Source organism: Streptococcus sp. CSL10205-OR2, from assembly GCF_025660655.1.
In the GTDB taxonomy this organism is placed as follows: Bacteria; Bacillota; Bacilli; order Lactobacillales; family Streptococcaceae; genus Streptococcus.
In genome coordinates, this window is record NZ_JAOTIN010000007.1 from 1 (window position 1) to 89,744 (window position 89,744).

General features: G+C 34.7%; 80 protein-coding genes, 3 tRNA genes and 3 pseudogenes. 37 read left to right on the forward strand and 49 right to left on the reverse strand.

The genetic code is table 11. The annotated features are described in order from the left end of the window. Positions 1 to 3,795, reverse strand: a 3,795-nt coding sequence (locus N7659_RS04520) for a Cna B-type domain-containing protein (RefSeq protein WP_263276035.1), incomplete at its 3' end; no start/stop codon positions are given. A gap of 403 nt (positions 3,796 to 4,198) precedes the next feature. Between N7659_RS04520 and yaaA (N7659_RS04525) the strand changes: the two genes are divergently transcribed. Beyond that, positions 4,199 to 4,927, forward strand: a complete 729-nt coding sequence (yaaA, locus tag N7659_RS04525; RefSeq protein ID WP_263276036.1) for a peroxide stress protein YaaA — start codon at positions 4,199 to 4,201, stop codon at positions 4,925 to 4,927. 82 nt (positions 4,928 to 5,009) lie between these two features. Here yaaA (N7659_RS04525) and nrdG read toward each other — a convergent pair whose 3' ends face one another. From nrdG to argR, 18 genes are all read right to left on the reverse strand, one after another. Next, entirely contained in the window at positions 5,010 to 5,609 is a 600-nt protein-coding gene (nrdG, locus tag N7659_RS04530; protein ID WP_263276037.1) for an anaerobic ribonucleoside-triphosphate reductase activating protein, read from the reverse strand. Between the two features lies 1 nt (position 5,610). Further along, on the reverse strand, positions 5,611 to 6,114 hold the full coding sequence (locus N7659_RS04535; protein WP_263276038.1) for a GNAT family N-acetyltransferase: 504 nt from the start codon (positions 6,112 to 6,114) through the stop codon (positions 5,611 to 5,613). A gap of 8 nt (positions 6,115 to 6,122) precedes the next feature. Then, the gene (locus N7659_RS04540) at positions 6,123 to 7,055 is read right to left on the reverse strand and encodes a Gfo/Idh/MocA family protein (RefSeq protein ID WP_263276039.1); all 933 of its coding nucleotides are present in this window, start codon (positions 7,053 to 7,055) and stop codon (positions 6,123 to 6,125) included. A gap of 13 nt (positions 7,056 to 7,068) precedes the next feature. Beyond that, complete coding sequence (locus N7659_RS04545; protein ID WP_263276040.1) at positions 7,069 to 7,212, reverse strand: hypothetical protein; 144 nt, start codon at positions 7,210 to 7,212, stop codon at positions 7,069 to 7,071. Between the two features lie 56 nt (positions 7,213 to 7,268). Further along, positions 7,269 to 9,434, reverse strand: a complete 2,166-nt coding sequence (nrdD, locus tag N7659_RS04550; RefSeq protein WP_263276041.1) for an anaerobic ribonucleoside-triphosphate reductase — start codon at positions 9,432 to 9,434, stop codon at positions 7,269 to 7,271. 131 nt (positions 9,435 to 9,565) lie between these two features. Beyond that, positions 9,566 to 11,194, reverse strand: a complete 1,629-nt coding sequence (locus N7659_RS04555; RefSeq protein WP_263276042.1) for a DUF2079 domain-containing protein — start codon at positions 11,192 to 11,194, stop codon at positions 9,566 to 9,568. Between the two features lie 137 nt (positions 11,195 to 11,331). Next, the gene (locus tag N7659_RS04560; RefSeq protein ID WP_199568042.1) at positions 11,332 to 11,631 is read right to left on the reverse strand and encodes a DUF1292 domain-containing protein; all 300 of its coding nucleotides are present in this window, start codon (positions 11,629 to 11,631) and stop codon (positions 11,332 to 11,334) included. A 25-nt stretch (positions 11,632 to 11,656) separates the two neighbouring features. Continuing rightward, complete coding sequence (gene ruvX, locus N7659_RS04565; RefSeq protein ID WP_263276043.1) at positions 11,657 to 12,076, reverse strand: Holliday junction resolvase RuvX; 420 nt, start codon at positions 12,074 to 12,076, stop codon at positions 11,657 to 11,659. Next, positions 12,073 to 12,342: an IreB family regulatory phosphoprotein gene (locus tag N7659_RS04570; RefSeq protein WP_263276044.1), complete on the reverse strand. Its 270-nt coding sequence runs from the start codon at positions 12,340 to 12,342 to the stop codon at positions 12,073 to 12,075. The genes ruvX and N7659_RS04570 overlap by 4 nt, the downstream gene beginning before the upstream one ends. A gap of 208 nt (positions 12,343 to 12,550) precedes the next feature. Then, complete coding sequence (spx, locus tag N7659_RS04575; protein WP_199568038.1) at positions 12,551 to 12,949, reverse strand: transcriptional regulator Spx; 399 nt, start codon at positions 12,947 to 12,949, stop codon at positions 12,551 to 12,553. Positions 12,950 to 13,029: 80 nt separating this feature from the next. Beyond that, positions 13,030 to 14,166: a recombinase RecA gene (recA, locus tag N7659_RS04580; RefSeq protein WP_263276045.1), complete on the reverse strand. Its 1,137-nt coding sequence runs from the start codon at positions 14,164 to 14,166 to the stop codon at positions 13,030 to 13,032. A gap of 42 nt (positions 14,167 to 14,208) precedes the next feature. After that, positions 14,209 to 15,450 carry a competence/damage-inducible protein A gene (locus tag N7659_RS04585; RefSeq protein ID WP_263276046.1) on the reverse strand — a complete coding sequence of 414 codons (1,242 nt, stop codon included), beginning with the start codon at positions 15,448 to 15,450 and terminating at the stop codon, positions 14,209 to 14,211. A gap of 42 nt (positions 15,451 to 15,492) precedes the next feature. Next, complete coding sequence (locus N7659_RS04590) at positions 15,493 to 16,059, reverse strand: DNA-3-methyladenine glycosylase I (RefSeq protein ID WP_263276047.1); 567 nt, start codon at positions 16,057 to 16,059, stop codon at positions 15,493 to 15,495. Between the two features lie 9 nt (positions 16,060 to 16,068). After that, on the reverse strand, positions 16,069 to 16,662 hold the full coding sequence (gene ruvA / locus N7659_RS04595; RefSeq protein ID WP_263276048.1) for a Holliday junction branch migration protein RuvA: 594 nt from the start codon (positions 16,660 to 16,662) through the stop codon (positions 16,069 to 16,071). Between the two features lie 12 nt (positions 16,663 to 16,674). Next, positions 16,675 to 18,636: a DNA mismatch repair endonuclease MutL gene (gene mutL / locus N7659_RS04600; RefSeq protein ID WP_263276049.1), complete on the reverse strand. Its 1,962-nt coding sequence runs from the start codon at positions 18,634 to 18,636 to the stop codon at positions 16,675 to 16,677. A gap of 67 nt (positions 18,637 to 18,703) precedes the next feature. Continuing rightward, on the reverse strand, positions 18,704 to 19,285 hold the full coding sequence (locus N7659_RS04605; protein ID WP_263276050.1) for a TMEM175 family protein: 582 nt from the start codon (positions 19,283 to 19,285) through the stop codon (positions 18,704 to 18,706). A gap of 181 nt (positions 19,286 to 19,466) precedes the next feature. Beyond that, a complete protein-coding gene (mutS, locus tag N7659_RS04610; RefSeq protein WP_263276051.1) occupies positions 19,467 to 22,001 on the reverse strand; it encodes a DNA mismatch repair protein MutS in 2,535 nt (844 codons plus the stop codon). A 78-nt stretch (positions 22,002 to 22,079) separates the two neighbouring features. Beyond that, positions 22,080 to 22,508, reverse strand: a complete 429-nt coding sequence (gene argR / locus N7659_RS04615) for an arginine repressor (protein WP_263276052.1) — start codon at positions 22,506 to 22,508, stop codon at positions 22,080 to 22,082. 275 nt (positions 22,509 to 22,783) lie between these two features. Here argR and argS point away from each other — a divergent pair, with 275 nt between their 5' ends. Further along, positions 22,784 to 24,472, forward strand: coding sequence for an arginine--tRNA ligase (gene argS / locus N7659_RS04620; protein ID WP_263276053.1), 1,689 nt, complete (start codon positions 22,784 to 22,786; stop codon positions 24,470 to 24,472). A gap of 36 nt (positions 24,473 to 24,508) precedes the next feature. Here the strand turns inward: argS and N7659_RS04625 are convergent, their stop codons facing one another. Genes N7659_RS04625 through hisS form a run of 4 tightly spaced genes read right to left on the reverse strand, consistent with a single transcriptional unit; the run spans position 24,509 to position 29,398 of the window. Continuing rightward, complete coding sequence (locus N7659_RS04625; protein ID WP_263276054.1) at positions 24,509 to 25,390, reverse strand: YitT family protein; 882 nt, start codon at positions 25,388 to 25,390, stop codon at positions 24,509 to 24,511. Between the two features lie 24 nt (positions 25,391 to 25,414). Continuing rightward, positions 25,415 to 26,359 (reverse strand): YitT family protein, encoded by a 945-nt coding sequence (locus N7659_RS04630; protein ID WP_263276055.1) that lies wholly within the window; start codon positions 26,357 to 26,359, stop codon positions 25,415 to 25,417. Then, the gene (gene aspS, locus N7659_RS04635) at positions 26,352 to 28,100 is read right to left on the reverse strand and encodes an aspartate--tRNA ligase (RefSeq protein WP_263276056.1); all 1,749 of its coding nucleotides are present in this window, start codon (positions 28,098 to 28,100) and stop codon (positions 26,352 to 26,354) included. Before aspS ends, N7659_RS04630 begins: the two co-directional genes overlap by 8 nt. An 11-nt stretch (positions 28,101 to 28,111) precedes the next feature. Continuing rightward, positions 28,112 to 29,398, reverse strand: coding sequence for a histidine--tRNA ligase (gene hisS / locus N7659_RS04640; RefSeq protein ID WP_263276057.1), 1,287 nt, complete (start codon positions 29,396 to 29,398; stop codon positions 28,112 to 28,114). A gap of 186 nt (positions 29,399 to 29,584) precedes the next feature. Between hisS and rpmF the strand changes: the two genes are divergently transcribed. The 3 genes from rpmF (at position 29,585) to N7659_RS04655 (ending at position 30,798) form a co-directional block, all read left to right on the forward strand. Next, positions 29,585 to 29,767: a 50S ribosomal protein L32 gene (gene rpmF, locus N7659_RS04645; RefSeq protein ID WP_018370480.1), complete on the forward strand. Its 183-nt coding sequence runs from the start codon at positions 29,585 to 29,587 to the stop codon at positions 29,765 to 29,767. A 15-nt stretch (positions 29,768 to 29,782) separates the two neighbouring features. Next, positions 29,783 to 29,932, forward strand: coding sequence for a 50S ribosomal protein L33 (gene rpmG, locus N7659_RS04650; protein WP_018370479.1), 150 nt, complete (start codon positions 29,783 to 29,785; stop codon positions 29,930 to 29,932). A 101-nt stretch (positions 29,933 to 30,033) separates the two neighbouring features. Next, positions 30,034 to 30,798, forward strand: coding sequence for a class I SAM-dependent methyltransferase (locus tag N7659_RS04655; protein WP_263276058.1), 765 nt, complete (start codon positions 30,034 to 30,036; stop codon positions 30,796 to 30,798). Positions 30,799 to 30,869: 71 nt separating this feature from the next. Here the strand turns inward: N7659_RS04655 and N7659_RS04660 are convergent, their stop codons facing one another. Further along, complete coding sequence (locus tag N7659_RS04660; RefSeq protein WP_263276059.1) at positions 30,870 to 31,727, reverse strand: metallophosphoesterase family protein; 858 nt, start codon at positions 31,725 to 31,727, stop codon at positions 30,870 to 30,872. Between the two features lie 246 nt (positions 31,728 to 31,973). Between N7659_RS04660 and N7659_RS04665 the strand changes: the two are divergent. After that, positions 31,974 to 32,499 (forward strand): annotated as a pseudogene (locus tag N7659_RS04665) (GNAT family N-acetyltransferase). A gap of 39 nt (positions 32,500 to 32,538) precedes the next feature. Here N7659_RS04665 and N7659_RS04670 read toward each other — a convergent pair. From N7659_RS04670 to N7659_RS04685, 4 genes are all read right to left on the reverse strand, one after another. Continuing rightward, complete coding sequence (locus N7659_RS04670; RefSeq protein ID WP_263276060.1) at positions 32,539 to 32,754, reverse strand: helix-turn-helix transcriptional regulator; 216 nt, start codon at positions 32,752 to 32,754, stop codon at positions 32,539 to 32,541. Positions 32,755 to 32,756: 2 nt separating this feature from the next. Then, positions 32,757 to 33,341: a DUF3796 domain-containing protein gene (locus N7659_RS04675; RefSeq protein WP_263276061.1), complete on the reverse strand. Its 585-nt coding sequence runs from the start codon at positions 33,339 to 33,341 to the stop codon at positions 32,757 to 32,759. Between the two features lie 143 nt (positions 33,342 to 33,484). Beyond that, positions 33,485 to 34,351 carry a GNAT family N-acetyltransferase gene (locus tag N7659_RS04680; RefSeq protein WP_263276062.1) on the reverse strand — a complete coding sequence of 289 codons (867 nt, stop codon included), beginning with the start codon at positions 34,349 to 34,351 and terminating at the stop codon, positions 33,485 to 33,487. A gap of 136 nt (positions 34,352 to 34,487) precedes the next feature. Continuing rightward, positions 34,488 to 35,975, reverse strand: coding sequence for a flavocytochrome c (locus N7659_RS04685; RefSeq protein WP_263276063.1), 1,488 nt, complete (start codon positions 35,973 to 35,975; stop codon positions 34,488 to 34,490). 285 nt (positions 35,976 to 36,260) lie between these two features. On the opposite strand from N7659_RS04685, the gene N7659_RS04690 reads away from it, so the two are divergent. Then, positions 36,261 to 36,461 carry a hypothetical protein gene (locus tag N7659_RS04690; protein ID WP_199568016.1) on the forward strand — a complete coding sequence of 67 codons (201 nt, stop codon included), beginning with the start codon at positions 36,261 to 36,263 and terminating at the stop codon, positions 36,459 to 36,461. Between the two features lie 145 nt (positions 36,462 to 36,606). Here N7659_RS04690 and rpsD read toward each other — a convergent pair whose 3' ends face one another. The 7 genes and pseudogenes from rpsD to mnmA all read right to left on the reverse strand — a co-directional run bounded on the left by rpsD (position 36,607) and on the right by mnmA (position 44,915). Further along, positions 36,607 to 37,218, reverse strand: a complete 612-nt coding sequence (gene rpsD, locus N7659_RS04695; protein WP_018370470.1) for a 30S ribosomal protein S4 — start codon at positions 37,216 to 37,218, stop codon at positions 36,607 to 36,609. A 286-nt stretch (positions 37,219 to 37,504) separates the two neighbouring features. Then, a pseudogene (locus tag N7659_RS04700) lies at positions 37,505 to 37,783 on the reverse strand (Veg family protein); the annotation flags it as partial. A gap of 11 nt (positions 37,784 to 37,794) precedes the next feature. After that, the gene (gene dnaB, locus N7659_RS04705; protein ID WP_263276064.1) at positions 37,795 to 39,159 is read right to left on the reverse strand and encodes a replicative DNA helicase; all 1,365 of its coding nucleotides are present in this window, start codon (positions 39,157 to 39,159) and stop codon (positions 37,795 to 37,797) included. 39 nt (positions 39,160 to 39,198) lie between these two features. Continuing rightward, on the reverse strand, positions 39,199 to 39,651 hold the full coding sequence (gene rplI, locus N7659_RS04710; RefSeq protein ID WP_263276065.1) for a 50S ribosomal protein L9: 453 nt from the start codon (positions 39,649 to 39,651) through the stop codon (positions 39,199 to 39,201). A gap of 1 nt (position 39,652) precedes the next feature. After that, the gene (locus tag N7659_RS04715; RefSeq protein ID WP_263276066.1) at positions 39,653 to 41,626 is read right to left on the reverse strand and encodes a DHH family phosphoesterase; all 1,974 of its coding nucleotides are present in this window, start codon (positions 41,624 to 41,626) and stop codon (positions 39,653 to 39,655) included. Positions 41,627 to 41,707: 81 nt separating this feature from the next. Next, complete coding sequence (gene mnmG / locus N7659_RS04720) at positions 41,708 to 43,603, reverse strand: tRNA uridine-5-carboxymethylaminomethyl(34) synthesis enzyme MnmG (RefSeq protein WP_263276067.1); 1,896 nt, start codon at positions 43,601 to 43,603, stop codon at positions 41,708 to 41,710. Positions 43,604 to 43,793: 190 nt separating this feature from the next. Next, the gene (gene mnmA, locus N7659_RS04725; RefSeq protein WP_263276068.1) at positions 43,794 to 44,915 is read right to left on the reverse strand and encodes a tRNA 2-thiouridine(34) synthase MnmA; all 1,122 of its coding nucleotides are present in this window, start codon (positions 44,913 to 44,915) and stop codon (positions 43,794 to 43,796) included. A gap of 237 nt (positions 44,916 to 45,152) precedes the next feature. Between mnmA and sdaAB the strand changes: the two genes are divergently transcribed. The 4 genes and pseudogenes from sdaAB (at position 45,153) to N7659_RS04745 (ending at position 47,930) form a co-directional block, all read left to right on the forward strand. Beyond that, complete coding sequence (gene sdaAB, locus N7659_RS04730) at positions 45,153 to 45,824, forward strand: L-serine ammonia-lyase, iron-sulfur-dependent subunit beta (protein ID WP_263276069.1); 672 nt, start codon at positions 45,153 to 45,155, stop codon at positions 45,822 to 45,824. A gap of 10 nt (positions 45,825 to 45,834) precedes the next feature. After that, on the forward strand, positions 45,835 to 46,710 hold the full coding sequence (sdaAA, locus tag N7659_RS04735; RefSeq protein WP_263276070.1) for an L-serine ammonia-lyase, iron-sulfur-dependent, subunit alpha: 876 nt from the start codon (positions 45,835 to 45,837) through the stop codon (positions 46,708 to 46,710). A gap of 31 nt (positions 46,711 to 46,741) precedes the next feature. Continuing rightward, a pseudogene (locus N7659_RS04740) lies at positions 46,742 to 47,317 on the forward strand (histidine phosphatase family protein). Continuing rightward, positions 47,298 to 47,930 carry an HAD-IA family hydrolase gene (locus N7659_RS04745; protein WP_263276071.1) on the forward strand — a complete coding sequence of 211 codons (633 nt, stop codon included), beginning with the start codon at positions 47,298 to 47,300 and terminating at the stop codon, positions 47,928 to 47,930. The pseudogene N7659_RS04740 and the gene N7659_RS04745 overlap by 20 nt, the downstream one beginning before the upstream one ends. 17 nt (positions 47,931 to 47,947) lie before the next feature. Here N7659_RS04745 and N7659_RS04750 read toward each other — a convergent pair whose 3' ends face one another. The 8 genes from N7659_RS04750 to yfmF form a co-directional block, all read right to left on the reverse strand. Next, positions 47,948 to 48,583, reverse strand: a complete 636-nt coding sequence (locus N7659_RS04750) for a transglycosylase family protein (protein WP_263276072.1) — start codon at positions 48,581 to 48,583, stop codon at positions 47,948 to 47,950. A gap of 292 nt (positions 48,584 to 48,875) precedes the next feature. Beyond that, on the reverse strand, positions 48,876 to 49,673 hold the full coding sequence (locus N7659_RS04755) for an energy-coupling factor transporter transmembrane component T family protein (protein WP_263276073.1): 798 nt from the start codon (positions 49,671 to 49,673) through the stop codon (positions 48,876 to 48,878). Continuing rightward, positions 49,666 to 50,508 carry an energy-coupling factor transporter ATPase gene (locus N7659_RS04760; RefSeq protein WP_263276074.1) on the reverse strand — a complete coding sequence of 281 codons (843 nt, stop codon included), beginning with the start codon at positions 50,506 to 50,508 and terminating at the stop codon, positions 49,666 to 49,668. The genes N7659_RS04755 and N7659_RS04760 overlap by 8 nt, the downstream gene beginning before the upstream one ends. Then, positions 50,484 to 51,323, reverse strand: coding sequence for an energy-coupling factor ABC transporter ATP-binding protein (locus N7659_RS04765; RefSeq protein ID WP_263276075.1), 840 nt, complete (start codon positions 51,321 to 51,323; stop codon positions 50,484 to 50,486). The genes N7659_RS04760 and N7659_RS04765 overlap by 25 nt, the downstream gene beginning before the upstream one ends. Before the next feature lie 2 nt (positions 51,324 to 51,325). After that, positions 51,326 to 51,868: a CDP-diacylglycerol--glycerol-3-phosphate 3-phosphatidyltransferase gene (pgsA, locus tag N7659_RS04770; RefSeq protein WP_263276076.1), complete on the reverse strand. Its 543-nt coding sequence runs from the start codon at positions 51,866 to 51,868 to the stop codon at positions 51,326 to 51,328. Between the two features lie 9 nt (positions 51,869 to 51,877). After that, on the reverse strand, positions 51,878 to 53,116 hold the full coding sequence (locus N7659_RS04775; RefSeq protein WP_263276077.1) for a helix-turn-helix domain-containing protein: 1,239 nt from the start codon (positions 53,114 to 53,116) through the stop codon (positions 51,878 to 51,880). Between the two features lie 63 nt (positions 53,117 to 53,179). Continuing rightward, on the reverse strand, positions 53,180 to 54,454 hold the full coding sequence (yfmH, locus tag N7659_RS04780) for an EF-P 5-aminopentanol modification-associated protein YfmH (RefSeq protein WP_263276078.1): 1,275 nt from the start codon (positions 54,452 to 54,454) through the stop codon (positions 53,180 to 53,182). Further along, positions 54,451 to 55,701: an EF-P 5-aminopentanol modification-associated protein YfmF gene (gene yfmF / locus N7659_RS04785; RefSeq protein ID WP_263276079.1), complete on the reverse strand. Its 1,251-nt coding sequence runs from the start codon at positions 55,699 to 55,701 to the stop codon at positions 54,451 to 54,453. Before yfmF ends, yfmH begins: the two co-directional genes overlap by 4 nt. 239 nt (positions 55,702 to 55,940) lie before the next feature. On the opposite strand from yfmF, the gene yaaA (N7659_RS04790) reads away from it, so the two are divergent. Then, positions 55,941 to 56,279: a S4 domain-containing protein YaaA gene (gene yaaA, locus N7659_RS04790; RefSeq protein ID WP_263276080.1), complete on the forward strand. Its 339-nt coding sequence runs from the start codon at positions 55,941 to 55,943 to the stop codon at positions 56,277 to 56,279. Positions 56,280 to 56,281: 2 nt separating this feature from the next. Then, the gene (recF, locus tag N7659_RS04795) at positions 56,282 to 57,385 is read left to right on the forward strand and encodes a DNA replication/repair protein RecF (protein ID WP_263276081.1); all 1,104 of its coding nucleotides are present in this window, start codon (positions 56,282 to 56,284) and stop codon (positions 57,383 to 57,385) included. 11 nt (positions 57,386 to 57,396) lie between these two features. Here the strand turns inward: recF and N7659_RS04800 are convergent, their stop codons facing one another. From N7659_RS04800 to trpS, 3 genes are all read right to left on the reverse strand, one after another. Further along, positions 57,397 to 58,266 (reverse strand): GRP family sugar transporter, encoded by an 870-nt coding sequence (locus N7659_RS04800; RefSeq protein WP_263276082.1) that lies wholly within the window; start codon positions 58,264 to 58,266, stop codon positions 57,397 to 57,399. A gap of 119 nt (positions 58,267 to 58,385) precedes the next feature. Further along, a complete protein-coding gene (gene guaB / locus N7659_RS04805) occupies positions 58,386 to 59,867 on the reverse strand; it encodes an IMP dehydrogenase (RefSeq protein WP_263276083.1) in 1,482 nt (493 codons plus the stop codon). A gap of 108 nt (positions 59,868 to 59,975) precedes the next feature. Beyond that, positions 59,976 to 61,007: a tryptophan--tRNA ligase gene (gene trpS, locus N7659_RS04810; protein WP_263276084.1), complete on the reverse strand. Its 1,032-nt coding sequence runs from the start codon at positions 61,005 to 61,007 to the stop codon at positions 59,976 to 59,978. A gap of 105 nt (positions 61,008 to 61,112) precedes the next feature. Here trpS and N7659_RS04815 point away from each other — a divergent pair, with 105 nt between their 5' ends. Then, on the forward strand, positions 61,113 to 61,985 hold the full coding sequence (locus N7659_RS04815) for a YitT family protein (RefSeq protein WP_263276085.1): 873 nt from the start codon (positions 61,113 to 61,115) through the stop codon (positions 61,983 to 61,985). Between the two features lie 79 nt (positions 61,986 to 62,064). Then, positions 62,065 to 63,684 carry an ATP-binding cassette domain-containing protein gene (locus tag N7659_RS04820; protein ID WP_199567991.1) on the forward strand — a complete coding sequence of 540 codons (1,620 nt, stop codon included), beginning with the start codon at positions 62,065 to 62,067 and terminating at the stop codon, positions 63,682 to 63,684. Between the two features lie 84 nt (positions 63,685 to 63,768). On the opposite strand, the gene N7659_RS04825 is transcribed toward N7659_RS04820, so the two are convergent. Both N7659_RS04825 and N7659_RS04830 read right to left on the reverse strand, forming a co-directional pair. Next, positions 63,769 to 63,842: transfer RNA gene (locus tag N7659_RS04825), tRNA-Asn, on the reverse strand. Positions 63,843 to 63,870: 28 nt separating this feature from the next. Then, positions 63,871 to 63,942: transfer RNA gene (locus N7659_RS04830), tRNA-Glu, on the reverse strand. 164 nt (positions 63,943 to 64,106) lie between these two features. Here N7659_RS04830 and N7659_RS04835 point away from each other — a divergent pair. Next, a tRNA-Arg gene (locus tag N7659_RS04835) sits at positions 64,107 to 64,180 on the forward strand. Positions 64,181 to 64,218: 38 nt separating this feature from the next. On the opposite strand, the gene rlmH is transcribed toward N7659_RS04835, so the two are convergent. After that, positions 64,219 to 64,698 carry a 23S rRNA (pseudouridine(1915)-N(3))-methyltransferase RlmH gene (rlmH, locus tag N7659_RS04840; protein ID WP_263276086.1) on the reverse strand — a complete coding sequence of 160 codons (480 nt, stop codon included), beginning with the start codon at positions 64,696 to 64,698 and terminating at the stop codon, positions 64,219 to 64,221. 178 nt (positions 64,699 to 64,876) lie between these two features. On the opposite strand from rlmH, the gene N7659_RS04845 reads away from it, so the two are divergent. From N7659_RS04845 to N7659_RS04945, 21 genes are all read left to right on the forward strand, one after another. After that, positions 64,877 to 66,106: a S1C family serine protease gene (locus N7659_RS04845; protein WP_263276087.1), complete on the forward strand. Its 1,230-nt coding sequence runs from the start codon at positions 64,877 to 64,879 to the stop codon at positions 66,104 to 66,106. Positions 66,107 to 66,157: 51 nt separating this feature from the next. Beyond that, positions 66,158 to 66,922 carry a ParB/RepB/Spo0J family partition protein gene (locus N7659_RS04850; RefSeq protein ID WP_263276088.1) on the forward strand — a complete coding sequence of 255 codons (765 nt, stop codon included), beginning with the start codon at positions 66,158 to 66,160 and terminating at the stop codon, positions 66,920 to 66,922. A 236-nt stretch (positions 66,923 to 67,158) separates the two neighbouring features. After that, positions 67,159 to 68,523 carry a chromosomal replication initiator protein DnaA gene (gene dnaA / locus N7659_RS04855; RefSeq protein ID WP_411575298.1) on the forward strand — a complete coding sequence of 455 codons (1,365 nt, stop codon included), beginning with the start codon at positions 67,159 to 67,161 and terminating at the stop codon, positions 68,521 to 68,523. 145 nt (positions 68,524 to 68,668) lie between these two features. Next, positions 68,669 to 69,805: a DNA polymerase III subunit beta gene (gene dnaN, locus N7659_RS04860; protein ID WP_263276090.1), complete on the forward strand. Its 1,137-nt coding sequence runs from the start codon at positions 68,669 to 68,671 to the stop codon at positions 69,803 to 69,805. 23 nt (positions 69,806 to 69,828) lie between these two features. Next, complete coding sequence (locus N7659_RS04865) at positions 69,829 to 70,710, forward strand: diacylglycerol/lipid kinase family protein (protein WP_263276091.1); 882 nt, start codon at positions 69,829 to 69,831, stop codon at positions 70,708 to 70,710. Positions 70,711 to 70,722: 12 nt separating this feature from the next. Beyond that, the gene (locus N7659_RS04870; protein ID WP_263276092.1) at positions 70,723 to 70,920 is read left to right on the forward strand and encodes a DUF951 domain-containing protein; all 198 of its coding nucleotides are present in this window, start codon (positions 70,723 to 70,725) and stop codon (positions 70,918 to 70,920) included. A gap of 43 nt (positions 70,921 to 70,963) precedes the next feature. Continuing rightward, positions 70,964 to 71,902 (forward strand): aldo/keto reductase, encoded by a 939-nt coding sequence (locus tag N7659_RS04875; RefSeq protein ID WP_263276093.1) that lies wholly within the window; start codon positions 70,964 to 70,966, stop codon positions 71,900 to 71,902. A 166-nt stretch (positions 71,903 to 72,068) separates the two neighbouring features. Further along, positions 72,069 to 72,731: a YoaK family protein gene (locus tag N7659_RS04880; protein ID WP_263276094.1), complete on the forward strand. Its 663-nt coding sequence runs from the start codon at positions 72,069 to 72,071 to the stop codon at positions 72,729 to 72,731. Between the two features lie 239 nt (positions 72,732 to 72,970). Beyond that, positions 72,971 to 73,333, forward strand: coding sequence for a helix-turn-helix transcriptional regulator (locus N7659_RS04885; RefSeq protein ID WP_263276095.1), 363 nt, complete (start codon positions 72,971 to 72,973; stop codon positions 73,331 to 73,333). A 94-nt stretch (positions 73,334 to 73,427) separates the two neighbouring features. Beyond that, positions 73,428 to 74,543, forward strand: coding sequence for a redox-regulated ATPase YchF (gene ychF, locus N7659_RS04890; RefSeq protein ID WP_263276104.1), 1,116 nt, complete (start codon positions 73,428 to 73,430; stop codon positions 74,541 to 74,543). Between the two features lie 65 nt (positions 74,544 to 74,608). After that, the gene (pth, locus tag N7659_RS04895; protein WP_263276096.1) at positions 74,609 to 75,178 is read left to right on the forward strand and encodes an aminoacyl-tRNA hydrolase; all 570 of its coding nucleotides are present in this window, start codon (positions 74,609 to 74,611) and stop codon (positions 75,176 to 75,178) included. Beyond that, complete coding sequence (gene mfd / locus N7659_RS04900; RefSeq protein ID WP_263276097.1) at positions 75,171 to 78,668, forward strand: transcription-repair coupling factor; 3,498 nt, start codon at positions 75,171 to 75,173, stop codon at positions 78,666 to 78,668. The genes pth and mfd overlap by 8 nt, the downstream gene beginning before the upstream one ends. Continuing rightward, positions 78,643 to 80,151, forward strand: a complete 1,509-nt coding sequence (locus N7659_RS04905; protein ID WP_263276098.1) for an oligosaccharide flippase family protein — start codon at positions 78,643 to 78,645, stop codon at positions 80,149 to 80,151. Before mfd ends, N7659_RS04905 begins: the two co-directional genes overlap by 26 nt. A 26-nt stretch (positions 80,152 to 80,177) precedes the next feature. Beyond that, a complete protein-coding gene (locus N7659_RS04910; RefSeq protein ID WP_199567976.1) occupies positions 80,178 to 80,450 on the forward strand; it encodes an RNA-binding S4 domain-containing protein in 273 nt (90 codons plus the stop codon). Next, a complete protein-coding gene (locus N7659_RS04915) occupies positions 80,437 to 80,808 on the forward strand; it encodes an FtsB family cell division protein (RefSeq protein WP_199567975.1) in 372 nt (123 codons plus the stop codon). Before N7659_RS04910 ends, N7659_RS04915 begins: the two co-directional genes overlap by 14 nt. Beyond that, positions 80,808 to 80,933, forward strand: coding sequence for an SP_0009 family protein (locus N7659_RS04920; RefSeq protein WP_199567974.1), 126 nt, complete (start codon positions 80,808 to 80,810; stop codon positions 80,931 to 80,933). The genes N7659_RS04915 and N7659_RS04920 overlap by 1 nt, the downstream gene beginning before the upstream one ends. Next, positions 80,930 to 82,219 carry a serine hydrolase gene (locus N7659_RS04925; RefSeq protein WP_263276099.1) on the forward strand — a complete coding sequence of 430 codons (1,290 nt, stop codon included), beginning with the start codon at positions 80,930 to 80,932 and terminating at the stop codon, positions 82,217 to 82,219. The genes N7659_RS04920 and N7659_RS04925 overlap by 4 nt, the downstream gene beginning before the upstream one ends. Beyond that, positions 82,216 to 83,478, forward strand: coding sequence for a tRNA lysidine(34) synthetase TilS (gene tilS / locus N7659_RS04930; protein ID WP_263276100.1), 1,263 nt, complete (start codon positions 82,216 to 82,218; stop codon positions 83,476 to 83,478). The genes N7659_RS04925 and tilS overlap by 4 nt, the downstream gene beginning before the upstream one ends. Before the next feature lie 14 nt (positions 83,479 to 83,492). After that, positions 83,493 to 84,035 carry a hypoxanthine phosphoribosyltransferase gene (hpt, locus tag N7659_RS04935; protein ID WP_263276101.1) on the forward strand — a complete coding sequence of 181 codons (543 nt, stop codon included), beginning with the start codon at positions 83,493 to 83,495 and terminating at the stop codon, positions 84,033 to 84,035. A 24-nt stretch (positions 84,036 to 84,059) separates the two neighbouring features. Continuing rightward, positions 84,060 to 86,021, forward strand: a complete 1,962-nt coding sequence (gene ftsH / locus N7659_RS04940; RefSeq protein WP_263276102.1) for an ATP-dependent zinc metalloprotease FtsH — start codon at positions 84,060 to 84,062, stop codon at positions 86,019 to 86,021. A gap of 381 nt (positions 86,022 to 86,402) precedes the next feature. Beyond that, the coding region (locus N7659_RS04945; protein ID WP_263276103.1) for an SdrD B-like domain-containing protein at positions 86,403 to 89,744 on the forward strand (3,342 nt) is incomplete at its 3' end.

Sequence of the window (89,744 nt, forward strand, 5' to 3'; positions counted from 1 at the left end):
TTTAATACTGATTTCTTCTGGTGTGTGACGGTTAGTAATGGTGATATTACCTTGGTCTAGGTCACCGATAGCAACTTTATAACCATCAACTTTTCCTACTTCTTTAACAGTGTAGACAATGGTTTGACCGGCTGATTTCTCATCAAGGTCTGACCATGTATAGGTCCAGTTGTCGGCAGCGGTTAAGGTTACTTCGTCACCTGCTTTTTTATCGTTAGCGTAAAGTTGAACTTTAATGCTATCTGGACGGATACCATCTTGGTTGTTGGCATCATCCCAAGCTTTGACAACTGTCACACTAGTTTTACCTGGTTTGTAACTATTGGTAATGTTATAACCATCGATAGCAACTGTGTAGTTATCTACCTTGTTTTCTGTTACAGTGTAGACAATCTTTTGACCATCTTTAAATTCTGGTAAGTCAGTGAATTCATATGCCCAGTTGCTAGCATCATTAACGGTTGCTGTTTGACCAGTTGGTTGGCCATCAGCTAAGAGGTTAACCACAACTTCTGTTGGACGGATACCATCTTGGTTGTTGGCATCATCCCATGTCTTAGTGCCTGAGATTGAAACAAGACTTGGAGTGTGGTTGTTAGTAATATCAAAACCATTAATATCTGTGGTATAGGCTGGAACAGCTTCTTCAGTCACGCTATAGACAATCTTTTGGCCATCTTTGAATTCTGGTAAGTCAGTGAATTCATAAGTCCAGTTGTCTGCGGCTGTAACTCTCTTAGTTTGACCAGTCGCAACACCATCTGCTAAAAGGTTAACAATAATTTCTGCTGGACGAACACCATCTTGGTTGTTAGCGTCATTCCATGTCTTAGTACCTGATACTTTAATGGTACTTGGAGTGTGGTTGTTAGTGATATCAAAGCCATTAATGTCTGTTGTATAGGCAGGAACAGCTTCTTCAGTCACGCTATAGACAATCTTTTGACCATCTTTGAATTCTGGCAAGTTTGTAAAAGTATAAGCCCAGTTGCTAGCTTCATTAACGGTCATGGTTTGACCGGTTGGTTGACCATCTGCTAAGAGGTTAACAATGATTTCTGCTGGACGAACACCGTCTTGGTTGTTGGCATCATTCCAAGTTTTTGTTCCTGAAATTTCAGTCATACTTGGTTTGTGGTTATTGGTAATAGTGACATTTCCTTGTACCACTTCAGTAACTGTAGTGGTATAACCTGTTACTTCGCCAACTTCTTTGACACTATAAACAATGTCTTGACCATTGCTCTTTTGAGCAAGATCAGTCCATGTATACATCCAGTTGTCTGCAGCGGTTAATGTCACTTCATCACCAGATTTTTCATCATTGGCATAAAGTTGCACTTTAATACTATCTGGACGGATACCATCTTGGTTATTGCCGTCTTCCCAAACTTTAGTCACAGCAATTGATGTTTTACCTGGTGTATAGCTGTTAGTAATATCAAAACCATTAATTTCTGTTGTATATTCTGCTACAGGATCTTCTGATACTGTATAGACAATCTTTTGACCAGCTTTGTATTCTGGTAAATCAGTAAATTGATATTCCCAGTTACTTGCTTCATTAACAGTTACTTTTTGTCCAGTTGGTTGCCCATCTGCTAAAAGATTAACAACAACTTCAGTTGGTCGTTTACCATCTTGGTTGTTAGCGTCATTCCAGATTTTCTTACCTGAAACTTCTGTTATAGTTGGAATATGTGAGTTTGTAATGGTAACATTACCAGCCACAAGTGGGCCAATTTCTGAAGAATAACCTGTAGCTGTTCCTACTTCTTCAATAGAGTAATTAATCAACTTACCGGCAGCTTTTTCTGGTAAATCTGACCAAGTATATGACCAGTTGTCGGTTGCTGTAACATCTACAGCAGCACCTACTTTTTGGCCATCAGCATAGAGTTGTACTTTAATGCTGTCTGGACGGATACCGTCTTGGTTATTGTTATCAATCCATGCTTTAGTGACTCTAATACTTGTTTTACCTGGTTGATAACTATTTGTAATATCAAAACCATTAATGTCTGTTGTATATTCTGCAACAGCATCTTCTGTTACGGTATAAACAATTTTTTGACCATCTTTAAATTCTGGAAGATCTGTAAATTCATATGCCCAGTTAGTTGCTTCTGTTACTGTCACTTTTTGTCCAGTTGGCTGACCATCTGCTAAAAGGTTAACAACAACTTCTGTTGGTCGTTTACCATCTTGGTTGTTAGCATCATCCCAGATTTTCTTACCTGAGATATTGATTTTACTTGGTATGTGGTTATTCGTAATATCGTAACCAGAAATAACCGCATCATATTCTGGAACAGCTTCTTCAGCTACAGAATATTGAATTGGTGTCCCTTGTGCATCTCTTGTATCAAGATCATCAAAGGTATAAGCCCAACCTTTTGCTTCATCAGTTGTGACCGTTTTACCAGTATCAACACCATTAGCTAATAATTTAACAACGATTTGTGCAGGACGTTTACCGTCTTGGTTGTTATTATCGTTCCATGTTTTTTGACCACTGATAGAAGTCTTAGCTAATTTGTTAGTAACAGTCTTCATAGCAACTTTATTGCCATCAAAATCATTTGGTGTGATTTCAATATCATCAGTTAAAAGCTCATAGCCTGCTGGAGCAGTTACTTCTCTAAGAATATATTCTGTTTTTAGAAGACCGCCAACTGTTGCATTACCATCAGCTCCAGTTGTCAAAGTACCAACTTTTTGGCCATTAGCTTTACGAATAACATCAAAGACAGCACCTTCAAGTGGTGTGTTACCATCTTCAGAAACTTTATGAACACCTACAGTGTAGACATAACCTTCAGCACTACCACCAGCTTCTAGATAGCGGTAAGAAGCTTGAGTTTCTGTTGTTCCATGTTGATCAGCAGTCAACATTGCTTTGTTCTCAAAAATTTCACCATCCGTTGGCACATATGAAACACCTACTTGATAATTAATCATAAAGTTATCAGTAGCGCCAATATCGCCCAAGTCAACGGTAAATGAATTAGTGGCATCATCAAAGTTTACAGTATAACTACTAGTAACATCTTGAAGTCCTTGTAATCTCCAATCTCCTTGAACAAAGTCCCACTCACCTTTATAGATATGAATAGTATCTTTCTTATAAGTTAATCCAGCACTTTGAAGAGCATCTTTGATTACAACATTTGTAAGAGATTCTTGTGTACGGTTGATGGCAATTGAGAAATTACCAGTTTGTGGCGCACCGTTTTCTGACCAAGCTGATTTTTCTAACAGATAAGGAGTTGGTCTTACAACACCTTTATAATTAAGTCTACCAGCAAAGAAACTTTGTGAACCAACTTGAATATTAACATCTATAATTTCTTCAGTATCAATGACTTTAAAGTCAACACGTGAATAGAAAAAGAGTTTTCCGGTAACGTTAGAATGAGTTTCAACATAATCGGTGTAAGTTAATACTACCTGTTTAGTATCGGGGTTAATTACCGCATTTGCAACAAGGTTCCCGGCTGGATCTTTTACTTCAAACGCTGTTGTTTGAGGAAAAGTTAACTTATCGGGTAGTTGAATAGTGGTTGTATCCCCTTGATGGACCGTATTATCTGGTAATGCAAAGTCTGCATTAATTCGAAAATTTGTCCATTGACCAATTTCATCAGGTAAAGCACCTCCAGATTCACTTGTAAGTGACATGCTTGTAATAACATTATCATGTTCAGCTGCATCAACATGTACAGCCTTGACAAATGAAAAAGTTGTTACTACCAACGCCATCAATGCTAAAACCTTTAATAGTTTTTTCTTCATTGTTTTTCCCTTTCTTTTATATCTTACAGATTAAAAATGGTAAATAATAACAATATCATATTGGGCTTTATGGTAATGAAATTATCTACAATTTTTAATACTTATAAAATATACTAACTGTCTATAGCAGTCAACTCCATTCTAATACTTTTTTATAAAAATTACAACTGATTTAACCCATAATTTCAAAAGATTACAATCATTTAACAATTACTTTTTAAAAAATTGCTATTATAATGTGGATTTTTAAATCCAAATTTATTTTAAACCTACTTTACCAATTCAATCTCTGAAATTTTCATTTGGTGAAAATGTTATTCATTTTCATAATAATCATAACTAACATTGTGGCTTGACTTTTATCTGGAATAGCCTAGAATAGAAAAAGAATAAGGAGGCTATCATGAAATTTTTAATCCCAACTGCAAAAGAGATGTCAAAACAACTAGATAAGGTTACTCCTAATCCGTTCAATCCAAAAACAACTGCTATTCTTACAGAATTGGCAAAAATGGGGCCAGAAGAACTAGCTCATTTTTATAAAATAAAACCAGAATCCGCTCAAAAAGAATGGGACAGAATTCAAACTATTCAAAACAAGAAGGCTAATTATTACCCTGCCATTTTTCTCTTTAATGGTTTGATGTATCGCTATATCAATCGTCTTGAATTTTCTCCTTGTGAACTTAAGCGTGTGAATACCGATGTTTTAATTACCTCTTCCTTATACGGCGTTATCCCAGCGTTAACACCAATTGCCCCTCATCGTCTTGATTTCTCACAAAAACTCACAATTGATGGAAAATCTCTCAAACAGTATTGGCAAAAAGATTTTGATGCTAGTTTTAACACTGAAGACATTTTTATCTCTCTATTATCAAGTGAATTTGAAGATATATTCTCCAAACCCATCCGAGAACAGTTGATTAAAGTGGTCTTCATGGAAGCTAAAAAAGGACATTTAAAAACGCACTCTACCATCTCTAAAAAAGGGCGTGGTGCCTTTTTAGCAGCAGCCATTAAACAAGACGCTAGAGAACTTTCAGACCTAAAAAAACTGACCTTTGATGGTTTTTCTTATCACGAGGACTTATCGGAACCTAACAAGCTTACTTTTGTTAAAGAAATATAAAAAAGGCTAGGACAACAAGTTCTAGCCTTTAAACGTTTGTAATGTTCTATCAAAAAATATTAAATTGAGAACTTGTCTCTTTTTATATTAAATGATCTCTTGACACTTGTTCATAAGTTGCTTTACCATCGTTGAGTTTTTCCCAGATCACCACTGAATTAGTGGCTAAGGATTTTTTGACATCAATGATGCGTTGGTTAGAAGATCCTCTAAATTGGAGCATTAAATTTTTCTTGGTGATGTCAAAACGACCATCAACTAAAATATCAACAAAACTTAGTAATTCCAATTTATCAGGAGTTTCCAGCATCATTTCTTCCCATGTATAGCCTGTCCAAGACCAAATATCTTTTTCAGGCAACTCTTTTTTGATTCGTTTGACCAAAGGTAATAAAATACCTGTATTCAAGAAGGGCTCCCCTCCCAATAAAGTAAGACCTTGCACATAAGGTTGAGCCAAATCAGCCATAATCTGTTCTTCTAGTTCTTTTGTGTAGGGCACACCATTTCGAAAATTCCAAGTGGCTTGATTGTAGCATCCTTTACAATGAAAGAGACAACCGCTCACATAAAGAGAATTTCGCACGCCCTCACCATCCACAAAATTAAAAGCTTTATAATCAGAAATATAGCCTTGACTATATTCTTCGCTCTTCCATTCTTTAGGTTTAGGATTATTCATCTTATCCCTCCAAATCAATCCAATAACGTTCTATACTATCACGTGTGTCTTCATAACGCCCACCACAGGCCAAAATTGTTTTTCGACTAGCAAGATTATCCTTATGACAAGTCAATAAAACCGATTTAATGTTTTTTTCTTTGGCCAACTGCAAACCTTGTCTCAATTGCTCTTTGGCGTAACCCTTGCCACGCTCAGTCGGTCTAATACTATAACCAATATGACCACCTTTTTGTAACAAAACATCATTCAACCGAAGGCGCAGATTTAAAAAGCCTAGCGCTCTATTATTAGCATCAAACGACACCAACTGAATAGAAGGCACAAAGTGACTAGGAATATTAATTCCCATTTCATATTCGCGATTTTGTTGCAACCAATCATTATAGGAAAACTCACGAGGATTCCAAAAGCCACCGTCATGCTGGCTGTTATGGGCTTCAAATTCAGTAATCATCTCTAAAATAGTCGCTTCATCATCAAATCTTGGTCTTCTTAATAGCATGATATCTCCTATTTTGGCAACTGTAGTGATAATTCGCCCCAATCTTTTTGAGCGTCTACCAGTTGTTGACAAAGGTAGTGACTCAACAAACTCGACTCGGGAGAAACCGGATTGAGACCTGTTTTAACAGCATCGATAAATGCTAAAACAATGGATTCAAATCCTCTTTTATATAAAGTTCTATCCCAAGCACCATAATTTTTCTTAGTTTGACTACTTTCTTCATAAATAGTTAAATCAGACAAATCCTCAACGTGAAGAGTCTTTTTGGGCAATTGAATTTCAACGATTTCTCTTCTTGAACCAGACTGCAAATTCATGCCTACAATAACAGTTTCTGTGTTTGAAACTAGAGTTACTGTCACTTGACTTAGTAGGCCATCGGTTCTGTGATAATGAAACCAGCCTTGTTTAGGAGGATTATCCATAAGAAAAAGAGCCGTGTCTAATGGATGGATAAAGAAGTCGAAGAATTTAAACACCAAGTCTCCTGGGCGATTAATATCATTTTTTTCAACATAAATCTTTGTCTTATTGATCTCTTCTTTTAAAGCAGCTACTCGTGGTGCAAATCGGCGATTAAAACCAACCATCAAGAAAGTTTGATGAACTCTAGCTAAATCATAAAGAGCCTTGGTTTCTTCATAATTTTGTGTGACAGGTTTGTCCACATAAACTGGTATGCCACGGCTTAGAAACAAGGCAACAATATCATGGTGAGAAACGGTTGCTGTATGGATAAAAACACCATCCAAAGTGGCATCAGCAAGCTCTTCTAGTGATGAATATGTGTGGACATGTGAAAATAAGTGTGCTGTCTGACTTAAAACCTCTTGATTTCTAGTGAATAGATGCCATTCAATCTCAGCCAACTGACGCATATAGGGCAAATAAGCTTTTTGAGCAATGGACCCTAAACCAACAATCCCTATTTTAAGCATACCTAACCTCCGACTAATCTTTTTTAGTCTTTTTCCCTAAAAAACGTTCTTTTAAAGCATTGACACGTGCCTTTTGATCACTTTTCGTACGAGAATGTTTCTCGTGGAAACGCTCTACCTGCTTTTGCCCCTTGTAATCCAGTTGATATTTTCCCATTAGTTTCTCTTTTCTGTTAAAATAGGTTGCTAAATAGCAACCTATTTATTATTTTTTTAGTTTAGCTTCATTGTTGAGCCATTCATGTGTTTCACACGTGAAGCAATTTCTTTATGACGACCATTAACCATTGGTCTTGCTTGCGGGTTACCTAGATAACCACAAGTACGTTTCACCACATCTACTGTTTTTGGATCGGTATTGCCACAACTTGGGCATTTGAAACCACGTTCTGTTGGTTCAAAATCACCTTCAAAACCGCATTCATAACAACGATCAATCGGTGTGTTAGTTCCTAAGTAACCAACACGATCATAAGCATAGTCCCAAACAGCTTCTAAAGCTTTAGGATTTTGTTGTAAAACAGGATACTCACAATAGTGGATGAAACCACCACTTGCACCAGTCTCTGGATAGATTTTTTCAAAATCTAATTTTTCAAATGGTGAAGGGTTTTTACGAACATCATAATGGAAGCTATTAGTATAGTATTCTTTGTCTGTAATATTTTCAACAATACCAAATTTTTCAGTATCTAGACGACAAAAACGGTCTGTCAAGCTTTCTGATGGTGTTGAGTAAACTGAGAAATGATAACCAAACTCATCTGACCAGTCTTCACAAAGGCTCTTCATTTGATGAATGATATCAATCGTAAAGTCTTTCGCTGCTGGATTCGTTTCCCACTCACCGCCATAAAAGACTGTTGCCACTTCATACAAACCAATATAACCTAGAGAAATGGTGGCACGACGATTCTTAAAGAGGTCATCGACATTACCGTCTTTAGGAAGACGTTTTCCAAAAGCACCATACTGATATAAAATAGGTGCATTTGCTGGTGTTGCTTCTTTAACGCGTTCTACACGATAAACAAGCGCATCTTTAGCAATTGACATGCGTTCGCTAAAGATATCCCAGAATTTTTCAATATCGCCTTGAGATTCTAGGGCAATACGAGGAAGGTTAACTGTAACAACACCAAGGTTCATACGACCAGATGTGACATCATTACCATTTTCATCTTGCCATCCTTGAAGGAAACTACGACATCCCATAGGAACTTTAAATGAACCTGTTAACTCAACAATCTTATCATAAGATAACATATCTGGATACATGCGTTTTGTAGCACATTCAAGAGCTAATTGCTTAATGTCATAATTTGGTGACCCAGGATCCAGATTGAGACCACGTTTAACAGTGAAAATCAATTTAGGGAAGATTGCTGTACGTTGTTCTTTTCCAAGACCTTTAATACGAATATTTAAAATAGCTTTTTGGATTTCACGCTCAAACCAACCTTCACCTAAGCCAAAACCAAGTGAGGTGAATGGTGTTTGTCCATTAGAGGTGAAAAGTGTATTAATCTCATACTCAAGACTTTGCATAGCGTCATAAATGTCTTTAAGCGTTTTTTCACGCACATAGTCTTCGCGTTTATCTTCTGCTAACCATTTTTCGGCATCTTTCATATGCTTTTCATAGTTGAGTTTAGCGTAAGGTGCCAAAACTTCATCAATACGGTCTGCAGAACACCCACCATATTGGCTAGAAGCAACATTCGCAATGATTTGTGAGATTTGAGCGGTTGCTGTTTGAATCGATTTTGGGCTTTCAACATCAGCATTTCCAATTCTAAAACCTGTCTTTAACATGCCTTCAAAATCAATCAAGCAACAGTTGGTCATTGGTGTATAGGGGCTATAATCCAAATCATGAAAATGAATATCACCTTTTTGATGAGCATTTGCCACATGCGGTGGTAACATTTTAAGCCCAATGGATTTCCCAACAATACCAGCGGTTAAATCGCGTTGGGTGTTAAAGACATTACTGTCTTTATTCGCGTTTTCATTAACCACACTTTGATCCTTGTTGATTAATTTATCAATCGTATAATTAATGTCTGTTGCTTTAGAGCGGTCAAAATCACGCTGTGTTCGGTAGTTGATATAAGCTTTTGCAATCGCATATTCGTTTGATTCTAACAGCTGGTGTTCCACAATGTTTTGAATTTCATAGATTTTGACGTCTTTATTAAAGCGTTCAAAAATTTCTGTCACAACATTCTCAGTAACTTCTTTTAGCTTTTCTTCTACGAATGGTGTTAGCGGCGTTACTTGATTGCTGGCTTTTAAGAGTGCTTGAAAAATCTTATCAGGTTCAAAAGTCACCTTTCTACCATCACGCTTAATAACTGTAATGAGTGATTTGACCATTTCTTTACCTTCTTTTCTAAATGTTAATTCAAGAAGTATTATATCATAAGCAAAATAAAAATCAATATTTTACCAACAAAAAAATCAATATGTTGTGGCTTATTTTAAAAAACAACACAACATATTGATTTCTAAGGGTTTAATTGATAAACGGTCAAATGGTCAATATTATCAAAACTAATAGGCTGATAATGATTATCTAGAGTACTTTTTATCAATTGTGGTAGTTCTAAATTATTGTTTAAAACAAAGTATTTTGCCTTGTTTTGTAACAACTCATCTTCTAATCGCTTCTGATTTACTTCATCAGAAGTATTAATTAGAGGAAGTGATAAATGCGAGCTTGATTGCCTTTGACTGCCTTGATAGATTGTTGCAACATTATCCCAAACATAGATGGACTCATCTTCTGAAGTATTAGTTGCAATGTAATTAGCAATCATTTCTCTTTCTTGATAAAGAGGAATATCCATAAGATAGTGATAAATAGGTAGACCAAGGCCATAACCCATTATTAAGATGGGAACCAATAAGTGTTTTAGTATCAAAGTACTAAAACCTTTAAAGCCACTGTTTGTTGAGGCTTGTTGACGATGACGAGAACGCGCTATTTCTTCAACACTTACTTCATCAGGATGACGATTTAAAACGAGAATCGTTAAGATTAAGCCAAATGGAATCATTGGTAGCACATGATAAGTTTCAAAACTTTTTGTCAGAACAACTAAAATGAAATAAAGAACCAATGATAGAAAGAATACCCATTTAATAGCTTGATTTTTTGTTCCTTTTCTAAGTAGTAATGGAAATAATAAGACACCTAGTAAGACTCCTGAACCAAGAGAAAAAATGAAATAAAAACCAAAACTATAAAGAAGAGCTTCAAGACTTGTGGTAAGAGAAACAATAGGATAAACAACGGTTTGTTGTAGATAAGGAACAACGACTTGCATATTAAAGGCTAAAAAACCTACGGTGTAAAAAACAAGAAGTAAACCAAATAGTAAACACAATAATTGGTAAAACCCTCTAGCAAAATACTTGTGAGCTAAATTATAACTACTTAAAACAATGAGGGCTACAAGTCCAAATAATAGGTTCCTAGAGTCAAATAAAATAGCAAAAGCACATAATACTCCATAAACAATAAAGCCTTCATCTTTAGTTTGTCCTTTAAAGTAATTTAATAAGAACCACATTGCCGGTAAGAAGAATAAAAAGGACAATTGTATTGGATAAAGTCCACCAAATCCAAGAGTAACGTTTAAAAGATAAAAAATTGACGTCACTGTAACAGCCAGTCCTTTTTTCTGACTGAGAGATAAAACAATTTTATAGAGATAAATACCTGAAATATAAAAGGATGCAATTTGAACAATTAATAGCCATAACTCACTACCCAACAGATAACTTAAAGAAATGGTGAGATAGTATAAAAATCCGCCAGTTGCAAAAAGATCTGTGTAGGGGAGTTGCCCTTGTGTTATCATAAAACCAGTATAAAGATTTTGAGATTGAAAGCCATTGGCAAAATCTGAAAAAAAAGGAATAACCACACTAAACAAAGAAATAATCAAACTAAAAACCAACAAATAAAAATGATGAAAAAACGGCACTTTCACATTAGTTTTTTTCATCTTTGGCTGTTTAGTTGGTCTTTTTTTTGCTCTTCTACTAAGACGAGGTTCTTGCGTTATTTCCTCTTTGTAAGATACGCCAGACAATTCCTCGTTATAACTCTCTAATGGGGTAGATGACATTTGATGTACTCTTTCCTTCCTGAACATTCTTATTACTTAAGTATAGCAAAAACTTTTGATTAGTCAATTTCTTATTGCTATTAAAAAAGCATTTCGAGATATCTCAAAATGCTTTTTTATAACAGTATAGCAGTTTATTATTCTTCCATGAAAGTATTAAAGACTTCTTCAATCATATCCCATTCTGCTTCAGAATCAGCTGGAATTGGTTCTAGTTCCCCTTCTGTGCCGTCTTCATTTTCAGTGAAGGCATAGGCTTGTATTTCAACTTCACCGTCTTCATCTTCTTCTGCACCGGCAGGAACTAATAAGACATAATTTTTACCGAATTCTTCAGTACCATCGATGGTTAGAAGAATTTCAAACAAAGTTTCATTACCTTGTTCATCAACTAATGTAATCACATCATGTTCTTGGTGGTTATGTGTTTCTGTCATGTTTTTCCCCTTTAATATGGATTAATCAATAGATACGATCTAAATAATTTTGCAAAATTAGCTGGGCAGCCAATTTATCAATAACTTTTTTACGTTTGTTTCTACTTATATCTCCCTGTTCGACAAGCATTCTTTCTGCTTCTACTGTTGATAAGCGCTCATCTTGATAGATGATAGGTAAACCAAACAGCTCCTCAAGATGCTTCCCATAAGATTGACTAGCTTCCACTCGAGGGCCACTAGTATTGTTCATGTTTTTAGGAAGACCAATCACAAATTTTTCTACGTGGTATTCTTTCACCAATTCACTCAAACGATCAAAACCAAACTCTTCTTTTTCTTCATTGATTTTAATGATTTCTAAACCCTGAGCAGTAAAACCAAGTGGATCACTAATAGCCACACCAACTGTTTTAGATCCAACATCTAATCCCATTATTCTCATTTGATTTCAATACCATTTCCTTTGAGATAATAACGAACCAATTCTTCTGCAATCTCATCTCTTTCGTACTTACGAATTTGATTTCTAGCATTATTATAACGAGGAATATAAGCAGGGTCACCACTTAATACGTACCCAACAATTTGATTGATGGGATTGTAGCCTTTTTCCTCAAGAGAACGATAAACCGATGTTAATGTTTCGCTAATCTCTTTCTTACTGCTGTCATCCAAATTAAAGCGAACAGTTTCGTCTGTAAAGCCCATGCTCACACCTTCTTTCGTTATTAAGTATTACATTTTATTATACTATATTAAAGCATTTTAAACAAGAATAAAACACTGATTGAATGCTTGCTGATGCGATAATATTTTTTTCTAAAGTAATCTTTTAAAAGAGTTTCCATAGTATTAACAAAACCTGTCTTTTAAAAAAGACAGGTTTTGAAGATATGTATTCTTATAATAACATTATTTATAGAGCCGCTCGTAAGCGTGCCTGCTCATTTTCGATATTACGAATAGAGCGAGGAAGAAAAGCTCTAATATCGTCTTCTTTATAACCAACTTGAAGACGTTTATCATCAATCAAGATAGGACTTTTTAGTATTCTTGGATTGGCTTGAATCACTTTAATCACCTCATTGATACTCAAGTCATCAATATTAAAATTGAGGGCTTTGGCATATCTATTTTTAGCGGAGATAATACTTTCAACACCATCTTCAGTTTTTGATAGAATTGCTAAAATTTCTTCTTTAGTTAAAGGCTCTTTCCCTAAATTTTGCTCTTTATAGGGTAATTTGTGGGCATTTAGCCACGTTTTTGCCTTTTTACAACTTGTACAACTTGAAATCGTATAAATTTTGATCATGTCTATTCTCGCTTTCTACCACATGATACTAACATTGTATCACAAAAGACTCTATTTGAAAGTCGGTCTTTAGACTGATTTTATTCTTCTATCTCAATACTATCAAACTCTAAGGCAATATCTTCGTTTACTTCTTCTTTACTTTCTGATACTTGCTCTTTAGGGGTATCATCTTCGATTAAACCAAATTTAATACGTACTTTACGATCAATTTCATCAAACACTTCTGGATTATCAGCAAGATATTTCTTAGCATTTTCTGATCCTTGACCAATTTTAACACCTTCGTAAGAATACCAAGCACCAGCTTTTTGGATGATGTCAAGTTCACTAGCGATTTTAACCAACTCACCAGTTCGTGAAATGCCTTCACCATACATGATTTCAACAAGAGCCACTTGAAATGGTGGTGCCACTTTGTTTTTAACCACTTTGATTTTAGTTTCCTTACCAATATTACTATCTTTTTGCTCTCCAGAACCTTTAATTTGTGTGTTTCCTCTCACATCTAAACGAATAGAAGAATAAAATTTAAGAGCACGACCACCAGGAGTTGTTTCAGGATTACCAAACATAACACCTACTTTTTCACGTAATTGGTTGATGAAGATAGCAATCGTTTTTGTTTTATTGATTGATGCTGATAATTTTCTCATGGCTTGACTCATCATACGAGCTTGTAAACCAACATGACTATCACCAATATCTCCATCAATTTCTGCACGTGGAACTAATGCTGCAACCGAGTCGATAACAACGACATCAACGGCTCCTGAATCAATCAATTTTCCAGCAATTTCTAGTCCTTGTTCACCAGAATCTGGTTGTGACAAAAGAAGTTCGTCAATATTTACGCCTAAGGCTTGGGCGTATGCTGGATCAAGAGCATGCTCAGCATCAATAAAGGCTGCAATCCCACCATCTTTTTGCGCTTGAGCAACAGCATGTAGAGCAACAGTTGTTTTCCCTGAACTTTCTGGTCCAAAAATTTCTACAATTCTGCCTTTAGGATAACCACCAACACCAAGAGCAATATCTAGTGCTAAACTTCCTGAGCTCATAATTTGAACTTTTTGCTCAGCACGTTCGCCAAGGCGCATTACTGCTCCTTTACCAAAATCTTTTTCAATATCTTTTAGGGCATTGTTAAGCGCTTTTTGTCTTTCATCACCAAATTTTTTAGTAATTTCTTCTGTTTTCTTTGATTTTTTTGCCATTGATTTCTCCTATTTTCTATACTTGTTCTATTATACTAAACTTTAGTGCTTTAATAAAGCTTGACGCACAATATTAAAAGCATGCATGGTTGCAATATGACGAATATCTGAGCGACTGCGCCCTCCTATCATTATTTTTTGAGAAAAGACGGAATCCTTAGTTGCTAAACCGATAAAGACGGTACCTACAGGTTGACCTTCCAAAGTATCTGGGCCAGCAACGCCTGTTAGTGAAACAGCAAAATCTGAATGGGTGAGACGTCGACTATTTTCTGCCATTTTTTCTGCTGTGAAAGCACTGACAACACCATTTTTCTTTAGTTCATCTAAGGGAATACCTAACATCCGTGATTTTTCTTCAAGGCTATAAGTAACAAAACCGCCTTTAAAAACAAAGGAACTACCAGAAAAGTCTGCAAGTTGCGATTGAAATAAACCGGCTGTCAAACTCTCAGCAGCAGTGATGGTCTTATTTTTTTGTCGAAGCATCTCAAAAACAACTTCTGCTAAAGAATTGTCATCTCCATAACCATAATGATAGTTTTTGAGAGTTGAGGTGCTTAAAATCTTATGTTCCAACTTATCCAATTTCTTGTTAGCCTCATCTTCACTTTTTGCCTTTGTCGATAGCCGTAAGGTCACCTCCCCAACTTTTGCATAAGGTGCTATTGTTGGATCAGTTTGGTGTGTAATAATATCAGCCAGCTCGGTTACTAAACGACTCTCACCAATACCAAAAAATCTCAAAACACGAGAATAAAGTTTGGTATCACTTTTTAATAGAGGCAATAAAAACTGATTAACCATTGGTTTTAATTCGCTAGGAGGTCCTGGTAAAACAACATAGGTGATGCCATCAACCTCAACCATACTTCCTACTGCTAAACCTGTCGGATTTTGAATCGCTTTAGCACCAATAATCATTTGTGCTTGACGATCATTGTTGGCGGTTCTTGAAGCAGTTGGTCTAGTGGCAAAAAAAGCATCCAGTTTAGCCATCGCTTCTTGATTGACAATTAAAGATTTTTTCAAAAATTTAGCTAGAACTTGCTTGGTCAAGTCATCTTCTGTTGGTCCTAGACCACCACATAAAACAATTAAATCGCTACGTTTTTTGGCGATAGATAAAACCGATAATAACCGCTCTTCATTATCCCCAACAGCTGTTTGAAAATAAACGTCAATGCCATTTTCAGCAAATTTTTCCGATAAAAATTGGGCATTGGTATTAACAATCTGCCCAGTTAGAATTTCTGTACCAACAGCAATAATTTCAGCTTTCATGACGAGTTGCCTCACTCTCTTATTCGTAAACTATTATGGTTTTTACAACGTATGATTAGGATTAAAAGAACACTCCACTTCATGGTCATTGACAAGACCAGCTGCCTGCATGAAAGAATAAATCATGGTAGGTCCTATATATTTGAAGCCTCGTTTTTTCAATTCTTTAGCAATTTGTTCTGATAGAACTGTTTGACTAGGAGCGTCCTTATAATGATTAATTTTATTGTTGATGGGGTGATGGTTGACAAAAGACCAAATATAGTTGTCAAAAGAACCAAATTCTTTTTGAATCTGTAAAAATTGTTGAGCGTTATTTCTTGTCGCAAAGAGCTTTCCGCGATGTCTGATAATTGTTTCATCAGATAATAAGACCTCAAGCTCTTTATCAGTCATAGCGGCTACTTTAGCAATATCATATTGTTTAAAAACGTGATTGAAGGCTTGTCTTTTGTGTAAGACGGTTAACCATGACACGCCAGATTGATAACTTTCTAGACAAAATAATTCAAAAAGGGCTTGTTCATCATGTAATGGTCGTCCCCACTCGGTATCATGGTACATCCTGTCTAAATCATCTTGTTTTTTTACCCAACCACAACGTTTCATAGTCATCTCCTATTTAATCAGCATTTTAAGTGACGCTTTAATATAGTCTTGTGTCGACTCACTTGTTCCTTCAAAGAAGGCACGAATTTTTTTCAATTCACTAGCTTTATAACCAAGAGCATTAAGGGCTTCCATTGCTTCATCTAAAGCATGGTTAGTAGTTGTTCCTTTTGTATCTCTTTTTTCCTTGTTAGTTGTTGTGTTATCAACAAATTTACCTGCTAAATCAAGAATCATTTGTTGGGCTGTTTTTTTACCAATTTTAGGGAATTTCATCAGATAAGTAATATCTTTGTTGTCAATGGCTGCGACTAACCCTTCATTATCATCTGCTGCAATGATGGCTAAGGCAGACGTTGGTCCAATCCCTGTCACTGAAATAAGATTTAAGAAAATCGTTTTTTCTTCTTCACTGTGAAAGCCATAAAGGAGCTGAGCATCTTCTCGAACAACTTGGTAGAGATAAATTTTTATCGTCTGATTAACCTGATTTGAAAAGCTGTAAGGATTTGCCACATGAATGATGTAGCCAATACCTGATACTTCAACCACAATGTATTTAGCGGTTATTTTTGAAAGGGTTCCTTTGATATATTCGTACATTATTTCTCTCTTCTAATATTTGCCTTGTTCTCTTAAACTTTTATGATTTTCTTGAATACGACGGAACATTTTTTCCATGTCTGAATTGGTAAAACTCACTAAAACAGGTCGTCCATGAGGACAGTTGTATGGATTTTTGCATTGTGACAATTGATTGATGAGATGTCTTGCCGAATAATCATCTAAAGTATGATTGGCTTTGATGCTACGTTTACAACTCATCATAATGGCTAATTCAGCACGGTAAGTCTTGATTGAGACATGATTTGTCAACAACAACATATCACACATCTCATAGACACCAGATTCAATTTCTTCTTCCTTAAACCAGATAGGATGTTCGCGTAAAATAAAGGTGTTTTCCCCATAAGGTTCCAAGTAAATACCGACTTGATTAAGAAGAGGCATTTTTTCTTGTAGATTAAGAAAATCATCTGTTGGAAACTCGAATAGATAAGGCATTAACAACTGCTGTAAACCTGTGTTGACATCTGCTATTTTATCACGATAATATTCGTATTTGATTCTTTCTTGGGCAGCATGTTGATCAATAATATAAAGGCCTTCTTTGCCTTGAGCAAAGAGATAAGTACCATGCATTTGACCAAAATATTCTAATTCAGGAAAAACAGATGTCTCCTCATTTTCAAGATTATCTAAGAGGGATTTTAGTTTACCACTGTTTGTTACATCAATTTCAGGGTGCTCACTATTAAAATCATGCCAATGAGTGCGATTAGCAAACTTAACAGATGGAGCTACCTTGACAGAGTTGTCAAGTGAGTTGTCAACTTTATTTTCTTGTTGAGAAAACTGGTTTTCTTCTACATAGCTATCCTTTTCTTCACCAGGATGAACAAAGAAATCTTGTTTCTCATTATCATAATAGAGATTGGTTTGTTTTAAAGAAAGACTAGTTTGAACTGGTTTGGGAAAACCTCTTGTACTTGATTTTGCTAAATTTTCAAGTGCATCTGGAATCAAATCATGTTCTTGTAAACTCTCAAAGATAGCTGTCTTAATGAGAGACATCAAATCCCCTTCTTTAGAGATGCGAACTTCTTGTTTAGTCGGATGAACATTGACATCTGCTAAATAAGGATCTATTTGAATATCAATGACAGCAATTGGAAAACGACCAACCATTAATTTACTACCGTAGCCATCTATAATCGCTCTATTGAGTAAGAAATTTTTGATGTAGCGACCATTAATTAAAATGGTTATATAGTTACGATTTGCTCTTGTTAGTTCAGGTAAACTAACATAGCCTGACACTTCAAAATCAAGATTGGAGGCTGAAATAGGCACCATTTTTTTAGCTGTACTAACACCATAAATACCTGCAATAGCTTGATGTAAATCCCCACTCCCAGCAGTTCTAATCAATTCTCTGCCATCACTAAATAAGACAAAGGATACTTCTGGATGAGCAAGACTCAAACGATTGACCATATTAACAATATGAGCTAGTTCCGCCTGCAAACTTTTCATATATTTTAATCTAGCCGGTGTATTGAAAAAAAGATTTTCAACAATAATCTTAGTCCCAACCGGTGTTGAAATCACTTCTTCTTGTTCAATTTGGCCACCATTAGCAATCAATAAGGTGCCACCTTCTTCAGAAGCTGTCGCTGTTTTAATAGTCATTAAACTAATTGATGCAATCGAAGGAAGGGCTTCACCTCGAAATCCCAGTGTTCTAATCCGAAATAAATCAGATTGGCTTTTAATTTTACTTGTGGCGTGACGTTTGATACTTAAAGCCACATCTTCTTTAGAAATCCCTTCACCATTGTCGGTTACTTGGATTTTTTTCAATCCTGACTCTTCGATCTCAATGGTAATTTGGCTACTTCCGGCATCAATAGCATTTTCTATCAGTTCTTTCACAACACTACTTGGACGTTCAATCACTTCGCCAGCTGCTATTTGGTTGGCAAGTGTTTCTGGTAATTCGATAATTTTAGGCATAATACTTTTCACCTTTTTCTAAGACATGTGTCACTTTTATTTTATCAAGACAAGGTTAATCATTGGTTTACAACTCTTCTTCTAGGATTTTTGCCACTCGTTTATCTGGTATAAACCACATAAGTGCAGCAATAACAAAGATAATCTCGGAGCCAGTGGTAAAAAATGGACTCATTAAAATAGAGATAATATAGAGCAAAACGGTGAATTTTCCTTTTAAATCTTTCCCAATTATTTTTTTAAGCAAGGCACTTCTTTCACTATATTTAACAACCTGATGTTGTAAAAAGAAGTAAGAGAGAGCCGTCACTAATAAAATCAAACCATAAGTCATAACTGGCACATGACTAGAATAAAAACGACTAATCCATCCTGTTACAAAGGGAATGAGTGACATGAAAAATAACCATAGAGAATTTGCCCATAGGATTTTGGCATTGACTCTATTAGTACTTGATAATAACTGATGGTGATTGTTCCAATAAATAGCCACATAGGTAAAACTTAGAATATAAGAAGCTATATTAGGAATTAGTCTAAACACCGCTTGAAGTGAATCTATCTCGGGACTTTTTAAATCGATCACCATGACAGTAATGATAATCGCTAAAACGCCATCACTAAAAGCTTCTAATCTTGATTTTGTCATCACTTCAACCTCCTTTAATGATTTTGGTAGGGATGATTTTAGTCTTGTTGTTGTTTTTCTATTATACCACACAAAGAAAAGAAAGAAATTGAAAGACTTGGACTATCTAATGACAATCAATAAGTCACAAAACAAGAAAAGAGAACATTCTATTTTGTGACTTATCTTCATTATTCAGTTATTACCTCTTCAATGCCTTTTGTAAATCCAGCAATTCATTTAAGGCCTCTATTGGTGTCATATTCATCACATCAAGCGAGCTTAATCGTTCTAAAACAGTTTGTTGTTCTTCCTCAAAAAGAGTTAATGGTTTGGTTTGAGCGTTTATTGTTTTTTCCGTTGATACTGGCATCACAGCATGAGACTCAAACTGAGTTAAAAGAGTGTCTGCCCTTTTAAGTAACATTATTGGCAAACCAGCAATTTTTGCTACATGAATACCGTAAGATTTATCAGCAGGACCTTCTGCAATCTTGTGTAAGAAAGTCACTTCACCATTTTGTTCTAACGTTGAGACATGAACATTAACAAGTTGTGTCAAGTTTGTTGACAGGCTTGTCAACTCGTGATAGTGAGTCGCAAACATTGTTTTAGCACCAATATGGTTATGAATGTGTTCAATAATGGCTTGGGCAAGAGCCATCCCATCATAAGTGGCTGTCCCTCTACCTAACTCATCAAATAAAATAAGGGAATTTTTGCTCGCTTTTTTGATAGCGTGGTTAGCCTCCATCATCTCCACCATAAAGGTTGACTGTCCTGAAATTAAATCATCTGCTGCACCAATTCTAGTGAAAATGGCATCAAAAATTGGAATGTCAGCCGATTGAGCGGCTACAAATGAACCCATCTGAGCCATGACAATGGTTAAAGCGAGTTGTCTCATATAAGTTGACTTCCCACTCATATTTGGGCCAGTGATCAATTGGATATTTGTTGTGGCATCAAACACAATACTATTTGGAATATATTCTTGTGTTCCCATAACTTTTTCCACAACAGCATGTCGTCCTTGCTCAATTTGAATCTGGCCTGTTTGATTAAATGTCGGACGGACATAACGATTGTTTTCAGCTACTTGAGCTAAACTCTGCAAAACATCAACTGTGGCAATTTGCTTGGCTAGTTTTTGTAACCTAGCAATATATTTTTCAACTTGACTTCTCACGCGCATGAAAATATCATATTCTAACTGTGCAGAATAATCACGCGCTTCAAGCATTTCACCTTCAATTTTAGCCAGTTCTGCTGTACCAAAACGCTCTGAATTTTTTAGGGTTGCCTTTCTGAAAAAATAATCAGGAACAAGGCTAAGGTTAGAATTAGTCACATGGAAATAATAACCATCTTTTTTATTGTAATCAATTTTTAGCGTTGAAATACCTGTTGCTTGTTTTTCCTTAGCTTCAATATCAGCAATCCAGCTAGTCCCTTCCCGCATGATTTTACGATAATGGTCTAGCCTATCATCAAATCCAGTTCTAATAATATTGCCTTCAGTGATGGTTGCAGAAGCATTGGTATCTATCGCTAAACGAATCAATTCTTCCAACTCTGACAAAGGATCCATCTCGTTGACAAGATCTTCTAAACTAGAATGAGAAAAGCTTTCTAAAATGGCTTTAATATAGGGGACTTGTGCCAAGGTGTGTCCCAGTTGGATTAAATCTTTCGGATTAGCTTTCCCAAAAGAAACGCGACTAGCTAATCGTTCGATATCATAGACCCCTTTGAGACTTTCTGTCAAATCACTACGCTCAATAAATTGTTCTAAAAACACTTGGATAATGTCTTGTCTTTGAACAATCTTTTGTTGATTGATGAGGGGTCGATCAATCCATTGACGCAACAAACGCATTCCCATGGCTGTTTTTGTGTTGTCAAGCAACCAAAAAAGACTGCCATTTTTTTTATTAGTTCTAGCATTTTCTAACAAATCCAAACTACTTTTTGTGGTGTAGGTCATCTGAAGGTAATCTTTAATCTCATAATGGACTAACTTTTGGAGATGGCTCAATTCACGCATCTGCGTTGTTTTAATGTAGTAAAGTAATTTAGATGCTGCTGATACTTCTACTGGATTAAGGTCTACATTAAGTAAAGGATGATTTTCTTCTTGCGGTTGATAAGAAACAATCACGTTCATTTTCTTTTCAAGAAGATCTTGATTCTCCTCATCAAGTTCATAACCTACCACCACTTCTTTGGCTTTTAGGTTCAAAATTTCACTGCAGACGCTTGAAAAATCGGGTAAAACGGTCGCATAAAATTCACCTGTCGATAAATCCATATAGGATAAGCCAAAAAGATCTTGATTGGTGTCAATGGCAATCAGATAATTGTTATTAGCATCTGGTTTAGAAGAGTCAACTGCTGTTCCTGGTGTCACCACTTGAACAACTTCTCTTTTAACCACTCCCACTGCTTGCTTTGGGTCCTCCATTTGTTCAGCAATAGCCACCTTATAACCCAAATCAATTAAAACATCAATATACTGTTGCGCTGAATGATAAGGAACCCCTGCCATTGGAATAGGATTTTCAGCATTTTTATTGCGACTGGTTAAACTGATTTCAAGAATTTGAGCGGCTTTAACGGCATCATCATAAAATAGTTCATAAAAATCACCCATGCGAAAGAGTAAAAAGGCATCAGGGTAATCTTTTTTGATGTCGAGATACTGCTGCATCCCTGGAGAAATTTTTTCTTTTGTCATTGTCTGCTTCCTCTCTTACTAAAACACTACTATCTCTTTTGGTCGGTTGATAAAATCATTTTTACCATCTCAGTCAGATTAAAATAAATCTTGCTCGTACAGTTTAGCAATCTCTTCATTTTTACAGATGATTAATAAGGTATCTGCACCAGCTAGAGTTCCTAGAATATTAGCATCGTTTTTGCTGTCAATAAAATTAGCTAAAACATCAGCTTCACCAAGATCGGTATGGATAACCAACATGAAAGCTGCTCTAGAAACAGATAAGATATATTTTTTAACAATCGGTTTAAAATAGCGGCTGGATTGCTGAGAAAGACTATAAAATGCTTGCCCTTTCTCTTGACGATGTTTCATAAGACCAATTTCACGTAAATCACGAGATAGAGTGGCCTGTGTGACAACGATACCTTCTTCTGACAATCTTCTCTTTAATGCTTCTTGTGTTGCTATTTTTTCCAAACGAATAATTTGCTTAATGGTTTGGTGTCGTTCTCGTTTATTCATCGAAATCACCTATCTTGTATAATTATCCTTAAAAGTATACCAAATTTTCCTTTATTTTGCACTCTTCTCCTATACTATACCATAACAAAGAGCCCTCTTATCATTTAGTAAACATGTTTTTTAGCCATTCAACTATTTTTTCTTGGACAGGGATTGATTTTTCCTCCTTTTCACCTAAAAATGGTGAAAATTTATACCATTAACAAGATATTTCCGTCATAATGACGTTTTTTATGTTAAAATATAAGAAACAATTAACAGTTTAGGAGTCAAAGATGGATACAAAACAACTTATTGCTAAAAAAATTACCGCTGTTGCTGATTTAGAATTTGAAACAGTCCTCAATTTACTTGAAGTTCCCAAAAATTCGAACATGGGAGACCTTGCCTTTCCAGCTTTTTCTTTAGCTAAAGTATTAAGAAAAGCACCACAAATGATTGCTCAAGAAATCGTAGAGAAAATCGATAAAGACGGATTTGAAAAAGTAGAGGCTGTTGGTCCTTATATCAACTTTTTCCTAGATAAAGAAAAATTATCTCATCAGATTTTGTTGGACGTTATCAAACATGGTGATGATTATGGTCAACAACACATTGGCGAAAATAAAAATATTGTTATCGACATGTCAAGTCCAAACATTGCTAAGCCATTTTCAATTGGACATTTACGCTCAACAGTTATTGGTGATGCCTTATCTAACATCTTCCAAAAAATGGGGTACAAAACGATTAAAGTTAACCATTTAGGAGACTGGGGCAAACAATTTGGGATGTTAATTGTTGCTTATAAAAAATGGGGTGACAAAGAGGCTGTTGAAAAAGACCCGATTAATGAATTATTAAAACTCTATGTCCGTATCAACGCTGAAGTCAAAGATCATCCAGAACTCGATGACGAAGCAAGAGATTGGTTCCTAAGACTTGAAAACGGTGATGAAGAAGCTCTTCAATTATGGCAATGGTTCCGTGATGAAAGTCTGATTGAATTTAACCGTATTTATGACTTGATGAAGATTTCCTTTGATAGTTATAACGGTGAAGCCTTCTACAATGATAAAATGCAAGAAATTCTTGATTTATTAGAAGAGAAGAATCTCTTGCAAGAATCTAAAGGGGCACAAGTCGTTAACCTTGAAAAATATGGCATCGAACATCCAGCTTTAATTAAAAAATCAGATGGTGCCACACTCTACATCACTCGTGACTTAGCCGCAGCACTTTACCGTCATCGTCATTATGATTTTGCCAAAGCGGTTTATGTGGTAGGACAAGAACAAGCCTCTCACTTCAAACAATTAAAAGCCGTCTTATCTGAAATGTCTTATGACTGGAGTGAGAATATTAGCCACGTTTCCTTTGGTCTTGTAACAAGTAACGGTACTAAGTTCTCAACACGTAAAGGAAATGTTATCCTACTTGAGCCGACTATTAATGAGGCTATCAATCGTGCATTGACACAAATTGAAGCTAAAAATCCTAACCTTGAAAATAAAGAAGATGTTGCCCAAGCAGTTGGTGTTGGAGCGATTAAATTCTACGATTTGAAAACTGACCGAACAAATGGTTATGATTTCAACTTAGAAACAATGGTATCGTTTGAAGGAGAAACTGGTCCTTATGTACAGTACGCTCATGCACGTATCCAATCAATCCTTAAAAAGGCTGACTTTACACCAAGTACTAGCGGTGATTACAAGTTAAGTGACTCTGATAGTTGGGAAATTGTGAAATTACTGCAAGATTTCCCACGCATTATTGCAAGAAGTTCTGATAACTTTGAACCATCAGTTATTGCTAAATTTGCCATCAACTTGGCACAAAGCTTTAATCGCTTCTATGCTCATACTCGCATTTTGGACGATAGTCCAGAGCGTGACAGTCGTTTGGCCCTATCTTATGCAACAGGAGTTGTATTAAAAGAAGCCCTTCGCTTACTAGGTGTTGAAGCTCCAAATGAAATGTAACAACGAGAAAAACTTCAGTCAATGACTGAAGTTTTTTTATTTCTTGGGTAATTTTAACATCGGTCTGCGATTGACAATGAAATCTGGACTGACGACCTCTTCAATAGCCATGATGGAAATGAAGGCCCTAGGATCTATCTCCTCCATCACTTTTTTAACTTCACGAATCTCTGTTGGTGACATAGCTACATAAATAACATTTTTCTTATGACCAGAATAGGCACCCTCTCCTTGAAGGTAGGTAACTCCTCTTCCGATGTCTTCAATGATAAATTTTGCAATTTCAGCTGATTTATCAGAAATGATAAACATGCCACGAACCGAATACCCACCATTTTCAACCAGATGAACGACCTGACTGAACATAAAACTAGCAATTAAAGCATACATCATCCGTGGAACAGAAACATAGGTTAATGATAATAACATAACAAAGATGTCAAAACCTAGGAGGGCTTGGCTGAGTTGGATACCAAACTTATCTTCGATAATCCTTGCAATAATGTCTGAGCCACCTGTTGTTCCACCATAGCGAAAGACAATCCCGCTTCCAAGACCTGCACCAATCCCTGCAATCAAAGAAATAACAAGATAATCATGTTGCAAATCAAGATTGAGTGGTATTTTTTGGAAGATATAAACAAACAAATACATGGTACTAATCCCATAAACGGTATAAGCCATCGCTCTCTTACCAAAAATATAAGCTCCCCACAAAACAAGTGGTAAATTCAGGAGATAACCTGAATAAGAAGGGTTAATATTAAACAAATGGTGAAAAACCAAGGTTAAACCAGCCAATCCCCCTTCAGCAATTTTGTTTTGCATGTTCAAATTAACAAAACCAAAGGCATAAATAGCAGTACCAAGGGTGATAAAGAAAAAATTTTTGGGATGAAAAACATATTTTTGTTTCATTTATTCTCCTATACTATAGTAAGATTATCGATCATCTTCTGTAAAGCGACCAATGATGTGAACATTTTCTGAGACCGACACAAATGCTGTTGGATCGGTTTTTTGCATAATTGTTCTGAATTCATTGTACTCAGCACGTGAAATAATCGTGATGAGCACAGATTTTTTTTCATGTTTATAAGTGCCCTCTGCTTCATTGATAGACGTTACTCCTCGATGGAGTTTCTTGTGAATCATTCGGATCACTTTATCAGGTTTACTAGTGATAATCATGGCTTGCATTTTTCGTTGTTTCGTAAAGACGGCATCTGTTACTCGACCAGAGACAAAGATAGCAACCATGGAATAAAGGGCATATTGCCAACCAAAAAGAATCCCTGCAAACAGCATGATAAAACCATTGAGAATCATTGAGATATTACCAACATCTCTACCCGTTTTTCTTCTAATAGCGACACTTATAATATCTGTGCCACCACTTGAAATATTGGCTCTAAAACCAAGGCCTACACCTACACCCATGAACAGCCCGCCAAAAATAGCATTAATCAACGGATCAGTCGTTAATGTTGCTTGAGGCATAAACTGAACAAAGAGTGAGCTTAAAGTGACTGAGATAAAGGTAAAAACGGTAAATTTTCTTCCTATCCGGTACCAAGCCATTATAAGTAAGGGGATGTTTAAGAAGTAGTAGAAAAAAGCAACAGACAATCTTAATCCAACAGTTCTAAAAATAACTGCTGAAATGATTTGAGATAGACCTGTCACGCCACTTGAGTAGACGTGTCCAGGTTGAAAAAAGAAATTGACAGCAATACTAAACAATAAACCAGTCAGAACCGCTGCTGAAATCTTTTCACCATACTTTTCTCTAGAAATACCTCTTAAGGTCTTAAAAAGACCTACTTTTTTTGCCCAACGATTAATAATAAATTTAATGCGCTTGCTTAAGGATGCTTTTTTAATCATTTTTTTTCACTGCTAAAGATAATTCTTCTAATTGTTTCTTTGAAACAATACTTGGTGCTTGCGTCATTGGATCAATGGCGCGATTATTTTTTGGAAAGGCAATAACCTCTCGTATATTTTCTTTTCCTGCTAAAAGCATCACAAAGCGATCGAGCCCAAGAGCTAAACCACCGTGTGGTGGAAAACCATAATCCATGGCATCTAATAAGAAGCCAAATTGTTCATAGGCGTCTTCTGTCTTAAAGCCTAAAGCTTTCAACATTCTTTCTTGAATGTCCTTTTCATTAATCCGTAAACTACCACCACCAAGTTCATAACCATTTAAAACAATGTCATAAGCAACAGCTTTCACTTTACTCAAGTCACCTTCTAATTCAGCAACGGTTTCTTTTTGTGGCAAGGTAAAGGGATGGTGAGCACTGGTGTAACGTTCTTCTTCTTTTGACCATTCAAACATTGGCCAATCAACCACCCATAAAAAGTTGAATTGTGACTCATCAATGAGGTTGAGTTCTTTGGCAATACGTGTTCTAAGAGCCCCTAGTGTGTCATTCACAATAGCAAGTTCATCTGCGACAAATAAAACCAAATCATTATTGCTTAACTGTAAAGCATCTGTCAACTTGTCTGTTATTGTTGTTAAAAATTTTGCAATGGGACCTGTCAAGTTGTTGTCAATATACTTCACCCAAGCTAATCCTTTAGCCCCATATTGTTTAGCAGTTTCTGTTAGCTTGTCAATGTCTTTACGCGAATAGTTACTTGCGGCATCTTTAACCACAATGGCTTTAACACTTGGTGCTTCAGAAAATACTTTGAAATCTGTCGTACGAACAAGTTCTGACACATCTTGTAAAAGCATCTCGTATCTTGTGTCTGGCTTATCACTACCGTATAAATTCATGGCATCGTCATAAGACATTCTTGGTAATGGTAGCGTAAGGTCAATGCCTTTTACTTCTTTCATCACCTTAGCAATCAAACCCTCAACAATGGTTTGAATTTCTTCCTCTGATAAAAATGAGGTTTCAAGGTCGACTTGTGTAAACTCAGGTTGACGGTCTCCTCTTAAATCTTCATCACGGAAACACTTAACAATCTGATAATAGCGATCAAAACCTGAGGCCATTAATAATTGCTTGGTGATTTGAGGACTTTGCGGCAGTGCATAGAAATGCCCTTCACTAATACGACTAGGAACAAGATAATCACGCGCACCTTCTGGCGTTGATTTTGAAAGCATTGGTGTTTCAACATCAATAAATTCAAGATTATCTAGATAGTTTCTCATGATATGAGTCACTTTGGCGCGTAGTTTAAAGTTTTCTAACATGCTTGGGCGACGTAAATCAAGATAGCGATAACGAAGACGAATATCATCATTCACTTCGATATGGTCTCTGATTTCAAAAGGTGTTGTTTTCGCTGTGTTTAAAATGGTTAGATTGGTAACGTGAACTTCAATTTTTCCTGTCGCTAGCTTAGGATTTTCTTGATCTCGTTTTTCCACTTTACCTGCGACTTCAATAACATATTCGTTTCTTAGGCTATCTGCAATTGACACTACTTCTTGACTAGCCACTTCTGGATTGATTACCAGTTGGACAACCCCTTCACGGTCTCTAAGGTCAATAAAGATGAGCCCTCCTAAGTCTCTACGTCTATCTACCCATCCTTTTAGGACGACGTCACTTCCTTCATGTTCTAATCGAACACGTCCTGCATACATTGATCGCTTCATAAATTTCTCCATTATTTTCCTTGTGTTAATTCTTTATAAATACTTGCAAAATTCTCTTCTAGTTCATTGAGAGCCACTTCTTTTTCCTGTCTCGTCTGATTATTTTTGACAACAACTTTGTTTGATGCTAATTCTGACTCACCTAAAGTGATAACTATTTTAGCACCAAAAGCATCAGCGGACTTGAATTGTGCCTTTAGTTTTCTATCGAGGTAGTCTCTTTCGACTGAAAAACCTTGTTTTCTCAGTGCTTGAACAAGAGTGAGTGCTGCTGCGTTAACAGCATCACCTAAAACAACGACATAAACGTCAAGAGCATTTGTAACAGGAAGATTAACCCCTTGCTTTTCTAAAATCATGAGTAATCTTTCAACTCCGAGAGCAAAACCAAAACCAGGCGTTTCAGGTCCGTCGAAATACTCAACCAACCCATCATAACGACCACCCGCACAGATTGTCAATTCTGTCTTATCGATAGTTGTGATAAATTCAAAAATCGTGTGATTATAATAATCTAACCCACGCACCATATTAGTGTCAATTACAAAAGGAATGTTGAGCGCCTTTAGTAGCTGACAAACAGTATCAAAGTGTTGTTGACTCTCTTCATCGAGATAATCAAGAATAGAAGGGGCACCCTCTACAACTTGCTTGTCTTCTTTTTCCTTGGAATCCAACACTCGAAGAGGGTTTTCCTCTAATCGACGTTGACTATCTTTTGAAAGCTTATCTCGCAAAGGCGTTAAATAATCAATTAATGCCTGACGATAATTTTTTCGACTCTCGGGATTGCCTAAACTATTTAGATGAAGTGTCACACCAGAAATCCCAAGAGTTTCAAATAGTTGATAAGCCATAGCAATCGTTTCAACATCCGTCGCGGGATTTTTTGAGCCAAATGCTTCTACTCCAATCTGATGAAATTCGCGCAAACGTCCTGCTTGGGGGCGTTCATAACGAAACATAGAACCCATATAATATAGCTTCACTGGCTTTTGCACTTCGGGAGCAAATAATTTATTTTCAACATAAGAACGCACCACTGGAGCTGTTCCTTCTGGTCGAAGAGTAATATGGCGATTTCCCTTATCGTAAAAATCATACATTTCTTTAGTGACGATATCTGTCGTATCACCAACCGAACGACTAATCACTTCGTAGTGTTCAAACAAAGGCGTTCTAATTTCTTCGTAACGATAATTTTGAAATGTTTCACGTGACACCTTTTCAAGATATTGCCATTTGACTGAGTCTTTAGGCAAGATGTCCTGTGTGCCTTTTGGTTTTTGTAATTTCATAAGAGTCCTCTTCCATGACGTATTCCTATCTATTTTAACATAAAAAGAAAGGTTTTTTAGGGATATTGATAGCTATTTTTAAAAAAAGTTGAAAAAAACTGTCAAGTAACTTTACTTTACAAAAAAGGTGTGCTATTATAGTGAAGTTGATATAAAATCAAATATAAGTATTAAAAGGAGATAAACATGGCAGTACCAGCACGTCGCACCTCAAAAGCGAAAAAGAATAAACGTCGTACACACTATAAATTAGCAGCTCCAACTGTTAAATTTGATGAAACAACTGGAGATTACTCACGTTCTCACCGCGTATCACTTAAAGGATACTACAAAGGACGTCAAATCGCCAAAGCTGCTTCAGCAGAATAATAGGAGGGAGATCACATGCGCGTAAATATCACACTTGAACATAAAGAATCTGGTGAACGCTTGTACCTTACTTCAAAAAACAAACGTAACACACCAGACCGTATCAAATTGAAAAAATACTCACCAAAATTACGTAAACACGTTATTTTCACTGAGGTTAAATAATTGAATGAAAGAAAAGCCTATGGAATCAATGTTCCAAAGGCTTTTTTGTTGCATTTTTAATGATATAATAGACTTAAACAACTAACAGTTAGGAGACAACCATGACAAAAGAAGAACTATACCAAGAATGGAAAAAAGAAGAGGAAATGGCTCATATTAAGGGCTGGGATTTTTCACATATCAGTGATCGCTATGCTGAAGAAGATGGTTTGCCTTGGGATTTTTCTAGCGTCATTAAAAAATACTTAACCGATGACTTGATGCTTTTAGATATGGAAACTGGCGGCGGTGAGTTTTTACTGTCATTAAAACATCCCTATCACAAAACCGCTGCTATTGAAGGCTATCCACCTAATGTTGACTATTGTAAAGAGGTTCTACTCCCCTTAGGTATTGATTTTAAAGAGGCAGATGGTGCAGCTCCTTTACCTTTTGAGGATGAGAGTTTTAATGTCATCACTAATCGTCACGGTGATTACACACCTTCTGAACTACATCGACTCTTAAAACAAGACGGTTATTTTATCACCCAACAAGTTGGGGCTAAAAATGATAGAGAACTGGTTGAATTACTGTTACCAGAACTTAAAGACTTACCTTATTCGAATCATTTTTTAAAATTTAGAGAAAAAGAATTAATAGCAAATGGCTTTGACATTCTGGAAAGTGGTGAAGTCTATCAACCAATACGTTTCTTTGATATTGGTGCCTTAGTTTGGTTTGCAAAAATCATCGAATGGGAATTTGTCGGTTTTTCTGTGGATAAACATTTTGATCATTTATTAAAAGCACAAGAAATGATTGATAGAGATGGCTTTGTAGAAGGACGTATTCACCGTTTTTATTTGGTGGCAAAAAAGAAATAGATATTATCAAAAAACTTAGAATGAGTAGTACTCATTCTAAGTTTTTCGTTTCAAGGGTGTTTTGTCTACTCTTATCTTTTTAGCTGATCTTTTCTACCTTTAAGCCATTTGTCAACATCTTCTTTGTAATGATAATCATCAATAATCTTTTGTAGATAAGGACGGTCTTTGTCCTTGTTGACGCCTGTGTTTAACAGTTCCTGATATAATTCTAAAAAAGGAAGGTGAGCCGTTTCTGCAGATGAGAGCTCTTGTTCTTTATTATAATTAACCTTTCTAAAAAGAATATCAGAGTAGCCTTGTTCATCGATGGTCAGTATGGCATACTGCGCTCGCAAATCATTTCTCAATTCTTTTCTTGGGTAATAAGGTTGTCCAATGCTACCTGGATTGATGATGATTTGGTTTTTGCTGCTATATCTTAAAAGAGGTTGATGGACATGCGCAAAAATAGCGATGTCATCTTGATGAGATAAAAATAAATCATCAAACGCTTTCGTGCTATTGGTCACCATTAACTCTCTGCCCCAATTTTTGGTTGGTAAATGGTGAGAGATAGAAATTCTTAAACCATTAATCGTTTTTTGAACGTTTAGTGGCATCTCTCGTATATCCTTGATGCGTTGAGGAGGTAATTTATTTTCCAAATATTGCGCCAATCTTGATAGATAAATTTCATCGGTAGAGTTGGTTGTGTACTCTCCATCAAGAGCTTCTATCAAACAATCATCCCAGTTTCCTCTAATCTTGACCGTTACTGGTAATTGATCTAACAAACTAAAAATATTTTCACTACCTGGTCCGGGCATTAAAATGTCCCCCAATAACCAGTAGTCAGTCACTTTATTTTTCTTGGCATCTTCAACCACAGCTTTTAAAGCCTCATAATTGCCGTGGATATCAGCTAGCAATGCAATTTTAACTATCATCTGTTTTCTCCATTATTATTATTTTCTCAATTATTGCTACTTTTGGCAAGTAAAATTAACCTCTAACGACTTCTTCAAACACTTTTAAAGAGAGAATCTTGTACGATAGCCATAAAAGATGATACAATAAAACAACAATCAAAAGGAGGATAGGTCTATGATACTAAGCAAACAAAAAACGCCAATTTGTGAGGATGGCGCAAAAAAATAGTCTCACAAAATCTGATATCGGAGTGTGACAAATACATGACCATTGATTTTTACTTGGAGACAAAACGATTAATCATTAGACCTTTACAGGTTTCTGACTATCCCTCTTGGTTTGAAGGTTTCTCAAACCGTCTACCCTCTCAGCATGCATTTGATGAGGGACTTTTAGAGATGTCGATAGCGACATCAGCTATGGCAAAAGGACGACACTTACATTCTTGCCATTTTTGATAAGAATAATCGTCATTTAGGAATGATTAATATTGCTACATTGGCGCGTGCCAACTTCAACTGGGGAGAACTTGGGTATGCAGTGCATAATTACCTTTGGCGTCAAGGCATCGCCTATGAAGCCCTCTCTAATCTACTACCTTATCTTGAAGACCACTTCAACTTTCATCGACTAGAAGCTCATATTAACCCAACAAATCACCCATCACAACAATTAATCCAAAAATTGGGCTTTCATTTTGAAGTGACTAGAGAAAAATTTAGCTTTGAAAATGGCAAATGGACGGATAAGGATATCTTCTTTCTCAATTTACACGATAAAGAACTATAAGAAAACCTCCAAGAAAAAATATTTCTTGGAGATTTTTAGTCATCCATCCTTCAGCTGAAAGAGACGTTCAATCGTCATATCAAAGACACGCGCAATTTTTAGTGCCATTTCTAAGGAAGGATTGTAGCGATTGTTTTCAAGATGAATAATCGTCTCTCGCCTCACTCCGACCAAATCTGCTAATTCTTGCTGGGTCATGCCAACTGATTCTCTGACGGCTTTTAAATTAGTCCTAATCTGACTTTCTTTCGCCATTGTTACCCCCATTTTTCAAAGAAGAAAAAGACAGCGGCAAATAGTAAGACCAAAAGGCCAACCACAACAAAGAGATAACCCGGAAAAATAGTAATAGAGCCTGTTAAAGCAAGAATCATGGCTAAAATGAATAAGATCAATAGGCTAAGTGAAAACATGACTGAAGCTGTTTTTGCTAAGTTACTGATAAAACGTTCATCCGGTTTTTCCTTGGTTTTCTTAAGGATAAAATGTAATAAAAAGACTAGTTGAACCAGAAGTCCTAGTCCCAAAAAGATTTCTTTCACATAATACTTACCAACACTTGGTGTTGATGCCCAAACACCAATGGTGTAGATAATGGTTGATAGCATGACCAAAATAGAATGTAACTTTTCAGCAATACCAAACTCTCTTTTGCGACCAAAATCATATGACCCTGTCATGAGAATGGTTGCAATAGATACTCCTCCACCAATGCTAACTATCCCGACAATTAGCCCTTTGGTTAACCAACCTAAATCGTTTTGACCAAAGATGATTTGGTAATCAATCATTAAAAAAATAATGAGCATGACTAAAATAAGCAGTGTTTTAAATTTTTTCATTTCTCTTTCTTTCTTATAAACCGACAATAATGTCTGTGATGTTATAAATATATCACATCGACACGTTTAAAACAAGTTTTTTTCTGTTAGTTAAAGTATAAAAGAGCTCATCAAGTGAGCTCTTTTATCGTTGTAACATCTAATTAGTCTCGTTTCTCTCTCAAATAAACAATTTGCGTTTGATAGGTAAACCCTAGTTTTTCATAGAGTCTTCTTGCACCAACATTGTCATCATCTACAGCAATTTGGAAAGAGTTTGCAGCTTTTTGAATCAGGTTGTTGATTATCATCTTAACCAAGTAAGAACCAATACCTTTTCCTCGGTAGGCTTCTATGACAGCTAAGCCATAAAGATAGTAATCCTCAGAACTGATATTCACCGTACACGAGGCAAGAACCTTGTTCTCTTCTGAAAGGATATAAAGTAAACTATCGTCATCACCAATTGCTTCTGTGACATACTGATAGTGTATCTCTTTAGTCTCATCATCAAAAGCAGACATTTTAACAGCCACAATCGCATCAACATCACTAAGCGCTGCTTGTTTAACCTGCCATTCTTCCTTTGGTGTTACGTCAAAAGGGTCACTGTTACGTCCAAGCAAAATTTCTGTATCTTCAAGTTGGTTTAACTGTAAATTGGTGAGAAAATCAGGATTTGAAGTCAAAAATTGGGCTTCTGTGATAAAAAGAGGTGGGTCTAACTGATAATCTTTTGTTTCTCTTTTAAAACTATCATATAGAGCTGTCGCGTAGCCTTGTCTTCTATGATCTGGATCCACCAAAACACTAAGCTCTGCCTCTTTACTATCAGCATAAACACCAAGAAAAGCAATTAATTTTTCTTTTTCATACCCTAAAAAGAAGCTCGGTAAATGGCTGTCAAAATTTAACATATTTGACAAGTAAGGTTCCTTAAAAGTCTTATCATAGGCTTGACATTTTTTAATCAGGGTTTTGACGTCTTTTAATTCTTGGTCATTTAAGACGGTTCTAATCACTTGTTTCATCTGTTTCTCCTTGTTCTAGCTAGAAAGGTCTTCATTTCCATTTTCTACTAGCTTTCTTATGAGGATTATCGTCATTATTATAGCAAATTTTTTGCAGAAAAAAGAGCTCTTAGATTACTAAGAACTCTCGATGTGATTATTTGACAAATTGTGCTGATTGTTGACCTGCTTGACGACCAAAAATGATGATGTCTGCCACCGCGTTACCACCAATACGGTTTTGCCCATGAATACCACCAGTAACTTCACCAGCAGCGTAAAGACCTGGGATGGCTTTTCCATCTTTATTTAGAACTTGAGCTTCGGTATTGATTTTTAGACCACCCATTGTGTGATGGATTCCTGGTGCAATTTTAATCGCATAAAATGGTCCAGTGCTTAAGTCATTTTCCATTCCAGTGGTACGACCAAAATCAGTGTCTGAAGCATCTGCCACCGCTTGATTCCATTTTTCTAAGGTATTTTTCAATGTTTCTGGCTCTGTTCCAATTTCTTTAGCTAATCCTTCTATGCTATCTGATTTAGCCACTAAGCCTTTTTCATCATACTTATCAATAGCAGGAACACGTCCTTTAAGGGCATCATCAAAGATGACAAACGCATGGTTTGGCTCTAATTGATTAATGGCTGCTGACACCTTGTCTCTTGTTTCTAACTCATTGATGAAACGATTTCCTTTGCTATCAACCAAGATTGCCCCTTCACCACGAACAGCTTCTGTTATCAAGTAAGATGATTCTTGTTCAACTGTTGGGTGAATTTGAATTTGATCCATATCAACAGTTTGTGCTCCTTCATCTTCAGCAAGGGCAATTCCATCTCCTGTTGAGCCTTTTTGGTTGGTTGTCACATAGCCTTTCAATTCTGGTTTAAACTTCGTCACCATGTCCATATTAGCACCAAAACCACCTGTTGCTAACACGACAGCTTTAGATGAAATAGTCATTTCTTTACCATTAACTTTGACAGTAACACCCGCAACTTCTCCATCTTTTTCAATAATATCTGTTACTTCTGCGTTGACAAAGACAGGAATATCACGTTCCATAATATTATCATATAACCCATCAACTAAGTAACCACCAACAGCAGAACCATCTGAAGGACGGTGAGTACGAGTCACACTCATTCCTCCTGTTGTGGTGATGTTGTCAAGTGTAATACCCATGCTGTCAAGCCAATCAATAGCAGACGCTGAATTATCTACCAGATAGTGAAGAAGTGCTTCATCGTTAGTGCCTTTACCACCATTAAGTGTTTCTTCAAAGAATTTCTCATTGGAATCTTCAATTCCTTGTTCTTTTTGGAATTTAGTCTCTGAAGCATTCATTCCTGCAGAAGATTTAGCAGTGTTACCACCGATATATGGCATTTTTTCCAAAATAACCACATTGGCACCAGCATCTTTTGCAGCAATAGCAGCAGACATCCCCGCACCACCAGAACCGACAATAATAACATCATAGCTCTCTTCTAATTTTGAAGGATCGGTGTATGTTTTTTCTGTCGCACTAGAAACAACTTCTTCTGTTGTTGTTTCTTTTGGTTCACTCGTTTTTCCACATGCTACTAATAAGAAAATAGCCAACAAAGAAGCTAAGGAAGCAAAAATTTTCTTTTTCATTAGATTCTCCTTTTTAATTTAATATTTTTCACAAATATTGTACATTACTTCACAAAGAAATGCAATATACTTTCAAAAATTTTTTAATCCTTATTATCCTTGATACTAATAGCTATCTTTACAGACTTGTCAATCTTGTGACAACCGATTTTGTTAAAGATTATCGTCTTAAAATTCTTTTTGTTATCATGTGAAAGGACTGAAAAGAGAATCATTCTGATAAAAAATATGATAAAATATGATTGTAAGATAACAAAATTAACAACTGATGGATAAGGAGCAAACATGACAAAAGAAGAAGTCATTCAACGTTTAAGAAAAGAATTAGGATTACCTCGCTTCAACGCTTTTTTTGAAGACAAAAACTATAGTGAAGAGGATTACCAAGAACTCAAAAAAGACTTGGAAGACTACTACCGTGACTATGTTGATAACATAGAAGCTGATTTTCAAGGTGGGTTAAAAACAAATGACGGTAGAAAATAAAACTTGTTTTAAGAATAAACGTTAGTTACTTGACTAGCGTTTTTTATTAATGCTTACAACTACTTAAAAACAAAAAAAGCACTCTAGGCAGAGCCCTAAAGTGCTTGGTATCAAGGTTTCTAAGCCTATCACCTGTAATAATGTATTACAATTGTTTGTTGTAGTATTCAACGATAAGTGCTTCGTTAATTTCTGGGTTAATTTCATCGCGTTCTGGAAGGCGAGCTAATGACCCTTCTAATTTTTCTGCATCAAATGATACAAATGCTGGACGTCCAAGAGTTGCTTCAACAGCTTCAAGAATTGCTGGAACTTTTTGTGATTTTTCACGAACTGAAATCACTTGTCCAACTTCTACGCTGTAACTTGGAATATCAACACGTTTACCATCAACAAGAATATGACCATGGTTAACAAATTGACGTGCTTGACGACGAGTTGTTGCTAAACCAAGACGGTAAACAACATTATCCAAACGACGTTCTAAAAGAAGCATAAAGTTAAAACCTGAAGTTCCGTCAGCAATTTTTGTTGCTTTCACAAAGAGTGTACGGAATTGTCTTTCACCTAAGCCATAAGTAAAACGAAGTTTTTGTTTTTCTGCCAATTGCAAACCGTATTCAGATAATTTGCTACGGTTGTTTGGTCCATGTTGACCTGGTACATAATTACGGCGAGCAAGCTCTTTACCTGTACCTGTAAGTGATAATCCTAAACGACGCGCTTGTTTCCAAGATGGTCCTGTATAACGTGACATATAAATGTCCTCCTCTATTTATTTAAAATATGAGGAAATAGATGCTTGAAAAATCCTGATTCGTGCAGATGGTTTTCGCCTAAACAGCAAAGGTTACTTTTTAGCTAACCACCTGTTGACGAGCTTCATATTTTTCTGCTGCTATTTCACACAAAGGATAGTATATCATAAAAGCCTAGAGTTGTAAACCCTAAGCTTGCTGAAAATATCTTTATTCTTGAGTTTCTAACGACATTTCTTGGGAGTCTTGCTCACTATTTTCTTCTTTCTCATCAGAAGTGTTTTCATTGTCGTCATCAAGGTAACGAATAAGTGTTTTTTCTGTTAAAATATCTGAATAAGTGTAGGATTCAACATAAGAGTTCTCCAAAGAGCCATCATCTTGAGGGCGATCATTATATTCAACGATAAATAAAGAAGAATACACTTCAATTAAACGTCCTTGCTTATTTTTTTCTCTTTTACGACCATTTTCCAGGGTTAATTCAACCATTTTCCCTTCATGGGCCTTAATATCTTCTTTGATTTTTTTCATTTTTGCAACATCAGTAAATGCATCACTCATTTAGCCTTCTCCTATCTTTCATCAAACTGGGCTATACTTGAAAACTTATTGTATTCTTTTTGGAACATTAATTTAACTGTACCACGCGCACCACTACGGTTTTTTTCAAGAATAACTTCAACAGTATTATCAACAAGTTTATCGTCTTCATCTTCTTTATTATCACGATTATAATAATCATCACGATATAAAAACGCAACAATATCAGCATCTTGTTCAATAGATCCTGATTCTCTAATATCAGACAAAACGGGACGCTTGTCCTGACGTTGTTCAACACCACGAGAAAGCTGACTAAGAGCTAATACTGGCACCCTTAACTCTTTCGCTAAAATCTTAAGCTGACGAGAAATTTCAGAAACTTCTTGTTGGCGATTTTCTGATTTGGAACCAGAAATCAATTGTAGATAGTCTATGACGATAAGTCCTAGATTATCATCAACCTCTTTGGCTAACTTTCTTGAACGGGCACGAATCTCAGACATTTTAATGCCTGGTGTGTCATCAATATAAATTGGTGCTTCTGCAAGATTGCCTTGCGCAAGGGTTAAACTTTGCCACTCCTGATCAGATAACTGACCTGTTCTTAAATTATGGGAATCAACCATTCCTTCAGAAGCAAGCATTCTGTCAACCAAACTTTCAGCACCCATTTCTAGTGAAAATACGGCAACTGCTTTTTTCTGCTTGGTACCAATATTTTGTGCGATATTTAGGGCAAAAGCTGTTTTCCCCACACCTGGACGAGCAGCTAAAATAATCAATTGATCTGGGTGAAGACCGGTTGTCATTTTATCAAGATAGGTAAAGCCGGTTGCAAGACCCGTCACGTCTGTTTTACGTTGGGAACGACTTTCTAAGTTTTCATAGTTAATCTTTAAGACATCAGATATTTTCCGAAAACCATTATGATTATTATGCTCATTAACAGCAATTAGGTCTTGTTCAGCTTTTGCAATCAAATCTTGAGAAGGAAAAGAGCCATCGTATGCTTTATTAACCGTATCTGTTAATCGATTGATAATATTTCTTAACAGTGATTTTTCAGAAACAATTTTAGCATAATACTCAGCATTGGCACTCGTTGGAACACTGTTAACAAGTTCAACTAGGTAGGAAATACCACCAATATTTTGTAAATCTCCTTGACTGTCCAAAATATTTCTAACCGTTGTGGCGTCAATAGCATCATTTTTATCACTGAGTGCAATCATCGCTTTGAAAATAATACGATGAGAATATTTGTAAAAATCTTCTGGTTCAATGTATTCCCTGACAACAATTAATTTATCCGGTGATAGGAATATTGAACCTAGGACAGATTGTTCGGCAACTACATCTTGTGGCTGAATTCTCAATTCTTGAGCATCTGTCAAAACACGGTACCTCCTAGTTTACAATAATGTCAATCTCGTTTACAGTTCTTTAACTTGTAATTTTATTTGACCGGTTACTTCTTTGTGCAGTTTAACTGGTACTTCAATCAAACCAATAGCTCTAATCGGATGGTCTAGTTGGATATGACGTTTGTCAACTTTTAAACCAAATTGTTTATTCAATTCTTCTGCTATTTTTTTAGCCGTGATAGAACCAAATGTTCTTCCGTCTGGACCAACATGTTCACCAAATGTAACTAACGTTTCTTCTTTATCCAAAACTTCTTTTAATTGTTGTGCCGCTTCAAGGATTTCTGCTTGGTGTTTAGCTTCTGATTTTTGTTTTCCTTTTAATTCACTAATAGCTTGAGCCGTTGCTTCTTTTGCAAGATTCTTTTTAATTAAAAAATTTTGAGCAAATCCTGTTGGAACTTCTTTAATCTCGCCTTTTTTTCCTTTACCCTTGACATCTTCTAAAAATATAACTTTCATCTTAGTACTCCTCTTGACGACTTCTTTCTTTATTTATTTTGTCAACCAATATTTGATAGACTTCTTTAATAGAATTTTCTGGCTTTTGGCATGCAGCAACATTAAAGTGACCACCACCACCCATTTCTTCCATAATTTTTTGAACATTTAACTTATTGCGACTTCTGGCCGAAATCGTCGTATGACCTTTAAAATTTTTAGAAATAACAAAAGTAGCTTCAATTCCTGCCATAGCAAGCATTGTATCAGCAGCCTTACTAGCAATGACATTAGAATAGAATTTATTTTCGTCACCACAAGCAATGATAATATCACGTTTAAAGAGTTCACCAGCCAAAATCAACTCATTGATTTGTCGGTATTCCTCAAATTCAGTTGCGGCAATCGTTTGGATTTCAAAACTATCACTACCTAATGTCACGAGATAACTTGCCACATCAAATGTTCTACTAGTCACTCTATTTGAGAAGTTTTTGGTATCTTGCATGATACCAGCCATTAAAATACTAGCTTGAGTTTTATTCAACTGTTTCTTGCGAGCATTTTGAAATTGGATAAGTTCTGTTACCAACTCACAAGCGCTGCTGGCACCACTTTCAATAAATGATAAAACAGCATTTTCAGGGAAATCTTCATTTCGACGATGATGGTCAACGACAATAACCTCAGAAAACTTATCATATAATTCTTTTGAGAGTGTCAAGTTGGTCTTAGAATGATCTACCATGATTAAGATAGAATTCTTCGTTACAAGTTTCTCAGCTTGTTCTAGTGTAATCAATGGAAGCATGCTATCTTGATGCAAACTCGTCACAGCCCTTTTGATGTCAGGATTCATGTTCTTATCATCATAGACTGCAAAAGCATCATCAATAATATTACTTGCAAAAAACTGCATCCCAATTGAAGCTCCTAAGGCATCCATATCAAGATTACGATGACCTACAACAAAAACAGAATCTGCCGTTTTAATTTTATCTGAGATGGCAGTCATCATAGCTCTTGTACGTGTTCTTGTCCTTTTAACGGTTGACACACTACCACCACCAAAGTAAAGGAATTCTTTGTGCTCACCATTTTCTCTAATAACGACTTGGTCGCCCCCTCTAACAAGGGCCATATTCAAGTTTTTTTGAGCAACATTACCAATATCATAATAATTTTGGTCTCCGTAAGAAATACCCATACTAATCGTTAAAGATAATTCTTTTTCTTTTGCTGCTGCTTTAAATTTTCCAAGAATATCAAATTGTGAATTAATCAGATTTGACAAAACATTATAATCTGTAAAAAAGTAGAAGCGGTCCATATCAAAACGACGATAAAAAATGTGTCTTGATTCTGCAAATTCCGTAATAAAATTCGCAATAAAAGTATTGACTTGAGAGACTTCGGCGTCTTGTAAATTATTGGTAATGTCATCATAGTTATCAATGGAAATTATTCCAATAACAGGACTTGTTGATGGTATCACATTGTTATGATAAACAGAAGAAACGTTATCGAAAAAGTAAAAAACACCTTCATCTAAGTCAACATTGAAAAAATAACGCTTGTCATCAATCATAATGGACTGATCAATCGAGCCATTTTCTTTTTCTTTAATCGTATTTTTAATGATTTTATCATCAAATTCTCCTGATGCATCAGTAAAAACTAATTCAGCATAAGGATTATACCAATCAATAGCACGGGTGGCTTGGTTAAATTTCACCACACCAACTGGCATTTGGTCTAATAAATTTTTTAAACTAACTTCCGTCTGAGTATTTAAAAGGCCAATTTGCTCTGTTTCAGATAATTCATAGGTTGTTTTTTGATAGATAAACAAGGCAACAACAAATGACATTATTAGAAAAAGTGCTAGAAAAAGCATGACCTTAGATGTTATAAGGCTAACAGAAATGGCAATCAATGCTAATAAAAGTAAACCAATAATGACAAAATGAGTATTTGTTAATCGAAATCTTTTCATATTTTAAACCTCTTAATACATCATTATAGCATAAAACCACTTTAAAATATAGACATATCCTTGTTTATCCGATGCGTGTTATCATTTTTTAGAAGAACGATTTCTTCCTTCTAAATAAACCATTAAAATGCTAATATCAGAAGGGTTGACACCTGAAATTCTACTTGCTTGTCCAAGAGTTTCAGGATTAATTTTCTTAAATTTTTGGCGTGCTTCAGTTGCAATAGAATCAAGAGCATCCCAATCCATATTCTTAGGAATACGTTTTTCTTCCATTCGTTTCATCTTGTCAACCTGATCTAAAGCCTTTTTGATATAGCCTTCGTATTTAATTTCAGTTTCTATAAACTCAATCTGTTTGTCATCAAGATCAACGTCTCCTGAACCAATAAATTGGGTAATAACGTCATAATTAACTTCAGGACGTCGCATCAATTCTTTTGCTGTCAAGGCATCCGTTAAAGGTTTAAATCCTAACGCAACAATCTTTTCATTGGTTTTTGAAACTGGTTTTAATTTAATACTGTCAAGTCTTGTCAACTCTTTGTCAATGTTGTTTTTCTTATTTGAAAACTCTTCATAACGTTCATCATCAACTAATCCAATAGAGCGTCCTAGCTCAGTCAGTCTCATATCAGCATTGTCATGGCGTAAAATCAAACGATATTCTGCGCGACTGGTTAGAAGACGATAGGGTTCTACGGTTCCTTTCGTTACAAGATCATCAATCATAACACCAATATAACCATCACTACGCTTCAAGATAAATTCTGGTTTGTTTTGCACTTTCAAAGCAGCATTAATTCCTGCGATAATCCCTTGTCCCGCCGCTTCTTCATAGCCACTTGTTCCATTTGTTTGACCGGCTGTAAACAAGCCAGAAATTTTCTTTGTTTCAAGTGTTGCACGCAATTGATGAGGCAAAACAATATCATACTCAATCGCATAACCTGTTCTAATTAATTCAGCATTTTCAAGTCCGGCAATGGAATGAAGCAACTCTTTTTGAACATCTTCAGGTAAACTCGTTGACAGTCCTTGAACATAAACTTCTTCAGTGTCTCTACCTTCTGGCTCTAAAAAGAGTTGATGACGATCCTTATCTGAAAAACGAACAATTTTATCTTCAATAGATGGACAATATCTTGGTCCAACACCTTTAACCATACCAGAAAATAGGGGTGCACGATGAAGATTACTATTAATAATTTCATGACTCTCTTCGTTAGTATAGGTTAACCAACAAGGTATTTGGTCTTTAAGATAGTCTTCGTCCCTAGACAGAAATGAAAAATGATTTGGTTTGTCATCTCCCGGTTGTATTTCTGTCTTATCATAGTTAATAGAGTCCGCTTTTACTCTAGGAGGTGTCCCTGTTTTAAATCGGTCAATTTCTAACCCGAGTTCACGTAAGTTGTCAGCCAACTTAACTGAAGCAAGACTATTATTCGGACCAGAAGAGTATTTAAGGTCACCAATAATAATTTCTCCTCTAAGAGCTGTTCCTGTTGTGACAATCACAGCCTTAGCTGCATAGGCTTGTTTAGTAGCTGTTTTAACACCAACAACTTTACCTTCTTTCACCAAAATCTCATCAATCACTGTTTGGCGAAGAACTAAATTCTCTTGTTTTTCAACCGTTTGTCTCATGTTTTTAGAGTAAAGAGCTTTGTCAGCCTGGGCTCTCAAGGCTCTAACAGCCGGTCCTTTCCCAGTGTTTAACATTTTCATCTGAATATAGCTCTTATCAATATTCTTAGCCATCTCACCGCCAAGAGCATCAATTTCTCTTACAACAATCCCTTTGGCAGATCCTCCAATAGAAGGATTACAAGGCATAAAGGCTAACATATCAATACTTATCGTTGCTAATAAGGTTTTACAACCCATTCTACTAGTAGCAAGTGCTGCCTCAACACCAGCGTGTCCTGCTCCTATTACTATAATGTCATATTCTTCTACAAAATGATGTGTCATATTATCCTCTCAAAATAAAAAAATGACCAAAGCTTTGAAAGTGTAAGCAAAAAGGCTTACAACATCCATGAGCTTTGACCATCATAGTTATTGTTACTGTTATTCTATCAAAATCCTAAAAATTGTCAACAAGACCTATCATATCATCCTTTACACCACAAGCAATATCGTTGACACAATTGTCAAGTGTTTAAATATATTGACAAACTTCACCGTTTTTATAAGCTTTATCAATAATTCCACCACCAAGGCATTCATCGCCATCGTAGAAAACAACTGCTTGACCTGGTGTAATAGCTCTTTGTGGTGATTCAAAAACAACTTCTGCTTTATCACCCTTAACATGGACAGTCACCTTAGAATCAGGTTGACGATAGCGAAACTTGGCTGTACACTCTAGTGTAAACTCATAAGGCATTTCTTTTGTAAAGTGAACACTACTCGCGTCAAGGCTAGTTGACATTAGAGAGTCGTGGTAAAATCCTTGGCCTACATATAAAATGTTTTTCGAAATATCTTTACCAACAACAAACCAAGGTTTATTGTCACCACCGTGTTGTCCTCCAATACCTAGACCACCTCTTTGACCTATTGTATAGTACATTAAGCCAGCATGTTCTCCCATATCACGACCATCAACCGTCATCATTCTACCTTTTTGAGCAGGTAAATATTGGCTTAAAAATGATTTAAAGTTCTTTTCACCAATAAAACAAATACCCGTTGAATCTTTCTTTTTAGCTGTAGCAAGATGTGCTTTTTCGGCTAATTCTCGTACTTGTTTTTTCTCAAGGTGACCTAGAGGAAACATTGTTTTTTGCAATTGTTCTTGTGATAATTGACTTAAGAAATAAGTCTGATCTTTACCGTTATCAACGCCTCTCAACATATGAACGAAGCCATCTTCGTCTCTAGCAACTTGTGCATAGTGACCTGTTGCCACATAATCTGCACCCAAGTCCATAGCATAATCAAGAAATGCTTTAAATTTGATTTCTTTATTACACATGACATCAGGATTTGGTGTTCTACCAGCCCTATACTCGGCCAAAAAATATTCAAACACACGATCCCAATACTCTTTTTCAAAATTCACAGAGTAATAAGGAATGCCAATTTGATCTGCTACAGCAGCTACATCTTTGTAGTCTTCTGTGGCTGTACAGACACCAAATTCATCCGTGTCATCCCAGTTTTTCATGAAGACGCCAACAACATCATATCCTTGCTCTTTTAATAGTAAAGCAGTGACTGATGAATCAACACCTCCACTCATCCCTACAACAACACGAGTTTTAGAGTTATCTACCATCTTTTCTCCCATCTTTTCCTAGAAATACGGATTTGAAGGTCCATTTTCTGTAATATTTAAAAAACGATTTGAAGGTCGATTTTAAACCCTGTTAAACAGGTAAACATTATTATAGCACTATTTAGAGAGAAGTCAAAATCTTACTTTACGCCTTGTTAGACTGTCTTTTAAAAAATAAACACTATAAATGTCTTATCTTTGGTATAATATAATGTAGCTCATTTTAGAGGAGAAAGTATGAATACATTAAAATTTCAATCTGTTTTTGATATTATTGGTCCTGTTATGATTGGTCCTTCAAGTAGTCACACTGCTGGAGCAGTTAGAATTGGGCGTGTCGTTGGTTCCATTTTTGGTGAAGAACCGTCAGAAATTACTTTCCATCTCTACCATTCTTTTGCTAAAACTTACAAGGGCCATGGCACCGATTTAGCTTTGGTTGCTGGTATTCTAGGAATGCATACTGATAACCCAGATATTAAAAATTCTCTAGAAATTGCACATCAAAAAGGAATCAAGATTTACTGGAATGTTTTGAAAGATAGTAATGCCCCTCATCCCAACACTGTCAAGATTGTTGTCAAGAAAGAGTCAAAAGAGATGAGCATAACTGGTGTTTCTATCGGAGGCGGAAACATTGAAGTGACTGAATTGAATGGTTTTTCAGTTTCTTTAACAATGAACACTCCTACATTAATTATTGTTCATAAGGATGTTCCTGGTATGATTGCTCGTGTCACAGACATTTTATCAAGTTTTGATATTAATATTGCCCAAATGAATGTGACTAGAGAAAAGGCTGGAGCAAAAGCCATTATGATTATTGAAATTGATTCCAGAGACTGTCAAGATGCTGTCAAGGTTATTGAAGAGGTTTCTCACATCTACAATGTTAATTATTTTGGCTAGGAGGTTTTGAATGTTTTATAGTATTGCTGAACTTGTTGAACAAGCAACAGAACAATATCATGGTAGTATCGCCGAACTAATGATAGCAACAGAAGAAGAACTCACTGGCAGAAGCCGTGAGGAAATTCTTTCTATTATGACCAAAAATCTTGACGTTATGAAATCTTCTGTCAATGACGGCTTAAATGATAGTAAGTCAATTAGCGGCTTAACGGGAGGAGATGCCTTAAAATTAGATTCCTATCTTAAAAAAGGTAGCACCCTATCTGGAAAATCTGTTTTATCCGCTGCTAGAAATGCAATCGCAGTTAACGAACAAAATGCTAAGATGGGACTTGTTTGTGCCACCCCAACAGCAGGTAGTGCAGGCTGTTTACCCGCTGTTTTAACCACTGCCATTGACAAGCTAAAACTAGAGGAAAAAGAACAATTAGATTTTCTCTTTACAGCAGGTGCAATAGGTCTTGTCATTGCTAACAATGCTTCAATTTCTGGAGCAGAAGGAGGTTGTCAAGCAGAAGTAGGATCTGCCTCAGCAATGGGGGCTGCTGCATTAGTCATGGCGGCAGGAGGAACTCCTTTACAAGCTAGTCAAGCAACAGCTTTTGTTATTAAAAATTTATTGGGTTTAATTTGTGACCCCGTTGTTGGACTAGTAGAGGTTCCTTGCGTCAAACGAAACGCCATGGGAGCCACACTTGCTTTAGTTTGTGCAGATATGGCTCTTGCTGGTATTACCTCAAAAATTCCTGTTGATGAAGTCATTGATGCCATGTATCAAGTTGGATCTAGTCTGCCTGTAGCGCACAGAGAAACAGCAGAAGGAGGATTAGCTATAACCCCTACAGGTCGTCGTTACGCTCAAGAAATTTTTGGGGATTTTTAACATGAAGGAATAACTGACTACTATTTACTTTATTAGACATACCCAACTTAATTTTGACAATCATGATGATAGTCTACGTGAACTGACAACAAAAGGTTTACATGACAGTAAACTGGTTACAATATTTTTAAAAGACAAGGCGATTCATAGTATCTATTCAAGTCCGTATAAACTTGCCATAGAAACCATTGAAAACTTTGCTAATCAGCAACAAATGACCATCATCACAGAAACACTTTTTCGCGAAAGGAAAATTGATGATGTCTGGATTGAAGATTTCAATCAATTCAGTAAGTGACAGTGGTAAGATTTCAATTATAAGCTTCATAACGGAGAATCTTTAAACGACGTATCAAGACGAATGCTTATTGGTCTTGATAAAATTTTAAAAAATAAAAAAGGAAACACTATCGCTATTGCTTCCCATGGAACAGCTATTTCAAGCCTTATCCATCATTTTTCAAAAGACTTTACCTATCATAGTTTTGAACAGATTAAATCTTTAATGCCTTTTGTCGCTAAATTTATTTTCAAAAACAAACAATGTCTGTCAATTAAAATTTACAACTTATTTACAGGAGAAATTTATGACTACCCTATTATTTGATTTAGATGGCACACTTGTCAATTCAAGCAAAGGAATTATCAATGCTTTTCAATACACGATTAAAGCTCTTGATTTGCCCACACATTCCAATGAACAACTTCTTAAATTTATAGGACCACCTCTTGAAGAAACCTTTAGAAAATTTTACACCACTAGTCAAGATATTGACATTGCTGTCAAGACCTTTCGGGAGTACTATAATAAAAAAGGTGTTTATGAGGCAGAACTTTACAGTGGCATTTTGACACTATTAAATGATTTAAAAAAATCTACTCACCAAATCTATGTCACAACCAGTAAAAATCAACCCATGGCCAATCTTATGCTGGAAAATCTTAAGATTAAAGATTACTTTAATGGTGTTTATGGTGCTTTACCAGAACGTTATCATAAAGCTGATGTTATTGGTTTTGCGATTAAATCACATGACCTTGACAAGAAACAAACAATCATTGTTGGTGATACTAAATATGATATGATTGGAGGCAAAAAAACAGGTATAAAAACGATTGGTGTTACATGGGGATTTGGTGAAAAAACAGAACTCATTACTAATGGAGCAGATATCATTTGTCATCATCCTAAAGACATAAAAAAGCACTTGAAAATTTAATTTCAAGTGCTTTTTTCTTATTGCATACCCCAAGCAGATAAGCCTTGAGTATTGTATACTTTAATTGCTGTTTCAATTTGTTGATCAACAGTAGCAGTAGATCCCCATCCTGGCATCGTTTGGAATAACCCTGATGCTCCTGATGGATTTGCTGCTGAAGGATTTCCATTTGATTCACGAGCAATAATATATTCCCATGTTTCTTGAGGAACACCCGTTGCTGCTGCCATTTGAGCTGCCGCTTGAGAACCAATTTCTCCAGCTGTATTTCCATTAGGTAATACAACAGGATAAGCTGACGGAGCAGTTTGTTGTACTGGTTGAGTCACAACAGGTTCCTCAACCATTGTTGTTGAAGGTTCAGTAACTAACTGTGTTTCTTCAACTGTAGATACCTGAGTCGTTGTCTCCTCAGTTGTTTCAACAGTCGTTGTTGTTGTCTCATTTGCTTTTTTAATATTAGCTTTAGAAGTTAAAGTCTGTTTTAATTTTTTCTTTTCGAAATCACTAACAGATAGAAGTTTTTCTTTTTTAACTTCTGTTTTAACCGAATAAGAATCAGTGTTTACAGGTCTACTTGTAAATATAGCTGTCAAGCTAACAACTATAGAAAGCATCACCAATTGTAGCACCTTTCTTCTACGTTTTAACATATTTATCTTACTTCTACTATACACGAAGTTTGTCTCCTTTTTTAGAATACATCTTATCTTACCTTTTTTATGTTACAGTTTGATTAAAAAAAGGTTTCCAAAAAATTATGAATAAAAGTCTAAAGTTTACAGTTTACTTTATTGACAATAACGTTAATTAATCTATTTTGCATTATTGTAAATAGTTGAAAAATAAGTAATTCTTTATTTTTTTATTCATAATTTATCATATTCTATTTTTAGATAATTGTCAACTATGTCAAACCGTGTCAACAAATTTAATCATTTAAGATTAAGTGGATTTTAACAAGAAAAGTGCTATTGTCAATCCTAGTAAAGTAATCATTAGGAGTGTGTCTTTTAAACGCCAGTGTAGAAGACGGTATTTTGTTCTTCCTTCACCACCTTGATAGCCTCTTGACTCCATAGCAGTTGCTAAAGCATCTGCTCTTTTTAAACTAGAAGCAAATAATGGGATTAAAATAGGGATAATTGACTTTACTTTTTGAACAATATTGCCTTCTCCAAAATCAACCCCTCTTGCTCTTTGTGCGTTCATAATTCTTGTTGTATCATCCATTAATGTTGGAACAAATCTCAAACTTAATGATAGCATCAAACCAATTTCATGAACCGGTACTTTAAAAGGTTTTAAAGGTGTTAATAAAGATTCAACAGCATCTGATAAACTGAGAGGTGTTGTCGTTAGGGTTAAGAGGGTTGAGAAAAAAATGATTAGTACAAATCTTACAAAAATCATTGCAGCTTGTCCTAAACTATAGTCTGTGATTTTTAGAAAGCCAAACTCAAAAATTATATTACCACCTTGAATGAAAAACATTTGAAAAAAAGTAGTAAACAAGATGAGTCCTATCATTGGTCTCACACCTCTGATAAAAAATCCTATGTTAACTTTTGAAAGTAAAATAGCTACTAATGTAAAGCTAAAAAGAATAACATTGGTAATCACATTATTTGCCCAAAAAATAATTGAGATAAATAGAAACATAGCTAGCAGTTTACTTCTTGGATCCAATTGATGAACAATTGAATTTCCAGGAATGTAGCGTCCTAAAATAAGTTTATCCATTTGTTACTACCTCCACAAATTCCTCTATCGTGATTGGTAGTTTTTCAAGATTAAGACCTCTTTTCATCAAATTTTGGGAAAATTTGGTGATTTTAGGGACACCTAATTGGATATCTTCTAGAAAATCCACTTGTTGAAAAACATCTGTTGGTTTACCTTTTAAAACAATTTTTCCTTCTTGTAGTACGTAAACATAATCAGCAAAATTAGCAACGTCATCCATTAAGTGAGTGACTAAAACAATTGACATACCCGATTCATGTAATTGTTTAAACAAAGTCATTAATTCGCGTCGACCCTTTGGATCAAGACCTGCGGTTGGTTCATCCAAAACAAGAACATTAGGTTCCATGGCTAAAATACCTGCAATTGCAACCCGTCTCATTTGTCCGCCAGATAGCTCAAAAGGGTTTTTTTCGAATAGCTCTTCAGAAAGGCCAACTAATTCTAGTTTTTCTTTAGCAATCTCCTCAGCTTTTTCTTGTGAAACTCCAAAGTTTTGTGGACCAAAAGCAACATCTTTTAAAACAGTTTCTTCAAACAACTGACTTTCTGGGAATTGAAAAACTAAACCAACTCTTTTTCGAACGGACTTAATATCTTTTGTCTTAGAGTCTGGTGATATGGTTGTATCATCAACAATAACCACACCTTCGGTTGGAACGTGTAAACCATTCAATAATTGCATAATGGTTGATTTGCCACTACCAGTATGACCAATAACAGCTGTAAATCGTTGATTTTCAATGGTTAAATTGACATCAAAAAGAGCCCTTCCTTCAAAAGGGGTTCCTTCTTGATAAGTAAAATTTACATTTTGGAGAGTGATTCCCATAGGTAGTCTTCTAACTCCTTTTCTGTATAATAGGCATCTTGGCACTTGAACCCCTCTAATTTTAGGGCTTTGACAAGAGAAGAAGTGAAGGGAATATCTAATCCAAGTGTTAGTAATTCTTCTCCTCTAGCAAATAATTCTCTTGGTGTTGCTGTTGACTCTATTTGTCCTTGCTTCATCACAAGAACACGGTCACTTAGGGCAACTTCTTCTAAATCATGAGTGATAGAAATAACAGTGACACCATATTGATCTCTGATATTTTTGATTGTTTTGATTAACTCTAGACGGCCTTTTGGGTCTAACATACTGGTTGCTTCATCTAAAATAATGATTTCTGGTCTCATGGCAACAGCACCAGCAATGGCTACACGTTGTTTTTGACCTCCAGACAATCTGGCTGGTTCTTTAGTTTTAAATTCACTCATACCGACTAAATGAAGAGCTTCTTCAACACGTTGTTTCATTTCATCGTGGGAAACCCCCTTGTTTTCAAGTGAAAAAGCAACATCATCTTCCACGGTAGAACCAACAAATTGGTTGTCAGGATTTTGAAAAACCATTCCTATTTTTTGTCTGATATCCCAAATATTCTCTTCAGTTAATTTTTGATTTAACACAAAAATATCACCAGATTCAGCCTCTAATAAGCCATCAATCAATCTTACCATGGTTGATTTCCCACTACCGTTATGACCAATAATAGAAAGCCATTCACCATGTTTCACGTGAAACGATACATTATTTAATGTTAGATTTTCTTGTTCTTTATCATATCTAAATGTCACATTTTTTACTTCAATTATATTAGTCATTATTATTTAAATGTATCCTTAAATAGGAAACTCGCTCCTTTAAAGTAATCATATCCCGAATAGATGGTAAATATGAGAGAAATATATAAGAATATTGTTCCCAAAAACACAAAGTGGCTTAATAAAAAGATAATAGCTAGCATTTGTGTCGCTGTTTTAATTTTTCCTGGAAGAGCAGCAGCTAAAACACTACCACCGTTTTCTATTAACAACAAACGTAAACCTGTGACTGCTAGTTCACGACAGATAATAACAGCAGCTACCCATGCGGGTACTAATTGTAATCCCACCAACATAATAAAGGCACTCATAACCAATATTTTATCAGCCATAGGATCAGCAAATTTCCCAAAATTTGTCACAACTTTCCACTTCCTTGCCAAATAACCATCAAAATAATCAGTCAAACTAGCTAAAGCAAAGATAATAGCAGCAATTCTATGTGATAAAATACTAGTTGGAAAGCTTGCTAACACTACAAACAAAGGAATTACAAAAATACGTGCTAGCGTTAATAAATTTGGGAGGTTTTCTTTTTTTATCATTTTTTCCTCTTATTCAATCGTAAAAGTAATATAACTTGGACTTCCTTCTAAAAGAGAAGTGTCAAGCTGTTCGCCATTAACAGTGACTCTAACCCCTCGACTAATTCCAAGAGTTAATTCAGCAGAAGTAGCACCTTCTGTTAAAGTTGTGGTATAACTAGTGTTTTGAGCATCAAGCAAAATCCCACCTTCACCTAACGATGAATTAGTGAGAGAAACCCAACTACTCTCAACACCATCTAAGGAAATAACCACTTCAACAGGTCTTGTTCCATTGGTAACATTAACACTTAACGAGTCTCCTCCACCAGTTACAACTAAGTTGGTTTGAGTAGAGCTATTTGTTGGTTCGTTGCTTGCTTCTGTTGTCGTTGCTTGTTCATTTGTTTCTATTGTCTCGCTAGAACTTGTTTCAGAAACACTGGTTGATGGATTGTTATCAGTGCTTAGAAACGGAATATGTACTTGATTGATGACAAAATAACCAATAAAAACAACAATTCCGATAGCCAAAAGACTTAGTAAAACGATAGGCAAGAAAGAACCAGATTGTTTTTTCGCTTCTCGCTGATTTTTAGAACGATATCTTCTTCTTGATTCTGATGAAACCTTGGTTTTTGCTGTTTCATCGTCTGATGTTTTTGAAAGCACAGGAGGGGCAATCATTGTATCTTGATTGCTTAATTTATCATTTTCAAAAGAATCTTCTTCAATCAAAGGTGTAGAAGGTTCTTCTTCGACAATCAAAGGTATAACTGTTTCTTCAATAGGATTATTTTCCTCCATGTGATTATTTCTTTGATCGTGATTGTCTTGAACCTGATTATTAAGACTATCTCTAAAAATAGTATATATAGCTTCACTTTCAACAGCAGAAGAGTTATCTTCTTCTGATAAATCGTTACCATTGACATCAATTGTTTCAACAGGAATACCTGCTACAGGTTCCTCACTTGACAACTCAGTAGTTGTTTGAATCGTTTCTTCTGCAGGTAATTCAGAGATGGTGTCATCAATTTCTTCTTTATTGTAATACTTATTTAATAATGATTTTCCATCCAAATCAACAGCAGTAGCATAACGTGTTAGATACTCTTCTAAGCGATCTGACGGGATTAAACTGAACTGGCTCAATTCCATGATTAATAAATACTGTGCATCAATATCTAAATCTTTAGCAATGTCAACCAATTGCAAACCTTTTTTGACACGAGCCTCTGTTAGAAGGTCGCCTATACTTTTTTGCATCATAATTTATTCCAACCTTTCTCTAATACATCTATTATATCAAATTAAAATCAATATTTTTAACTATTTTGGGAATATCATAAATTCTGTTAATTCAGATTGATTTAAAAATTCTTGTCCTGCTTCAATAACCTCATTTAAACCAATTGACATTAAAACATCAGGATAATCAAAATAAAAAGAATCATCAGCTTCAAATAGTTGTTGTGTTAAAACATCTAATGCATCTAAACTTCTAATAAATTCGCCATATCTTTCCTTTTTTAGCCGATCAAGTTGTTGACTTGTAAAATCGGTTTTAGAAGAAACCATTTTTATTTTCTTTTTAATATGACTAGACATCGCTATAGGATGATTTGTATCAAGTGAAATAACAACAAATTGATAACGATTAGATAGTGTGGTCTCAATAGAAAAAGAATCGTCTATCATTCCTTTATCATACCACGTCTGATAGTCTTTAGAAGTCCAACCAAACAGAAGAGAAAAAAACAAATCAATTTTAATTTTTTCTTTCATTGAAAAAATCTTATCGGGAACAGTTTTCCTTATACCAATAGCTAATTTTGAAATAGAAATCGGCATCATGATAGAACTTTTTTTAACCACTGGCTGTAAAGAAAGAGGCAATCTGTCAATCGTTTGTTTTTTATCAATCGCCCATTTTTTTTGAGCAGTTGATATACTACTGTAAACCTCATTAATATCAAAATCACCTATGACAACCAACTCTAAATGAGAGGGGTGATAAAAAAAGGAAAAACAATCTTGAAGATGCTTTACAGTAATTTTTTCGATACTGTGGTTTGTTCCAACAATATCTTCAGCTAAGGCTGTGTTGGGATACATATTTTTTAAAACACCTTCATAAAGACGATTATCAGGATCATCTTGATAAAGAGCTATTTCTTTTTTGATAATCTCTTTTTCTTTTTTAATTGACTCATCTGTAAAGGTATGCTTGCTAACAAGTGTCAACAACAAATCAAGTGAAGCTAAAAGATTGTTGCTGCCTGAAAAATAATAGTGTGTTTTTTCAAAACCAGTAAAGGCATTACTCTCAGAACCTAACTTAGAAAATTGCTGAGCTATATCTTCTTGACTCCCATTATCAAAAAGTTGATGTTCCAAAAAATGAGCTATACCCAGGGGAAAATCTTTTTTCTTGTCATTCACTGTAAAGTGGTTGTCAATAGAACCAAAATGACAAGTCATCATAGCATAAACTTCTTGAAAATCTTTTTTTGGTATTAAATACAAGCGTAAACCACTTGAAAATTCTGAGAAGAAAATATCTTCATCAATATTACTATAAGCTATTTTTTTTAAATCACTCATGATGAAGTTCCTCTCATAAAATAAACTGATTTCATTTTTATTGTGCTAGAAACTTCCAGAATATCTTCTTTACGAATACTGTTAACACTGTCAATAAATGTTGACAGATCTTGGAAAGCTTCTGGTAAAATTTGATTGTAACATTCTTCAATTAACATCTTGGGGTTGTCGGATACAATTTTTCTTTGAGTGATTAAAAATTCCTTAGTTTGATTTAAAAAAGCCTGTGAAAATCTACCTAGTTTAATTAAATTTAACTGGCGATTAATCATTGCCATCACTTTATTTCTTTGATGACTATCAATTGCTGCATATATATATAAGGCTCCCAAAAAAAGGTCTAACTCACTACCGATACTATAGGTCAACCCCTCTTTTTGTCTAATTTCGGTAAATAATTTTGAATGCGAAAAAGCTCCTAGCATGCTATTTAAAAGAAGTAGTGACGAATTGTCTCTAAAATTGTTTGGTTTTGAAAAAGAATAACCAATTTGTAAAATAGACTGGCTAGTATCTCTTTCTTCAATCTTTTCATTGGTAATATTTGAAGCTTTTTGTTGATGGAAAAAAGAGAGATTGTTGAATCGATTTTTTAAAGGAAATTGATTAAACAAATTAGTTGCTTTAACATCATCAAAGCGACCTAGTAAAAAAATATCAATGTTATCATCACTTAACATTCGTTTAAATTCTTGATAGGTTGTAAAAGCATTTTCTTTTTCTAACATCTCTTTTGAGCCACTTTGAGATAATTGAAGCTCTTCTTTTTCAAAAAAAATAGAATCAAGTGCTAACTCGCTATAATAAAAAGAATCCTCTAAATCAAATTCTAACTGACGAATAGCATTTTGTTTGACGACCTCAAAGGATTTTAACTCAAATTGTTCTACGGTAATCAAGGGTTCAAATAGTAATTGCGATAGAAATTGAATAATATCTTCTAAAACAGATTCTTCAGACAGCAAAAAACGGTCTGGTAAAAAAGTAATATCAATATCGATAATATGAACCAGACCTTTCGTCCAAACTGATGTGTTGAGAGTTGCCCCGTGCAAATCTGCTAATTTTTCTCTCATCTTTGTAGCATTGGGAAAGTTAGCACTCGCCATCTCAATCATTTTGGCAACTAAAAAACGACTAGCCATATTTTTCTTGTTTAACTGACTTGAAAAACGAAAGGTGAGATGATTGGTCTTAAACTGATTGGTTTTTATAAAATGTAGTGTTACACCATCTGTTATTTTCATGTATTTTCCTTTAAAAGTCATTTATTAACACTCATTATAACACTTTATAACAATATAATCATCCGTAAAATCTCTTATTAAAAATGATTTTAACAAGGGATAATAAAACAAATAAAAATATGTTTTCAAGTTTAAAAGACCTTTACAACTATGTAAACCATTTTTTAATAATTAAAAAATAGAAACAACCGTTTTCAGTCTCTTTTGTGCTATAATATATGAATAGAAAGGTGAAAATCATGGATTACAAATTATTTGACGACTACATTACTTTACAGTCTTTATTAAAAGATCAAGGGATTATTCAAACTGGCGGAGCGATTAAACAATTTTTAGCGCAGCATACTGTTTTATTAAATGGTACTGAAGAAAATCGCCGCGGGAAAAAATTATTTAGAGGAGATATAATAGAAATCCCTGGCATTAATACCAGTATTTCAATCTCATCACCTAGTGATGATGAGATGAACGAGTACCAAAAAGATCTCATTGAAAAAGAACGCCTGGCAAAAAAAATTAAAGAACTTAACAAGGAAAATAAAAAACAGAAAACAGCTATTCGTTTTCCAGGAACCTAACTATGCAACTTGAATCATTGAAACTTCTAAATTTTCGAAATTACACCAATGCTAACCTCGATTTTTCACCTCATCTTAACGTTTTCGTAGGTAAAAACGCACAGGGCAAGACCAATCTCATTGAAGCCATTTATTTTCTCTCATTGACAAGAAGTCATCGCGCTAAGTCTGATAAAGAGTTAATTGCATTTTCACAAAATCAATTAAACGTTTCTGGTAATGTCAATCGCCTACAAGGAAAGTTAACACTTGATATTAGCTTGTCAGAAAAGGGCCGAATCACAAAAGTTAATCATTTAAAGCAATCAAAATTATCTGATTATATTGGTCACCTTCCTGTTGTCTTATTTGCACCTGAGGATTTACAACTGATTAAAGGTTCACCAAGTCTAAGAAGAAAATTCATCGATATCGATCTTGGACAAATTAAACCTCTGTATTTAACAGATTTATCAAATTACAACCATGTTTTAAAACAACGTAATAGTTATCTCAAAACAACGGCTAAAATTGATCCTGTCTTTTTGAGTGTTCTAGACGAACAATTGATAACTTATGGAAGTCAAGTTATCCGTCAACGACTATCATTTATTAAAAAATTGGCAACCAAAGCCAATCAACATCATTTACAGATTTCTAATCAACAAGAACACCTGTCAATGTCTTATCAATCTTCTGTCAAGTTTACAGATGAAAACACTGTTGAAGAAGCCTTTCGTAAGCAATTAAAAAAACAGCTTGACAGAGATTTATTTAAAAAGAATACTAGTATCGGCCCACATAGAGATGATATTTTGTTTTCGATTAATAATATAGAGGCTAACTTTGGTAGTCAAGGGCAACATCGAAGCCTTATATTATCTTTAAAATTGGCAGAAATAGATCTGATTAAAGAAACGATAAATGATTACCCTATTTTACTTTTAGATGATGTTATGAGTGAACTTGACAACCATCGTCAACTTAAATTATTAGAAAACATTCATAAGAGTGTTCAAACATTTATCACGACAACAAGTCTAGATCATCTTCATCAAATTCCTGATGATATCCAACTATTTCTTATCGAAAGTGGTGAGATTAAACAAAAAAAAGCAGTTCGTTAATGAACTGCTTTTTAGTATGACTTGACAATACCTAATAAAGTGGCTCCGACTAAAAAACAAAATATACCAATAAGAACCCACTTCATTTCTTTCTTGGTTTTCTTTTCACCAAGGAAAACAATACCACCAATAATTGAAATAATAGCACCTAATTGTGAAAAACTAAAAGCAATAGCTAAACCAGCAGAAGAAGCAGCCAACAACATGAAAAGATTACCAAATCCCCACATGAATCCAACAAGTGAATTTTTTAATACCAATGGAGAGAAATCAAGCTGAAATTTCATAAATAAACTTGAACCAATAATCATCCCAACAGCCATAGGTAAAATAACAGATAAAACATCAAATGCCATAATATTATTGAATAAAATAGCATAAGAAAGATAGCCGAACGTTGAAAAAGCAAGAGCAATAAAACCTTTATTAAAATTAGTTAACTTGCTTTCTTTTTCTTTTCTAGAAGGGTCAACTTTACTTAAAAAATAAAAGCCAATGACTAGAAAAAGTAGAGCTAAGCCACCTAATGAAAAATGAACACTAGTGGTCCATTCATGAAAGATAAAAGCACCAATTAAACTACCAAAAACAAGTTGACTACCACTTGACAATGGGTTGGCAACAGAAACTCCCATATGTTTCATTGCAGTGAACTGCCGATTTTGACCTAATGACCAAAGAATACCACCTATGATTCCAAACACCCATAGTTGAATAGATAATTCGGGTTTAGCGATTAAATAAACAACGATTCCAAAAAACAGAGAACCAATTGTCATTCCAAAGGTTTGTTGGTTGGCTGTTCCCCCAATTTTATTACTAACAAAACCAATGCTTCCCCAAGCAAACATAGGAACGAGGGCAAATAATATTCCTTCCATTTCTCTCCTTTACAAAAACTTTACATAGTTGTAAATTAAATTTACAACTATGTAAACATATAAATTAAGAGACACCACTACCAAAGACTGATAGTGGTGCCATTTAGTCACTAATTATTTTACTTGACAGAATAGTTTGGTGCCTCATTAGTAATTTGTACATCATGAGGGTGACTTTCTATTAAGCCTGCACCAGTCATCTCAATAAATTGTGCTTTTTCATGTAAGTCTGCTAAATCAGCTGCACCTACATAACCCATACCAGATTTTACTCCACCTAGCATTTGGAAAATGATATCAGCTGCTGCGCCTTTATAAGCAACACGTCCTTCAATACCTTCTGGAACAAGCTTGTTGGCTTCATTAACAGCCCCTTGGAAATAACGATCACTAGACCCTTTTTTCATTGCTGCAATACTTCCCATACCACGGTATGTTTTAAATTTACGGCCTTGGAAAATTTCTGTTTCACCAGGTGCTTCGTCTGTTCCAGCAAAGAGTGATCCTAACATCACTGCATCACCACCAGCAGCTAATGCCTTAACAATATCTCCAGAATATTTTATACCACCATCAGCAATAATGGTTTTTCCATATTCTCTAGCAACACTAGCAGCATCATAGATAGCAGTAATTTGCGGAACACCTACTCCAGCAACAACACGAGTCGTACAAATTGAACCTGGTCCAATACCGACTTTAACCACATCAACACCTGCTTCAAATAAAGCACGCGCACCTTCTGCTGTAGCAATATTTCCTGCAATTAGAGTTTTATCTGGAAAATGTTTTCTAATTTCTGCGATTTTTCTAAGAACACCCGCAGAGTGACCATGTGCAGTATCAATAACAATCGCATCTGCTCCTTTTTCAAATAAAGCTTCTGCTCTTTCAAAAGTATCAGAAGTGACACCAACTGCACCTGCTACTAATAATCGACCAAATTCATCTTTAGCAGCATTTGGAAATTCTATCACTTTTTCAATATCTTTAATTGTAATTAAGCCTGATAGACGGCCGTTATCATCAACAAGTGGTAATTTTTCAATACGATGTTCTTGAAGAATCTTTTCTGCTGTTTCTAAGTCTGTTCCGATTGGAGCAGTGACAAGATTTTCGCTTGTCATATGATTAGAAATAGGTTGATCAAAGTTTGAAATAAAACGTAAGTCACGGTTGGTTAAAATGCCAACTAATTTACGATTTTCTAAGGTTTCAACGATAGGAACACCGCTTATACGGTATCTTCCCATCAACTCATCAGCTTCTGCAATGGTGTGTTCTGGTGTTAAGAAGAATGGATCAATAATAACACCATTTTCTGAACGTTTTACTTTTCTAATTTCTTCTGCTTGTTGCTCGATACTCATGTTTTTATGAATAACACCCAAGCCACCTGCACGCGCTACCGCAATTGCCATTTGGCTTTCAGTAACAGTGTCCATTGCCGCTGTAATAATAGGAATGTTCAATGTTAAATTGGGTGCAAGTGTTGTTTTCATACTGACTTCATTTGGCAGTACATGGCTTTCTGCTGGAATTAATAAAACATCATCAAAAGTGTATCCTTTTTTTAAAAATTTCTTTTCCCAATTTGACATGGTTCAACTCCTCTTTTCTAAATGTAGTAATGCTTAAAATGGATTGTTACTATCATATCATGCTAAGATAATTTGTCAATCAATTTAAACTGAAAAATGTTATCTTTTCTATAACTTATTAAAATAGTTGATTCCCATAGCTGATTTTACTTCAGATAAAGTTTGCGCTGCTTTTTCACGCGCTTTTTCACTGCCTTTTTCCAACATACGATAAACTTCACCCATATCTTTAGCAAATTCCAGACGTCTATTTCTTATTGGTGCTAATTCTCTTTCCATAATATCTAAAAGGAATCGTTTTGTTTTCACATCACCTAGACCACCTTTTTGATACTGTTCTTTCATGCGTTCAATTTCTGCTTGATCTTCTTTTTTACCAAAGACATCTAAATAATGAAAGACCATATTGCCTTCTACTTGACCTGGATCTTCCACTCGAATATGATTAGGATCAGTATACATGCTCATAATTTTTTTCTTAAGCGTGTCTGGGTCATCCGCTAAATAAATACCGTTATTGAGTGATTTTGACATTTTAGCATTACCATCTAACCCAGGTAAACGTCCAGCAGCTTCCTTTTCTGGAAAAAGACCTTCTGGTTCTACCAAAACATCGGTTTTGTAAGTATGGTTAAAAGAGCGAACAATTTCTCTTGTTTGTTCAATCATTGGTTTTTGGTCAGAACCAGCAGGAACAAGATTGGCTTTAAAGGCAGTAATATCAGCAGCTTGAGAAATCGGATAGACTAAAAAACCCGTCGGAATGCTTTCGCCAAAACCTTTTTGTGCGATCTCAGTTTTAACGGTTGGATTTCTTTGTAAACGTGCTACAGAAACCAAATTCATGTAATAAACGGTTAATTCTGCTAATTCTGGAATTTGACTTTGAAGAAAAATGGTTGCTTTTTTAGGGTCTAATCCTACTGCTAAATAATCTAGAGCCACTTCTCCAACAGATTCAATAATTTTTTCTGGATTTTTAGCATTATCAGTCAGTGCTTGTTGATCAGCTAAAAAGATAAACATGTCATATTTATTTTCATTTTGTAGAAGCACACGATTTTTAACACTACCAACGTAATGCCCAACATGTAATTTACCTGTTGGTCGGTCTCCTGTCAGAATAATAGGTTTTCCCATTTTAAACTCCTTTGATATAAATTAATAAAATTATAACATATATCTTGACGTTGTGCTTCTTAAATAGGATAATAGACTTTGTCACTCTTTTGAAAGGAACTAGCAATGAAAAATAGAATTCGTGATTTATTATTTGTTACCGTTGGTGCTTTTATCGCTGCCATTGGTATTAACGCCATGTTTTTAGAAAACCGTATTGTTTCTGGAGGACTAGGAGGTTTATCTATTGCCACCAATGAATTATTTGGTTGGTCCCCAGGTGTTTTTGTCATGGTTGCCAATATTCCACTTTTAGCCTTGTGTTACTTTTTTCTAGGCAAAGCAACCTTTTTAAAAACAGTCTATGGCTCTCTCATCTTCCCGGTTTTTATCAGTTTAACAGAAAAACTGCCAACAATTACTCACAACCCTCTTTTAGCCTCTATATTTGGTGGTGTCATTATGGGAATTGGTCTTGGTATTGTCTTTTTAGGAAATTCTTCTACTGGTGGAACAAGTATCATTACACAAATCATTTACAATTATTCTTCTCTTTCTTTAGGAGTTGTTATGACAATTGTTGATGGTATTGTGGTTATTATTGGTTTAATCGCCTTTGATGCTGATACTGTGATGTTTTCAATTATTTCACTCATTACGATTGGCTATGTCATAAACATTATGCTTTCTGGTCTAAAAGCTTCTAAGAACGTGATGATTATTTCACGTAAACAAGAACAAATCAAAGAATTAATCACAAAAACAATTGAACGTGGGGTAACAGAAATTCCTATCACTGGTGGTTTTACCGGTCAACAACGACACATGATTATGACCACTCTTTCAACCAATGAGATTCCTAGATTACAAAAAGAAATCCAAAACATTGATGAAGCTGCTTTCGTTATCATCATGCCAGCCTCTCAAGTTATGGGAAGAGGGTTTAGTTTGACAAAAGATCACCATACAATGGATGAGGATGTTTTATACCCAATGTAATCATTCCCTATAATCGTTGAAAAACAACTAATTTTTGTGTAGAATGAAGAAAACAAGAAAGAGATAATGAGGTAGAAAATTGCTTACAGTTTCAGATGTATCCCTTAGATTTAGTGACCGTAAACTTTTTGATGAGGTCAACATCAAATTTACTGCAGGAAATACTTATGGCTTAATTGGGGCCAATGGTGCAGGAAAGTCAACGTTTTTGAAAATACTAGCTGGTGATATCGAACCAACCACTGGAAGTGTCTCACTTGGACCAGATGAACGCCTCTCTGTTCTTCGTCAAAATCATTATGACTATGAAGATATTAGAGCTATTGATGTTGTGATTATGGGAAATGAAGAGCTCTATCGCATCATGAAAGAAAAAGATGATATCTATATGAAACCAGATTTTTCTGAAGAAGATGGGGTTCGTGCTGCAGAATTAGAAAGTGATTTTGCAGAATTAGGGGGATGGGAAGCTGAAAGTGAAGCTGCTCAACTACTCCAAAACCTTAATATTCCTGAAGAATTACACTATCTTAATTTGAGTGAGTTAACTAATGGTGATAAGGTGAAAGTCTTACTAGCCAAAGCTTTATTTGGTAAACCAGATGTGCTTTTACTTGATGAGCCTACTAACGGTCTTGATATTCAATCCATCAGTTGGTTGGAAGATTTCTTAATTGATTTTGAAAATACCGTTATTGTTGTTTCCCATGACCGTCACTTTTTAAATAAAGTGTGTACTCACATGGCCGATCTTGATTTTGGAAAAATCAAAATCTTTGTGGGGAATTATGATTTCTGGAAAGAATCAAGTGAATTAGCCCTTCGTCTACAATCAGACCGTAATGCTAAGGCAGAAGAAAAAATCAAAGAATTAAAAGAATTCGTAGCCAGATTCTCAGCCAATGCTTCTAAATCCAAACAAGCAACGTCACGTAAAAAAATGCTTGAAAAAATTGAATTGGAAGAAATTGTTCCTTCTAGCCGTAAATACCCCTTCATTAATTTCAAATCTGAACGTGAAACTGGAAAAGAATTATTAACGGTCGAAAACTTAAAAGTCACTATTGATGGAGAAGTCATCTTAGATAATATTAGTTTTATTCTTTATCCTGGTGATAAAACAGCTATTATTGGTCAAAATGATATTCAAACAACTGCACTTATTCGTGCTTTAATGGGAGACATTGACTATGAAGGAACCATTAAATGGGGAATTACAACCAGCCGTAGCTACCTACCAAAAGATAATTCCCGTGAGTTTGAAAGTAAAGACTCTATTTTAGATTGGCTCCGCCAATTCGCTAGTAAGGAAGAAGACGACAATACTTTCCTTAGAGGTTTCTTAGGACGCATGCTCTTTAGCGGAGAAGAAGTTAACAAGCCTGTTAATGTCCTTTCTGGTGGTGAAAAAGTTCGTGTCATGTTGTCTAAATTGATGTTATTGAAATCAAATGTTCTTGTTCTTGATGATCCAACTAACCATTTAGATTTGGAGTCAATTTCAAGCCTTAATGATGGTTTGAAAAAATTTAAAGAAAACATTATTTTTGCTAGTCATGACCATGAGTTTATTCAAACACTCGCCAACCATATTGTTATCATTTCAAAAAATGGTGTCATCGACCGCATTGATGAAACCTATGACGACTTCTTAGAAAATCAAGAAATCCAAGAAAAAGTAAAAGCCCTTTGGCAATAAACAAAAGCCCTCTGAATTTTCAGAGGGCTCTTCTATTATTTAGAAATAAAAAAATCCTAAGAAAACTTAGGATAAGTCTTATCACTCCGGCAGTAGGACTCGAACCTACGACATCATGATTAACAGTCATGCGCTACTACCAACTGAGCTATGCCGGAATATAACTCATTAGAGTAAAGCTAAAAATAGTCCGTACGGGATTCGAACCCGTGTTACCGCCGTGAAAAGGCGGTGTCTTAACCCCTTGACCAACGGACCAAAAGTCATAAGATTTTTCTTTGACACTCTCAATATTATATCAAATAATTCCGTTTTGTCTACCTTTTTTTCAAAATATGTGATCTTTTTTACTGAAAGTATTGATTTGTCATCTTCTTATTGACAAATAGATAGGTTTTTTGATAGAATGAAATGGTTGAAATGGTCTCATAGCTCAGCTGGATAGAGCATTCGCCTTCTAAGCGAACGGTCGCAGGTTCGAATCCTGCTGAGATCATACTTTAAATAAAAGCTCTTGGTTTTTACCAAGAGCTTTTATTTATGATAAGGACTACCTTGTTGAATCATAAAAGAACGATAAATTTGTTCAACTAACACTAAACGTATTAGTTGATGAGGGAGTGTGATTTTTCCAAAACTGACTAGTAAATTAGCCCTTTTTTTCAAATAATCACTCAAACCAAGACTACCACCGATAATAAAAGTAATCGTAGAATAGCCGTTAAGTGTGATTTGTGAGAGTTTATGACTCAACTCTTCTGAGGAGACTTGTTTTCCTTCTATAGCAAGCGCAATAACATAATCTCTTTCACCAATTTTACTTGCCAAGCGTTGCTCTTCTTTTTCTAAAATTTTATCATTTTCAGCTTGACTAGCCTGGTCTGGTGTTTTTTCATCTGAAACCTCAATGATTTCAACCTTGGTAAAGCGTCCTAAACGCTTTACGTACTCTGCAATGCCTTCTTTAAGGTATTTTTCTTTTAGTTTCCCAACCACTAATAATTTAATTTTCATAATCACATTATAGCATAACTTTTAGAAGGGTACCGTCATTTCAATGCTAGGTTTTATCAGTTTTCATCCTTTTCAAAAAGTTTTCAACAACCTGTGGATTACTTTCTTTTTACTGTGATTTAAGGTATAATTAAGCAAACTCTCTTAGAATGTTAAAAAAGTTTCGGAGGTCATACCAGTGAAAAAAAAATCTAGCTTTTTCAAAAAAATTATTAATTTCTTAGTTATTATCATATTTGGTTTCCTAGGAGGTTTTGTGGCCACCTTTTTCGTCTTACAAATGAATGGTGGAAACTTATTTTCTAATACCACACCTGTCTCTCAGGTTAAAACAAGCAACACCAATTATAATACAGCAACGTCAACAACTGAAGCTGTTAAAACAATTCAAAATACCGTTGTTTCTGTTATTAACTACCAAGAAAATCAAAATGACTTTAATTATTATGATTACTTTACATCTGAAAATGAAGATCGTTATGTTGATGATTCAGGACTCACTGTCTTTAGTGAAGGGTCAGGCGTTATCTACAAAAAAGATGGTAAAGATGCCTACTTAGTGACCAATAATCATGTTATTAGCGGGGCTCAAAAAATTGAAATCTTGCTAAGTAACGGTAGTAAAGTTGTTGGTGAACTTGTTGGAGCTGATACTTATTCTGACTTAGCTGTGGTGAAAATCCCTTCAGAAAACGTTGATGTTGTTGCCGAATTTGCCAATTCAGACAATCTCAATGTCGGTGAACCTGCTATCGCTATTGGTAGCCCTCTAGGAAGTGAGTATGCTAATTCTGTTACCGAAGGAATTGTCTCAAGTCTTAGTCGCACTGTCACATCACGAAATGAAAATGGGGAAATTATTTCCACAAATGCTATCCAAACAGATGCTGCGATAAACCCTGGAAATTCAGGCGGACCACTTATCAACATTCAAGGTCAAGTCATCGGTATCAACTCTAGTAAAATTACTGTCAGTGGCGATTACACTAACAGTGTTGCTGTCGAAGGTATGGGATTTGCCATTCCATCAAACGATGTCGTTTCTATTATTAATCAATTAGAAGCAAATGGCTCTGTTAATAGACCAGCTCTTGGTATCTCAATGGCTAGTCTAAATGAAATCCCAACGTCATCATTTAGTAAATTAGATATTCCTGATTCCGTTCTTAGTGGTGTTGTCGTTATTTCAACCCAAGAAGGCATGCCAGCAGATGGTGTCTTGGAAAAAAATGATGTTATTGTTGCAATTGATAAAGAAACAATTGAAACAACGAGTGATTTACAAAGTGTTCTTTATAAACATCAAATTAACGATAGCATCGAAGTAACTTTCTATCGTGGTCAAAAGAAAATGACAGAAACAATTCAACTAACAAAAACAACAGAAGATTTACAAGGAAATGAATAATTTAGCTATTACCCCTATTTCTAGGGGTTTTTAGTAGTTTTGAGAGAAAAAATGAAAGAAATATTAAAATTAGTTCCAATAAAAGATGTTCACAAAAATCCCTACCAACCAAGAATTCATTTTGATCAACAAGCTCTTGAGGAATTGAGCTTATCAATCAAGGAAAATGGCCTTATTCAGCCAATTATCGTCAGAAAATCTGATATATTAGGTTATGAATTAATTGCTGGAGAAAGACGCTTAAGGGCGTCTAAATTAGCAGGTCTAGAAACAATTCCAGCTATTATTAAACCAATTAGTGACGAAGATAGCATTAAACAAGCCATTATCGAAAATCTTCAGCGTTCTGATTTAAACCCTATTGAAGAAGCAAAAGCTTATCAAAATGTTATCAATCAACAACAACTCACACATGATGAATTAGCTTTATATATGGGAAAATCTCGTCCTTATATCACTAATATTTTACGTCTCTTAAATCTCCCACAAGAAATCATTACAGCAGTAGAAGAAGGAGTCATTTCTCAAGGTCATGCAAGGTTACTAGTTGGCATTAAATCAAAAGACAAGCAATTTTATTGGTTTGAAAAAATTCAAACCGACTCTCTTAGTGTTCGTGAATTAGAAAAAAAAGTTAATGCCACTAAATCTCCTAAAACGAAACGCCCCGATATCTTTATCCTTGAAAAAGAAAAAGAATTACAAAAAAGTCTTGGCCTTCCAGTTGCCATAAAATACAAAAATGGCAATGGCTATCTAAAAATAAACTTTTCAACAGAAGAAGATTTCAACAGAGTTATCAACAAATTAAACTAGGGTGTTAAAAAACATTTTTTCCTATCACAATTATCAACAGAAAAAAATACTTTTAAAGTCAGTAATAGCAAATAAAATAACACTTATCCACATATTGTGGATAAGTGTTATTAATATTGTTTATAGTTTATTAACACCTGTGGATAACTTTCCTTCTAACTTGCTATTTTGATGGCTTTCTTTCTGTTTTTGTGTTAAAATAGAAAGAACTGAACAATCTTTTAGGAGGCGCTGTGATGAGCAATGAGCAGATTTTTTGGAACAGACTGATAGAATTAGCTCAAGAAAAATTAAGACAAACTGCTTTTGATTATTATATTGCCGATGCAAAACTAATCAAGGTTGAAAATAAGGTAGCCACTATCTTTATCGAAGAAAAAAATAAAAAACTATTTTGGGAAAAAAACTTAAAACCAGCTATTTTAACTGCTGGTTTTGAAATCTATGATGCTGAAATAACAGCAGAATATGTTTTTGAAGACTTTTTAACAAGGACAGAATCTACTAAACAACACGATTTTTTATCACAACCAACACGTCCTTTACAGGAATTAACGCCTGTTGAAAACGACTTAAATCCTAAATATCGTTTTGATAATTTCATCCAAGGACCAGGTAGTCAATGGGCGTTTGCTGCTGCAAGAGCTGTGGCTGAAACACCTGGCATTACCTATAATCCTTTATTTATCTGGGGTGGTCCAGGACTTGGAAAAACACATTTGTTAAATGCGATTGGCAATTTTATTGTTGAAAACGATCCTAAAGCACGAATAAAATATATAACCACCGAGGAATTTATCAGTGAGTATGTGACTCATATTCGTTTAAAAACCATTGATGAGTTGAAAAATCAATTCCGTAATCTAGACGTGCTATTAATCGATGATATTCAATCACTGGCTAAAAAACCTGGTACTCAAGAAGAGTTTTTCCACACCTTCAATGCCCTAAGAGATAAAAATAAACAAATTGTCTTAACAAGTGATCGGTCTCCTGACCAATTAAACGACTTGGAAAATCGTCTTGTTACTAGATTTAGTTGGGGATTAACACAAGACATCACACCTCCAGAATTTGAAACACGTGTGGCTATCTTACAAGAAAAGATAAAAGAATATACCTATGATTTTCCACAAGAAACCATTGAATACCTTGCTGGACAATTTGACTCCAACGTTAGAGAGTTAGAAGGGGCTTTAAAAGACATCAACTTAGTGGCTAGTACGAAAAAAGTATCAACCATCACCATTGAATTAGTCGTAGAAGCCATTCGTGCTAGAAAGCAAGAAAAACCAATTATTAAGGTTATCCCGATTGAAATGATTCAAGAACAGGTTGGAAAATTTTATGGTGTCACCACTAAAGAAATCAAATCGACCAAACGAAATCAAAACATTGTTCTCGCAAGACAAGTCGCCATTTTTTTAGTCAGAGAGATGACTGATAACAGCCTTCCTAAAATCGGTAAGGAATTTGGTGGGAGAGATCATTCTACCGTTCTTTATGCCTACAATAAAATTAAAAATATGTTAGCTCAAGATGATAATCTAATGATTGAAATTAAATCAATTAAAAATACTATCAAACAGAGCTGTGGATAACATCAACATTAATTGGTAACTTTTTCCACAGGTAATCAACATAGGCTAACCTTAGACAAATAAAGAATTAAATGAGTTATCCTCATTATACACAGGCCTTATTATTATTACTATATATAATACTTATAAAATAAAGGAGTTTTCCATGATTCATTTTTCTATCAATAAAGCTTTTTTCCTTCAAGCTTTAAATGCTACTAAAAGAGCCATTAGTTCTAAAAATGCGATTCCTATTCTTTCAAGTTTTAAAATTGAAGTCAATAAAGATGCCATTACCTTAACAGGTTCTAATGGTCAAATTTCGATTGAAACCATTATCTCATCTAACAATGAAGATGCTGGTTTATTAGTTAGCCAAACTGGAGCTATCTTATTAGAAGCTAATTTTTTCACTAATATTGTATCAAGTTTGCCTGATATTATTTTTGAATTTAAAGAAATTGAACAGCAACAAGTCTTGCTTGTTAGCGGTAAGTCTGAAATCACCCTAAAAGGAAAAGATGTTTCTCACTATCCAAGATTACAAGAGATGGAAACGTCTCAACCTCTTGTTTTAAAGACAGAATTGTTTAAAACCCTAATCAGTGAGACAGCATTTGCTGCTAGCCATCAAGAAAGTCGTCCTATTTTAACAGGTGTTCATTTCACATTAACCAACAACAATGAGTTGAAGGCTGTAGCTACCGATTCACATAGACTTAGCCAACGAAAAATGACGCTTGATAAAACATCAGCTAACTTTGACGTTGTGATTCCAAGCAAATCTCTTCGTGAATTTAGTTCTGTTTTTTCAGATGCTGTGGAAACGATTGAAGTTTTCTTTTCTGACAGTCAAATGTTGTTTAGAAGTGATACCATTAATTTCTACACCAGACTATTAGAAGGCAATTATCCTGATACTGATCGTTTACTAACCAATCAATCTGAAACAACCTTGATCTTTAGCACTGGTGCTTTAAGACAAGCCATGGAAAGAGCTTTTCTAGTTTCTAACGCTACTCAAAATGGTACTGTTAAACTGGAAATCACATCACAAAAAGTAACCGCTCATGTTAATTCACCAGAAGTTGGTAAAGTCAACGAAGAATTAGATGTTTTAGAATCATCTGGCTCTGATTTAACCATCAGTTTTAACCCAACTTACTTGATTGAATCCTTAAAAGCTTTAAAAAGTGAAACAGTTGAAATACATTTCATTTCGCCAGTAAGACCATTCACTCTACTTCCTGCAGATGACAAAGAGAATTTTATTCAATTAATCACTCCTGTACGTACTAACTAAAAAATGAAAAAGACGACTAACTAATGAAAATACACTTATTAGCTAACCCTAATTCAGGAGACAAGTCTGCTCTTGAAAAGTATGAAAAATTAACTCACGCTTATCCCAACATTGATTTTAAACTTTATATTACGACTAAAGTGGATGATGAGAAAAATCAAGTTGCTGCCATCTTATCTTCTTTCAACAAAGAAGAGGATGCCATTTTAGTCATTGGAGGAGATGGGACTTTGTCAAAAGTCCTATCACACTTACCAAAAGACATCCCTTTTGCTTATTATCCATCAGGTTCGGGAAATGATTTTGCTAGATCACTAAACATTAATCATATTGATAATATTATTTCAGCAATCAAACAAAAACAAAAACAGACCATCAATGTCATTAACTATGATAATGGCATCATTATCAATAGTCTTGATTTTGGTTTTGCGGCCAAAGTGATAAGTTTTTCTGAAAATTCACCATTAAAAACGATACTAGGAAAGGTTAAACTAGGTAAACTGGTTTATCCTTTATATGGTGTTGTTTCTTTGTTTTGTACACCAACTGCTACTGTTTTTCTAGAAACAGAACAAGAAAAATTCACACTGTCTGATATTTTTTTCTTATCCTTTGCTAATAGTCGTTATTTTGGTGGAGGAATAGTGGTTTGGCCGGATGCTAGTCCTTTTGATCCTAATATTAATTGTGTTTATTTTAAGGATGAAGGATTATTGAAAAATGTGATGACTTTGCTAGCAGTTCTTTTCAAAAAACACAAAAACACACCTGCCATTAACCATAAGATTTTTAAAAAAGTCACTATTACTAGTACTAAAGAAAATTTAGTCCAAGTAGATGGTGAAGTGATTGAAACAAACCAATTATCACTTTGTTGCGAACAAAGAGAGATTTATCTCTAGAAAGGATTAACAATGTATGCCTTAGGCTCCATAGTCGAAATGAAAAAACCGCATGCCTGCATTATCAAAGCGACAGGTAAAAAAGCTAATCGTTGGGAAGTGGTGAGAGTTGGAGCTGATATCAAGATAAAATGCACCAATTGTCAACATATCGTGATGATGAGTCGCTATGATTTTAATCGTAAACTAAAAAAAGTTTTAGAAACTTAAATATAGTAAACAAGGTACTGGATCCTTATCAAAGGAGAAAAAAATGGAAAATAGTCAATTAATCATTTCAGATAACTATCAAGGGAAAGACTTTAGTTTTAAAAGATTAGGACTAGGAACCATGAGAATGTCCACTAATCCTACATCAGATAGAAAAGAAAGCATTGCTACGATTCATAGAGCTTTAGATTTGGGGATTAGTTTTTTTGACACAGGTGATTTTTATGGTATTGATGGTCACAATGAAAAACTACTAGGTGAAGCTCTCAAAGGACAAAATAGAGATAAAGTTTTTATCTCCGTAAAATACGGTACTTTTGGAAATCTCTTTTCAGGTGGAAATACAGTTGATGTTGGTCCAAAAAATGTCAAAAAATACATCACCTCAACCCTTAAAAATCTCAATCTTGATTATATCGATTTATATCAACCTGCTAGAGTTGATATTGGTATTCCTATTGAAGAGACAATAGGTGCCCTCTCTGACCTGATTAAAGAAGGTTACATCAAACATATTGGTCTATCAGAAGTCGATAGTGAAATCTTACGAAAAGCTAATACAGTTCACCCCATCAGTTTAGTAGAACTTGAATATTCTATTACCAATAATAGCATTGAAAAAGATATTTTACCTGTTGCTAGAGAGTTGGGAATAGGTGTCGTCGCTTTTGGTTTATTAAGACTAGGACGTCTTTTTGATACAGAAAAAGATCCTTTAACGGATGTTATGGCTACTATAGCAAAAGAAAAAAATATTTCTATTGTTCAATTAGCACATGCTTGGATTTATAACAAGGGTGAAGATATCATTCCTTTAACTGGTGCAAGAAAAATAGTTCAGTTAGAAGAAACTGTTGAAGGACTTAATATCACTTTAACTGAAAATGATATTACTAGAATTAATGAAGCTATCAAAATTAGTAATATCGTTGGTCCAACCATGTCTAAATTCACTATTAAAAATGGTGTTGTTAGTTATTAAGAAAAGATACTAAGATTAAACTAAGTTGTAAGGATTTGTAAATAAAGACCTTCAAAACACCATCACTGATGTTTTGAGTAAAAAGATTTATAATAAGTAACGGTAATTGCTAATGACATTTGCCGTTTTATAATGATTATCATTTTTTAAAAGAAGGTCAGAACATATGGATAAAAAAAAATACGACGTTCATGAACGCTTAGAATTTGGTCTTGCTTTAGCAGCAGTGGCAGGTGGTTTAGATGCATACACTTTTTTAGCTCATGGTGAAGTGTTTGCTGGGCTTCAAACAGGTAATTTTATTTTACTAGGCATCCATTTAGGACAAGCTAATTGGTCTATTTTAATCAATCATCTTATCCCAATTCTTGCTTTTTTCTTGGGAGTTTTAATCGCAAGACAATTACAAAAGAAAATTAGTAAAAATCAGCAATTATGGTTTTTACTTTTTGAAACTGTATTGTTACTATTTGTAGGAGTTTTTTCATCATTTCTCCCAAATCTACTAGCAAATGCATTACTATCCATTGCTGCAGCGATGCAACTACAAGTATTTGCTAAATTAAAAGGAAAACCTTTTACATCTTTAATGATGACTGGAAATTTACGCCATCTTGCCACTTATTTTTTTGAAGCTTATATTAATCATGATACAACAAAGAAAATAGCTTTCAAAGATACACTATTTATATTAGTTAGTTTTGCTTTTGGTGCCTTATTAAATGGTTTTTTTGTTACTTATTTAGGACAAGCAACCATATTACTTAGTTTGATTTTTTTAGGAATGGCTATTTTTTTACTTGTGAAAGACAAACAAGCTTTTTTATGAATGATTTATTTTGTTTTTTACAAGGATTTAGAAGTTTCTTGTGTTAGAACATGTAAGATTAACATAGCCACTGTTTTTTGTTATTAATTAGCATTTAAAAATTTGCTTGCAACCATGAAAACCTTTTTAAATAAGCATTTAGAAGATTTTTGCAACCATTAGTTGCGTTAAAAAGTGCTAGTGCAATCAAAACAAAAGAGCTAAGATAAAGGTATAAAATAAAGAAGGGAGCTCTAGTAATGACTCTATTTGCAGAACAATTAAAAATATATCGCAATAAAAGAAAACTATCTCAAGAAGATTTGGCAAGGGAATTATTTATCTCTAGACAAGCCATTTCAAAGTGGGAAAATGGTGAAGCTACTCCGGATTTGGAAAATCTTGTTAGTCTGTCCGAATTATTAGAACTTAGTTTAGACGAATTAGTGACAGGTAAGAAACCACCTGTACAAATCATTGATAAAAGTATGAATGGTTGGGAGTTTTTCACTAGACTAGGACAATGGTTTGTTAAGGTTTTTGGTCCGTATAAATGGTTTTATATTCTTGTCTTTCTTTATTTATTTTACTGGTTCTTACGTTCTAAAGGAATTGCTCCTTAAGAATAATCATCAGCTTGCAATCTTGCAGGCTTTTTCCTTTGATTTTATGCTATAATAGTGATGATTGAATTTTTGAATGGAGAATAGAAATTTTATGGCTTTAACAGCAGGCATTGTTGGTTTACCAAATGTGGGAAAATCAACCTTATTTAACGCAATAACAAAAGCAGGTGCAGAAGCTGCCAACTACCCTTTTGCAACTATTGACCCAAATGTTGGAATGGTAGAAGTTCCAGATGAACGTCTCCAAAAAATCACCGAAATTATTGTTCCTAAAAAAACAGTTCCAACAACTTTTGAGTTTACAGATATTGCAGGGATTGTCAAAGGAGCTTCAAAGGGTGAAGGTTTAGGAAATAAATTTTTAGCCAATATCCGTCAGGTGGATGCTATTGTCCATGTTGTACGTGCCTTTGATGATGAAAATGTTATGCGAGAACAAGGACGTGAAAGTGATTTTGTTGATCCTATCTCTGACATTGAAACCATCAATTTAGAGTTGATTTTAGCAGACCTTGAGTCTGTTAATAAACGCTATGCGCGTGTTGAAAAAATGGCTCGTACACAAAAAGATAAAGAATCTGTGGCAGAATTTAATGTTCTCTCTAAAATAAAACCAGTTCTTGAAGAAGGAAAATCAGCTAGAACAGTTGCTTTTGATAAGGAAGAAGAAAAAGTTGTCAAAGGGCTCTTTCTTCTCACTACAAAACCAGTTCTTTATGTGGCTAATGTTGACGAAGATAAGGTTGCTGATCCAGATAGCATTGACTACGTTAAACAAATCAGAGCTTTTGCCGAAACTGAGAATGCTGAAGTTGTTGTCATCTCTGCGCGTGCAGAAGAAGAAATTTCTGAGCTTGATGATGATGAAAAAGGGGAATTCTTAGAAGCTATTGGGTTAACTGAATCAGGTGTCGACAAGTTAACCAGAGCTGCTTATCACCTTTTGGGTCTTGGTACCTACTTTACAGCTGGTGAAAAAGAAGTGAGAGCTTGGACCTTTAAACGAGGAATGAAAGCACCACAAGCAGCAGGCATTATCCACTCTGACTTTGAAAAAGGTTTTATCCGCGCGGTTACCATGAGTTATGATGATTTAATGACTTATGGTAGTGAGAAAGCAGTTAAAGAAGCTGGTCGCTTGAGAGAAGAAGGAAAAGAGTATATCGTTCAAGACGGCGATATCATGGAATTTAGATTTAATGTGTAGTTAACAATTAAAAAGGTTGGAAATAGTATTTCCAACCCTTTTAGTGTTTAAGTAGAGGGAAATAAATGACAAAAATGATTGTTGGATTAGGAAATCCTGGTAGTAAATATCATGAAACAAAACACAATGTTGGTTTTATGGCAATTGACACTATTGTCAAGGAACTTGACACAACCTTTACAGCTAATAACATCTTTAAAGCTGATATCGGTAGTTTTTTCCACAACGGTGAAAAAGTATATGTTGTGAAACCTACTACCTTTATGAATAATAGTGGTATTGCTGTGAGAGCTCTATTAACCTACTATAATGTGTCAGTTGATGATCTGTTAGTGATTTATGATGATCTTGACTTAGCCGTTGGAAAAATCAGACTACGTCAAAAAGGTTCAGCAGGTGGACATAATGGTATCAAAAGTATTATAGAACATATTGGAACTAAAGACTTTAAGCGTATTAAGGTTGGGATTGGTCGTCCAGTAGGAAAAATGACTGTTGTTAAACATGTCTTAACACCATTTTCCACAGAGGATAAGATAACCATTTTAAACACGCTAGATAAGGTTGACACCATTGTCAAGGACTACTTACAAGAACAAAATTTTGAAAAGATGATGCAAAAATATAATGGATAAGATAACACTTTTAGACTTAATTGGTCAAAACACAACCATCACCAAATGGTTAAAAACAATTAAACAAGAAAAACGTCAACTTATCATGGGATTATCAGGTTCTGCTAAAGCACTAGTAATGGCTAAGGCTTACCAAGAGCAAGATGGTAAACTGGTGATTGTGACAGCAACACAACATCAAGCAGAAGAATTGATTGCAAATCTCTCAAGTGTGATTGAGGATACTTTTATTTATCATTTTTTTGCTGATGATGTATCAGCAGCAGAATTTATTTTTTCATCTTTAGACAGAGCTTCTTCTCGGCTAGAAAGCTTAAAATTCTTACGAGATAGAAACAAAAAAGGAATTTTAGTCACAACCATTGTTGGTCTTAGGGTCTTGTTACCTAGTCCCAAACAGTTTAAAGAAGCTACCATTTCTCTAGTGGTTGGAGAAGAAAAAAATCCCGAGGAGTTGGTTAATCACCTTCATCAAATGGGTTATGATCGTGTGTCTCAAGTTTTAAATCCAGGTGAGTTTAGTCAAAGAGGCGATATTCTTGATGTTTATGACATTACTCAGGAATTTCCCTATCGACTTGAATTTTTTGGTGATGAGCTTGATGGGATAAGACAATTTGACAGTGAGACACAAAAATCACTTCATTCTTTAGAGTCTCTAGATATCAATCCAGCAGATGATGTCTTACTAACAAGAGAAGATTATTTGAGAGCTTCTTCTAAGATTGAAAAAGCGATAAAGGTAGCTAATCAGGAACAAAAACCATTCTTGGAAGATTTTTTAAGAGAAATCAAGCAATTTCATAAACCAGAGCGTCATCGCCAGTTTTTATCGCTCTTTTATGAAAAAGAATGGACACTAAAAGACTATTTTCCAAAAGGTACGCTTGTTTTCTTTGATGATTTTCAAAAAATTAACGATCAAAATACACGTTTGACGCTTGAAAGTGCACAACTATTAACAGATGATTTGCAAAAAAATCAGTCACTTTCAACAGTGACTTACTTTGCTGATCATTTTCAAACATTTAAAAAGTATCAACCTGCAACTTTTTTCACTTCTATTCATCGTGGCTTGGGGAATCTGACGTTTGATGACTTATATCAATATAATCAATATCCGATTCAAGAATTTTATAATCAATTACCTTTATTGGTTGATGAGATTAATCGCTATCAAAAACAAAAAACAACGGTTATTATTCAATCAAGCACAAAAAAGGAACTAGTCAAATTACAAGAAACGCTTAGAGAATATGGTTTAGATATTGTTATTACTGAAAAAAATCACATTGTCCCATTTCACGTTCAATTAATGCAATCATCTTTATCTAGTGGCTTTTATTTTGCTGATGAAAAACTGGTTTTAATCACAGAAAAAGAAATATTTCATAAAAAAGTCAAACGTCAAAGACAAACCACACAACTGACAAATGCGGAGCGTCTCAAAAACTATAATGAGCTTGAAAAAGGTGATTATGTTGTTCACCACATTCATGGTATTGGTCGTTTTTTAGGTATTGAAACCATTGAAGTCTCAGGTGTTCATAAAGACTATATCACCATTCAATACCAAAATTCAGATCGCATTTCTATTCCAGTCGAGCAGATTAATCTCATTTCTAAATATCTTGCAAGTGATGGCAAAGAGCCTAAAATCAACAAATTAAATGATGGTCGTTTTCAACGCACCAAACAAAAAGTATCTAAACAGGTTGAAGATATTGCTGATGATTTAATCAAACTTTATGCCCAAAGAAGTCAGTTAAAGGGGTTTGCTTTCTCGCCGGATGATGATAGTCAAAAAGAATTTGATGCTGATTTTCCTTTTGTCGAAACTCCTGATCAACTTCGCTCTATCAAAGAAGTTAAAAGAGATATGGAAAACTCTCAACCAATGGACCGATTACTTGTTGGTGATGTCGGTTTTGGTAAGACAGAAGTTGCTATGAGAGCAGCTTTTAAAGCTGTCAATGATGGTAAGCAAGTAGCAATATTAGTCCCAACGACAGTCCTTGCTCAACAACACTATATGACTTTTAAAGAACGCTTTGAAGCTTATCCAGTGACGGTTGATCTGGTTAGTCGTTTCAAAACAAAAAAAGAACAAGAAATGACTCTTGATCAGTTGAAGAAGGGCCAAGTTGATATTTTAATTGGTACTCATCGCATCTTATCAAATGATGTTGTTTTTTCTGATTTAGGATTAATTGTCATTGATGAAGAGCAACGATTTGGTGTTAAGCATAAAGAAAAATTAAAACAATTAAAAGCAAAAGTCGATGTTTTAACCTTAACAGCCACACCCATTCCTAGAACCTTACACATGTCAATGTTAGGAATTAGAGATCTTTCTTTAATTGAAACACCACCAACCAATCGCTATCCTGTTCAAACCTATGTTACTCCTTCAAATCCTGATATTATCAGAGAAGCCATTCTAAGAGAAATCGATCGTGGTGGCCAGATTTATTATGTCTATAATCGTGTTGAGACGATTGAGAAAAAAGTTTCTGAGTTAAAAGAGCTTGTGCCAGAAGCAAGTATTGGTTTTGTACATGGTCAAATGAGTGACATTCAGTTGGAAAACACGCTCTTTAGTTTTATTGAAGGTGAGTATGATGTCTTAGTAGCAACAACAATCATCGAAACTGGTGTTGATATTTCAAATGTAAACACCTTATTTGTTGAAAATGCTGATTATATGGGGCTATCAACCCTTTACCAACTACGAGGTCGTGTTGGACGAAGTAGTCGCTTAGCCTATGCTTATCTCATGTATCATCCTGATAAAATATTAACAGAAGTCTCAGAAAAACGTTTAGAAGCCATCAAAGGCTTTACAGAACTAGGGAGTGGTTTTAAAATTGCCATGCGTGATTTGGCCATTCGTGGTGCGGGAAATATTCTTGGTGCTTCTCAAAGTGGTTTCATCGACTCAGTTGGTTTTGAAATGTATTCACAACTCCTTGAAGAAGCTATTGCAAGTAAACAAGGTCAATTGCCAGAAAGACAAAAAGGTAATGCTGAAATTGACTTAAAAATAGATGCTTATCTTCCTAATGATTATATTGCTGATGAACGTCAAAAAATTGAAATTTACAAACGCATTAGAGAAATTAATAATCAAGATAGCTACCAAGAATTACAAGAAGAAATCATCGATCGCTTTGGCGAATACTCCGATCAAGTGGCTTATCTTCTAGAAATAGGACTCATTAAAAGTTATATGGATAAAGCGTTTGTGGAGTATGTTCAAAAAAATAATGGCTATTTGACCATTCGATTTGAAAAAAAATCACTAAGCATTTATCTCACCCAAGACTATTTTGAAGCTATTTCGAAAACTCAGCTAAAAGCTCGCATTAGTGAACATCAAGGAAAAATTGAGATTGTTTTCGATGTTAGAAACAAAAAAGATTACGTGATTTTAGAAGAATTAAAACAATTTGGAGAAGCACTAGATGACATTAAAGAAAGAAAGTCTTAATCATACTCAAAAAGCTAGTTTTATCATTATTCTAGCTGGTTTGATATCAAAAATTTTAGCTGCCATCTACCGTATTCCTTATCAAAATATTGTTGGTGACAGAGGCTTTTATGCCTATCAACAAATCTATCCTTTGATTGGTATCATCTCAACCTTAGGATTAATTGCTTTTCCTAATATCATTTCTAGTTTGGCACAAAAACAAGAGAAAAAAACACTCGGTACCTTATTTCAACTAGAGTGTCTTATTTCAGGGATAGGATCACTTATTTTAATCCTTTTTAGCGGTTTTTTAGCAGAATTAATGGGAGCTAGTCCCTTAAAAACAGCTATTCAGATTGTAGGTTTAACCTTACTCTTGGTCCCTTTTATCTCTTTTTATAGAGGGTTGGCTCAAGCAAGAGGAAATATGCGACCAACAGCAGTTAGTCAAGTTGTTGAACAGACGATTAGAATTTCTGTGATTATTTTAGCAGCAATCATTTATGGGATTTGGCATCTAACTATTTACCAGGCTGCTACTATTGCTGTTTTAGGTAGTTTTTTAGCCAGTGCTATCACATTAATCTATTTAATAAGAAAAGTACCTGTTTCTCTTAAAAAAATCATACGAAATGGCTCTTTAACCCTAACAGCCATTAAACATATAGGTTTTCCAAGTCTTGTTTTTATCTTTTTTTCTATTTACTTACTCTTGTTTCAATTGATTGATGCGTTTTTAGTTAAAAATGCACTGGTTACTCAAGGACTATCAAATAATTTGGCAGAAATTGAAAAAGGGATTTTTGATCGTGGACAACCTTTAATTCAATTTGGTCTTATTTTTTCAACGGCTTTATTTACTACTTATCTTCCTAAATTGACGCGATACTATCATCGACAAAAAGAAGATTATCAGAGAGAAAATAAATTATTCTTAGCTTTCATTTTTTATTTTAATAGTGTGATAACTCTAGGCTTTCTAGCCATTTTACCTGAGATGAATCGTTTTTTATTTAAAAATAATCTTGGTATTGAAGCATTGATGATTTATCTTTTCATCATCTTTTTAACTAGTCTTATCCAATTTTTTCATCAGACCTTATTTATTGAAGGTCAAAATAAACAATCCTTACTTTATCTTCTTGTTGGAATTGTGGCAAAAGGACTTATCACCTATCCTTTAACCGTCATTTTTGGAATTGTGGGAGCTAGTTTATCAACAGTTTTTGCTTTAATTCTTGTTTTAAGTTGTTATCTCAAAAAAGAAAAAGTGAATTTACTATCTCTTTTAACACCCAAATTTGTTCTTTCTGTCCTTGTTATGATTAGTTTTACTTTGGCAACTAGTTATCTTTTACCAAGTACTAATCGCTTAGCTTTATTTGTTAATATTGTTCTATCAACCCTTGTGGGTGCTGGTATTTTTCTTTTTCTAAGTAAGAGTTGGCAAATTTTTGATAAAAGATTATTTACTTTTCTACCATTCTACAAAGAAAAGTGATAAAATGAAGAGATGTGAGGGATATTATGAGATTAGATAAATATTTGAAAGTATCGCGTTTAATAAAAAGACGACCAGTTGCTAAAGAAGTAGCAGATAAAGGTCGCATAAAAGTTAATGGCATTTTGGCTAAAAGCTCTACCAAATTAAAATATAATGATACCATTGAAATAAGATTTGGAAATAAATTATTAGTGGTACGTGTGTTAGAGATGAAAGACAGCACCAAAAAAGAAGATGCTAGCAAAATGTATGAAATCATTAGTGAAACAAGGATAGATAAAGATGAAGAAGCCTAATATTGTTCAATTAAATAATGACTTTATCAAGGATGCTAATCAAAAAAAACGTTTTGAAGAAGAAGAAATTCGTAAACGTCATCGTTTTATCGGTTTAGTATTGATTGTCATTACCTTGCTGTTTATTTTACCAACCTATAACTTAGTATCAAGTTATGTCGCTTTGGAAAATAGAAAGCAGCAAATCATTGAATTACAAAAAGAATTCAATACTCTAGAAGAAGAAACCAATCAAAAAAAAGAACTGGCTAACCGCTTAAAAGATACAGATTACGTTGAAAAGTATGCGCGTGCCAAATATTCCTATAAATTTGAGGGAGAAGTTATTCTTCAAACCCCGGAATTACTACCAAAATAATGAAAAATTTAATTAATACTATCGAAAAATTTTTGACATACTCAGATGATAAACTAAAAGAACTATCTGAGAAGAATCAACAATTAAAAGAAAAAACAAAGAAGGGAGAGGACAAAACAAAATGAAAAAAGTATTCGCATTCTTTTTAGCAATGTCTGTCTTTTTGTTACCTCTCTCCATCATCAGTACGGAAAAAGAGGCTTCTTTATCTAACGGATTGCAATACCAACTATTACAAAATCCAGCTAGTCAAGTAGACTATTTTTCTTATTTCCCTGAAAATCCCGTCTTAAAACAAGACGCCCAAATTTATGAAGATGTGAATCTATCAAAACCTTTAAACATTTTAACTGCAAATACTCAAATCAGTTTAAATCGTTTTCTCATTAATGATACCAATATGCCAGTGTTTGAATTATCAAATGGTGGCTTTATTAGTGCTAGTTATGATGTGATTTATGATGATGTCATTTTAAGTCAAGAACCTATTGACGCTACATTTTGGGTAGGGAAAAAAGCTGTTTTTTACCCACAACCTTTTGTAACGGGTGTAAAACCGTCAGAGAAATCAGTTACTGATTTTACCAGTGTTCAAGTGTCACAAAAAGCAACAACCAATCATGGGACTTATTATAAAGTTGAAGAAAAAGGATGGATTGATGCTACCATACTTTCTGAAAATGATAATCGCATGGCACATGTTCAAGATATTTTGAATGAAAAATATCAAAATGCGGACATTTCAGTTTATGTTAAGGATCTTGACAGCCAAGAAGTGGCACAAATCAATGCGGACAAAGTCATGTATTCTGCGAGTATTACCAAACTTCCTATTTTATACTACGCTCAAGAAAAACTTGACACCAAGACTTTTTCTTTAGACAATCGCTTCAAGTACAATGAAGCTTCAATGAACTTTGATGGTGCCTATGACACAGACGGCAGTGGTGATATGAGTAAACTGCCCGATGACAAGGAATATAGTCTTGAGTCCCTTTTAAAAGCAGTTAGTCAAAATTCAGATAATGTTGCTAGTAACTTACTAGGTTATTATGTTGATGATAAATACGATGCTAATTATCAAACAAGTATTTCAAAGGCCATCGGCACTAATTGGGATATGGTTGGTAGAAATAGTACGGCTCAACAAGCCGGACTCATGATGGAAGCCATTTATTATCAAAATGGTACCATTATTGATTATCTCTCTCAAACAAAATTTGATAATGAGCGCATTTCAAAGGATATTGATGTTCAAGTGGCTCACAAGATAGGCGATGCTTACGATTTTAGACATGACGTTGCGATTGTCTATGCAGAAAAACCGTTTATCCTATCAATATTTACAGATCACGCTTCTTATGATGATATAACAGCTATTGCAAATGATGTCTATGGTGTTTTAAAATGAACAATCAACAACTATTAAAAATCATTCAAAAAAAATCTTATTTTTCTACACACAATAAGGTATTGATTGCAGTTTCAGGTGGTTCAGACTCCATGGCACTTTTGCAATTTTTATATGCTTATAAAAAGGTATTAGAGATTTCCATTGCCATTGCCCATGTTAATCATAATCAACGTTTGGCTTCAAAAGAAGAAGAAAATTATTTGAAAGAATGGGCAACCAATCATGAAATTCCCATTTATATTAGTCATTTCAAAGAAGCATTTTCAGAAGAAAGAGCAAGAAATCATCGGTATACGTTTTTTAAACAGATAATGTCAGAACATGGCTATACTGCTCTTGTCACTGCTCATCATGCAGATGATCAAGCAGAAACAATTTTGATGAAATTACTTCGTGGGTCTCGTTTGATGGATTTAACTGGCATAAAAGAAAGACAGCCCTTTTTTAATGGTGAACTCATTAGACCGTTTTTAACCATTAAGAAAAAAGACCTGCCTCAGGTTTTTCATTTTGAAGATGCTTCAAATAATGAAAATACATTTCTTAGAAACCGTATTAGAAATGTGTATCTCCCTTCCTTGCAAAAAGAAAATCCTCAACTATCTCATCATCTTATTGAGACATCAAGAGAGATCAACTTATTAAAACAAGCGTTACAGTCGTTAACAAAAGACATTTCTACACAAAATTGTCAAGTTTTTTTAAGTCAAGATGCTGCAGTGCAGTGTTTTTTATTACAGACTTACTTAGAACAATTTGTAGATTTAAACTTGTCTAAAAATCAATTTGAAGACGTTTTACACATTATTAAAACAAAAGCTAATTATTCCCATCATTTAAAAAATAATTATTATCTCATTAAAGATTACCAACAGTTCACCGTAAAAAAAATAGACCCAAAGACCGATAGTCAAAGCCTTGAAAAAGTGTTAGAATATGGAAACAATGTGACCTTTGGTAAATATCGTTTTTCTTTTTCCGATAAACCAGGCAATATTTCTTTAACTAGTCAGTCTCCAATGATTCTAAGACATCGCAAACCAGGAGATAAAATTCAGCTTGGCAACCACTCTAAGAAAATTAGACGTCTTTTTATTGATGGAAAGTATTCTTTCTTGGAGCGTCAAAATGCTATTATTGGCGAACAAGATGGTTTTATTGTTTTTATTATGGTTGGCGGTGATACATATTTGAGAAATCACTCTAATAATGATATAATGATTGCTACATTAAATATTGAAAAAATAAAAGAATAAAAGAGTGGTAGAAGATGTTAGAAAAAGATATTAAAAAGGTTTTATATACTGAAGAAGACATTACGAAAAAAGCTAAGGAATTAGGACAACAATTAACAAAAGACTATGATGGAAAAAATCCATTATTGGTTGGTGTTTTAAAAGGTTGTATTCCTTTTTTAGCTGAGCTTATTAAACACATCGACACTCAAATTGAGTTAGATTTCATGGTTGTTTCAAGTTATCATGGTGGAACAACAAGTAGTGGAGAAGTCAAAATCTTAAAAGATGTCGACACTAACATTGAAGGTCGAGATGTCATTTTTATCGAAGACATTATTGACACTGGAAGAACGCTTAAATACCTAAGAGATATGTTTAAATATCGTCAAGCTAAATCAATCAAAATTGCAACTCTATTTGATAAACCAGAAGGAAGAGAAGTAACTATTGATGCTGATTATGTTTGCTATGATGTTCCAAATGAATTTATCGTAGGTTTTGGATTGGATTACAGAGAAAACTACCGTAACCTTCCTTATGTAGGTGTCTTAAAAGAAGAAGTCTATTCAAAATAATCATAGAAAGTTTATCATCAAGAAATGAAAAATAATAACAATAATGGATTTGTTAAGAATCCTTTTCTCTATATTTTAATTATTATCTCCATTATTTTTGGAGTACAATATTTTTTGCGAGGCTCATCAACACAGGCCCAAAAAATTAATTATTCTACCCTTGTTTCAGAAATAAAAAATGGTGAAGTGGCTTCCATTTCCTATCAACCAAATGGTGGTATTATTTCTGTTGAAGGAGAATACAAATCTGAAAAAACGATTGAAAATAAAAATGATTTAGCCTTTTTTGGTAATTCAAGTACAACAGTTAAAGAGTTTACATCCATCATCCTACCAAGTGAAACTTCCATTAAAACATTACAAGATGTTGCTGATGAAGCAGGAACAGAAATAACAGTGAAGCCAGAAAGCTCTATTGGCACATGGATATCTTTGATTGTTGGCTTTTTGCCCATCGTTATTTTAATCTTCTTTTTCACCATGATGATGAATCAAGGTGGTGGCGCTCGTGGCGCTATGAATATCGGTAAAAATAAGGCGAGAACAGCAAGCAAAACCACTGTTAAAGTTCGTTTTTCAGATGTTGCAGGTGCTGAAGAAGAAAAACAAGAACTGATTGAAGTTGTTGATTTCCTAAAAGACCCAAAACGTTACAAGGCGCTCGGTGCTAGAATTCCTGCAGGTGTTCTTTTAGAAGGACCTCCAGGAACAGGTAAAACCTTGCTAGCAAAAGCTGTTGCAGGAGAAGCCGGCGTTCCTTTCTTTAGTATTTCAGGTTCAGACTTCGTTGAAATGTTTGTTGGGGTTGGTGCAAGTCGTGTGAGATCTTTATTTGAAGATGCTAAAAAAGCTGAACGCGCCATTATCTTTATCGATGAAATCGATGCGGTTGGTCGTCGTCGTGGTGCAGGTATGGGTGGCGGAAACGATGAACGTGAACAAACCCTTAACCAACTATTAATTGAAATGGATGGTTTTGAAGGTAATGAAAATATTATTGTCATTGCTGCAACAAACCGAAGTGACGTCTTAGACCCAGCTCTTTTAAGACCAGGACGTTTTGATAGAAAAGTTTTGGTTGGTCGTCCAGATGTTAAGGGACGCGAAGCAATATTGAAAGTTCATGCTAAAAATAAACCTTTAGCAGACGATGTTAATTTAAAAGTTGTCGCACAACAAACACCAGGTTTTGTCGGTGCTGACTTAGAAAACGTCCTCAATGAAGCTGCTTTAGTCGCTGCTAGAAGAAATAAAACCAAGATTGATGCTAGTGATATTGATGAGGCTGAAGATCGTGTGATTGCTGGTCCATCTAAGAAAGACAAAACGATTTCTGAACGTGAGCGTCAAATGGTTGCCTATCATGAAGCAGGACATACCATTGTTGGTCTTGTCTTATCAAATGCTCGTGTTGTTCATAAAGTCACTATTGTTCCTAGAGGTCGTGCTGGTGGTTATATGATTGCTCTTCCAAAAGAAGATCAAAATCTGCTATCTAAGGATGATTTAAAAGAACAATTAGCAGGACTTATGGGTGGTCGTGTGGCTGAAGAAATCATCTTCAATGTTCAAACAACAGGTGCTTCTAATGACTTTGAACAAGCAACACAAATGGCACGTGCTATGGTTACTGAATATGGTATGAGTGATAAACTTGGACCTGTTCAATATGAAGGAAACCATGCCATGATGCCAGGCCAATTAACGCCAGAAAAATCTTATTCTGCTCAAACCGCCCTATTAATTGATGAAGAAGTGAGAGAACTTTTAAATGAAGCGCGTGATAAAGCAGCTGATATTATTAATCAAAACAGAGAAAAACATAAATTGATTGCAGAAGCTTTACTTAAATATGAAACACTTGATGCGCATCAAATTAAATCTATCTATGAAACCGGTGAAATGCCTAAATCATTAGAAGATGAACAAGAAGAAACTCATGCTCTTTCTTACGATGAAATCAAAGAAAAATTAGTAAAAGAGTAATCAAAATATTCATAAAAGGACGATAACAGTCCTTTTTTTGTTGTTTCTTTTTATCGAATGATGAAAGAAAAAATGATAAATTATAGTTTTGACAATTATTTTTTAAAATTATTTATATATTCCTTTCTTTTTTTGAGAAAAAATAGTATATTTTAAGCAATTTTAAGGAAAGTTTATTATTTTCAAATTAATGATTATTGCTAAAAAGATTTTTTATTTTTAAATAAATAATAAAGGAGGTTTTAATCACTATTAATTCAATTTTATTATTGTTCATCATTTTTTGGTAAGATGAACTACCAAACTAGCTTTTTTAAAATTTTTATGCTAGGTCATTAGTTTTGTATGCTAATGAAGTCATATAACAGAAAGGAGTAAAAAATGAAAATAAAAAATAATATAGATACTTCTCTAAAAAAGAGACTAATGCATTTTGTGATGTTATTTTCTATTTTAGTTGGTCAAATTCTAGGACCTTCTGTGGTACTAGCAAAAGACACAGACAACCTCACAAACAATACTATAGTAGTATCCGATAAAAACAATGATACTATATCAGAAACCGCTCAATTGAAAGAGGATGCTACTAACCAAAATACCACAACAGTTCAACCTAAAGAAAACCAATTAGATGATATAGAGACAAACGAAACTTTGCCTGTAAATCAAGACAATGCAGGTATTGTTCTAGAATATTTTGAACTTTATAATAGCCAAAGAGGAGAAGCGGAGACGACTCTTTTTTCTGGTCAACAAACAGCGACTTATGTGCGATTTGCAACAACGTCTTCTCAAGGGACACAAAGTTATACGATTGTTTTAAAATTCAATAAGAATTACATTAAAAAAGATGAGATTATTACTTCAACACCTGATTCTCTTGAAGGATCTGCCCTTATCAAAGAAGATAATGACGGTAATTATATTGTTGAATACCATTTTAAAGATTTAACAGGCGGAACAGATGTTAGTTTTCCAACTAAATTTATCGCGACCTCTGGTCCAACACCTGATGGCTATCAGTTACCAGTGACAGCAAGTATTTATGCTGAAGGTGTTGATAATCCTTTAGATACAAAGACCATAAACTATACTTATAAGATTAAAAAAGTTGAAACAGAAAAACAAATTAAAACAGCCAACGCCACTTTTTCTGGAATAGATCAAGAGATAGTTTCTGGTGGAGAAGAAAACACAACCAATCCAAGTCATCTTAGTGAAGAGTTATCAAAGCTTGATTTAGTTACTTTTAGATATCATACAGGAATAAGTAAAACAATAGAAGATAAGATAGGTAATCGAGATATTGAAACGATTATTTATAGAGATACTCTTCCAGAAGATGCTGTTTTTCTTGAGATTAACAATCCTGGATGGGTATATGATTCCGTTTCAAGAGTGGCTACTTATGAAGTGGCTAATTTAGATGATTTTAAACTTGGTTACCACCTTCAAAATTCTCCAGAACTAAACCTACTATTTCCTAACGGTAAACTTTATGATCCTAATACCCCAGATGCTAATGTTTACACTAATAAAATGCAAGCAGAGTTTATTCCAAAAAATAAAGATGTTTCTGAAGATACTATTGTCTATGAAGATAGCATGACTTTTGGATTGTCTGTTTCAGATGGCTTTAGTGCTGAAAAAAAAGGATGGGAACGTATATATAATCGAGAAAGTTATCTCAAAAAATGGGAAGGGCCATGGGATATTTTTGTGACCAATCCTTCAGACAAAGCTATTGAAAATCTAAAAATAATTGATGGTCAGCTAGATGACAATCTCTATTTTTCAAAAATCTTATTACCAAAAACATCAGATGATATTTTTGAAGGTACCCTGGACATCTATACACAAACCGATAATGGTGAAAAAGTATTAATTAAAGAAAATGTTTCTCTATTAGAAAGTGAACAGATAATTACACTAACTGGTCAAGTGGATAAAGTCTTTATTGAAGCTCACAATTCATCTTCACAGAAAAGTATTTTAAAACCAACTAGCTCAGAAAACATGAAATTTAAAGTAACACTTTATGTGAAAATGAAGGATCCTAAAGTAAAATTAACAACTCCGTATGTTTTCAGTAATGAAGCCGAGATTTCGGGCAATAAGATTGGTGGTCCATTAATCACTAAAATTATTCGTAGTGAAGATAAACTATTAATAGATCCTAATGAAACGTTTCATGTTAGAAAAAATGTTAAAACGGAAAATAAAACATTTGGTGCAGGTGAAAAAATTAATGTTTCTCTTGATTTAAATGCTAATGGTGTATTACCTGAAACAGAAATCAAATTTACTCAGATGGTTGATTTATTACCGTTAGGAACTCGGTATGTTCCTCACTCTGCGATGTTAAATCTAGAATATGGTAAAGGTTCTTATCGTTACAATTCTAGTCTTAAAAATGGTCAATATGAACCTGATGTTATTTTCAACTATAAAGGAACAGGACGTACGGCACTTGTTTGGGAAATACTTCCAGTCACAGCAACAGCTTTAGAAACAGCCTCAGATGCATTTCCTTACCAAATCAATTACCAAATGGAGGTAACAAAAGATACACCACCAGGAGAAAATATTAACGAGGTTTATGTTGGTTGGGAAAATAATGATCACATTAAAGCTATTGATGCTTCAGATAGTTCTAAAGTAACAGAAGATATATTTGATTTAAACCATAATGGTAAAACAGATGATTTCATTTCAAAGGCTCAGGGAAAGTTTTACCACTCACCTGTAAAAGAACTTATCAGTAAAAAAACAGTTAGAGGAAATCTTGATATTGACTATACTCTGACCCCCGCAATAGCAAGAGCAGAGATTGGGACACAAGGGGATTATCATCTAACTATTATTAACAATTCCGATGATGATTTTGATACTTTTGTATTGTTAGATGTGTTGCCTCATATAGGTGATAAAACAGTTGGCATCAATCAATTAATTGGTGAACGAACCCCAAGAAATTCACAATTTGACATACATTTAAAAGGGCCGGTTGTTGTACCAGAAGGTTATAGTGTGTTCTACACAACTGATTCACCAACAAAAAATATGGAGGACTACGCTCAAAAAGCCAACTGGTTATTAAACCCGACAGATTATTCTCAAGTAAAAGCCTTTAAAATTGTTCTCACCAATGGCTTTACATTACCTGTTGGAAAAACAGTTGAGTTTACTGTTCCATTTTTAACTCCAGACGATGTTAACTTAGGGCGTTATGGTCTAGACGATAACGTTAATGAACGCTTGATTAGCACCAATTCTTTTGGTGTCTCAACATCAAAAAAATTAGAATTTACTGAATCAAATAATGCTTCAATTGAGCTATTTAAATACAAAGTAGAAGGTTATGTTTTTGAAGATTTAGACATAAAAGATGGTCTAAAGGGAACAAACGATCGACCTTTTAAAGATTATAAAGTGCAATTGATTGATGATTCAGGTAATCCAGTGGTAGGATTGAACGGAAAACCAATTGAAACTAAGACTGATGAAAACGGCTATTACACCATGGACGTTCATCGAAATGGTCAATATAAAATTAAGATTTTAACTCCAAATGGTTATAAACTTTTACCCTCAAAAGATGACAAAAATGGTTCTCACATTATTGATGCTCAAGAGGGCACAACAGATAGTTTCGTTCTAAATATCGATCAGCCTATTGTTCAAAAAAATGCAGGTTATTTAAAAGAAGGTATTGATATCAGG

Bases quoted from the DNA above. Each gene is read 5' to 3' on its own strand.
- yaaA (WP_263276036.1), top strand. From the start codon at position 4,199: ATGAAATTTTTAATCCCAACTGCAAAAGAGATGTCAAAACAACTAGAT.
- nrdG (WP_263276037.1), bottom strand. From the start codon at position 5,609: ATGAATAATCCTAAACCTAAAGAATGGAAGAGCGAAGAATATAGTCAA.
- N7659_RS04535 (WP_263276038.1), bottom strand. From the start codon at position 6,114: ATGCTATTAAGAAGACCAAGATTTGATGATGAAGCGACTATTTTAGAG.
- N7659_RS04540 (WP_263276039.1), bottom strand. From the start codon at position 7,055: ATGCTTAAAATAGGGATTGTTGGTTTAGGGTCCATTGCTCAAAAAGCT.
- N7659_RS04545 (WP_263276040.1), bottom strand. From the start codon at position 7,212: ATGGGAAAATATCAACTGGATTACAAGGGGCAAAAGCAGGTAGAGCGT.
- nrdD (WP_263276041.1), bottom strand. From the start codon at position 9,434: ATGGTCAAATCACTCATTACAGTTATTAAGCGTGATGGTAGAAAGGTG.
- N7659_RS04555 (WP_263276042.1), bottom strand. From the start codon at position 11,194: ATGTCATCTACCCCATTAGAGAGTTATAACGAGGAATTGTCTGGCGTA.
- N7659_RS04560 (WP_199568042.1), bottom strand. From the start codon at position 11,631: ATGACAGAAACACATAACCACCAAGAACATGATGTGATTACATTAGTT.
- ruvX (WP_263276043.1), bottom strand. From the start codon at position 12,076: ATGAGAATAATGGGATTAGATGTTGGATCTAAAACAGTTGGTGTGGCT.
- N7659_RS04570 (WP_263276044.1), bottom strand. From the start codon at position 12,342: ATGGGCTTTACAGACGAAACTGTTCGCTTTAATTTGGATGACAGCAGT.
- spx (WP_199568038.1), bottom strand. From the start codon at position 12,949: ATGATCAAAATTTATACGATTTCAAGTTGTACAAGTTGTAAAAAGGCA.
- recA (WP_263276045.1), bottom strand. From the start codon at position 14,166: ATGGCAAAAAAATCAAAGAAAACAGAAGAAATTACTAAAAAATTTGGT.
- N7659_RS04585 (WP_263276046.1), bottom strand. From the start codon at position 15,450: ATGAAAGCTGAAATTATTGCTGTTGGTACAGAAATTCTAACTGGGCAG.
- N7659_RS04590 (WP_263276047.1), bottom strand. From the start codon at position 16,059: ATGAAACGTTGTGGTTGGGTAAAAAAACAAGATGATTTAGACAGGATG.
- ruvA (WP_263276048.1), bottom strand. From the start codon at position 16,662: ATGTACGAATATATCAAAGGAACCCTTTCAAAAATAACCGCTAAATAC.
- mutL (WP_263276049.1), bottom strand. From the start codon at position 18,636: ATGCCTAAAATTATCGAATTACCAGAAACACTTGCCAACCAAATAGCA.
- N7659_RS04605 (WP_263276050.1), bottom strand. From the start codon at position 19,285: ATGACAAAATCAAGATTAGAAGCTTTTAGTGATGGCGTTTTAGCGATT.
- mutS (WP_263276051.1), bottom strand. From the start codon at position 22,001: ATGACAAAAGAAAAAATTTCTCCAGGGATGCAGCAGTATCTCGACATC.
- argR (WP_263276052.1), bottom strand. From the start codon at position 22,508: ATGAATAAACGAGAACGACACCAAACCATTAAGCAAATTATTCGTTTG.
- argS (WP_263276053.1), top strand. From the start codon at position 22,784: ATGGATACAAAACAACTTATTGCTAAAAAAATTACCGCTGTTGCTGAT.
- N7659_RS04625 (WP_263276054.1), bottom strand. From the start codon at position 25,390: ATGAAACAAAAATATGTTTTTCATCCCAAAAATTTTTTCTTTATCACC.
- N7659_RS04630 (WP_263276055.1), bottom strand. From the start codon at position 26,359: ATGATTAAAAAAGCATCCTTAAGCAAGCGCATTAAATTTATTATTAAT.
- aspS (WP_263276056.1), bottom strand. From the start codon at position 28,100: ATGAAGCGATCAATGTATGCAGGACGTGTTCGATTAGAACATGAAGGA.
- hisS (WP_263276057.1), bottom strand. From the start codon at position 29,398: ATGAAATTACAAAAACCAAAAGGCACACAGGACATCTTGCCTAAAGAC.
- rpmF (WP_018370480.1), top strand. From the start codon at position 29,585: ATGGCAGTACCAGCACGTCGCACCTCAAAAGCGAAAAAGAATAAACGT.
- rpmG (WP_018370479.1), top strand. From the start codon at position 29,783: ATGCGCGTAAATATCACACTTGAACATAAAGAATCTGGTGAACGCTTG.
- N7659_RS04655 (WP_263276058.1), top strand. From the start codon at position 30,034: ATGACAAAAGAAGAACTATACCAAGAATGGAAAAAAGAAGAGGAAATG.
- N7659_RS04660 (WP_263276059.1), bottom strand. From the start codon at position 31,727: ATGATAGTTAAAATTGCATTGCTAGCTGATATCCACGGCAATTATGAG.
- N7659_RS04670 (WP_263276060.1), bottom strand. From the start codon at position 32,754: ATGGCGAAAGAAAGTCAGATTAGGACTAATTTAAAAGCCGTCAGAGAA.
- N7659_RS04675 (WP_263276061.1), bottom strand. From the start codon at position 33,341: ATGAAAAAATTTAAAACACTGCTTATTTTAGTCATGCTCATTATTTTT.
- N7659_RS04680 (WP_263276062.1), bottom strand. From the start codon at position 34,351: ATGAAACAAGTGATTAGAACCGTCTTAAATGACCAAGAATTAAAAGAC.
- N7659_RS04685 (WP_263276063.1), bottom strand. From the start codon at position 35,975: ATGAAAAAGAAAATTTTTGCTTCCTTAGCTTCTTTGTTGGCTATTTTC.
- N7659_RS04690 (WP_199568016.1), top strand. From the start codon at position 36,261: ATGACAAAAGAAGAAGTCATTCAACGTTTAAGAAAAGAATTAGGATTA.
- rpsD (WP_018370470.1), bottom strand. From the start codon at position 37,218: ATGTCACGTTATACAGGACCATCTTGGAAACAAGCGCGTCGTTTAGGA.
- rplI (WP_263276065.1), bottom strand. From the start codon at position 39,651: ATGAAAGTTATATTTTTAGAAGATGTCAAGGGTAAAGGAAAAAAAGGC.
- N7659_RS04715 (WP_263276066.1), bottom strand. From the start codon at position 41,626: ATGAAAAGATTTCGATTAACAAATACTCATTTTGTCATTATTGGTTTA.
- mnmG (WP_263276067.1), bottom strand. From the start codon at position 43,603: ATGACACATCATTTTGTAGAAGAATATGACATTATAGTAATAGGAGCA.
- mnmA (WP_263276068.1), bottom strand. From the start codon at position 44,915: ATGGTAGATAACTCTAAAACTCGTGTTGTTGTAGGGATGAGTGGAGGT.
- sdaAB (WP_263276069.1), top strand. From the start codon at position 45,153: ATGAATACATTAAAATTTCAATCTGTTTTTGATATTATTGGTCCTGTT.
- sdaAA (WP_263276070.1), top strand. From the start codon at position 45,835: ATGTTTTATAGTATTGCTGAACTTGTTGAACAAGCAACAGAACAATAT.
- N7659_RS04745 (WP_263276071.1), top strand. From the start codon at position 47,298: ATGACTACCCTATTATTTGATTTAGATGGCACACTTGTCAATTCAAGC.
- N7659_RS04750 (WP_263276072.1), bottom strand. From the start codon at position 48,583: ATGTTAAAACGTAGAAGAAAGGTGCTACAATTGGTGATGCTTTCTATA.
- N7659_RS04755 (WP_263276073.1), bottom strand. From the start codon at position 49,673: ATGGATAAACTTATTTTAGGACGCTACATTCCTGGAAATTCAATTGTT.
- N7659_RS04760 (WP_263276074.1), bottom strand. From the start codon at position 50,508: ATGGGAATCACTCTCCAAAATGTAAATTTTACTTATCAAGAAGGAACC.
- N7659_RS04765 (WP_263276075.1), bottom strand. From the start codon at position 51,323: ATGACTAATATAATTGAAGTAAAAAATGTGACATTTAGATATGATAAA.
- pgsA (WP_263276076.1), bottom strand. From the start codon at position 51,868: ATGATAAAAAAAGAAAACCTCCCAAATTTATTAACGCTAGCACGTATT.
- N7659_RS04775 (WP_263276077.1), bottom strand. From the start codon at position 53,116: ATGCAAAAAAGTATAGGCGACCTTCTAACAGAGGCTCGTGTCAAAAAA.
- yfmH (WP_263276078.1), bottom strand. From the start codon at position 54,454: ATGAGTGATTTAAAAAAAATAGCTTATAGTAATATTGATGAAGATATT.
- yfmF (WP_263276079.1), bottom strand. From the start codon at position 55,701: ATGAAAATAACAGATGGTGTAACACTACATTTTATAAAAACCAATCAG.
- yaaA (WP_263276080.1), top strand. From the start codon at position 55,941: ATGGATTACAAATTATTTGACGACTACATTACTTTACAGTCTTTATTA.
- recF (WP_263276081.1), top strand. From the start codon at position 56,282: ATGCAACTTGAATCATTGAAACTTCTAAATTTTCGAAATTACACCAAT.
- N7659_RS04800 (WP_263276082.1), bottom strand. From the start codon at position 58,266: ATGGAAGGAATATTATTTGCCCTCGTTCCTATGTTTGCTTGGGGAAGC.
- guaB (WP_263276083.1), bottom strand. From the start codon at position 59,867: ATGTCAAATTGGGAAAAGAAATTTTTAAAAAAAGGATACACTTTTGAT.
- trpS (WP_263276084.1), bottom strand. From the start codon at position 61,007: ATGGGAAAACCTATTATTCTGACAGGAGACCGACCAACAGGTAAATTA.
- N7659_RS04815 (WP_263276085.1), top strand. From the start codon at position 61,113: ATGAAAAATAGAATTCGTGATTTATTATTTGTTACCGTTGGTGCTTTT.
- rlmH (WP_263276086.1), bottom strand. From the start codon at position 64,698: ATGAAAATTAAATTATTAGTGGTTGGGAAACTAAAAGAAAAATACCTT.
- N7659_RS04850 (WP_263276088.1), top strand. From the start codon at position 66,158: ATGAAAGAAATATTAAAATTAGTTCCAATAAAAGATGTTCACAAAAAT.
- dnaA (WP_411575298.1), top strand. From the start codon at position 67,159: ATGAGCAATGAGCAGATTTTTTGGAACAGACTGATAGAATTAGCTCAA.
- dnaN (WP_263276090.1), top strand. From the start codon at position 68,669: ATGATTCATTTTTCTATCAATAAAGCTTTTTTCCTTCAAGCTTTAAAT.
- N7659_RS04865 (WP_263276091.1), top strand. From the start codon at position 69,829: ATGAAAATACACTTATTAGCTAACCCTAATTCAGGAGACAAGTCTGCT.
- N7659_RS04870 (WP_263276092.1), top strand. From the start codon at position 70,723: ATGTATGCCTTAGGCTCCATAGTCGAAATGAAAAAACCGCATGCCTGC.
- N7659_RS04875 (WP_263276093.1), top strand. From the start codon at position 70,964: ATGGAAAATAGTCAATTAATCATTTCAGATAACTATCAAGGGAAAGAC.
- N7659_RS04880 (WP_263276094.1), top strand. From the start codon at position 72,069: ATGGATAAAAAAAAATACGACGTTCATGAACGCTTAGAATTTGGTCTT.
- N7659_RS04885 (WP_263276095.1), top strand. From the start codon at position 72,971: ATGACTCTATTTGCAGAACAATTAAAAATATATCGCAATAAAAGAAAA.
- ychF (WP_263276104.1), top strand. From the start codon at position 73,428: ATGGCTTTAACAGCAGGCATTGTTGGTTTACCAAATGTGGGAAAATCA.
- pth (WP_263276096.1), top strand. From the start codon at position 74,609: ATGACAAAAATGATTGTTGGATTAGGAAATCCTGGTAGTAAATATCAT.
- mfd (WP_263276097.1), top strand. From the start codon at position 75,171: ATGGATAAGATAACACTTTTAGACTTAATTGGTCAAAACACAACCATC.
- N7659_RS04905 (WP_263276098.1), top strand. From the start codon at position 78,643: ATGACATTAAAGAAAGAAAGTCTTAATCATACTCAAAAAGCTAGTTTT.
- N7659_RS04910 (WP_199567976.1), top strand. From the start codon at position 80,178: ATGAGATTAGATAAATATTTGAAAGTATCGCGTTTAATAAAAAGACGA.
- N7659_RS04915 (WP_199567975.1), top strand. From the start codon at position 80,437: ATGAAGAAGCCTAATATTGTTCAATTAAATAATGACTTTATCAAGGAT.
- N7659_RS04920 (WP_199567974.1), top strand. From the start codon at position 80,808: ATGAAAAATTTAATTAATACTATCGAAAAATTTTTGACATACTCAGAT.
- N7659_RS04925 (WP_263276099.1), top strand. From the start codon at position 80,930: ATGAAAAAAGTATTCGCATTCTTTTTAGCAATGTCTGTCTTTTTGTTA.
- tilS (WP_263276100.1), top strand. From the start codon at position 82,216: ATGAACAATCAACAACTATTAAAAATCATTCAAAAAAAATCTTATTTT.
- hpt (WP_263276101.1), top strand. From the start codon at position 83,493: ATGTTAGAAAAAGATATTAAAAAGGTTTTATATACTGAAGAAGACATT.
- ftsH (WP_263276102.1), top strand. From the start codon at position 84,060: ATGAAAAATAATAACAATAATGGATTTGTTAAGAATCCTTTTCTCTAT.